This is a genomic window from Rhodococcus sp. NPDC056516, from assembly GCF_042794655.1.
Lineage (GTDB): Bacteria > Actinomycetota > Actinomycetes > Mycobacteriales > Mycobacteriaceae > Rhodococcus_F.
This window is the reverse complement of the sequence record NZ_JBHTTG010000002.1, coordinates 346,028-458,435: the sequence shown is the minus strand read 5'-3', so window position 1 is coordinate 458,435 and position 112,408 is coordinate 346,028. Positions and strand designations below refer to the sequence as shown.

Sequence of the window (112,408 nt, the reverse complement as noted above, 5' to 3'; positions counted from 1 at the left end):
TCGCGCCGGCATTGATCATGGGGTTTCGCGGACGTTCGGTGAGCGGGTCGAGGCTGATTTCGTTGAACGGCTCGCCGGACGGTTCCACATCGATTTTCGCGGCAACCGCCTCACTTCCCCGATCGGCGAGAGCCAACGCATAGGTGAAGGGTTTCGAGATCGACTGAATGGTGAACGGGACTCGTGAGTCACCGATCTCGTATACGTAACCGTCGACTGTCGCGATGCAGATCCCGAACGAATCGGGAGCGACCGCCGCGAGTTCGGGGATGTAGTCGGCCAACTCGCCGCCGTCGAGTGATCGGACTTCGTCGAATACGCGCGCTATCAGGTCGTCGACCACAGTTCCCATACGTCGACCTTAAGCTGACACGGCGGTCGTTTTGTGGAACGAGAGTCGCCGAGTCGATTGGGGCCGATCCCATTTGTCTGTGATTGCGATCACGAGCGATCCGCGGGATTTCGCTGTTACTCGAAGTCACACCGGAATCGGGCCGAGTCCGCGTGTCGGTTCGCCGGAACGCTCCGTAGACTGGCAGCACTGTCGCGAAGACAGCCGCGGCGCGCACCGGTGCAGCTGTGAAGCACGGAGGGAGCGATCTCGTTGGGTGTTCTTGCCCGCATTCAGGGTCCTGACGATCTACGTCAGTTGAGCCACGCCGAGATGACGGAGTTGGCCGACGAGATTCGTGAGTTCCTCGTGCTGAAGGTCGCTGCGTCTGGTGGTCACCTCGGGCCCAACTTGGGCGTCGTGGAGTTGACCCTCGCACTGCACCGAATTTTCGACTCGCCGCAGGACGCGATCATCTTCGACACGGGCCATCAGGCCTATGTACACAAGATCCTCACCGGTCGTCAGGATCAGTTCGACACTCTGCGTAAGCAGGGCGGACTGTCCGGGTATCCGTGCCGCGCCGAGAGCGAACACGACTGGGTCGAGTCCTCTCATGCTTCCGCCGCGTTGTCCTACGCCGACGGCCTCGCGAAGGCCTTCGCGCTGACGGGTCAGAATCGCCACGTTGTTGCCGTTGTCGGCGACGGCGCCCTGACCGGCGGAATGTGTTGGGAAGCGCTCAACAACATCGCAGCCGGCAAAGATCGTTCGGTGGTGATCGTGGTCAACGACAACGGTCGCTCGTACGCACCGACCATCGGCGGCCTTGCCGATCATCTCTCGGCGCTGCGCACCGCACCGAGTTACGAGCGCGCCCTCGACAGCGGCCGACGCATGGTCAAGAGACTGCCCTGGGTCGGGCGCACTGCTTACTCCGTCCTGCATGGGATGAAGGCCGGTCTCAAGGACGCGGTCAGTCCTCAGGTGATGTTCACCGATCTCGGTATCAAGTACCTCGGACCGGTCGACGGTCACGACGAAGCTGCCATGGAATCGGCGTTGCGCCGGGCGAAGGCCTATGGCGGACCAGTCATCGTTCACGCCGTCACCCGCAAGGGCAACGGTTACGCACACGCGGAAAACGACGTGGCCGATCAGATGCATGCCACCGGCGTCATCGATCCCGTCACCGGTCGCGGCACCAAGTCGTCAGCGCCGGACTGGACGTCGGTCTTCTCGGCCGCACTGATCGAGCAGGCTTCGCGTCGTGAGGACATCGTCGCCATCACCGCGGCCATGGCCGGCCCTACCGGGCTCGCGGCATTCGGTGAGAAGTTCCCCGACCGCATGTTCGACGTCGGTATCGCCGAGCAGCACGCGATGACCTCGGCCGCCGGCCTTGCATTGGGCGGACTGCACCCCGTGGTCGCTATCTACTCGACCTTCCTCAATCGAGCGTTCGACCAGTTGTTGATGGACGTCGCACTGCTCAAGCAACCGGTGACAATCGTGCTCGACCGCGCCGGCGTCACCGGAGTGGACGGCGCCAGCCACAACGGCGTCTGGGATCTTTCGCTGCTCGGAATCATCCCCGGGATTCGTGTCGCGGCACCGCGTGACGCCGACACACTGCGTGAAGAACTGGACGAGGCACTCCTCGTCGACGACGGACCAACTGTCGTACGCTTCCCGAAGGGCGCTGTACCGGAAGCTATTCCGGCGGTGAAGCGACTCGACGGAATGGTCGACGTTCTCAAGGTCAGCGAGGGCGAGCGCGGCGACGTGCTGCTCGTCGCGGTGGGTCCGTTTGCCTCCTTGGCGCTCGAGATCGCCGATCGACTCGACAAGCAGGGCATCTCGGTTGCCGTCGTTGATCCGCGTTGGGTTCTGCCGGTAGCGGATTCGCTGGTGAAGATGGCGGACAAGTACGCGCTCGTTGTCACCATCGAGGACGGCGGCCTACACGGCGGTATCGGTTCGACGGTCTCCGCTGCGATGCGCGCCGCCGGAGTTCACACCTCGTGCCGCGACATGGGCGTTCCCCAGCAGTTCCTCGATCACGCCAGTCGCGAGGCCATCCACAAGGAGCTTGGCCTGACGGCTCAGGACCTCTCCCGCAAGATCACCGGCTGGGTGGCAGGAATGGGTAGCGTCGGAGTCCACGTCCAGGAGGGCGCGTCTTCGGCCTCGGCTCAGGGTGAAGTCGCACAAGGCTGACAGGTCGTCTACCGACAAATGTCGAAAAGCGGTGGCCCTCGGATCAATCCGAGGGCCACCGCTTTTCGGTGTGAAGGTGTGAAACCGGGAGAGCGCTATTGCACGGATTCGAGTGTGCTGCCTCGCGTTTCCTTCACGAACCTCAGGACGACGAACAGCGACAGTAGTGCCATGACTGCGTATCCGGCGTAGGTGTACGACAGATTCCAATCGGCGAGTGCCGGGAACGTCCAGGACACCAGGAAGTTCGCGACCCAGTTGGTGGCGGTGGCGATTCCGACTGCAGCGGCGCGTACCCGGTTGGGGAACATTTCGGAGATCAGTACCCACACCACGGGACCCCAGGACAAAGCGAAGAAGAAGACGAACGCGTTGGCTCCGATGAGTGCGATCGTGGCGTTGGCGCCGGAAAGCGTCGCCACGGATTCACCGATCTCGTTCTTCGTCACTGTTGCCGAATGGAAACAGAACGCTGCGGTGCCCAACGAGATGGCCATACCGACAGAGCCGACCAGGAGCAGTGGCTTCCGCCCGACGCGATCGATGACGGCGATGGCGACAAACGTACCGACGATGTTCACCAAGGCGCTCACGACGCTGATGAGCAGCGAGCGATCGGCTCCGAAACCAACTGCCTGCCACAGGGTGCTCGAGTAGTAGAAGATCACGTTGATGCCGACCAACTGCTGCAGTGCGGCGAGTGCGATGCCGACCCAGACCAGATGGGATACGCCGAGCCGCTTTGAGAAGAGCTGACGCACCGTGGTTTTGGCTTGTTTCTCCGTCAGTGATTCGCGGATCTCGTTCATGCGCACGGTGACGGCGTCGTGATCTCCACCTTCGAGATCGGAGATGATCTTGCGCGCACGATCGTCCTTGCCCTGCGCCACCAGGAATCGTGGAGACTCCGGAATCGTGGTTGTCATGATCAAGTACAGGACTGCGGGAACGGCCTCGAGCATCAGCATCCACTGCCAGGCTTCGAGACCCGCGATCTGATTGCGATCGCCACCGGCCGCGGCTTGAAGTGCGTAGTTGACCAACTGCGATACAGCGATTCCGAGAACGATCGCCAACTGGTACATCGAACCGAGGCGACCGCGTATCGCAGCGGGGGAGATCTCCGCGATGTACGCCGGGGCGATGACGGACGCGAAGCCCACTGCCAGGCCGCCGACCACGCGCCAGAAGGTGAGGTCGTAGACGCTGAACGGAATTGCGGAACCGACGGCGCCGATGATGAACAGCACCGCGGCTATCTGCATGACGCGGATGCGGCCGAGGCGATCGGCGAGTGTGCCTGCGATCCAGGCGCCGAGTGCTGCGCCGAGCAGGGTCAGTGAGACCGTGAGCCCGGTGCCCGAGGCGCCGATGTCGTACTTGTCTCGGATCGCGCCGACGGCCCCGTTGATGACGGCGGTGTCGTATCCGAACAGAAAACCACCGAGCGCGGCGGCGCCGGCGAAGAGCACTGCATGTCCGACGTCGGCGCGAGTAGCGCCGGATCCACCGCCGGCGGCGGTTCCGCTGAATGCCATTCCTGCCCCCTCAAAAGGCCCTACGGTCGACACCCCGATGCGTCGATCCATCCGCGAGCACTCTGCACGCTACGCCCACCGGGGCAGATTTGGCGGGGACTCACGCGCCGTTATCCAGCTGAGTCCATTCCGTGGTCGGATCAACCGGTCGCAGAGATGAAGTATTGATTACAGTGTTCATGCAGACAATAAGATCGATGCAGGTGAGGGCGGTTTACTTGCCCGCGAGACGCTCGGCTTTTGTCGCGATGTCCTCGAGATCCTTGGCCATGAATTTCCGGGTCACCCGCGCGCCCAACCGACCGAATGCCGCTGTGAAGATCTTCGAGATGCGTGAGCGGGATTCGGATTCACCGGCGAAAAACATCTCGAGGATCGTGCCTGTGGCGTCAGGCTTCAGGGTGAACCCACTCGTGTAGTTCATGCCGTGGGAGTTGGCTTTGACGACCGTGCGGGTGGGAGCCTCGACCTCGGTGACCCACATGTCCTCGGTTGCTTCTTTGCCCATCATCTTCCGAGTTTCACGCCACTTGGTGCCGACGGCGTATCCCTCTCCGGCGAGACGTTCGATCCGGATCACGCCGGAGAGGGTGTCGGCAGCATTGTCGAGGTCCGTGAGGACCTGCCACACGGTGTCGACCGATGCTTTGACGTGTCTGGTCACGGAGATCGAAAGTTCAGCCATGCGGGTGAGCATAAAGACCGTGACCGACACTGCATCTTATCTAGGCTGTCGCGCGCTTTGCGGCTTCGCTCAACGTGGGTGTGATCTGGCCGAGGACCCACGGCGTGCTGAGGACGTTGACGTTGCTCAGTCCGCCGATGACGCGGGTGTCGCTGAGGAAGGCGGTAGATCCGCGCTTGACAGCGTCGAGTCCGCCGATTGCAGGGACGCCGGAAGGATCGCCGGAGCCGTCGGTGAAGCCGACGATCACATCGGCGTCGATGTCGGCGATGTTCTCGTAGGAGATCGTCTTGAAGAAGGTTCCGCCTGCGTTGTCCGCCGCGAGCTTTTCGACGCCGGGCGCATTGACGAATCCGAGTTCCGTCAGCACCTGGACACGCGGATCGGTGGGCAGGTAGACGTTGATGTTGCTCGAATCGGTGTCGAAGTTGACCACTGCCAGTGTCTTTCCGGCGAACTCCGGGTGGGCTGCGGCGGTATCGGCGAGAGTTGCATCGAGGCCGTCGACGAGCTTGTCGGCCTCTTCGCTCTTACCGACGGCCTTGCCGACGATTCGGGTCTGGTCCTGCCAGGTCGTCTGCCACGCTGCGCCGGGGTAGGCAGCCGTCGGTGCGATCTTGCTCAGCTGGTTGTAGACGGACTCCTCGAAGCCCTCGTACGGCGCCAGGATCGCGTCCGGTGTCAATGACGCAATGGTCTCGACCGGCGGTTCGCCGCTCGCCGGCATGTCGAAGAGTGTGGTCTTGTCCGCGTCGAAGTAGTCCTGCGCCCACGGCATGACTCCGTTGTCGTCCGCGCCGTAGGTGTACTTGGGCTGGCCGACCGGAGTGAGATCGAGTGCGTACAGGATGTCTTGTGCGTTCCAGCCGAGGGTGACGAGCCGTTCGGGCTTGGATTCGATCGTCGTCGTGCCGAAGGTGTTCTCGATACTGACGGGGAATCCGTCCGTACCTTGTGATGCTGTCGAGGTGTCCGAATCAGAGGAGCACGAGACGAGGGTGGTGACTGCAATCGCAGCCGCACCGAGGGCGGCGAGGCCCCGAACAGAAGTTTTCATGAAGGGCAGCCTAACCTACTACTATTTGGCGGCCAAACGAAACCATTCGTGCCGTTTATGCAGGTAGGACTCGGATGTGCACTGCGTTTCGTTGCCCGGCATTTCGGTGCGCGATACTTTCCTCGTGCGATCACAGCAGAAGATTCTCGGCGCCGCCCTCGGTCTGATCGAAGGTGGCGGATTCGAGGCTGTGAACATTGCCGCAGTTGCCACCGCGGCCGGTGTCTCGCGCCAGACGGTGTACTCGATTTTCGGCACACGTGAAGAGGTCGTCTCCCAGGCGATGGGCGGTCTCGCTGTCGAGGTTCTCGGGGAGATCACGGCACAGGTGGAGTCGGTCGACACGGCGTGCGACTACGTCGTCGAATTCATCGTTGCCGCGCGCACAGCGGTTCGCGCGCACCCGGTTCTGGCGACGCTGCTGCTTGCCGAGCGGGGAAACCCCGTCTTCGACCTCGAAATGATGAGTCGAGCAGTACCTTTCGCTCGCCAGATGCTCGCTCCCATGGTCGAACGTGGTCTCGCCACAGAGGCGGAGTTGGACGAGACGGTGGAAATCGCCGTGCGCCTGGGGCTTTCGGTTGTTGCTTTCGACAGTGACCTCGTCCATTCCGACGACTCCCTGCGGGCCTTTCTCGGGCGATGGCTTGGACCCGCGATGCGGTCGACCTCGTAGATCGTCGTTGCCGTCAATACCTTGACACTTCCTTGCGTGAGTGTCTAGTTTTGGCGTGCCCGGAATTCTCTGGCGACATTCTTCGAGGGAGCACCAGTCATGTCCGGAGTCAAACGTAGATCGTTCTTGGCCGGTACGGCCGCCGTGGGAGTTGCGATGATGGCGCCACGCACTGCCAAGGCCGCAACCGGGATTCCGCTGACACGTGAAGAGCACCGCGTCGTGGTAATCGGCTCAGGTTTCGGGGGCGGGGTGACGGCTCTTCGCTTGGCCGAGGCCGGAGTTCCGGTCACCCTGCTGGAGAGAGGGATTCGGTGGCAGACGGGGCCGAATGCCGAAACTTTTCCGCATCCCGCACGTCCGGACAAGCGCATCCTCTGGCATCAGTCCAACCCGACTCTGTTCGGTAGGCCGGCGATCTTCGAGCCCTACGCAGGTTTGCTGGAGACAGTGACCGGTGAGAACATGACAGCGATCTGCGCTGCCGGCGTGGGCGGCGGATCGCTTGTGTACCAAGGGATGACGCTGCAGCCGGAAGCAGCGGTATTCAACGCGCATTTCCCGGAAGAACTCGACTATGCACGAATGGACCGCGTCCACTACCCGCGGGTGGCACGGATGCTACAACTGGAAACTGCACCCGAAGAACTGATCTCCAGTCCGAACTACGAGGCGGCACGCGTCTTCGCGCGCAACGCAACGCGTTCCGGTCTTCCGGTGTCGAAAATTCCGATGCCGATCGACTGGAACTTCGCGTTGGCCGAACTTCGGGGTGAGATGAAGCCGTCGTACACCAACGGTGACGGCGCACTCGGGGTCAACAACGGTGGCAAGCATTCGGTGGACGTCACCTACATTGCCGCTGCCGAAGCGACCGGATTGGTGAACGTGGAGACCTTGCACCAGGTCACCGACGTCGAACGGGCAGCTGACGGGCGGTGGCGCGTGTACGTGAACCGGACCGATATTGCCGGCACGGTTCTCGAGAACAAGATCTTGACGACGGATGCGCTCGTGATGGCTGCCGGCAGCATGAACACCACCAAACTCCTGGTCCGCGCCGCGGCAACGGGGCGAATCACGGATCTGCCGGACGAACTCGGCGCGGGGTGGGGGACCAATGCCGACCGGATCTACATCTGGTCGGATCTCGCCGAGAACTTCGGTGCCACCCAGGGCGGGCCTGTTGTCTACGGCAGCCGAAACTGGGAAGACCCGCACAACGCGTTCACCGTCATACAGGCGTCGTTCCCGCCCGTGGCGTTCGACGCTCACAGCACGGTGATGGTCGGATTCGGTGTGAGCCGCGACCGAGGTCGGTTCGTGTACGACTCAGCGCGGGGTGAGGCGGTGCTCCATTGGCCGAAGGACGGGGATTCGGCGATCCAGCAAGGCCACATCGGGCCGGCGGCCCACCGGATCGCGGCAGGCGGTCTACTCACCGACACGAACGCGATACTGCCGTCCACGTGGCATCCCCTCGGCGGTGCCTGCATGAACTCGGTGTGCGACCTCGACGGGCGGGTTCTCGGCCAGCGGGGGTTGTACGTGCTCGACGGTGCTCTGCTGCCGGGCAACTCCGCCGCGTGCAATCCATCGATGACCATCGCCGCAGTGGCGGAGCGCGCGCTCGAGAACATCGTGAAAGACGATGTGGGAACACTCTTCTGAGCCGCCGCAAACGTCACGGACGGCGTACCCGAGGGCACGCCGTCCGTGACGGGTCTATCGACTTTCTCAGACGCTGGCAACACCGGGCGCGAGGAAGCGCTTGCCGTTGACGGCCTCGGAGGTACCGGTGCGGTCCAGGTACGGCGTGATGCCGCCGTTCCAGAATCCGAATCCGCCGCCGAGCAGCAGGCAGAGGTCGATGTCCTCGGCTGCCGCTACGACGCCCTCGTCGAGCATGATCTGAATTTCCTCGGCGAACGCGCGACGTGTGCGCTCGAGGACCTCTTCCGAAGTGGACGCCTTGTCACCCTGCGGCCACAGTGCGGCGACCTCGGGGTCGACGGCCTGACCGTTCTCGCCCCAGGTCCACACGCCGGGCTTGCGGGCCTCGACGAGTGCTTCGAGTCCGGGTGAGCTCTTGAACCGGTCCGGGTAGGACTCCTGCAGGGTCTCGCCGGTGTGCAGTGCCACGGCGGGTCCGACGAGGGCCAGCAGCGTGAACGGCGACATGGGCATACCGAGTTCGGCGATCGCATTGTCTGCGACGTCGAAGGGGGTGCCTTCGTCGACAGCGGACATGACCTCACCCAAGGTGCGGGTGACGAGGCGGTTGAAGACGAATCCGGCCTTGTCGCCGCACAGGACGGCGGACTTCTTCAGCGACTTCGCGGTGGCGAAAGCCGTTGCGAGAGTTGCGTCGTCGGTCTTTTCGCCCTTGATGATCTCGAGGAGGGGAAGCACGGCCACCGGGTTGAAGAAGTGGAAGCCCACCACACGCTCGGGATGCTCGAGCCCGGACGCCATCTCCGTGATGGAGAGCGAGGAGGTGTTGGTCGCGAGGATGGTTTCGGGAGCGATGAACTGCTCGAGTTCCGCAAAGACCTTCTTCTTGACGTCCATGTTCTCGAAGACGGCTTCGATGACGAAGTCGGTCTTGGCGAACGCGGCCTTGTCGAGGGAGCCGGAAACGAGTGCCTTGAGGCGGTTCGCGGCGTCGGGGGACAGGCGTCCCTTGCCCTGGAGCTTCTCGATCTCGGTGTGGACGTAGCCGACACCCTTGTCGATGCGCTCCTGGTCGATGTCGGTCAGGATGACCGGCACCTTGAGCTGGCGGACGAAGAGCAGCGCGAGCTGGCTGGCCATGAGGCCGGCACCGACGATGCCGACGCCGCTGACCTTACGAGCGAGTGAGCGATCGGGTGCTCCGGCGGGACGCTTGGCGCGCTTGTTCACCAGATCGAAGGCGTACAGACCAGCACGGAGCTCGTCCGTCAGCAGGAGATCGGCAAGAGCCTCGTCCTCGGCCGCGAAGCCCTTGTCGAGCGAAGCGGCATCGGTGATGTCGGTGCTGCGAGCCAGTTCGAGTAGCTCGACGGCCTTGACGGCGCCGGGTGCATTGCCCTTGGTCTTGCCGTCGACGATCGCCTTCGCGCGGGCGATCGCGTCGTCCCAGCCCTGGCCACGATCGATCTCGGGGCGAGCGGGGGTGACGGTGCCGGCGAGGACCTGCGATGCCCAGGCGAGGGACTGCTCGATGAAGTCGGCGGAGTCGAGAACGACGTCGACGACGCCGAGTTCGAGTGCCTTCTTGGGGGAGAGCACCTTGTTCTGGTTCAGCGAGTTCTCGATCACCACGGTGACGGCGTTGGACGGGCCGACCAGGTTGGGGAGCAGCTGCGTTCCGCCCCAACCGGGGACAAGACCGAGGAATGCTTCCGGAAGGCCCAGCGCGCCCGCGTTGGCGGCAACCGTGCGGTAGTGGCTGTGCAGGCCTACTTCGAGGCCGCCGCCCAGGGCGACGCCGTTGATGAAGGCGAACGTGGGAACGGAGGACTCACGGAGGCGTCGGAACACCTTGTGGCCCAAGCGGCCCAGCTCGAGTCCCTGCTCACGCGAGGTGATCGCGGGAACACCCTTGAGGTCCGCGCCGGCGGCGAAGATGAAGGGCTTGCCGGTGACCGCGACGGCTACCGGGTTGGCGGCAAAGGCTTCGTCGAGGGCAGCGTCGAATGCTGCGAGTCCGCCGGGACCGAAGGACGACGGCTTGGTGTGGTCGAAGCCGTTGTCGAGGGTGATCAGTGCAAACGGGCCCTCGATACCGGGAACCGAGATGATCTTGGTGTAGGCGTTCGTGACGACCTCGTCGGCGAATGCTGTTGCAATATCAGACATTTAGTTGACTCCTGCCTGGTAGTCAGCGTGGTTCGGGTTCTCCCAGATGACGGTGCCGCCCATGCCGAGGCCGATGCACATGGTGGTCAAGCCGTAGCGCACGTCGGGGCGTGTCGCGAACTGGCGGGAGAGCTGCGTCATCAGGCGAACGCCCGAGGAAGCGAGGGGGTGGCCACACGCGATGGCGCCGCCCCACTGGTTGACGCGCGGGTCGTCGTCGGCGATTCCGTAGTGCTCGAGGAACGCGAGAACCTGAACGGCGAAGGCTTCGTTGATCTCGAAGAGTCCGATGTCCTCGATCTTCAGGCCGGTACGGGCCAGGAGCTTCTCCGTGGCGGGAACCGGGCCGATGCCCATGACGGCGGGGTCGACGCCCTGGTAAGCAAAGCCGACCATGCGCATGCCGACGGGCAGGCCGAGTTCGGCTGCGGTGTCCTCGCCGGCGAGGAGTGCGGCGGTGGCGCCGTCGTTGAGTCCGGCGGCGTTACCGGCGGTGATGCGTCCGGCCGGGCGGAACGGCGTCTTGAGCTTCGCGAGGTCTTCGACGGTGGTTCCGGGACGCGGCGGCTCGTCCTCGGTGGCGAGGCCCCAACCGGCTGAGCTGCGGGTCGCGACGGGAACCAGGGTATCGGCGATGAAGCCGGCCTTCTTGGCGGCGTCGTACTTGTTCTGGCTGTTCACGGCGTATGCGTCCGTGCGGTCCTTCGTGATGGTCGGGAACCGGTCGTGCAGGTTCTCGGCGGTGTTACCCATCACGAGTGCGCTCGGGTCGACCAGGCGGTCGGCGAGGAAGCGCGGGTTGGGGTCTGCGCCCTCACCCATCGGGTGGTGGCCCATGTGCTCGACGCCACCGGCGATCACGACGTCGTACTGGCCGAAGCCGATGCCCGACGCCGTGGTGGTGACGGCGGTCATCGCGCCGGCACACATGCGGTCGATGGCGAATCCGGGAACGGTTTCGGGGAGACCGGCGAGGATCGCAGCGGTGCGGCCGATGGTCAGGCCCTGGTCACCGGTCTGCGTCGTGGCTGCGACGGCCACTTCGTCGATCCGCGCGGGATCGAGCTGCGGGTTACGACGAAGCAGCTCACGAATCGCCTTGACGACGAGATCGTCTGCGCGCGTGTCGGCGTACATGCCTTTCGGGCCGGCCTTGCCGAACGGGGTGCGAATGCCGTCGACGAAGACGACGTTGCGTTGGTTGTTTGTGGATGGAGCCACGCGAATTCCTCCTGATGGAGCTGCCCACCGCACCGAAGGGCGGTGAGACGTTGGTTCGGCGATCACGGCCAGGCGTCCGGCCTCGTATCGAGCGTACTACTGCCCATTACTGACCGGTAACTTAACGTGCTGAATTGCTCCAACTTCACACCGGGGTCAGGTCAGGATTTCGGCTCTTCCACTTCGGGCTCGGCCGGGACCACGGAGTTCAGTGCCTCGGCGAGGACGGGAACCGTCAAAGTGCGTTGCCAGCCACGTGCGCCACCGGAAGTGAGCTTGGTCTCGATTGCACTCTCGACTTCGGCGATGTCCGAGTCGGGTTCCAATTTCCAGTCCCAGCACAGGCGCCTGACCAGATCGGGTTGGAGCAGGTTTTCCACCGGTACCGAAACCTCTTTGCTCAGGTCCGACAGTGCTGCGCGCGCCGCCGTCAACCGGTCGGCAGCGGCTGGATCTTGTCGAGCCCAGCGACCGGCGGCGGGGGGCCCGACGATCGGCGGAGTCTTCGGCGGAAGCTCACTGTCGGGGAGCCTGCGCGCGGCTTCGAGTGCATCCATCCAAATACGCGAATAACGGCGTTGACGTGGTCCGCCGAAGACGGGAAGGGAGCGGAGCGCGTCCAACGACTGAGGATCTTTGAGAGCGGCATCGATGATCGCGGAGTCGGGAAGTACCCGGCTCGGAGACACGTCGCGTTTGCGTGCGAGATCCTCACGGGCCTGCCACAGCGCCCGCACTGCCGCCAACTGACGGGTGGTCTTGAGTGAGGTGATGTGCGACGTACGACGCCAACGGTCAGGCTTGGGTTTGGGCGGGCCGGCCAGCCGGATGTACTCGAACTCTTCCTTCGCCCACTCGAGCTTTCCCTGCGATTCGAGTTCGGCTTCCATCGCGTCGCGCAGCTCGAGAAGCACTTCGACGTCGAGGGCGGCGTAGTTCAACCACGCGTCCGGCAGTGGACGCGTGGACCAGTCGGCAGCGCCGTGACCCTTGCGAAGTTCCACCCGCAGGGTTCGTTCGACTATTGCGGCCAGTCCGACTCGTTCGAAGCCCGCCAGTCGTCCCGCCAATTCGGTGTCGAAGAGTTCCGCCGGTATCAGGCCCAATTCTGCGAGGCCGGGGAGATCTTGATCCGCAGAGTGAAGCACCCATTGCAACGGGTTGATCGCCTCGGCCAACGGCTGTAGATCCTGCGCCGTCGGAATCGGATCGAGCAGGAACGATCCCGCGCCTTCGCGTCGGAGCTGGATCAGGTACGCCCGTGCCGAATAGCGGAATCCAGATGCCCGCTCGGCGTCCACCGCGAGCGGGCCGTGGCCGGAGGCCAACGCGGCCGCGGCGGCTGCGACGCCGGCGGCAGTGGTGATGACTTCCGGAACTCCGTCACGAGGTACGAGCAGCGGAACTACGTCGGAGGTGGGCTCGGTCGCATCATCGGTGACTTCGGACATGGTCACTGACTCTACGTCGCAGTGGGGACAGTGGTTGTCACCTCAGCCTCGAACAGTTCGTCGAGAGCTGCCCCGAAACCTTGCGCGAGCTCATTCAATTCGGGTGCCAGATCAGAGCAACTGACGATGCCGACGTCGAGTTTTCCGTCGAGCGACATCACCGTCACGTTGAGGCCCGCCCCGTGAAAGATCGGACCGAGGGGGAACATTCCTTTGATTTGCGCGCCCAAAAAGTAGAGCGGGACCGGCGGCCCTGGCACGTTGGAGACCACCAGGTTGGACACGACGGGGTGACGTTCGGCGAGCTTGAGTGACGAGTACACGCGCATAGCGGCGCCGAACACCGCCGGCGATGCGAACTGCGACCAGTCTTGAAGCATGTTCGCCCCGAGTGCTTCGTTGTGGTTCTTCGAGGTGGCGTTGTAATCGCTGATCGCGTGCAGACGTTCGACCGGATCGGCGATCTGGGTGCCGAGTTGCGTGAACATGCCCGAGATCTGGTTCGTGCCCGGACGATCGGATTTGCCGTGGACCGACACCGGCACCATGGCGACGAGGGAATCCTCCGGCAGTTCGTCCCGTTCTTCCAGGTACTTACGCAATGCTCCGGCGCAGAGCGCGAGAACCACGTCGTTGACCTTCACGCCGTGACGGTCTTTGACGGCTTTGACCTTCGCGAGATCGAGTTGGCTGAACGCGACGTTGCGGTGACCGGTGATGGCGCCGTTGAACGAGGTCCGCGGCGCGGTGAACGGCGCAGGCATGGCTTCACCCTTCCGTGCGCGCGTCACCCACTTGGGGAGCATGGCGATTCCGCCGGGAACAAGTCGGGCAATTCGTGCGGGCCGTGCGATCACGGCCATGAGCCCGCCGAGTGCGATGTCAAGCGTTCCCGCGTCGCCTGCACCCTGAGCGTCGGGGTCCACCAGGGCCGGTGAATCCGGTTCGAGGCTGCACAACTGAGCCAGGATGTTTGCGCCGGTTATGCCGTCGGCGGCGCTGTGATGGATCTTCGACATGACCGCGATCTGTCCGTCGGCGAGTCCCTCGATGACCCACATCTCCCACAGTGGACGCGACCGATCCAATGGCTGGCTGGCGATGTGCCCGGCAAGTTCCGCCAGTTCCGCGTGGGTGCCCGGCGCGGGTACCGCGGTCCGATGGCAATGCCGCTCGATGTCGAAATCGTGATCGTCGACCCACACCGGGTAGTCGAGATTGAGGCGCGAATCCTTGAGTTTGCGCCGGAAGGTCGGCATGGTGGCCATCCGCGAGTCCAACTCGCGAAGCAGCTTCCGGTAGTCGTAACCGCCCGGGATGGTCGTGGGGTCGAGCAGGACAAGTCCACAAACGTGCAATAGCTGGGTCGGTGTTTCCAAGTAGAGGAAGGTCGCGTCGAGTCCGCTGAGACGTTGCATGACTCATTTTAGAACAGGTTCTAGTATTTTTCCGGGGGAATGCTCAAACGAGTAGCAGAGTCAGTCGTTCTGCCGCGACAGCGTGGTTATCCCGGCGGGAGGAAGTCCCGCCGCATAGGCGAGAACTTCACAGAAAGCCTCGACGTGGTGGGCCAGTTCGGACGAAGTTGCAGTCCAGGACGCTCGGAGTTCGAGCTGATGGGCTCGGGGCGGCCCAGCAATGTCGCCGTAGCGCACCGAAGTTGTGGCCGTGACCGTACCGCCCAGGGCGACAAAAGGTTCCGGCCCCGCCTCCAACGCGTCGACCAGCCAACTCCAGGCTACTTCGGGAAGCAGTGGATCCGCGGCGACGGCTTCGTCGAGATCGGCCTGGATATAGGCGACCAACCGCATGGTGCCGTTCCACGCCTCGTCGCCGTCCGGATCGAACAGCAGGATGAGGCGGCCGAAAGCGTCACCTTCGGATTGCTCTGCCACGACGTCGGAGTCCGGATGCAGTACCTCCGCCCCCACGGCGTGGCTGTACGGAGCGAGACGCTGCGGCGGACGGATGGGACCGACCTCTATCTCGGGCCGAACCCGCGCAGCGGTCATCGCCTCCACGGCGGCACGGAACTCGGCCGGGTCGGCTGTCGATCCGGATGTCGTCACAGGTCAGGACGTTAGTCGGGGATGCGGGCGGGTAGGTGGAGGCGCGCCGACCGAGTGTGGCTCGGGTGTGGGGGCGCTCACGAACCGCTCGGGTGTCCGATCCGGAGTGTGGGACATGGCAGCATTGAGTCGATCGAAGACACACGTTGGCGGAGAGCGCGAGGACTGATGAGCGGGTTGGACAACATGAATTCAGGCACCACCGGGTCGGCGGAATACAGCGCTCGGCGAGTTTTGCCCGACGCACCGTTGCTTGCCGCGGCGACCGGACGCACCCCGAGTCGACGGCCGGTGTGGTTCATGCGCCAGGCCGGGCGTTCGCTGCCGGAGTACCGCGAGATCCGCGCGGGGATCGGCATGTTGGAATCATGTTTCGATCCGGCGCTGGTCTGTGAGATCACGATGCAGCCGGTGCGCCGTCACGACGTGGACGCGGCAATCCTGTTCTCGGACATCGTTGTTCCGCTCAAAGCCGCCGGAATCGATCTCGACATCGTTGCCGGTGTCGGACCAGTGGTTGCCAATCCGGTTCGCTCCGTCGCCGACGTCGCAGCACTCCCGCGATTGGTCCCCGAAGAGGTAGGAGCAATCGCGCAGGCCGTTCGGCTTCTCACCGCCGAGTTGGGCTCGACGCCGCTGATCGGTTTTGCCGGAGCGCCGTTCACGTTGGCGTCGTATCTGGTCGAGGGCGGTCCGAGCCGTAACCACGAGAAGACCAAAGCGCTCATGCACTCCGACCCGAAGACTTGGCACGCGTTGCTCGGAAGCTTGGCCGACACCACGATCTGCTTCCTGCAAGCGCAGCTCAAGGCAGGTGTCGACGCAGTCCAGTTGTTCGACTCGTGGGCCGGCGCACTCTCGCTGGCCGACTACCGGGAATTTGTTCTCCCGCATTCCGAGCGCGTATTCGCCGAGGTTGCCGCTGCCGGCGTTCCGCGCATCCACTTCGGAGTCGGAACCGGTGAACTCCTCGGCGCGATGGGGGAGGCCGGCGCCGACGTCGTGGGTGTCGACTGGCGGATCCCGCTCGACGTCGCGGCAGGTCGTGTCGGTCCGGGCAAGGCACTGCAGGGCAATCTCGATCCCGCGGTCCTGTTCGCGGGCCCCGAGGTGATCGATCGCGAAGTACGACGGATCGCCGCCGAAGGGGATCGCGCGATTGAAGCCGGTGCCATCGGCCACATCTTCAACCTCGGCCACGGAGTTCTTCCCGACACCGATCCCACGGCGATCACCGCGGCGGTGGAGCTGGTGCACTCGCTGTGACGACCACTGGGCCGTCGGTCGCGGTGATCGGAGGCGGAATCTCCGGTCTGGTTGCCGCGTACCGGCTTCGGCGCAGTCTGGGTTCCGATGCCGACATCACGGTCGTCGACGACTCACCGCGACTGGGCGGGAAGCTGCGAACAGTTGATCTGGGCGGCGGACCGATCGACATCGGTGCCGAGGCGTTCATCGCCCGTCGGCCCGAGGTTCCCGCGCTTCTCGCCGAGCTGGGATTGACCGATCAGATCGTCTATCCCGCGGGGTTGAGCCCGTTGATCTGGTCTCAGGGATCACTGAATCGGTTGCCCACCGGAACCCTGATGGGAATTCCGGCGTCGGCGGAGTCGGTGCGAGATATTGTCGACGAGCAGACCCTGGCGCGCATAGCGGCCGAGCCGGCCATCCCGTTCGAGTGGACTCGCGGTTCCGATTGCAGTGTTGCCGAACTGGTTTCGCAGCGATTCGGTGATCAGGTGGTCAGTCGATCGGTGGATCCGCTTCTGGGCGGGGTGTACTCGGGGCTGGCGGAGACCATCGGCGTCCGCGCAGCATTGCCGACGCTCGCTGCGGCGCTCGATGCCGGGGCTCAAAGCCTCACGGATGCAGTCGCGGCTGCGTTGCCGACCCCTGCACCCGGACCGGTGTTCGGAGCGCTCAGGGACGGTTACGGCGTCCTGCTCGATGCGCTACGGGAGGCCGCCGACGCGACTTTCGTCCGCGGCGAGGCCTCGGGGTTACGCCGGGACGGGACGGGTTGGCACGTCAATCCGCTCGGCAGCGTCGACGCGGTGATTCTGGCGGTCCCGGCGCCGCGTGCAGCGACGCTGTTGGCCGGAGTTGATCCGAAGATCGCGAGGATCACTGCGCGGATCGAACTGGCGTCGTCCGCGGTGGTGGCGCTCCGGCTGTCCGGGCAGGTCGATCTTCCGCAGAATTCGGGGATTCTTGTTGCCACCGACGCCGACCTGACCGCCAAGGCGTTCACGTTGTCGAGTCGGAAATGGACGCACCTCGCTGATCGCGGCGAGCATCTCGTTCGGGTGTCGTTCGGCCGATTCGGTGCATCGGAGATCGTCAACCGGCCGGATGGGGAACTGATCGAACTCGCGCGGGCCGATCTCGAGGTCGTGACCGCAATCACCGAGGAGCCGAGAGCAAGCTTCGTCCAGCGGTGGCACGGAGGCCTTCCGCAGTACGCCCCAGGTCACACGGAAATCGTGGCTGAAATCGAGTCCGAGATGACGCAGTTCGACGGTCTCGAAGTGGCTGGGTCGTGGCTGCACGGTGTCGGGGTTCCGGCGTGTGTCGCAGTCGGCACGACGGCGGCTACACGGATTTTCGAGCGAGTGGCACGATAGACCCATGGCACGCCTTGATTTCGACAAACTGAACTCTGAAATCCGTTACCTCATGTTCTCCGTGTTCCAGGTGGAACCCGGTGTGCTGGGCGATGATCGGGAAGCTGCGGTCAAGGACGCCCGGTTGTTCTTCGAGGGTCTCGAAGACAAGGGCGTCGTGGTTCGCGGCATCTACGACGTCGCCGGCTTGCGCGCCGACGCGGACTTCATGATCTGGACCCACGCGGCCAGCATCGAGGAGCTGCAGGCCGCGTACGCGGATTTCCGTCGCACCACGGTCCTCGGACAGGCGAGTGCTCCGATCTGGAGCAACTCGGCGGTGCACCGCCCCGCGGAGTTCAACAAGAGCCACGTGCCCTCCTTCATCGCGGGTGAGGATCCGGGCGACTACATATGCGTCTACCCGTTCGTCCGCTCGTACGAGTGGTACCTGCTCCCCGACGAGGAGCGTCGCAAGATGCTCGCCGATCACGGTATGGCTGCTCGTTCGTACAAGGACGTTCGCGCCAACACGGTCCCGGCCTTCGCGCTGGGGGACTACGAGTGGATTCTTGCGTTCGAAGCGCCGGAGCTCATCCGTATCGTCGATCTGATGCGCGATCTGCGTGCCACCGAAGCTCGCTTGCACGTTCGCGAAGAGGTGCCGTTCTTCACGGGGCCGCGCGTGGACATCGAGAAGCTGGTCCTTTCCCTTCCCTGACCTACTTCGAAGGTAGTTTCTGTGACAACTGCACCGAACCGGCGTCGTCAACACATGTCCCATTGGGGAATGTTCACCGCCGAGTCGGTCGCCGGCGAGGTGACCGCAGTGCATCCGTACGAAGGTGATTCGAACCCTTCGCCGATGCTCGGTAACCTCGCCGGTTCGGTGCGCAGTCGAGCTCGCGTTGCCGGCCCGGCGGTGCGCCGAGGTTGGCTCGAGAACGGACCGGGTCCCAGCGACCAACGTGGAGCGGACGAATTCGTCTCGGTCTCCTGGGACGAGCTGACAGGACTGCTCTCGCGTGAACTGCGCCGCGTGGTCGACACACATGGAAACAACGCGATCTTCGGTGGCTCATACGGTTGGGCCAGCGCTGGTCGATTCCATCACGCGCAGAGCCAAGTTCACCGATTTCTGAATCAGCTGGGTGGATACACCAAGTCGGTCCACAGCTACTCGCTCGGTGCCACCGGCGTCATCATGCCGCGTGTGGTCGGAACGCACTGGAAGTTGTTCGCGCGCTCCACGTCGTGGGACGTCATCGCGGAGCATTCCGATCTCCTCGTCTCGTTCGGGGGAGTGCCGATCAAGAACACCGGAGTCAATGCCGGTGGTACGAGCGATCATCCGACGCTCGGGGCGCTCAACGCGTTTCGGGCCCGCGGCGGAAAGATCGTCTCGTTCAGTCCGCTGCGTGACGACGTCGATGGCGACTGCGAGTGGATCGCACCCGTTCCGGGCACCGACGTGGCAATCATGCTTGCCCTGGCGTTTGTCCTGGCGTCGGAGAACCTGCACGATCGCGAATTCCTGGGCCGCTTCTGTGTCGGCTACGAACGCTTCGAGGACTACCTGCTCGGACGGACGGACGGAGTCCCGAAGGATCCCCGCTGGGCGCAGGAGATCTCCGGAGTTTCTGCCGAGTTCATCACCGACCTGGCTCGGAGAATGGCGTCCGGCCGGACGCTGGTGACCGTCACGTGGTCGTTGCAACGCATCAAACACGGTGAGCAGGCGCCGTGGATGGGCGTGACACTCGCAGCGATGCTCGGCCAGTTCGGTCTTCCGGGTGGCGGTTTCGGGCACGGCTACGGTTCGATGAACGAACCCGGTCTAGCCCCGGTCCCGTACCCGTTGCCGACATTTTCCCAAGGTCTGAATCCGGTGTCGGATTTCATACCGGTAGCCGCGATTTCCGATCTGCTGCTCTCGCCCGGGGAGGAGTTCGACTACGACGGCCGACGCCTGACCTATCCCGACATCCGGTTGGTCTACTGGGCCGGTGGCAATCCCTTCCATCACCATCAAGATCTCCCGCGGCTGCGACGCGCGTTTGCACGGCCGGACACGATCGTCGTTCACGATCCGTACTGGACGCCGATGGCTCGCAGCGCCGACATCGTTGTCCCGTCGACCACCTCGCTCGAACGAAATGACCTGAGCTGCACTCGGAACGACCCGCTTCTGGTTGCGATGCAGCAGGTCGTTCCACCTTTCGAGAACTCGCGTGACGACTACGACACGTTTGCCGATCTGGCTTCTGCGCTCGGATTCGGGGAACAGTTCACCGAGGGGCGATCCTCACAGGAGTGGATCGAGCACCTCTACGATCAATGGCGGCCGTTCGTCGATGCAGACGGCGGCAACACACCGGCGTTCGAGGATTTCTGGGCAGACGGGCACTACCGGATGCGAACCGAAGACAACCTCGTGCTCTTCGGCGACTTCCGCGAGGATCCCGAGAAGTATCCGCTCTCGACTCCCAGTGGGAAGATCGAGATCTTCTCCGAGACCATCGAGTCCTTCGGCTACGACGACTGCTCCGGGCATCCGCGCTGGTACGAGCCCGACGAATGGTTGGGTGGCCCGCGTGCCTCGCAGTTTCCGCTTCACCTGATCGCCAACCAGCCCAAGTCGCGGCTGCACAGCCAACTCGATCACGGCGCTGCGAGCCAGGCGTCGAAGATTCAGGGACGCGAGCCAATTCGTATGCACCCCGATGCAGCGGCCGCGCGCGGCGTGTCGGCCGGAGACGTGGTGCGCGTGTTCAACGACCGTGGGGCGTGCCTTGCTGGTGTGATCGTCGATTCGGATTTGCGGAGCGATGTCGTCCAGCTGTCCACCGGTGCGTGGTACGACCCGCTCGATCCTGCCGATCCCGACGCCATGTGTGTGCACGGAAATCCCAACGTTCTGACGCCGGACATCGGTACGTCGTCACTCTCGCACGGCTGCACCGGCCAGCACGTTCTGGTACAGATCGAGAAATTCGACGGGGACCTGCCGCCGGTCAAGGCATTCGATCCGCCGGTGCTTCGTTCGCGCTGACGGAACCGATCGGCCACCTCTCGCGTCGAACCTCGTGAGCGCCTGAATCAGGTGTCACGATCTATCGAAGGTGGGGGCCATCGTGAGTGCAGCGGATGTTGGTTCGATGCGAGGGCAAGTCGAAGTTCTTCGGGCCCAGATCGATTCGATGCAGGACGTTCTGTTGGAGCGAACGCGATCGCTGGCGGACTTGCAGGAGAGGATCGCTCGATCCGCGGCGAGCGCGCGTTCGAGTGACGGCTGCGTGGAAATCGTCGTGGACGCTTCGGGGGCAATTGTGGGAGTTACCCTCGCGGGGAGTTCTTACGGCAAGCATTCGCCGGCAGCACTGGGGAATCTGATCCTGGCTACGGCCACCTCTGCGGCAGAAGACATGCGCCGACAGGTTGCCGAGATGACGAAGCCGTTCACGGAGGCGGCCGGAATCGACTTGCCGGACCTGGTCCCGGGTGTGCTCGGATTGCGCGAGATTTTCGAGCCTCGTCCGAGCTCCACACCGGTCACCGGCGACGAACACTGGGACCGCACCGTTCTGAGGAGCTCCGGCAATGTCTGAACTGGGTGTGGACGTGGCCGCGATGAAGAGTGCTGCACCAGCCTTCGCGGTGGTCGCTGCCGATCTCGACGAGGCTCGGAGCGCTCTCGACGCAGTGGTCGCCGCCGAAGAGGGTTGCTGGGGAGGCGACGAGTTCGGAACCACTTTCTCGGGCGCATATCTTCCCGGTTCGGCGTCAGCGGTTGGTGGGATGTCGCTGGTCGCGGGCGCGATGCGCGAATTGACCGCCACGCTGATCGAGATTGCCGATCGTTTCGAATCGATCGACTCCTCGCTCGCCGACGACATGGCGGGTGGGCTCTGATGGGACTCGAGATTCCGGGCTGGTTACAGGCGGTTGCGTCGGTCGCGGTAGGCAGCGACTGGCCGCAAGGAGACGAAACGGCACTGTGGCGATTGGGTGATGCCTGGTCAGGTGCGGCCGATCAAATCGAGGCTTCGGCCGCTGCCGGTGGTTACGGATTGCAGGCCGTACTGGCATCGATCGACGGTCAAGCCGGCGACTCGTTGTCTCGGTATTGGTCGGAGGCCGGCGGAGTTGCGGAGGTCTTCGAGCGGTTGTCCTCTGCTGCAGCCGAACTGGGTCAATCGTGCACCGATACAGGCACGGACATCGAGTACACCAAACTGTCGATCCTCGCGGCGCTGAGCGCACTGGCGCTCGAAATTGCCGCCATGGTGGCGGCCGCTGTCCCGACGTTGGGTGTCAGTACCGCCGGGGTCGTGGCGGCTGAGATGGCAACAACCCTCGCTGTCCGAATGTTGTTGCAGCAATTATTGATACGAGTGATCGAGGCTGCGGCAGTGGAAGCTGCGGCAGCCGTCTTCTCCGGTCTCGCCATTCAACTGGGCCAGATGTCGATGGATCACCGCCAGTCGATCGACGGTGGCAAGGTCGTGACCGAAGGGCGCGACGGTTTCATCAAGGGGCTCGCGAACGCAGGATTGAAGACGGCGCCGGATCGTGTCGGGCCGGACCCGAACTCGCTTCCGACTGGTTCGAGGTTGCAGGAGATCGCGCGAGGCGCCTTCGACGACGCGGTCTCGGGAGCGTCCGCTGCGATCGTGACGAAGGAGGTCACGGGCGGCGACGCCTCACTGACGGACATCACTTCCGGCGCGATCGGTGGCGGGATCGGTTCCGTCAAAGACGGTCTTGTCGCTCGCAACGAGGACCTGAATGCGACCGGTCTGAGCCCGACTGCGCTGAACTGGGACTTCTGAGTCGAAGTCTCGAACCGTGGGCTACTCCCGTACCACGGGGGTAGCCCACGGACTGCTTACTCAGCAGGCTTGAGAACCAGCGAGATCGAGTTGATGCAGTACCGCTGATCGGTCGGCGTCGGGTATCCCTCACCCTCGAAGACGTGGCCCAGGTGGCTGTGGCACTTCTTGCAGATCACCTCGACGCGTCGCATCCCGAGGCTCACGTCTTCCTTCAGGATGACGGCGTCGGAGTTTGCGGGATCGAAGAACGACGGCCACCCGCAATGTGATTCGAACTTCTCCGTGCTGCGGAAAAGTTCGGCGCCGCACGCGCGGCAGGAGTACACACCTTCGGTGGTGGTGTCGGTGTATTCGCCCACGCCGGGCCGTTCGGTGCCGGCTTGCCGCAGAACCGCGAACTCCTCCGGCGTCAATTTTTCGCGCCACTCGCTCTCGGTGTACGTGACCTCAGGTGTGCTGTCGATGCCATCGTGTGAAGAACTCATGCCTCCACGCTAATGCTTTGTCGCCGTTTCGGCTTCGCCGGCAGGTGAGACGGCTGCGAGCGGGGGATCGAGGAGGTAGGCGGGATCGATTCCGCGATCCAAGCGACCTTCGCGACGCGCGACCAGATACCGGTATCCGAGGACACAGAAGATCACGATCAGCAGGAGGCTCCAGCCGAGGGTGCTCTTGGTGTATTCGGCGGCCCGACCGAACGTCGGCCAGCGGTTCGACCACCAACTGTCGAAAGTCATGAAGCCGTAGACGGCGAGCCAGGCCGGCCAGTTCCGCATGACCGAGTTCTTGAGCACCACGGACATCAGGAGCGGGAGCAGCATCATCGAGTAGTACATCTGGCCGAGCGAGGGCAGCAGGAACGATGCGGTCATGATCACACCGGTTGCGGTGGTGAGGAAGAAGAGTTCGTCGTTGCGGTAGTAGCGGTACAGAAGCCACAGAGAGACGGCGACCATGGCGGCCAACACGACGCGCAGCAGCAGGATCAACCATTCGGGCAGACCGAAGTAGGCGCCGTTTCCGACAATCGAACTGTTGAAGTAGTCACGCGATTCGAGAAGGTACGGCACGGTGCGGCGGACGAAGTCCATCGGATCCGACGCCAGTGGCCACGCCACGACGGTGAGAATGAACGGGATGCCCAGGGCGGTGACGAACACCTTCCACTGGCCGCGAACGAGTGGCAGCAGGAGCAGCGGCGCGAGAGTGGGTTTCACTGCGATGGTGAGCCCGATCGCGGCGCCGGCCCACAGATCCTTCTTGCGCATCAGCAGCAGGAGGAAGGCAATTTCGCCGAGCAGTACGAGCCCGTTGATGTTGGTGAACACCAATGTGTTGGTGACCGTCTCCGACATGAAAGCGCCGAGCACGAGAATCGGCGCGGCAATGGAACTGATCGTCAGGTCGAACAGGCGCAACAGCAGGTAGAGGGCCACGAGGATGGCGACGGCATTGACACCGATGAACAGCCACCGCGAACGCTCGGGATCGAGGATGGCCAGGGGCGCCATCAACAACGAACCCGACGGTGGGTACAGGTAATGGGGGTCTACCGAGTTGAAATCTGCGGTGTAGACGTCACGCCCGTTCCAGAACGCCAGCGCGGCGTTGTAGACCGGTCGGAAGTCATCGGTGATGGCGCCGTTGACTGCTGTGACGATGACACGATTGAGCACGGTCATCACGGCGATCGGCCACAAAACGAAGTTGACGACTTGTTGGGTTGTCCGCCCGGTACGCGGCTCGAGCTGTCGAAGGAACACTTCGGCACGGTACACCGGAGCAGGGTGTGATCGGGGGATGCACCCCTTTTCGGTCGTGGTGGACAAGCGCCCGAGTCAGGCCGGGCACACGCTTCCGTTGCTGGGCAGGGAGGCGTCGCTGAGGTAGAGGCGCATCGCCTGTTGAGCGCACGTCGACTGCGCCGCGGGATGACCCGCACCCTGCCAGTCCAGGGTTGCGAAGCGCGACCCTGCGTTAGTCACGACGCCGGTGACGGTCGAGAGTCCGGAGTTCCCGACGGCCGGGTCACCCTGACCGCTCAGCACGAGGACTGGGGGCTTCAACTGATTTGGCAGGGGAGAGTTGGCGGTCGACGGCCAGCTGGCGCATGCGAGCAATCCGAGCGCGGCTTCTCGACCGAATACCGGATAGTTGGTGCCCCACGTGTCCGCCAGTTCGCGGACACGCCCGATCCCCGGCCACTGCATACCGTCGGTGCACCGTCCGATGAACTGGCCGTCGCCGTCCACCTCGTTCTCCGCCCGGGCGGCGCGCTCCCGAATCGGTGAAGCGTTTCCGGTACCGAGCGCGGTCAGAGCATCGGCGAGTGAGCGGGTTTCTTGCTCACGATTGGTTCCGGCTGTCCACAGGCTTGCCGAAATCGCGTTAGACACTGCTGCGGCGGACAGTGGTTGGAATTCATCGGCCCGAGCGCGTTCCATCAAGTCGGTGACCGCTTTTTTCGGATCTGGTCCGAGCGAGCACCCCAGCGCGACACATCGCTGGGCGAATGCCGCCAATGCCGCTTCCTCGCCCTGCACGCGGCTTTCGGCCTCGGTCGCAGCGTCAGTGGCCGCAGGAGCGGGAGAATCGAGGATCAATCTCGCGAGGTTGTTCGGGTGGGCTGCCGCATAGCTCAGCGCTATGTCCGAGCCGGACCCTGCTGACCACAGAGCGATGGTCTCGACGCCCCACCGTGTGCGCAAGGCGTCGATGTCCTCGGCTGCGGAGTCGGCGCCGAACTTCAGTTCTTGGGGGTCGAGGTAGTCCGTGCAGGCAATGGTGGCGTCGTGACCGAGGGCCGCGACCGCATCGGCGGCGTCACCGGTGGTGTCCGAGTCGAATTGGCCCAGATCGTGGAGTCCGCGCCGAATTTCCGGCGTCATGCAGTCGATTGCGGTGGACCTGTCGATTCCGCGGCGATCGAGGGCAACCACGGGATGTTCGGCGAGAACCGTGTTCAAGCCGGATGCGGCGAGCATGGCGAGCGAGTTTCCCGACGAACGATCGGTGCCGGATGTGAACACGATCGGGTATGCGTCGGCAGGCGTCGACGACGTACGAGCGCGGGTCAACCCGGCCGTGAAGTTGCCGTCGATGGCGCCGGTCACGTCGATGGGGGCACTGAATTCTGCGCATTCGAGGATGACTCCGGCGCTCGACGCTGCGAGAGCCTGGTCGGCGAGTGACGTGCCGGTGCAGTCTCGCCACGGTAGGTCGTCGGTCGGGACGCCAGGGACAGCCGGCGGCGCATCGGGCGACGGGCCGTCGCTCTGGGCAGGGCTGCCGTCGGTGCGGCCTTCGACCGCGACGGCGGGCCGAAGCGACGGTCCGGCGCCGCACGCACAACACGTCGCGAGGACGACGGCCATCAAAGCAACTCTGCGCATGCCGACCAGAGTGCCAGGTTCACCGACGTGGCTGCTGACGAACCCATCGAGTGAGGATCGTGCCGTCCGAATCGCCGAGGATGTGCGCGGGACGCATGGCTGTGGGCATTGCGTTGGGGGAGAGTGAGATTCGGCCGACTTTGCTCCCCACCAGTTGAGGTGACGTGGTGATGCAGAGCTCGTCGACGGCATTGTCCTCGATCAACTGCCCGAAAAGTGACGGTCCGCCCTCGCACAGCACACGACGGAGCTTGCGAACCGACAAAGCCCTGTCGATGTCGCCGCTGGTGACGTTCGGCGAGTCCGTCACCTCCACCTGCGCTCCGGCAGATCTCAGCGCCGAAATTGACGCGGAGTCCGCGTCGCGACCGACGACAAGCATCGGTGGAACTTCGGTATCGCGAAGGAGTCGGCTTCCGGGGTCGATCGACGCGTGCGCCGAGACGACCAGGATCGGTGGCACCGGAGCAAGGCCGCCGGCCGTGCGTCGGGCCCGGGCTGCGTCCGAGATCTGCACACCCCCGTAGTTCTCGGCTCGCGCTGTGCCTGCGCCGACCACGACGACGTCACAGAGTTCGCGCAAGATCCCGAAAACCGACTTGTCTGCAGGTGTGCCAAGTCCACCGCTCACCCCGTCGACGGAGACGCACCCGTCGATGCTGGAAACGAAGTTCACGCGCATCCAGGGTTGCGAGAGATTCTCCGGATAGGCATACAGGCTGCGGAGCTCGTCTTCGTGGCCTGGTGTGAAGTAGGTCGCAATATCCATACGGTGCACATGAGAGATCACATCACGTAGATACCCTTGACGGATGCATGAACGTCTTGTCGATCGCAGCCCGGTGGTACCCGCCGATCAACTGGTAGCTCAAATGGTGCCTCCCGCAATGTTCGACGAGGTGAGTTTTGCGTCCTACATTCCTGATCCGAAGGAACCGAGCCAGGCAGCTGCTGTCGCCAAGGCCGAGGAATTCTCCAAGCGCGTCACCAAGATCCGTAGTGGTGGACGCCGTGGACTGTTCGGCAAGAAGACCCAGGCGACCGGCGCCGGCCTGTACCTCGACGGTGGATTCGGTGTCGGTAAGACGCACTTGCTGGCATCGATCTTCCACAGCGTTCCGTCGCCGAAGGCGTTCGGAACCTTCGTCGAGCTGACACACGTCGTCGGCGCTCTCGGCTTCAACAAGGCTGTCGAAGCGCTCGCCGACCACAGCGTTCTCTGCATCGACGAATTCGAGCTCGACGATCCGGGCGACACCATGCTCGTCTCCCGCCTCCTCTCGGAGCTTTCCGCGCGCGGCGTGTCCATCGTCGCGACGTCGAACACGCTTCCCGGCCAGCTCGGTGAGGGTCGCTTCGCCGCTCAGGACTTCCTGCGCGAGATCAAGAAGCTCGGCTCGATCTTCGAGACGATTCGCGTCGACGGCCCCGACTACCGTCACCGTGACCTCCCGCCCGCGCCGGAGCCCATCTCGTCGGAGGAATTGGTTTCTCGGGCCGACGCCATCGACGGCGCCACGCTCGACAACTTCGACGAGCTGTGCAAGCACCTCAGCACCCTGCATCCGTCGCGGTACAACAAGCTGGTCGAGGGTGTGAAGGCCGTCTTCATAGACGGCGTCCACCCCGCAACAGATCAGTCGGTTGCACTGCGCATCGTGGTTCTCGCCGACCGCCTGTACGACGCGAGTATCCCGGTCACCGTCTCCGGCGCACGCCTCGACGAGATCTTCACTCCCGAGATGCTCGCCGGCGGGTACAAGAAGAAGTACCTGCGCGCGACCTCGCGTCTGCTCGCACTTTCTCGTTTCGAGGTCGCGGCCGGCTGATCGGCACGCCCGTCAGCTGACGGGGCGCTCCATCACGAAATCGTGGTGCAGTTGTGCGCCCACGAGGAATGTCTTCGTGCCGACCTGGGTGAAACCGTGCTTGGTGTAGAACTTCTGGGCACGCAGATTTTCCTGATTGACACCCAGCCAGATCCCGGCACTTCCGCTGCGTCGTGCATGGTCGACAACCGCGTCCATCAAGGATGCTGCCGCGCCGGTTCCGTGGTTTCCCGGAAGCACGTACAACTTGCTCAGTTCCGTCGTCGGGCGAAGTGTCACAGCAGCTTTGACGTCCGGATCGGCGGGCTCGTCGTCGACGAGCATCGCGTAGCCGACGATCGAGCCGTCGCGAATGACCTTGAGAACGGTTCGTGTCGGGTCCGTCAGATACTCGGAGAACTTGTCGACCGAGAGAACGTTGTCGATGAAGGCACTGATGTCGTCGTCGGATGCGTCCGGCGGACAAGCCAGCGGAAACGTCACCGCTGCCACGTCGGCGATTGCTTCGGAATCCCAGATTCCGGCCCGGTCAACGGTGATCGTCACTTCAGTTTCTACCTCTCGCGCACATGATTCGGTTGATCAAGTACACCACCTTCGTCGAGCGTGATGCTCAAGCGGCGTTCTCGGCGACCGGCGTCGTGGCTCGTTTCGGTGCGAACGCGGGAGCAAGGACTATCAAGATCGCGCAGAACGCCAGCGGAATCAGGAACCCGATTCGAAGGTCACTGAACGCAGCGACTGCGCCGACGATGCCACCACCGACCACGGTGCCGACGTAGTTGAAGAGGTTGATGCGTGCGATCACCGCGTCGACCTGATCCGGGGGAGCCATCCGGCCGGCGGCGCTGAAGCAGATCGGAGCGATCACCGGTACCCCGAGTCCGACGATGAGGAAACCGGCGATGGCAACGGCGGGAGATTGCGCGAGCACAACGACTGTCATACCGACTACGCCGATCAGAGAGCCGATCCGCACGACGGTGGTCTCACCGAACTTCCCGACCCAGTAGTCGCCGGTCAGTCGTGCGATCAGTGCGGCGATTTGGTACGCCGCCACGGACAGGGCAGCGGTCCCGGCGTCGGCGAGCAGTTCGTCCTTGACGTAGAGAGTCGACCAGTTTCCGACGCTGAAGTCGACCGCGTAGAACAAAGCCATCGCGACGCCGAGGAGGACAAAGGCGCGGGTAGGGACGGTGAACTTCGCGGTGCTCGTGATGTTTGCATCGGCAACCGGAGACTCGGACCGATCCAGCAGTTGCGGGCCGAAGGCCAGAAGCATCAGTCCGACAACAACTCCCGCGATCACCTGCGTCACGCGGATCGAAATGTCGAGACTTGCGGTTGCCGAGATGAAGAGAGCGCCGACAATCGCTCCGACGCTCCAGGAAGCATGGAACGAGGAGAGGATGAACCGGCCCTTGGCGTGTTGGATCGAGACCGCCTGCATGTTGGCGGCCGCGTCGACCATGCCGAGTCCGATGCCGTAGATCGCCAGGAAGACGAAGAACATCGCCGCGTTGGGCGCAATACCCGTTGCCCCACCGAAGACTGCGATGACGGCGAGTCCGGTTCGCAGAGTCATCTTGCTCGACGTCCGTACCGCCAGCATCTCGGCGAGCACGCTGCCGAGGCCGGCGATGACGGACACAGTGACAACCGCAACCACCACCAGCGTCTCGCTCAGCTCGAACAAGTCCTTGTACTGCGGAAGCTGCGTCAGAATGGCGGCGAGCAGAAATCCTTGAAGTCCGAAGGCCACCGAAGTGGCGATCCGGGCCCTCGTCAGGGTGCGGGTGTTATCCGTCATCAAGCAGGGCCTTTGTCTCGTTCGTTCGGTTAGGCCGAACGGTACTGGATCTTGATACTGGTCGAGTGTCCAACAAAGCTGCGTGTTTTGCACGGTTCTTTGATTAACTGACCGACATGACTCGGCAGCCGACAACAGAATTTCCGTCTTCCTTCGTCTGGGGAACCGCTACTGCGGCCTATCAAATCGAAGGAGCTGTGGCCGAAGACGGTCGCGGACCGTCGATCTGGGACGAGTTCTGTGACCGTCCCGGTGTAGTCGTCGGGGGCGACACCGGGACGGTCGCTGCCGATCATTATCACCGCTGGGAATCGGACATCGAACTGATGACACAGCTCGGGCTCGACGCCTATCGGCTCTCGCTGTCCTGGTCGCGAATTCTCCCCACCGGCTCGGGGACCGTGAATGCGAAAGGGCTCGACTTCTACGACCGATTGATCGATCGACTGTGTTCGGTCGGAATTACCCCCGCTGTCACGCTCTTTCACTGGGATCTGCCCCTCGCCTTGCAGGAGCAGGGCGGTTGGATGAACCGCGACACCTCGTATCGACTGGGGGAGTACGCGCAGGTCGTCGGTGAGCGACTGTCGGATCGCGTCGGAATGTGGATGCCGCTCAACGAACCGGTAGTGCACACGCTCTACGGCCATGCCCTGGGAGTTCATGCCCCGGGATTGGCCTTGGGGTTCGAGGCATTCCAGGCCGCGCATCACCAGCTGCTCGGGCACGGCCTCGCTGTCGAAGCGCTTCGGTCAACCGGGTGCACGAACATCGGAATCGCCTCCAATCATGCTCCGGTGCGGGCAGCTTCGGATTCCCCGGAAGACGTGATGGCTGCCGACATCTACGACCACGTCGTCAATTGGATGTTCGCCGACCCGGTATTGGTCGGAAAGTACCCCGCAGACGAATTTGCGCAGCTGCTCAGGGGCCCTGTCGACGAGGACTTGAAAATCATCGGGGCGCCGCTCGACTGGTACGGGATCAATTACTACGAGCCGACGATGATTGCCGCCCCAGTGGAAGGCCAGGGGACCGAGGGCGTGCTCGAGGTCGACCTACCGCCAGGCCTGCCCTTTGCTCCTGTCGCGATAACTGGTTATCCCACAACCGATTTCGGGTGGCCGATCGTTCCGGAAGGACTGGGCGAGATCTTGCGGACGTTCCACGCGCGCTTCGGTGATGCACTGCCGCCGATCTACATCACGGAAAGCGGATGTTCTTTCCACGACTCGCCGGATGCCGCGGGGATCGTCGAGGACGAAGCACGAATCGATTATCACGACGTGCACCTTCGCGCCCTCCGGTCGGCCATCGACGACGGCGTGGACGTCCGCGGTTATTTTGTGTGGTCGCTTCTCGACAACTTCGAATGGGCCGCGGGATGCAAGGAGCGATTCGGTCTGGTGCACGTCGATTTCGACACTCAGAAGCGCACACCGAAGACCTCTTTCGAGTGGTACCGCGCGTTGATCGCCGACCACAAGGCGGCTCAGGTCTGACCTGTGCGTAAGCGGTCTGGGTTGCTGTGCGGAAGCGGTCTGGGTTGCTTTATGGGACCAGGCCGCCTAGCCTCTTCTCTCATGAAGCGAATTCTCGTAGTAAGCCGCCGTAGCGGGGTCTGAATCGGACCGACCCCTCGCTGCGGGTCGTCTTGCTACCAGTTGGTCCTCCACTTCATTCCAGGAAGACCACGATCATGACTTACAACTTCGCCTTCGCTTCTGATTCTTCTTCTACGGCTGCTGATCCTTTCGCGGCGCGCCACGGAAAATCTCTGCCTGCCGGCCTGCGAGCCGAATGCTCTGCGATGTCCTGGACCGAGTTCGAGTCCACGTACGCGGCAATGAGCGGCCCGATCCGTCTGGGCGCGTGGTCATCCGAAAAGATTGCACCGGGTCGGTGGACCTTCGAAGCGACGCTCGGTCTGGGGGAGCGCATCCAGAAAGCGTCCGCCACCTCGACCGGCGCGATCTCGGCTATGACCTCGATGCTGCACGACGCGGGAATCTCGCTCGAGATCCTGTCTTTCCACCAGCACCAGATCGGTCACCGCACCGCGACGTTCATCTTCACCGAGTGCGACGGACGTCGGAGCTGGGCGATGGGTATTGCGGAGTCGTCCACGGAGTCCTCGTTGCGCGCGATGACCTCGGCAGCGAACCGCTTCTCTCACTGATCAGCTCCATCACCTTGATCAGCTACATCAACCGCAGTACTGACGTGGATTCCCGAGGGGGCTTGCGTCAGTACTGCGGTTGATGTGTTCGGCGCTCAAACGCAAAAAGCCGGAACCCTGAGGTTCCGGCTTCTTGCATTCTCAAATGGTGCGCGATACTGGGATTGAACCAGTGACCTCTTCCGTGTCAGGGAAGCGCTCTCCCGCTGAGCTAATCGCGCGGGTTCTGGAGAAAAATGGAGCGGACGACGGGATTCGAACCCGCGACCCCAACCTTGGCAAGGTTGTGCGCTACCAGCTGCGCCACGTCCGCATGAGCAATGAACTCCGTTACCGGAACTCAGTACTTTTCTAACTTATCAGACCTGCAAGCAGGCCTTGACCATCAGGCCCGAAGGCCTGACGTGGTGCGCGATACTGGGATTGAACCAGTGACCTCTTCCGTGTCAGGGAAGCGCTCTCCCGCTGAGCTAATCGCGCGAGGTGGAGACGGGAATCGAACCCGTGTGCACGGCTTTGCAGGCCGTTGCCTCACCACTCGGCCACTCCACCGTAAAAGGTTGAGTCACACCTCTCGAGCGGACGACGGGATTCGAACCCGCGACCCCAACCTTGGCAAGGTTGTGCGCTACCAGCTGCGCCACGTCCGCATCGCACCGTGTTGCTTGGGGAGCTGCTCGCTCTCCTCGGTGCGTTGGAAACATTAGCCGACCGTGTCGGATACACACAAATCACCAGCTCAGTGGCGTGTTCGGAGTCGAATCGGCCCGTCGCGCGCGTTGCAACTGTCCGTCTCGGCGATGAATACGGTCTGGAATCAGCTCGAATTCGTAGATTTCGGGGTCGCCTGGAGCAAAACGAATGCCAACCTGGTGATTCGTATTCATCGCGCAGCCGTGTTAATGTTCCAACTCGTTCGAGCGCATGCGTTCGGATGACTTACGGTCCCGTGGCTCAGTGGGAGAGCGTCCGCTTCACACGCGGAAGGTCGCTGGTTCGATCCCAGCCGGGACCACAGAAAACATTGAAGGCGTTCCCGATCATCGGGGACGCCTTCAGGCGTTCGAGAGCACAGTCGTTCGAGAGCACAGTCGTTCGAGAGCACAGTTATTTCGACATGCAGACCGTCGTCGCAGGTCGCCGGTCGACGATTTCGGTAGCCTGGTCGAAGAGACATTTCGCGACGGAAAAGGTGACCGACTTGAGTACCGAAAAGGTCGATTCTCCCGTCGACGATTCAGACCTGTCCGTCTTCCAAGACGCAGAGTCCCGCTGGGAGCGGTGGCGCGCTGGAATCGCCGCGCGGCCCACCCTCAATCTTGCGTACCGCATCGGCGTCGGAGTCGTAGGCGTGATCGTGCTCGCCGCAGGTGTCATAGCTATTCCGTACCCCGGCCCCGGATGGCTCATCGTGTTCGCCGGCCTGGGGATCCTGGCGTCGGAGTTCGCCTGGGCTCATCGACTCCTTCATTTTGCGAAGGCTCGATACGACAGGTTCATGGAATGGTTCGGCAAGCAGTCGCTGTTCGTCAAAGGGTTGGGCGTTCTGTTCACCACAGTGTTCGTCCTGGCGACTTTGTGGGTGCTCGGCACCTTCGGCCTGATCGGGACATGGGTAGGGCTGGACTACTCGTGGCTCGAGTCGCCACTGTGAGCTGAACGAGGTCGGTTTCCTTCACTCGGTTGTCTCGACATGTCGGTAGGGCCGATAACATGATCGTGCGCGTGCTTGCAGTGGGTACGACGCCTGCCTTAACTTGTCGCAATACCTTAGGAGCACATCGCCGTGACCAGTCCCGCGCCAGAGCACTCAGCCGCCCCACTTCGGGTGCCCGCGGGGACGACCGCCGGGACTGCAGTGCGCGAAGCCGGATACCCCACGAAGGGGCCCGACGTGATCGTCGTCGTGCGGGACGGCGAGGGAACGCTCAAGGATCTGTCGTGGACTCCTGATGCCGATGTCGACGTCGAGCCGGTCGCGGCATCTACCGAAGACGGTCGCAGCGTCATCCGACACTCCGCGGCCCACGTCCTCGCTCAGGCGGTCCAGAAGGAATTCCCTGATGCGAAGCTGGGCATCGGGCCGCCGATCAAAGACGGCTTCTACTACGACTTCGCGGTGGATCGTCCGTTCACTCCGGAAGATCTGACCAAGCTCGAAAAGCGCATGAAGCAGATCATCAAGGGATCGCAGCGCTTCTCGCGTCGAGTCGTCGATTCGATCGAGGACGCCCGGGTCGAGTTGGCCGACGAGCCGTTCAAGCTCGAACTCATCGACGACAAGTCCGGAATCGACGATCCCGAGATCATGGAGGTGGGTGGCAACGAGCTGACCATCTACGACAATCTCGATCCTCGTACCGGCGACAAGATCTGGTCCGATCTGTGCCGCGGTCCGCATATTCCGACCACCAAGCACATCCCGGCGTTCAAGCTGACGCGTAGCTCCGCCGCGTACTGGCGCGGAAATCAGGACAACGCCGATCTTCAGCGTGTCTACGGCACCGCGTGGGAGTCCGCCGAGGCTCAGGACGAGTACCTCGAGTTGCTCGCCGAGGCCGAGCGTCGCGATCACCGCAAGCTCGGTACCGAACTGGACCTCTTCAGCTTCCCCGACGAACTCGGCTCCGGTCTGCCGGTCTTCCATCCCAAGGGCGGCATCATCCGCACCGAGATGGAGAATTACTCCCGCAGCCGCCACATCGAGGCCGGCTACGAGTTCGTCAATACCCCGCACATCACCAAGGGCCATCTGTACGAGGTCTCCGGTCACCTCGACTGGTACCGCGACGGCATGTTCCCGGCGATGCACGTCGACGAGGAACTCAACGAGGACGGCACCGTGCGTAAGCCGGGCCAGGACTACTACCTCAAACCGATGAACTGCCCGATGCACAACCTGATCTTCCGTGCTCGCGGACGTTCGTACCGTGAATTGCCCTTGCGGCTCTTCGAGTTCGGCTCGGTCTACCGCTACGAGAAGTCCGGCGTCATCCACGGTTTGACCCGTGTGCGCGGCATGACTCAGGACGACGCTCACATCTACTGCACCCGTGAGCAGATGCGCGACGAGCTGACCACCACGCTGCAGTTCGTGCTGAACCTGCTCAAAGATTACGGCCTCGACGACTTCTACCTCGAGCTGTCGACCAAGAACCCCGACAAGTTCGTCGGTAGCGACGACGTCTGGGAAGAGGCGACCGCAACGCTCGCCGAGGTCGGCGAAGCTTCCGGCCTGACTCTGGTGCCGGACCCGGGCGGAGCCGCGTTCTACGGTCCCAAGATCTCCGTTCAGGTCAAGGACGCACTCGGCCGTACCTGGCAGATGTCGACCATTCAGCTCGACTTCAACCTGCCCGAGCGGTTCGAGCTCGAGTACACCGGCAACGACGGCGTCAAGACTCGTCCGGTCATGATCCACCGCGCTCTGTTCGGCTCGATCGAACGGTTCTTCGGCGTTCTGACCGAGCACTACGCCGGCGCTTTCCCGGCGTGGCTGGCGCCGGTGCAGGTCGTCGGAATCCCGGTGGCGGAGGCATTCGCCGATCACCTGTTCGACGTCACGAAGAAGCTCAAGGCTGCCGGTGTGCGCGCCGAGGTCGACTTCAGTGACGACCGCATGCAGAAGAAGATCCGCAACCACACCACGCAGAAGGTCCCGTTCATGCTCCTGGCGGGCGAGCGTGACGTGGAAGCCGGCGCAGTCAGTTTCCGCTTCCGCGACGGAACCCAGATCAACGGAATTCCCGTCGACGACGCCGTCCGGATCATCACCGAGTGGATCAGCCGTCGCGAGAATGCCTCGCCGACAGCCGAACTGGTGCAGCCAAGCGTGGCGCAGTGAGCGCCCCCGGTGACGAGGGACCAGGTTCGCTGATCGACCACGGCGTCGGCGACCCTGACCATTTGCAGCGCATTTGGTCGCCGCATCGGATGTCGTACATCACCGAGGCGCCCAACACCCCGGGTACGACGGGTGAGCCGTTTATCGACATCCCGAAGATGTCGGACGAAGAAGGGCTCATCGTTGCCCGCGGTGAGCATGTCTACGCGGTTCTGAACCTGTACCCGTACAACCCCGGGCATCTCATGGTGGTTCCGTATCGCAAGGTCGCGGCTCTCGAAGATCTGACGCCGGAGGAGAGCGCCGAGCTGATGGCGTTCACCCAGCGTGCGCTGCGGGTGATCAAGAGTGTGTCGAATCCTCACGGATTCAATGTCGGCCTGAATCTCGGTGCCGCTGCGGGCGGTTCGTTGTCCGAGCACCTTCACCAACACGTAGTGCCTCGCTGGGGTGGCGACGCCAACTTCATCACCGTGCTCGGTGGGGTGAAGGTGATGCCGCAACTGCTGCGGGAGACCAGGGGACTACTCGCCGGTGCCTGGCAACAATAGATCGATGCGTCCGGCTTCATGGCAGGATGCTGTGCTGCGACGAGTTCCAATCCGGAACTCACGACGGGGAGGTTTCCTGCGGTGTTGAGCTTCTTCGGACGCGAATCGGTGTCCAAGGTGACGGCACCTATGGGGAAGGCGCTGGTCAAGACCGGCCTGACGCCAGACGCGGTGACGGTGATCGGCACGGTGGCGAGTGTCGCCGGGGCGGTGACGCTGTTTCCGTCCGGACACCTGTTCTGGGGAACCATGTTCATTTGGTTCTTCGTCATGTTCGACATGCTCGACGGCGCCATGGCCCGCGCCCGCGGTGGTGGAACGCGTTACGGGGCCGTCCTGGACGCCACCTGTGATCGCGTGGCCGACGGTGCGATTTTTGCCGGCCTTGCGTGGTGGGCGGTCTACCACGAGAACAGCAAGTGGCTTCTCGTGGCGACGCTCATCTGCCTCGTCACCTCGCAGGTCATCTCGTACGCGAAGGCACGCGCCGAGGCGAGCGGGCTGACTGCCGACGGTGGTTGGATCGAGCGTCCGGACCGGCTGATCATCGTGTTGGTCGGATCGGGCCTTACAGGCATGGGTCTACCGTGGGCAATCCACATCGCGATGTGGGTACTTGCCGCCGGAAGTATCGTCACTGTCTTCCAGCGAGTGCTCGCGGTCCGCAATTCACCTGGCGCTCGGGAACTTCTGCCGATCGCCCCGGCCGCATCAACGGTCGAAGGTGAGTCGAACACCGACGGCGAGGCAGAGCAATGAGTTTTGCCGAGCGTGCAACCGATCTGGGATACGCCGCGGGTTGGCGTCTGGTCCGAAGCCTGCCGGAATCGGTGGCGGTCAAGCTGTTCGACGCCGGAGCGGATTTCGCGGTCCGCAAAGGCGGACCCGAACAACTCAGGAAGAACCTCGCGAGAGTTCTGGCGACGACACCGGAGGAAGTCCCGGATCAGCTGATCAAGGATTCGATGCGCTCGTATGCCCGGTACTGGCGTGAGGCGTTCCGTCTACCGTCGATGGACCTGGTCGCCACCGGTAAAGCATTGCATGCGCTGGTCGAGGGCCAGGAACATCTGGAAAAAGCGATGGCGGCAGGTCATGGCGCAGTGCTGGCGCTGCCCCACAGTGGCAACTGGGACATGGCCGGCGTGTGGTGCGTTCAGCAGTGGGGTGGATTGACCTCGGTGGCCGAGCGGCTCAAACCCGAATCCCTGTACGAACGGTTCGTCGAATATCGCGAGAGTCTCGGCTTCGAGATCTTCCCGCTCAGCGGCGGAGAGCATCCTCCGTTCGTCGAACTCTCCAAGCATCTGCGTGAGAACAAGATCGTGTGCCTGTTGGGGGAGCGCGATCTGGCGAAGAAGGGTGTGCCCGTCACGTTCTTCGGAGAACCCACTCGCATGCCCGCAGGCCCGGCGAAGCTCGCGATCGACACCGGAGCGCCGCTTCTACCGGTCCACTGCTGGTTCACTCCCGACGGGTGGGGTTTCAAGATCGACCCGCCGATCGACGTTTCCGGCGGCGTCGGCCGCGCCACGCAGGCACTGGCCGACCGATTCGCGGTCAACATCGCAGCGCACCCCGCTGACTGGCACATGCTTCAGCCGCTGTGGCGCTCGGATCTCTCCGAATCGCGGCTCGCCCGCATGGAGGGTGAATGAAAATCGGCATGATCTGCCCGTACTCCTTCGACGTCCCCGGCGGGGTGCAGGCGCACGTGGTGGATCTGGCCGAGGTGCTGATCGAACGCGGCCACAAGGTGAGCGTGCTTGCGCCGTCGTCCGACGACGACGAGTTACCGAATTTTGTGGTCTCCGCTGGTAAAGCCGTCGCGATTCCATACAACGGTTCTGTTGCACGGTTGTCCTTCGGCCCGACGGCGAATGCCCGCCTCCGCAAGTTCATCGCGGAAGGCGACTTCGACGTTCTGCACATCCACGAACCCAATGCGCCGAGTCTGTCCATGCTCGCGTTGCGTATCGCGGAGGGCCCGATCGTCGCCACCTTCCACACGTCGACCACGAAGTCGTTGGTGCTGAGCACATTTCAGGGTGTCCTGGCCCCGTATCTCGAGAAGATCAGTGGGCGGATCGCAGTCTCGGAGTTGGCGCGTCGTTGGCAGGTCGAGTCCCTCGGATCCGACGCGGTCGAAATACCCAACGGCGTCGACGTCGCAGCGTTTGCCGAGGCCGACATGTTGCCCGGCTATCCGCGCGAGGGTGGAACCATTCTGTTCCTCGGGCGCTACGACGAACCGCGTAAGGGGATGGCCGTCCTCCTCGGTGCACTACCGGAGTTGGTCGAGCGTCATCCTGATCTCGAAGTGATCGTGGTCGGGCGCGGCGACGAGGAAAAACTCCGCAAAGAAGCGGGCAAGTACTTCAAGCATCTCCGACTGCTCGGGCAGGTCAGCGACGAGGAGAAAGCGTCGGCGCTTCGTAGTGCGGACGTCTACTGCGCGCCCAACCTCGGCGGCGAGAGCTTCGGGATCGTGCTTGTCGAGGCCATGGCGGCCGGTACCGCCGTCGTCGCGAGTGAGTTGGACGCCTTCCGCCGTGTTCTTCGCGACGGCCAGGCCGGCTTGCTGGTCCCCATCGGGAACTCCGATGCCCTGGCCGAGGCAATCGATTCCGTTCTCGGCGATCCGGACCGACGCCGTGCTCTGGTCAACACCGCTACAAGTGTTGTCGCCGAATACGACTGGCCGGTCGTTGCCGAGCAGATCCTGCGTGTTTACGAGACCGTCACGGTCGGCGGCACCGGCGTTCGTGTGGTGGGATCATGACCTTTTCCGCTCTGACGATCTTCATTCTCGGACTTGTCGCCGCCGTCGTCTTGGTCGTCGGGCTGTGGGCCTATGGGACGGCGAATCGACTCGATCGGCTGCATGTGCGTTCGGATCAGTCCTGGTTGGCGCTCGATGCAGCACTGTCCCGCCGTGCAGCGGTGGTCCGCGCGGCGGCCGTGGACATGAGCGCCGACGACGCTCGCAGATTCGTCACCTTGGCGGACGCCGCTGAACGGGCAGACCGGCAAGACCGGGAACTCGCGGAGAACCGGTTGTCCAACGCTCTAGCCGCCTACGGCACGACGTCGCTGCGACCTCAACTGGTAGCCGAGCTGGCCGACGCCGAAGCGAGGGTGCTGATCGCCAGGCGGTTCCACAACGACGCTGTGCGAGACACCCTTGCACTCCGTACGCGTCGTCTTGTTCGCTGGCTTCACCTCGGTGGAACTGCGCCGCTGCCTCAGTATTTCGAGATCTCCGAGCGCACCACCGCGGCCGCGGTGCCCGAGGGCATCACCGTCGATACGTCGCGGACCTCCGCCCGTGTGGTGATGCTGGACGAGGACGATCGGGTGCTGCTGCTGCGCGGGCACGATCCTCAGATCCCGAACACGTACTTCTGGTTCACCGTCGGCGGCGGGCTCGAACGCGGTGAACATCTGCGGGCCGCTGCCGTTCGTGAGATCGAGGAGGAGACCGGATTCGTCGTGGCTCCGGAGAATCTGCGAGGTCCGCTCTGGCGTCGTGTGGCGATTTTCCCGTTCGACGGTGAGCTGATCCGTTCGGAAGAGCTGTTCTTCGCGACGCGGACTCACGGCTTCGAGCCGGTCTTCCAAGGCCATACGGAATTGGAGCAGCGCGCGATTACGGGCCATCGCTGGTGCAGTGCCGACGAGATCCGCCGACTGGCCAAGTCCGGTGAGCCCGTCTACCCGTTGGATCTGGCAAACCTCCTGGTGGAAGCGGCGACGATTGCGGACGGTACCGAGGATCCGGAAGTGCGCTCTATCCGCTGATCCATTCGGCAGATCAGGTGCCGCGGCCATTTAAGGCCAGCAATGGCAAATTGGATACGGAATCGAAGGCCGGTTCGTCCTAGAGTTCTGGCCAGAGGCCTCCGTGCGAATGAACTCGTGTGTTCGCCGTGCCTCGTTTCTTTTGTCACGCCACTACTGCAGGAGTTTGCTGTGAGCACCCCCGACTCTGCCCCCACCACCGCCATCGGCACCGCACGCGTCAAGCGCGGCATGGCTGAAATGCTCAAGGGCGGTGTGATCATGGACGTTGTCACCGCTGAGCAGGCCAAGATCGCCGAAGACGCAGGCGCCGTCGCCGTCATGGCACTCGAGCGGGTCCCCGCGGACATTCGCGCACAGGGCGGCGTCTCGCGCATGAGCGACCCTGACATGATCGACAGCATCATCTCCACCGTCAGCATCCCCGTCATGGCAAAGGCACGCATCGGTCACTTCGTCGAAGCGCAGATCCTGCAGAGCCTCGGCGTCGACTACATCGACGAGTCCGAGGTCCTGACCCCGGCCGACTACGCCAACCACATCGACAAGTGGAAGTTCACCGCTCCCTTCGTCTGTGGCGCCACCAACCTCGGCGAAGCGCTGCGTCGCATCAACGAAGGTGCCGCCATGATCCGCTCGAAGGGTGAAGCCGGCACCGGGGACGTCTCCAACGCCACCACCCACATGCGCACCATCCGTGGCGAGATCCGCCGGTTGACCTCGCTGAGCGAAGACGAACTGTACGTCGCTGCCAAGGAACTGCAAGCCCCGTACGAGCTGGTCGTCGAGGTCGCCAAGGCCGGCAAGCTGCCGGTCACCATGTTCACCGCTGGCGGCATCGCCACCCCGGCAGACGCTGCGATGATGATGCAGCTCGGCGCCGAGGGCGTGTTCGTCGGATCGGGTATCTTCAAGTCCGGCAACCCGAAGCAGCGCGCCGAGGCCATCGTCAAGGCCACCACGTTCTACGACGACCCGGACGTGCTCGCCAAGGTCTCGCGCGGACTCGGCGAGGCAATGGTCGGCATCAACGTCGACGACCTGCCGGTTGGGCACCGCCTCGCAGAGCGTGGCTGGTGACACCAGGTTCGACGGGCTCGGGATAGTTGTGTGAGACGGCGGTGGTTGCAGATGCAGCTACCGCCGTTTTCTTTCCTCGGTTCCCGTTGCGATCTAGTCACGTAACGGGAAGGCGATCTGCAAGCGGGTTGCTATTGTTTCCTGATGACTAGCATTCGACAGGCATGGTGGTGGCTGCTTCCGCAGTCCGTCTAATCATGTTCACGGGCTGTACGTAGCCCGTGAATGCCTTGCTCGGCATATGGATTCGTGCAGCCCCCAAAACAGGAGCTGTATCGTCGATTCTTTCGAGAGCACTCTTCGACGAAGCGCAGAACTCAATGTCGATATCGCTTCCAACCCGGAGCGATACCGCCTCATTTCGGGTGAACGACCAACCGGATCGTTGCATCTCGGACACTACTTCGGCACGATCATCGAGCGTGTCCGTCTGCAAGCACTGGGGATCGAAACATTTGTCATTCTTGCCGACTATCAAGTGATCGCGGATCGCGACGCGATTAGGCGAGTGCGCGAGAATGTCTATAGCGCAGTAATCGATTATCTCGCCGCTGGCCTCGACCCCCATTGCTCGACGATATTCACGCACTCCGCAGTTCCAGAGTTGAATCAATTGATGCTGCCGTTCCTGAGCCTGATCACCGAGGCAGAACTGCATCGAAATCCCACTGTGAAAGCCGAACACGACGCTTCGGGAAGAGCGCTCAGTGGTTTGCTTCTGACGTATCCGGTACATCAAGCCGCGGACGTGTTGTTCTGCAAGGGCAACTTGGTGCCTGTGGGCAAGGACAACCTCCCGCATGTGGAGTTGACGAGAGTTATTGCGCGCCGTTTCAACGATCGTTATGGTCGCGTATTCCCGGAGCCACAAGCCTTGCTGACTTCTGCTCCGGAAGTACCAGGTATCGATGGAAGGAAAATGTCGAAGAGTTACGGCAACGCGATCTCACTGTCGATGACGGCCGACCAGACAGTGAAGATGATCCGGAAGGCGCCGACCGACTCTGAACGGACGATCACTTTCGACCGCGCCAACCGTCCGGGGATATCTGCACTACTGACCACAGCGGCGCTGTGCCTGGGCAGGGACGAAGAGTCCCTTGCAGCTGAAGTTGGGAATGGTGGTGCTCGAGCGCTCAAGGAGCTCACCGCTACCGCGGTCAACGAATATTTCGCCGGCCACCGAATCCGTCGAAACGAGATCGCGGCCGATCCTGGGTTTGTTCACGGTGTCGTGAGAGCTGGTAATACCCGTGCCAGCGAGTTCGCGCGCCGAACCCTCGACGAGGTCCGGCGCGCGATGGGAACTACGTACTGATTGTTGGTCTTCAGACTTCGGAGACCTCGAACACGAATTCCACCTCGACGGCACTGTTCCGGGGGAGTTCTGCGACGCCGATCGCGGAGCGAGCGTGTTGTCCTGCGGTACCGAAGATCTCGGCCAGCAGGTCGGACGCACCGTTGATCACCTGGGGTTGCTGGGAGAATCCGGATCCGGAAGCAACAAATCCAACGACCTTGACGACGCGAACGATGCGGTCGAGCCCGACCAAGGCGTCGACGGCCGCGAGTCCGTTGAGAGTGCACAGCCGCGCCGCCTGAGCGGCGTCTTCGACGGAGACACCTTCACCCAACTTGCCGATGCACGTCGTGGTGCCGTCGACGAGCGGCAATTGCCCCGATGTGTAGACGTATGCCCCCGTGTGAACGGCGGGGAGGTAGGAGCCTGCCGGGGTAGCGACCGGCGGGAGCGTCAGGTCGAGTGCGGCAAGTCGTGCGGTCCAGGTACTGGCGTCGTTCATCGAGTTCCTCAATGGATTCTTTTGTCTGGGAATGATGTTCGAGTCTGTCATCGGGAGTCTCGGCAAGTCCAAGTCGTATTTGCGCCCACCTCATCACTTTTGGTGATATTCGCCGTCGTCGGAATCTAAATGGTGTTCGAATTGGCCACCTAAACTGTGTCGTATGTCGTCAATTCGTAACATCTCACTGGGGATACCGCTCCGTTCCGGTCACGTACTGGTGCTCGACGGCACGGACTCTGTCACGGGTGAGAACTTCCATCGATTGATCGGTGGCGGTATCGAGTTCGGTGAGACGGCCGAGGCAGCGCTGCGACGCGAGTTCGCGGAGGAACTCGGCGTCAGGTTGGGAAGTGTCGAGTTGCTCGAGGTCGTCGACAACATCTTCGAGTTCGAGGGGCTACTTGGGCATGAGATTGTTCACGTCTTTGCAGTCGACTCAGCTGACATCGATGCGTTTTCGCTCGACGTGCACCTCCGTGTCCTGGACGAAGGTAGTCCAGTCCACTGGGTGTTGGCAGGTGGGTCCGACCGCCCTATCTATCCGGCCGAAGTCGCCCGCATTATCAACGCTCTGGTTCAGTAGTGGAATCCGTTGCCGGAACAAGAGTGGCCGCAAAGGCCGCTCCGCAACAATTTTCGGTCAATCGGGATTCTTCGGACTGATTTCTGGAAACTGTAGATGTTCGAACATAGTTTCGAATATTGTGGAGCAATGTTCGATGACGGAGTAGGAAGTTCGAGTGCCGCAGCGCAGCTGTTCGGTGCTGAATCCGACTGCGCCCTCATCGATCTCATCGCCGAACTGCATGCGCGTGAGTCGATGCTCGTGGAACGGAAACTCGCTGCCGTTGCCGAGTTTTTCGAGCGTCGCAGCGCTGAACACTCCGATGCCGGCGCGTGGTCGTCCACCGCGCACGAACTAGCTGAGGCCGAGCTCGGCGCCGCGTTGACCATGGGCCGTGCCGCGGCGGGAAAGTTGATCGGCCTCGGCTTTTCTCTGAAGACTCGACTCCATCGCACGCGTGCCGCTATGGCACGCGGAGAACTGGATTTGTATCGAGTCGGATTGATCGACTCCGCTACAGCCAATGTCGATGACGATTTGATAGACGAGGTGGAACGCCAACTCCTCGAGAAGATTTCAGCACCACCGATACATGGCGGTACCGGGTTGACCGGCCGCCGATTGACGGCGGCCATCGACCGAATCGTCGCCGTGGTGGATCCGGAGGGGATGCGGGAGCGTCGACGCCGCGCCCTGGCTGACCGATTCGTAGGCGTGAGCGCCGCAGAAGACGGAATGGCGCGGATCTTGGGGAGTATTCCGGCGGAGGACGCACGGGCTTTCGACGGTCGGTTGCGGGAGTTGGCGATGTCGGTGTGCCGACACGATTCCCGTAAATACGAGCAGCGACGAGCCGACGCCTTGGGAGCGTTGGTAGCTGGGTCGACAATTCTGCCGTGCGACTGTGGCCGGGCCGACTGCCCACAAGTCCGCAGCGGGATTGTTGTGGTGCGTCGGCCGTTAGTGCACGTGGTCATGGTGGAATCCGCGCTCCAGGGCGGTGACTCGCCAGGTACAGACGAACCCGCTCACCTCGACGGATACGGAGTGATCAGTGCAGAGCATGCGCGTGACATCGCCGCGGGTGCGTTGATTCGGAAGGTGAAGGTACCAGCCGATGCGGCGCTCGAGTCTGCCGATGAGGGCGAGCCAGTACCTTCGCCTGTAGTTCCGTCGCCTGTAGTTCCTTCGGCGATGGTGTACCGCCCGGGCGCTGTCCTAGACACGTGGGTGAGGGTGATATCGGGTAGCTGTCAGTGGTTGCACTGCGATGTCGCGGCATGGAATTCCGATCTCGATCACACCGAACCTTTCGATCATCGCGATCCAGCACGCGGTGGAAAGACCGTGGCCTCGAACTTGAGTGCCTATTGTCGAAATCATCACCGCCTCAAGCATTCCGGTCAGTGGGTGCACAGCTCGAATCCGGACCGGAGCGTCACCCTGACGTCGATTACCGGACATTGTTACCGAACTCGGCCGTCAGGTCTGCTGGCAGGAATGCTCGAGCCCGTACTGCCCGAGGGTGGTCGGCGTCGACGTACACGTTTGGAGAACAAGGCGGCCCGCGTGCGGGGTGAACGCCGGCGCCAGCGGATACGGATGCACCTGCGGGTGAAGAAGAAGGTCCAGAGGAGGACCGTCGATCGAGGAGACGATCCATCGCCGTTCTGAATAGATGCGCCCCGTCGCTCAGTGTTTTCGGGTGCCCAGTTTTCGGATGCCCACTTTGGTGGCCGGGGCTGCATCAGGCATTGTGTGAAGGTCGGTAGACGTCGGTACACGGGAAGATGTGGGGCATCGATGGCGAGGATCGAAGAAATTCTGGAGTTGGAACGCCTCGAGCGTGACATCTTCCGAGGAATCATCGCGGAAACCACCCTGACCCGTACTTTCGGCGGCCAGGTCGCCGGCCAGGCATTGGTGTCGGCAGTACGAACGGTCGATCCGGCCTATTCAGTTCATTCGTTGCACGGATACTTCCTGCGTCCGGGAAATCCGATGGAACCGACCGTCTTCCTGGTGGATCGTGTTCGCGACGGACGATCGTTCGCGACTCGCCTGGTCACCGGAATCCAAGACGGACAAGCCATTTTCACGATGTCTGCATCCTTCCACGTCCAGGACGAAGGCATCGAGCACCAGGACGAGATGCCGCCCGTCCCTGACCCTGAAACGCTGGCCATCGCCCAGGATTCGGAGGACCCCGAGACCGCATGGTTGGCTCGCGAGTGGTCCGACTGGGACCTGCGAATGGTGCCGAAGGCAGACATCAACAAACGTCCGGGCGCTGCCGCACAGCAGCAAGTGTGGTTCCGTTCCCGCGAGGCGCTCCCGGACGACCCGGTATTTCACGTCTGCACGCTCGCATACATGAGCGACATGACGTTGCTCGGCTCTTCTCGCGGCCCCCACATGGATGTCGCCATGCAAAGCGCGTCGCTCGATCACGCGATGTGGTTCCTGCGGCCGTTCCGGGCCGACGAGTGGCTGTTGTACGACCAGACGTCGCCTTCGGCGGGCTTCGGCCGGGCACTGACGCAGGGGCGCATCTTCGACAGCCGAGGAAACATGGTTGCCGCGGTCGTCCAGGAAGGCCTGACCAGGCTCTATCGCCCGAAGTGAGATCAACCGCAGTGAAGTCAACCGCCGTGAAATCAAACGCGGCGAGACCGCACCGCAGGCCGGGGCGGATGGTCGTATCTGACCTCGAAATCGACCTCCTCGGACACTTCTGATCGGTGTTCGAGGAGTGCCTCGACGGTCCACCGATCCGCCTCCGGTGTGTGCCTCCGCATGGCCGCTTCGCTCATGTCCAGGCGGACGGTGATGTCGAACTCCAGTCCGCGCCCAAGCAACATCGGGCCGGCGATCACGATGACCGCGCGCTCGTGGACAGGGATACGGGTCGAGCGAGCCGAGCGATCAGTGGTTTCGTCCCAGAGTTTCGGCAACAGCGTTCGTTTGGCGCGGGCCGCGGTGATCACTTCACGATCGAGTGCCGGGTAGTCGAACCAGATGGTGCGGTAACTCAGCGCATCCTCGTGACCGAACTCGTATCGCAGCGACGCCGGCCGCACGTAGTCGTGCAGTGACACAACGGCACTCGGCCTGCTGTGCGACTCGGTTGCAACCCCGACCAGTTCCGCGAGCCGCGACGGTTGCGCACAATCAGGTCCGTCGATCGCTACTACCGCCACCGATGGAAACGATCCACTCAGCGTTGCGATCTGCTCGGCCAGATCGAGGGGAGTGGACGGGATGAATGTACTCACGCCCACCATGGTGCCGTGCCCGCTCGCCAAGGCGATATTGTGAACCGTCATCGCGCCTAGTGCGGCGGTCTGTGTAGGCGGTCAATGTTTCCGGAGGACTCATGGTTGGTATCGAGGAGATCCTCGCGCTCGAACACCTGGAGAAGGACATCTTCCGCGGTGCGGTCCATCCCACTGCACTTCAACGGACGTTCGGCGGGCAGGTTGCCGGGCAGTCGTTGGTTTCTGCCGTGAGCACCGTCGACGAGAGCTACCACGTGCATTCGTTGCACGGATACTTCCTGCGCCCGGGAAACCCGAAGATTCCGACGGTCTACCTGGTGGATCGCATTCGCGACGGTCGTTCGTTCTGCACGCGTCGGGTCAATGCGGTCCAGGACGGTAAGACGATCTTCACGATGTCGGCCTCGTTCCACGTCGACGACGAAGGCATCGAGCACCAGGATCGGATGCCCTCGGTTCCGGCTCCGGAGGACTTGCCGGACGCGCAGACCGTTCCCAAGTTGGCGGAATCGCAGTTTTACCAGGAATGGAAAAACTGGGACATCCGAATTGTGCCGGCCGAGCAGAGTGTGTCAGCGCCGGATCTCGCCGCGCAACAACGCGTGTGGATGCGCTACCGCGAGGCTCTGCCGGATCGTCCGCTGCTGCACATCTGCACGCTTGCGTACCTCAGTGACATGACCCTGCTCGGAACTTCGAAAGTCCCGCACCGCGGCGTGAAGACGCAGACTGCTTCGCTCGATCACGCGATGTGGTTCCTGCGTCCGTTCCGGGCCGACGAGTGGTTGCTCTACGACCAGACGTCGCCGTCGGCAGGTTTTGGTCGCGCGCTCACTCAGGGGCGTATCTACGATCGCGATGGCAACATGGTGGCAGCGGTGGTTCAGGAGGGTTTGACGCGTCTCGAACGCGAACCCGACAGCAGTGCGAACGAGAACAGCCGTGAGAACGAGAACAGCCGTGAGAACAAGACAGGAACTGTGTGATGACGCGTCCGTTGATCGGTGTACTCGCCCTGCAAGGTGATGTTCGCGAACACCTTGCCGCACTCGATGATTCGGGAGCGGACGCAGTCGGTATCCGGCGACCCGAGGAACTCGACAAGGTCGACGGAATCGTGATCCCGGGTGGCGAATCCACCACCATGAGCCGGCTTCTGCAGGTTTTCGAGCTGCTGGAACCGCTTCGTGATCGACTCCGCGGCGGGCTGCCGGCTTACGGATCGTGTGCCGGCATGATTCTGCTCGCCAGCGAGGTACTCGACACCCGGCCGGACGCCGAACATCTCGGCGCCATCGACATGACGGTGCGCCGCAACGCTTTCGGTCGTCAGGTCGATTCCTTCGAGTCCGACCTGGAGTTCGAGGGAATCGTCGGTGATCCCATCCGCGCAGTCTTCATCCGCGCACCGTGGGTCGAGCGGGTCGGTCCGGGTGTTGAGGTGCTCGCGCAGGTTCCCGCCGCGGCGGGGGAGGCCGCGGGCCGGATCGTCGCGGTTCGGCAGGGCTCGGTGATCGCCACTTCGTTCCATCCCGAGGTCACCGGGGACCGTCGAGTCCACGAGATGTTCGTCGATCTGGTGCGCGGCTAGGGCGCTAGTTCACTTCGGCTGAACTACAGCTCCAGTTCGCGGGCAAGGATCGCCGCCTGGACGCGTGAGGTGAGGTGCAGCTTCGACAGAACTCGCGACACATGCGACTTCACCGTCGGAGCACCGACACCGAGTTCACGCGACAGTTCGGCGTTGGACAGACCCATACCCAGTAGAACGAGCACTTCGCGTTCGCGATCGGTGAGCTCGCTCAGTCCGAGCGGCTCGGCAGGCTTGGGAGTGCGCTGAACGAACTCGCCGATCAGTGCGCGTGCGGCTCGGGGAGCGAGCACCGCATCGCCGCCCGCGACATTGCGGATGGCGCTGGTCAGCTCGTCCGCTGTCGCGGTCTTGAGCAGGAAGCCCGATGCACCAGCGCGCAGAGCTGCGAAGACGTATTCGTCGAGGTCGAAGGTGGTCAACACGAGAACTCGGCTGCGGGTCGTACCGATGATCTGACGGGTCGCTTCGATGCCGTCGGTGCCCGGCATCCGGATGTCCATCAGTACGACGTCGGGTTGATGCGTGCGAGTGACGGTGATCGCCGACGCGCCGTCTCCCGCTTCTGCAACGACATCGATGTCGTCATGCTGCCGCAGGATCATCGACAGGCCGGAGCGGATCGCGGCGTGGTCGTCGACCAGGGCGACGGTGATCACCGATCCGTGCCGTTCGGTGTGTGGACCGGTAGCTGCGCACATACCGTCCATTCTCCGTCGACCGGAAGTGCGTCGAGTGAACCGCCCAACAGCTCGGCACGATGACGCATGTTTGCAAGCCCGCGCGTTCGTGCCCGCGGACTGGATATGTCGGGACCGATGGGGTTTCGGATCTCGATCTGTAATGCATTGTGCTGGAGGGAGATCGACATCGAGATCGGCGCGCCCGGCGCATGCTTGAGTGCGTTGGTCAACGCTTCCTGGGTGATTCGATACGCCGTGTGATCGACCACGCTCGGCAGCTCGGCGGCGTCGACGTCGATCGCTACATCCACTGCGCTGCCGGTGGCACGGGCCGCGTTCAGTAGAACGGGCAACTCGGTAAGCCGCGGGGGAGAGGAACGCGGGTCAGGCGTCTCGCCGTCCCCGGCGTGAAGCAGTTCGATCATCGACCGCATCTCGGAAAGCCCCGCGAGGCTGCTCGATCTGATCGCCCCTACCATTTCCCGCAAGCCATCGTCTGGTTCACCCCGTTCAGTGGAGAGAGTAGCGGTGGAGAGTGCAGCTTCGGAGTGGATGGCGATGGCAGAGAGGTGGCTTGCGATCACGTCGTGCAGATCCCGCGCCATGGTTGCGCGTTCGTGAGCGACCGCGGCTTCGCGGTCCAGAGCGGCGAGTGCTTCGTGGACTCTGGAACGCTCGCGTTCTGCCTCGGTCAGTTCGACTTGTCGACGGATGACCAGTGCCCACCACACCGGCATACCGAAGAACAGAGCGGTCACGACGCCCGCCCCAGCCGCAGCGCGGACGTCCCTGGTGGACAGGTAAACGAGTGCGGTGAGCGCGGCAACCGTCACCGCGGTCAGAGAACACACCACTCGGCCCAGCCGCGCCGTCCCGTACAGAACTGCGGCGTAGGTGAGATCCGAGAGGACCAACCACATCGGCAGAGTGGGGCCAAGGGCGGCATCGACCGCGACGATGACGGCCCCCGCCGCCAAGGCCGTTGCCGGGCGCATCCGCCGAAACGAGTCGATCGCACACAGCATGGCCAGCATCCCGATCCGAACCCCGACGGGAACGTCGGCGACACCTCCGACATCGGTCCACATTTTGTACAGGCCGACGAGGTAGAGAACTACCCCGATCGCGAACAGGCCGATGGCGATGAGCGGATCGTTCCACTTGCCGACGCTCCGACTTCTGGTCACCACAGACTTATCAGAGCACATCGAAGCCTCTGACTTGTCATACCAAATGATGAGGTCGGCGTTGTTCCGACGGCTGATGCGCGGATCCGAGCGAGACGACACGCTCGAGGTATGAAAATTCGTTTCGAGATGATGATCGGCATTCTCCTCGTCGTCGGGGGCGGTTGTCTCTGGCTGTTCGCGCGTGACGCCGAGTTCTTCTGGTTTCGCGGCGGGCCACTCGGGGTGATTTTGGCGATCATCGGTGCTTTCGACATCGTGAACGCAGTCCGGACGAGGGGCACGGTGACACCCGAGCGTCGACACGACTGACGTGGAACTAGTCCTTCTGACGACCCTGGGCGGCCTCGCCCTGTTGGACAGTACAAGCATCGGAACGTTGGTCGTCCCCGTGTGGATGTTGTTGAAACCGGGACGGCCGCAGGTTCGCAGTCTGCTGACCTACCTAGTAGTGATCACGACGTTCTATTTTGTTGTCGGGGTAACCGTCTGGACGACGGCCCGCGTGGGCATGCCGGTTGTCGCCCCGCTTCTCGACACTCCGGTAGCTCGCGGGGCGCAGCTGATTCTCGGTATCGCGTTGTTCGCGTCGAGTTTTCGATTCGACTCCGAAAAGCGGCGCACATCCGGTCAGGCCGATCGAACGCACGCCTGGCGGGAGCGGGTACTCGATTCGAGTCGTTCGGCGAGAAGCGTCGTACTTCTGGCCATTGCAGCCGGAACCGCCGAATTGGTGACGATGCTGCCCTATTTGGCGGCGATCGCGATGATCACAGCGGCTGGGCTGTCCTCAGTCATGTCGGCGTCGATACTTGCCGGTTACTGCCTGATCATGGCGGCACCGGCAGTCATTCTTCTGTGCGGTCGGCTCGTGGCCGGGAACCGCCTGGACAAGCCGCTGCGCCAGGTGGACTCGTTGATGTCTCGCTACGGCGACAGTGCGATCGGATGGGTGTTCGGCATTGCCGGCTTCTACCTCGCCGGCAATGCCGCTGCTGTGTTGTTCGTGAATCAACCAGCCTGAACCAGCGAATTGATCAGCTTCACACCGTCTTCGGGGTGATCGACGGTCACGGCGAACAGTCGTCCGTTCTCGAGAGTGACCACTATCGCCTCACCCGAGCGGAGAGTGACGGCCGTTCCGCGCGGTGTGATCCGGTAACCCCATCCACCCCATTCGGCCGGACGTATCGAATCGACCGATGCGGACTTCACCTTCGAGATGGGGATTTTCTTCCATCGAACGCCCCAGGAACTGATGCCGAGACCGTGGCGGTCCACGCGCACGGTGACCGAAGCGAAAGCCGTGATCGCGAGGGTCGACACACCCAGAACCACGGCAACCCACCAATCCGAATACGCGGCAGTGGCGATCACGAGCACTACGAGGCCGGCGGTGAGGATCCACGGCCAGATGCTGCGGACCTGCCCGACCCACACTGCACGTTCGGAGGCCGCGAGCGGCGTGTCCAGCGTCGGGGTCGGAAGTGGTGTCTCAGGGTCGCGTTGCTGCTCAGGCAGTGCATACGCCAGAACTCCGACGAGCACGGCCGCGATCGGCGCAAGAATCCACCAACCGATACGTGCGTCTTCCGGTGCTCCGGCGTCGATCGTGAGGGCGACGCTCAGAATCCAGATCGTTGCCAACGTCGCACTCGAGATCGAGGTGACGGCCAGAAACAGGGGCGCGTTGGTGCTCGAACGGGCCGCGACAACACACGCGAAAACGACTGCCACCAGTGAAAGCGCCAGCGCGATGGTGAAGAACGTCGTTGTGGTGCTGAACCCGTCCGGGTTCGATCCGGACCAATGGCTCGCGACGGTCTCGGGTAGGCGGTCGCCCCACGCGAAGCGCGCGAGAACCAGGATCAGGGTCGGGATCAGAGTCAGTGAGGCTGCTGTCCAGAGTCGGATCTTGCTGGTCGTCATTGTGTGCTGGTCTCCTTGATGAGGTCGAGCATGTGCGCGGTGTCGAGTCCCAGATTTCGGGCCTGCCGAACGAACTCGCGTGCAGATTCGTTGAGAGCCGTTCTTCCCGAGTCGAATTCGGCGCGAATGACGGCGCCACGTCCGCGTCGGAGGTCGATCAGGCCTTCGTCGCGGAGTGTTGCGTACGCACGAAGGACCGTATGGAGATTGACGTCGATCGACTCGGCGAGAGCGCGAGCGGACGGCAGTCGATCGCCCGGGCCGATTTCGCCGCGGATGACCGAGCCACGAACCCCGGCGGCAATCTGTTCCGCGAGTGGAGTTGTGGAGGCGTGATCTATTCGCACCAACATGTTTGCATTCTATGCAAACAATGCTGTGTTTGGTCAATTCGTGTCGGGGGATGCAGCGAGTTGTGACGTGGGACGGGTAACATCGGCAGAGCTGAAAGACGCGCATTCGGCGTGCGCAACGCAGCAGGAAAGGGGCTTGAATCGCATGAGCGGCCACTCAAAATGGGCCACCACCAAGCACAAGAAGGCTGTGATCGACGCACGTCGTGGCAAATCCTTCGCGAAGCTGATCAAGAACATCGAGGTGGCGGCACGAACCGGCGGTGGCGATCCCACGGGCAACCCCACCTTGTTCGACGCCATCCAGAAGGCGAAGAAGACGTCAGTTCCCAATGACAACATCGAGCGTGCGCGCAAGCGCGGCGCCGGTGAAGAAGCGGGCGGCGCAGACTGGCAGACCATCATGTACGAGGGCTACGGACCCAACGGCGTCGCCGTTCTGATCGAGTGCCTCACCGACAACCGCAACCGCGCAGCCGGTGAAGTTCGCACCGCGATGACCCGCAACGGTGGCAACCTCGCTGACCCGGGTTCGGTCTCCTACCTGTTCGCTCGCAAGGGCGTCGTCACGCTGGAGAAGAACGGCCAGTCGGAGGACGACGTCCTGATGGCTGTGCTCGACGCCGGCGCCGAAGAGGTCACCGATCTCGGTGAAACCTTCGAAATCGTCAGTGAGCCACAGGATCTGGTTGCCGTACGTTCGGCACTGCAGGAAGCCGGCATCGACTACGACTCCGCCGAAGCCGATTTCCGCGCTTCCGTCGAGGTTCCGCTGGATGTCGACGGCGCTCGCAAGATCTTCAAGCTCGTCGACGCACTCGAAGACTCGGACGACGTGCAGAACGTCTACACCAACATCGATCTGTCCGACGAGGTTCTCGCGGCCCTCGAAGACTGATTGCCTTTCAACTCAGCCCGGCCCTGACGTCCTCGTCACGGCCGGGTTGCGTGTTGATGCGGGGCAGTAGTCCCGCGCACCGCTAAGCTATCGAACAGCTGTTCGGTATGGAGAGGTGTGACAAAGTGCGCGTGCTCGGAGTGGACCCAGGCTTGACTCGCTGCGGGTTGGGTGTGGTCGACGGGAGCAACGGCAGGAAAGTGCGCCCCATTGCCGTCGACGTGGTGCGGACCCCGGCAGAGATGGATCTCGGATCTCGGCTCCTACGGATTTCCGATGCGGCTGAACTGTGGATCGAGCAGTACAAGCCGGAGGTTGTCGCGATCGAGCGTGTGTTCGCGCAGCACAACGTCAGTACCGCGATGGGGACGGCGCAAGCAGGTGGAGTTGTGGCGCTCGCTGCCGCCAGACGCGGAATCCCGGTGTGTTTCCACACGCCCAGCGAGGTGAAGGCCGCCGTCACCGGTAGCGGTAACGCAGACAAGGCGCAGGTCACCGCGATGGTGACTCGAATCCTGAATCTGAAGACGGCGCCGAAACCGGCCGACGCCGCCGACGCTCTGGCGCTGGCGATCTGTCACTGCTGGCGAGCGCCCATGATCGAGCGAATGGCCCGCGCCGAGGCGATGGCCGCCGAACAAATGCGTAAGTATCAGGCAAAATTGGCCGAGATGAAGAAGGCAGGTTCACGATGATCGCGTCGGTACGCGGCGAGGTACTCGATATTGCGCTCGACCATGCGGTCATCGAAGCGTCGGGTGTCGGCTATCGGGTCAACGCCACCCCTGTGACGCTCGGTGCGCTCCATCGCGGAAGCGAAGCGCGCCTGTTCACGACGATGATCGTTCGCGAAGACTCGATGACGCTCTACGGATTTTCCGACACCGAGTCGAAGGACCTGTTCAGCCTCTTGCAGACGGTCTCGGGAGTCGGGCCGCGCCTGGCGATGGCAACTCTCGCAGTTCTCGAACCCGACGCATTGCGGCGTGCACTGTCGGAAGGCAACCTGACGGCGTTGACGAGGGTCCCCGGCATCGGCAAACGTGGTGCCGAGCGCATGGTCGTCGAATTGCGCGACAAGGTCGACGCGGTTGCGACGACGGCCGGCGCGGCCTCCGGTGTCGTCGCCGGTAGTTCGATCCGCGATCAGATCGTCGAAGCTCTCGAAGGTTTGGGTTTCCCGATCAAGCAGGCCGAGCAGGCCACGGATTCGGTTCTGGCGGAATCGCCCGAGGCCACTACGTCGGTAGCACTGCGTTCGGCCCTGTCGCTGCTCGGTAAGACTCGATGAACTTCGATCCGATCGACGATTTCGACGACGAATCGCAGGTCTCTGCCGAATTGGTGGCGGGAGACGGCGACGTCGAAGCAAGTTTGCGCCCCAAGAGTCTCGACGACTTCATCGGGCAGCCCCGGGTCCGCGAGCAATTGCAGCTCGTGCTCACCGGAGCAAAACTTCGTGGCAGCACGCCTGACCACATCCTGATGTCCGGTCCGCCCGGACTCGGTAAGACGTCGATGGCGATGATCATCGCGGGGGAGTTGGGCTCCTCCCTGCGGCTGACGTCCGGGCCGGCGCTCGAACGCGCCGGTGACTTGGCGGCGATGCTGAGCAATCTCGTCGAGGGCGACGTGTTGTTCATCGACGAGATTCACCGAATCGCTCGTCCGGCCGAGGAGATGTTGTATCTGGCGATGGAGGACTTCCGCGTCGACGTCGTCGTCGGTAAGGGGCCCGGCGCCACGTCGATACCTCTGGAGGTCGCACCATTCACGTTGGTCGGTGCGACAACCCGATCCGGTGCGCTAACCGGCCCGTTGCGCGACCGCTTCGGATTCACCGCGCACATGGACTTCTACGAACCCGAAGAGCTGCAACAGATTCTGATGCGCTCGGCGGGAATTCTGGGAGTCAATCTCGAAGTTGACGCCGGCGCCGAAATCGCGAGACGCTCGCGGGGGACGCCGCGTATCGCGAACCGATTGCTGCGACGGGTTCGTGACTTCGCGGAGGTTCGCGCCGACGGAATCGTCACCATGGACGTCGCTCAGGCCGCCTTGGCTGTCTACGACGTGGACCAGTTGGGCTTGGACCGACTCGACCGATCCGTCCTGAGTGCGCTGGTGCGTTCATTCGGCGGCGGGCCCGTCGGTGTGTCGACGCTGGCCGTCGCTGTGGGCGAGGAACCGTCGACGGTGGAAGAAGTGTGCGAGCCCTTCCTGGTCCGTGCCGGGATGATCGCCCGGACGCCGCGAGGTCGTGTGGCCACCGCCGCTGCCTGGACTCAACTGGGAATGACGCCGCCGCCGGATGCCGCCGCGGGCGGGATCGAGGTTCGCGTCAACGAACCGCAGGCCACGTTGTTCGATCCGAACGGAGCGTGAATTTCGATAGGAAAGGCCTCATTGGTCGGCCGATCTGTCAGGAATCCTCAGCAACTAATGGCACACTGGTGTATTGCGTAGGTCCATCCGGGGCCATCGCGGTGTAAAACGTGCAACACAACCGAGGTTGATCAACACATGTCGAGTTTGCTTTTCCCCCTCTTGATCCTCGCACTGCTCGTGCCCATGTTCCTGGGCATGCGTAAGCAGAAGAAGGCCTTGGCCGCGACTTCCGAGATGCAGGACTCGCTGCAGGTCGGCGATCGGGTGCAGACCACAGCCGGGCTCTACGCCACGATCGCTTCTCTAGGCGACGACACCGTTGACCTCGAGATCGCCGACGGTGTCATCACCACCTGGTCGCGTCTGGTCATCCGTGAGCGCGTCGTCGAGACGACCGAGACCGACGAGTACGACGACGACTCGATTTCCGAGATCGAAGAGTCTGCTACCGACACCGAAATCCGGCTCACCAAGGAGTCCTGACTTCGTCGACCTGGCACGTGTTCTAGAGTTGTGAACTCGGACACACGTCCAGATCGGTTTGTCCGTTCTTTCACCAGCAGCTCAGTTCAACCCGTTGATCAATCGTTGCAGTTCGAACGCCGCAGCTCGGGTGGTCGTAGACCACCCGAGCCGTGCACTTACTGAAGCTCTGCACCTACTGAGGAGACTTAAAGATCGTGGCACCTTCCACCGGAACGGTGCATCCGGTCCGCTACCTGGCCCTATTCGGGGTCTTGGTGGTGGCACTGTATGCCCTGGTGTTCTTCACTGGAGACAAGTCGGCCACGCCGAAACTCGGCATCGATCTGCAGGGTGGAACGCGCGTCACGTTGACCGCTCGTACCCCGGACGGTAGCGCTCCGAGTCAGGACAGTCTCAAGCAGGCGCAGGAGATCATCGAGACCCGCGTCAACGGTCTCGGCGTTTCCGGCTCCGAGGTCGTCGTCGACGGTGACAACCTCGTCATCACCGTTCCCGGAGACGACAGCGCACAGGCTCGCTCGCTCGGTCAGACCGCCCGCCTCTACATCCGGCCGGTGACCGGTTCGATCGACGTCGCCACCCGTGACGCGAGTCGGACGGCAACACCGGAGACACCAGCGGCCGAAACACCGGCCACCGGTGCTCCGGCTCCCGAAGCACCCACTGACGGGACCCAGACTCCCCAGAACCGTCCGTTCCTGGCTCAGGACCCGACAACTCCGGAGGCAACCCCTGCGCCGGAGACGACGACTCCGGCCCCCACCGGGGACGCGCCGAGCGACGGCACCGACGAAGGCGACGCAGCAGCAGCGGAAATCGCCGCAGCGCGCGCCCTCCGACAGAGCAGCGATCCGACCGTCCAGCAGCAAGCAGTGGCAAACCTCGACTGCTCCGTCGCAGACCCACTTCGTGGAAACGACGACCCGACCCTGCCGTTGGTCGCGTGCTCGCAAGACGGACTGAACATCTATCTCCTCGGTCCCTCGATCATCGACGGCCAGGAAATCGCCGACGCGTCGTCGGTCTTCAACTCGCAGCAGTCGCGCCACGAGATCAGCCTCTCGTTCAAGACAAGCGGCAGCAACACCTGGGCCGAGTTCACCTCAGCCAACATCGGCAAGCAGGCAGCGTTCACGCTCGACTCGAAGGTCGTCAGCGCTCCCACGATTCAAGGCGCAACGCCCGCGGGCAGCGCCACCTCGATCACCGGCAGCTTCACCGCGGACAGCGCGAAGGAATTGGCCAACACGCTGAAGTACGGTTCGCTTCCGCTCTCGTTCGCGGCTTCGGAAGCCGAGACGGTCTCGGCCACGCTCGGCCTGGCCTCGCTTCAGGCGGCACTGATCGCCGGCGCGGTGGGTCTCGTGCTCGTTCTGCTCTACTGCCTCGTCTACTACCGCATGCTCGGCGTCCTGACGGCGTTGTCGCTGATTCTCTCGGGAGTCATGGTTTACGCAATCATGGTTCTGCTCGGTAGATACATCGGCTTCACACTCGACCTGGCCGGTATGGCTGGTCTGATCATCGGTATCGGTATGACCGCCGACTCGTTCGTCGTGTTCTTCGAACGCATCAAGGACGAAATGCGTGAGGGCCGTAGCTTCCGCTCGGCGGTGCCACGCGGTTGGGCGCGAGCGCGTCGGACCATTCTTTCCGGCAACGCGGTGAGCTTCATCGCCGCTGCAGTTCTGTACGTGTTGGCGGTCGGCCAGGTGCGAGGCTTCGCGTTCACCTTGGGCCTGACAACCATCCTCGACGTGATTGTCGTGTTCCTCGTGACGTGGCCGCTGGTCAGCATGGCGTCCCGTTCGGCGTTCTGGTCGAAGCCCAGCGTCAACGGGCTCGGCGCAGTGCAAGAGGTTGCCCGCGAACGTAAGGTTGCCGCCGCTGCGTCGGCTAAGGAGACACGAGCATGAGCGAGTCCAACAACTCCCCGGTGGGGTCCGACAACAGTTCCTCGGCCGAGTCCACAGACGCCGCCGCCCGATCGGAGATCACCGACTCCGGCGTCGATCAGGGCGCGATGCCCAAGCACAGCTGGCTCTCACGGTTGTACACCGGAACGGGTGCGTTCGAGGTCGTCGGCAAGCGTCGCTTCTACTACGGACTGACCGGCGCTCTGGTCGCCATTGCGCTGCTGAGCATCATCCTGCGCGGGTTCACCTTCGGTATCGACTTCGAAGGCGGATCACGCATTCAGTTCCCGGCCGAGGGCGGAGTCGAGACGTCGGCGGTGGAAACCGTCTACTCCGACACACTCGGGTTCGAACCGGTCAGCGTGCAGACAGTCGGCTCGGGTGCCAGCGCCACCGTGCAGATCCGGTCGGAGACCTTGAATGCGACGCAGATCAACGATCTTCAGTCGGCGCTCTTCGACGAGTTCCAGCCCAAGGACAAGAACGGGAACCCGTCGGCGCAAGCCATCAGTTTCGCGGACGTGAGTGAAACCTGGGGCGGCCAGATCACCAAGAAGGCGCTGATCGCGCTGATTGTGTTCCTGGTGATCGTGAGTATCTACATCGCCATTCGCTTCGAGCGAGACATGGCGGTAGCCGCGATCGTCGCGTTGTTCTTCGACATCATCGTCACCGCCGGCGTCTACTCGCTCGTCGGTTTCGAGGTGACGCCCGCGACGGTGATCGGTTTGCTCACCATTCTCGGCTTCTCGCTGTACGACACGGTGGTCGTGTTCGACAAGGTCGAAGAGAACACCCGCGGTGTTCTGCACCTGACGCGCCGGACGTACGGCGAGCAGGCCAACCTCGCGGTGAATCAGACCTTGATGCGTTCGATCAACACGACCGTCATCAGTGTGCTTCCCGTGATCGCACTGATGGTGGTCGCGGTCTGGATGCTCGGCGTCGGCACACTCAAGGACCTTGCACTCGTTCAGCTCGTCGGCATCATCGTGGGTGCGTACTCCTCGATCTTCTTCGCGACGCCGCTACTGGTGTCGATGAAGGAACGCTGGGGACCCGTCGCCGCGCACACTCGTAAGGTGCTCTCCCGCCGGGCTACGCTGGCCGAGAAGGGTACGCAGGCGGTTGCCGTCGGTGCACCAGTTGCACGTCGTGCGCCGGTTGCTCCGCAGCCGGGTGCGCGGCCGACCGGAAAGCGAAACAAGAAGGGGCACTGAACATGCTCCCAAGAACACGCACACTGGTTCGATCGATGACGTTCGTTGCAGCCACCGCGGTGGCTTCGGGTTCGTTGGCGGCCTGCTCGGAAAGCGCCGAGCAGGTTCCGTCCATCGGATACGCCATCGACAACTCCATCACCACGTACAACGCCAATACGACAGCTGGGTCGGTGTCCGGAGCGATGGCCGCGTTCGGACGGGTGCTTCCCGGTTTCACGTTCACCGGTCCGGCGGGGGCGCCCGTGTCGGACACCGACATCGGAACGGCGTCGGAGTTGCCCGGTGACGTGCTCACCGTCTCGTACAAGCTCAATCCGGCTTCCGTGTACTCCGACGGGATTCCGATGTCCTGTGACGATCTGGTCCTCACGTGGGCGGCGTCAAGTGGCAAGTTCACCGAAGACGCCGAAGGTTCCGTGAAGCCCATGTTCGACACGGCAAACAATCTCGGTTACGCGGACATCGACCGGATCGACTGCCAGAGCGGATCGAAGGACGCGACGGTGTTCTTCAAACCCGGGCGATCGTTCACCGATTGGCGGTCGTTGTTCGGTGCGACTGCGTTGATGCCTTCACACGTCGTGACGCAGCGCACGGGTGTGAGCGACGTGGTGAGCGCGGTGAATGCCGGTGACACCGAAGCATTGTCGAAGATCGCGGACTTCTGGAACATCGGGTGGAACCTGACTCCAGGTCAGGTGGACACCTCGGTACTGCCTTCCGCCGGACCGTATCGAATCGACTCGTACAGTGCCGACGACGGTCTGGTGCTGGTCGCGAACGAGCGGTGGTGGGGTAACCAGCCGGCGACCGATCGCATCGTCGTCTGGCCACGTGGTGTGAATCTGAACGAGGATCTCGACAAGAACTCGATCGAGGTCGTCGACGTCGCTTCAGGGTCGGCGGGCGAGCTCGGTACTCCGTCCGGTTTCGACGTCCAGCAGATTCCGTCGCGGTCGATCGAGCAGTTCGTTCTCGCGACGTCTGGTTCTCTGGGCGAGGAAGCCGCTCGTCGAGCGTTCGCGCATTGTGTTCCGCGGACAGCGTTGTTCGAGAAGTTCGGTCAGACGGAGAATGCGCCGCAGGCCGGTTTGGGCTCCGGCGTGGTCGATTCGCGACTGATGGCGCCGGATTCACTGGTCTACAGTGACGCCGCTGCGGTCGACGGTGATCGGTACGCCAATTCCGACGTCGAGGCTGCGAAGACCTCGTTGTCGGAAGCGGGCCTCGACCAGTTGACCGTCCGAGTCGGGTACCTGGCGCCGGACCCGGTGCGGGCGCAGATCGTCTCCGAAGTAAAAGCAGCGTGCGCTCCGGCGGGAATCACGATCGAGGACGCGAGTAGCGACAGCTTCGATCCTGCGAGTCTGCAGTCCGGGGGCGTCGACGCTGTGCTTTCCGGCATGGCCGGCAAAGTCGGGGCGGGCGGAACAGCGAGCATGATCGACGCGCGCGGAGCGTTGCGATCGGGCAACGGCGCAAACCTCGGTAATTACGGAAACGCCAGGATCGATCAGATCATCGATCAGCTGAACGTGGATGCGAGCACGAGTGCGCAATTGGGACTCTCGGTGGAGGCGGAGAACATCCTCTGGACTCAGGTGCCTACGATTCCACTGTTCAATCAACTACGAACTGTCGCTGTAGCTCCAGGCATGTCGGCAGTCTTGGTCAATCCGACTCGGGCCGCTACCGGCTGGAACATGGACAGATGGGTACTACGCAGATGACCGTCTCGAATGGCGTTGCCTTGCACACGCCAGAAGAATTGATCGCCATCCACCGGGCCGCCGGAGACGCCGTTGTTCGGCTGACCCGCTGGGCAGACAATTTCCCGGGCCCTGGAGTGCGGTTCGCCGATCTGACTCCGGTGTTCGCCGACGCCGAGGGGTTCGGCGCCGTGCTCGACGCCCTAGTAGCCTGTGCCCCGGACGCCGACACGATCGCAGCCGTGGATGCCCGCGGGTTCCTGCTCGGTGCCGGCGCAGCCGCGAAGATGGGTGCTGGGGTGGTGGCCGTGCGTAAGGTCGGCAAACTGCCGCCGCCGGTGCTCTCTCGCTCGTACAGCCTCGAGTACGGATCGTCGACTCTCGAGATCCCGGCGAACGGCTTCGATCTCACCGGGCGGAACGTTCTGGTGATCGACGACGTTCTGGCTACCGGAGGGACACTCGAGGCGGCTGTACAGTTGGTTGAGTTGGGTGGAGCGAACGTCGTCGGCGTCGCAGTGGTGCTCGAGATCGAGGAATTGCGCGGTCGAGATCGCTTCTTGAAGTACCCACTGACATCCCTGGTGAAGGTCTGAGTATTAAAGTTGTCTCCTGGGGGTCGAGTTAGACCTCCAGGGCAATTACCCGATGCAGGGCGGTTGCCTCATCGAACTCGGTGGTAGGAGGTGGCGACATGACGTCGAATCTTGATCGATCACAGAACTCGGGTGCAGTGTCGCAGGAGACGGATGCAGTTTCGTCTCCGGAGACGACACCATCGAAGTCCGCGGCGCCCGACGACTCGGGATCTGCGCAAACTACCGGCAATCGGGGTGGGCAGAACCTGGCCGTGCCCGCCTCCGCCTCCCGTAGGGTGCGTGCTCGGCTTGCTCGGCGCATCACCGGTCAGCGCAACGCCACCATCCGCCCAGTGCTCGAGCCGTTGGTCAGCCTCCACCGTGAGCTGTATCCGAAGGCCGACCTCGCGCTGCTCCAGCGTGCGTACGACGTCGCCGAGGACAGACATTCGAGTCAGCGGCGCAAGTCCGGCGATCCGTACATCACGCATCCGTTGGCCGTCGCAAGCATTCTGGCCGAGTTGGGAATGGACACCACCACCCTCGTCGCAGCACTTCTGCACGACACCGTCGAGGACACCGGTTACTCACTAGAGGAGTTGACCAAGGACTTCGGTGACGAGGTCGCTCACCTCGTCGACGGCGTCACCAAACTCGACAAGGTCGTTCTCGGCACGGCCGCCGAGGGCGAAACCATCCGCAAGATGATCATCGCGATGGCGCGGGACCCGCGCGTGCTCGTGATCAAGGTTGCGGATCGTCTGCACAACATGCGCACGATGCGATTCCTGCCGCCCGAAAAGCAGGCGCGCAAGGCGAGAGAGACTCTCGAAGTCATTGCGCCACTTGCACATCGACTCGGTATGGCTACCGTCAAGTGGGAACTCGAGGACCTCTCGTTCGCGATCCTTCACCCGAAGAAGTACGACGAGATCGTTCGACTGGTCGCAGATCGCGCGCCCTCTCGTGACACCTATCTGGCCAAGGTTCGCGCCGAGATCAACTCGACTCTGTCAGCCTCACGGATCAACGCCATCGTCGAGGGCCGGCCCAAGCATTACTGGTCGATCTATCAGAAGATGATCGTCAAGGGTCGCGACTTCGACGACATCCACGATCTGGTCGGCGTCCGCATTCTGTGCGAAGAAGTGCGTGACTGTTACGCCGCGGTCGGCGTTGTCCACTCGCTGTGGCAGCCGATGGCCGGTCGCTTCAAGGACTACATCGCACAGCCGCGCTACGGCGTCTACCAGTCGCTGCACACCACCGTCGTGGGACCGGAAGGCAAGCCACTGGAGGTCCAGATCCGGACCCAGGACATGCACCGGACCGCCGAGTTCGGTATCGCCGCGCACTGGCGGTACAAGGAGACCAAGGGCAAGCACGCGGGCGACATCGCCGAGGTCGACGACATGGCGTGGATGCGTCAGTTACTCGACTGGCAACGAGAAGCGGCCGATCCGGGGGAGTTCCTCGAATCGTTGCGTTACGACCTCGCGGTCAAGGAGATCTTCGTCTTCACGCCGAAGGGTGACGTCATCACGTTGCCTGCCGGATCGACTCCCGTCGATTTTGCATACGCCGTGCACACCGAGGTCGGGCACCGATGCATCGGTGCCAGGGTCAACGGCCGATTGGTCGCGCTGGAGCGAACTCTCGAAAACGGCGAAGTGGTGGAGGTCTTCACGTCGAAGGCCGCAACCGCCGGGCCGAGTCGCGATTGGCAGACGTTTGTCGTCTCCCCGCGCGCCAAGGCGAAGATCCGACAGTGGTTCGCGAAGGAACGGCGCGAGGAGGCGCTCGAGTCCGGTAAGGATCAGATCGCGAAGGAAGTCCGCCGCGTGGGACTTCCGTTGCAGCGGTTGATGAATGCCGAATCGATGAGCACGATCGCGCACGAGCTTCGTTATCCCGATGTCTCCGCGTTGTACACGGCCGTAGGCGAGAGTCAGGTGTCGGCGCACCACGTCGTGCAGCGCCTGGTTGCTCATCTGGGCGGCGTCGGCGCGGTCGAGGAGGAACTGGCCGAGCGTTCGACGCCGTCGACCATGCCGATGCGCACACGCAGCACGGGCGACTCCGGAATTCTGGTTCCGGGGGCTCCCGGCACGGTGGCAAAACTTGCGAAGTGTTGCACGCCGGTTCCAGGCGATTCGATTCTGGGCTTCGTCACACGCGGCGGAGCAGTCAGCGTGCACCGTACCGACTGCACCAACGCTAACTCGCTCCACGATCAGTCGGAGCGAATCATCGACGTCGAATGGGCACCGTCAGCGACCTCGGTATTCCTGGTCGCGATCCAGATCGAAGCGCTCGATCGTCATCGGTTGCTCTCCGACGTCACCAAGGCGTTGGCCGACGAGAAGGTGAACATCCTGTCTGCCTCGGTCACCACCTCCGGCGACCGGGTGGCGATCAGCAAGTTCACCTTCGAGATGGGCGACCCGAAGCACTTGGGTCATGTGCTCAACGTGGTTCGCAACGTGGAAGGCGTCTACGACGTCTACCGCGTGACTTCGGCCTCGTAAACTGCTGTGCGCCTTTATTAACCGCGGGCGGTTAACAAAGGCGCACAGGGGGTCAGGCGACTACTGCAGTCTCGATGGTGATCGGGGTGTTGGGTGCACCGCCGCCGGTTGCGCCCATGCCACCGTCGTCGCCGTCGGCCGCGATCTTTTCGATCGTCGCCAGGCCGGCGTCGTCGATCTTTCCGAAGACCGTGTAGTTGGGCGGCAAGACCGAATCCTCGTAGACGAGGAAGAACTGACTGCCGTTGCTACCCGGGGCACCCGAGTTGGCCATCGCCAGCGTGCCGCGGGGGTAGACGGCAGGCAAGGAGAGTGCCGGATCGTTGGCCGGGTAGGCAGTGGTCGGGTACTCGTTGTCGAAGCCGTAGCCGGGTCCGCCCGTGCCCTTGCCCGAGGGGTCGCCGCACTGAAGGATCTGTAGACCGGGTGTGGTGACGAGTCGATGGCACGGGGTGTCGTCGAAGTACTTCTGCTCGGCCAAGCTCACGATGCTGTTGACCGTGCAGGGGGCTTCCGCCCGGTTCAGTTCCATCCCGATTGGGCCGGCCGTAGTCGTGAGCGCGACGGTTACGGTTCCCTCGGTGGATACGCCCGTGGAGCTCGGCGGATTGACGGTTTTTGCTGCACCTGCTGCGCTCGGATACGAGCAGTCGACGGTCGCCGAGGAAGGAGTCGGGACAGGCGGGAGTGCGTCGAACTGTGACATGTCGAGTGGTGGCATAGCGGCCGTTGTCGTTTTCGCCTTGGAGGTGCTGGACGGCGAGTCCGAGCTACCGGAATCGCTGGAACAACCAGCCAGAAGCAGCGCCGCGGCGCTTGCAGCGGCAATAACTACAGGAAAGCGCATCACAAGATTACGTCGCATCAGTCGAGCCTTACTGTCTTGATGTCGGTGGTCAGATTCGGCTTGCCGTCACCCTCAGGCGTCGATCCGCCGGCCGCGACCTTGTCCAAAGTGGCGAGACCGGTCTCGTCGATCGTGCCGAAAACCGTGTACTGCGGCGGGAGTTGCGAGTCGCCGTAGACGAGGAAGAACTGGCTGCCGTTGCTACCGGGTGCCCCGGTGTTTGCCATCGCAACCGTGCCGCGCGCGTAGGTGACTGCTTGTTGCGCTGCCGGGTCGGTGGTGGCGTACGCCGTGGTGGGGAATTCGTTGTCGAATCCGTAGCCCGGGCCGCCGGAGCCGCTGCCGGAGGGATCACCGCACTGCAGAACCTGGAGCGAGGGGCTCGTCGTCATGCGGTGGCAGGTGGTGTCGTTGAAGTAGTCCTGCTGCGCAAGGCTCACGAAGCTGTTGACCGTGCACGGAGACTTCGTTCCGTCGAGCGTGAGCCCGATATTCCCCTGTGACGTCTCGACGCTGATGCTCGGTGTCGCGTCCGGGACGGTGGTGGGGATGCCGTCGGTACGAGGCGGGTTGTTGGCCTTGGACGCAGTAGCACCGTCCGCCGGGTACGAGCAGGAAACCGTGTCGGCAAGTGGCGTCGACAGACCGGCGGGCATCGCACCCGCAGTTTGCGGCGTGAGGCTCGAGTCGTCGGCTGCAGTGTTGGTGGTGTTCGCGTCGTCGTCGCTGCGGTTGCTGAACCAGATGAGGCCGCCGACGACACCGACTACGACAACCACGCCGAGTGCAGTTCCGGCTATCGTCATCTGCTTGCGCTTGCGGGCACGTTCTGCGCGACGTTCGAGCTGACGCTCGAGCTTGCGTTTCGCCGCCTCGCGGCGTTGCTCGTTACTCGGCACTGCTGTAGTCCTCCGTATCGCGGGTGGATCGTGGTCGGCCGGCCGAGCGACACCCTGGGGTCGGCTTCGGCAAGCGGCTCTACTCGTCGTCAGAGTCTCCCATTGCAACCTGAGAACTTACTGGCGGGGCAGCAGCTTAGGCTGTAACCGACACCGTGTTGTTCGTTTCCGCCCTTCGAAGAGGAGTTGCCCCCGTGCTCGTCACTGGTTTTCCGGCCGGGATGTTCCAAACCAACTGCTACATACTCGCCCAGGACGACGCGTGCGAATGCGTAGTCGTCGACCCGGGGCAGGATGCGGCCGAACCGCTCTTCGAATATCTCGACTCGAAGGACATGACGGTCAACGCGGTACTCCTGACACACGGTCATCTCGATCACGTGTGGTCGGCCCGCGAGGTCTGTGAGCGGTATTCCGTACCCGCGTACATCCATCCCGAGGATCGCTACATGCTCAGCGATCCGGCACGGGGGATCGGCCCGACGATGAAGGAATTCATTCAGGGCATGACGTTCGTGGAGCCGGACGAGGTGATCGAACTGGCCGACGGCGACAAGATCACCGAGGCCGGAATGACGTTCGTCGTCGACCACACACCCGGGCACACGCAGGGATCCGTGGTGTTCCGAACCCAGGCGAACACCGAGTCCGGACCCGTGGACTTGGCGTTCACCGGTGACACCCTGTTCCAGGGTTCCATCGGGCGCAGCGACCTGCCCGGCGGAAATCACGAGCAGTTGCTCGCCTCGATCGCCCGCAAGCTACTGGTACTCGGTGACGAGACAGTGGTCCTGCCCGGGCACGGCGGCAACAGTTCGATCGGCGCCGAGCGAAGCTCGAACCCGTTTCTCGTTGGACTCAGCGCACAAGAATAAGGAAAAGTACCTCTCGTGAGTAAAGCCAGCACCTTCTCTGCACCCAAGGGCATTCCGGACTACGTTCCGCCGCAGTCAGCCGAATTCGTCGCCGTTCGTGACGGTTTGACGCGCGCCGCCAGGTTGGCCGGGTACGGCCACATCGAATTGCCGATCTTCGAAGACACCGGCTTGTTCGCGCGCGGCGTCGGCGAGTCCACCGACGTCGTCAGCAAAGAGATGTACACGTTCGCCGACCGTGGCGATCGTTCGGTGACGTTGCGTCCCGAGGGAACCGCAGGCGTCATGCGTGCCGTCATCGAGCACAGCCTCGATCGTGGACAATTGCCGGTCAAGGTCAGCTACGCGGGCCCGTTCTTCCGCTACGAGCGCCCGCAGGCCGGTCGCTACCGTCAGTTGCAGCAGGTCGGCGTCGAGGCCATCGGGATCGACGACCCCGCACTCGACGCTGAGGTCATCGCGATCGCCGACGCCGGATTCCGGTCGTTGGGGCTCGACGGCTTCCGCCTCGAAATCACCTCTCTCGGCGACGACACCTGCCGACCGCAGTACCGCGAACTGCTGCAGGAGTTTCTCTTTGCACTTCCGCTCGACGAGGACACGCGTCGACGCGCGGAGATCAACCCGCTCCGGGTGCTCGACGACAAGCGCCCGGATGTACGTGAGATGACTGCGGGCGCACCGCTCATGCTCGATCACCTGTCGGAGAGCTGCAAGGCCCACTTCGACGAGGTGCTCGCGCACTTGGATGCCTTGGGCGTTCCCTATGTCGTCAACCCGCGCATGGTTCGCGGCCTCGATTACTACACCAAGACAACCTTCGAATTCGTGCACGACGGACTGGGCGCGCAGTCCGGAATCGGCGGCGGTGGTCGTTACGACGGTCTGATGGAACAACTGGGCGGACAGCCGCTCTCGGGGATCGGGTTCGGAATCGGCGTCGACCGCACGGTTCTCGCTCTCGAAGCCGAGGGAAAGTCGGTTGCACCACCGGCACGTGTCGATGTCTTCTGTGTGCCGATGGGCGCCGAGGCGAAGGCGGCACTGGTGAAGATCGCACATCAGTTGCGTGCCAACGGAATTCGTGTCGACCTGGCGTACGGAAATCGTGGCGTGAAGGGCTCGATGAAAGCAGCTGATCGTTCGGGTGCCGCAATCGCATTGGTTCTCGGCGAGCGTGAGCTCGAAGAGGGCGTTGTCGTTGTCAAACAGTTGGCAACAGGTGAGCAGGAGACGGTGGCGCTCGACCAGGTTGTCGACAAGCTCGGGGATCTCGTTGAGCACTGAGGCCGAACCGGTTTCACTCGATCTGGTTCCCGTGGCGTTGATCGCGCCGCGGCTGAAGAAGTTCGCCGTTGTTGTCGTGGTGTTCGGCGTGGTCGTCGGGTTGATCGTCGGTGTGTTCTCGACGGCGACCGTTGGAGTGATCGTCGGTGCCGTCATCGCGGTGCCGACGTCACTGGCGATCCTGATGACGCTGCGCCGACACATCACGTTGTACGGCAACAGGGTTCGTGCGCAAGCTGGTTTTCGAACCAACGACGTCGACGTGGCCGAGGTACTCACGGCGGCGTTGACGGTGCGATCCGGCCGGATCAGCGAGGTCAGCCTGACACTCGGCGACGGACGGTCCACCGTGCGGATACCGCTCGCGCTGTACACGGCAGGAGGCGGGCGCGAGTTGGAGATCCTTGCACTCCGCAAGCTCGCCGACGCCCTCGCTGCCAGCGAGTTGGTACCGGCTGCCGCGTTGTCCTCGGTGCTGATCGAACAGTTGCGTGCCGAAGCCCGCGGCGCCGGACTGGCCGAGCGTCCGCTGTATCGCGCCGTCGAACTCGTGACGGCGGAGGGACGAGTGCCGAGAACCACACTGACAGACCACGAAGTGGCCGGATTACTCGACTAGCGTGGAAACCGTTCTTACAGCGTTGTAGAACGGACAGTCGTGAAAACGGCAGGTGAGGAGTCGGCAATGAGTATTGCGCCCGTAACCGTCACGGTGACCGGAGCGTCGGGTCAGATCGCATACGGCATGCTTTTCCGCATAGCTGCGGGGGAGATGCTCGGCGCGGACGTCCCGATCAAACTTCGACTGCTCGAGATTCCCGCCGCTGTGTCCGCTGCCGAAGGCGTTGCGATGGAACTCGAGGACGGCGCATTTCCCTTGCTGAGCTCCATCGACATCACCGACGATCCCGACGTCGCCTTCTCCGGCGCGAACATCGGCATGCTGGTCGGTGCGCGTCCGCGGAGCAAGGGGATGGAGCGCGCCGACTTGCTGAGCGCGAACGGCGCGATTTTCACAGCGCACGGGAAGGCGATCAACAACAACGCAGCCTCGGACGTCAAGGTGCTGGTCGTGGGAAACCCGGCCAATACCAACGCACTTATCGCGATGAACAACGCACCGGATGTGCCGGACACTCGGTTCAGTGCACTGACGCGTCTCGACCACAACCGAGCGATCGCGCAGGTGGTGAAGAAGACCGGCGTTCGTGCGTCGTCGGTCCGCAAAGTATCCGTCTGGGGAAACCATTCGGCGACGCAGTACCCGGATCTGTCCCATGCGACCGTCGCGGGTAAGCCTGCGCTCGCGGTGATCGACGATCGCGACTGGGTGGAGAACGATTTCATCCCTACGGTTCAGGTGCGAGGCACAGCCATCATCGCTGCGCGTGGATCGTCCTCTGCGGCAAGCGCAGCCAGTGCGTCGATCGACCACGTCCGCGACTGGGTGATCGGTACTGCCGAGGATGACTGGGTATCGATGGCCGTGTGTTCGGACGGTTCCTACGGAGTGCCCGAAGGATTGATCTCGTCCTTCCCGGTGACCTGTGCCGGTGGTGAATTCGCCATAGTTCAGGACCTCTCGATCGACGACTTCTCACGCGAACGGATTGAGCTGTCCGTCAGCGAATTGGAGCAGGAGCGCGCGGCGGTGCGGGAGTTGGGCTTCGTCTGAGGTTTGTCTTGATCAGAGATCTCGGAACAGGTACTGATCGGGATCCTCGGCGCCGAGCACGGGCGGCGACACCATCGGTAAATCGTCGACCATCGAATTTTCGTCGCCGGCATTGACGAGATACCCCGGAGTGGTGCGTGACGACTCGTCGTCTCGCGATCCGCGAGGTCCGCCGCCCATCATTCCGCTGGGCGTCATATTTCCGCCTCCGACCGCCGAAGATATTGCACCCAGGCCGGGCGTTGCTACCGGAACCGGTTGAACTGCAGCAACTCCCGCTGCGCCTCTCATCGTTCCACCGCTCGCGCCGTTCCCGCCCACCCACGCTCCGCCGGAGCTCGCGGTCGCACCGGGTGACGGCGACCCACCGGCTGCGAGTGAAGCCGACGAATTGCCTGCGCCCCAGAGCTTCTCGACGCCGGCCGGAAGTCCGGCGCCTGCCTGCGCTGCCGAGGTCCGAGTTGCATCAGTGCCGGGGTGAGTGGAGTACCGTGCGTCGCCAGCGTTGATCGATGCCGGTGACTGTGACATGGATGCGGTCGATGCCGACAGAGGCTGGGTGATCCGGCGGGCGGCGTCGGCGAATGCCTCCGGAGCGGCAAGGTTGGCGAGCGCCTCACTGATCGGTGGAGTCGGAACCGGGATCGACCCGGCAAGGGCGTTCATGGCAGCGGTGTGCCCGAGCATTTCGCCGCGAGTCTGCGTCACCGCCGCGACCGCTGCCTGCATGTGTTCAGCCGCGGAGGCAATCAACATCGCCTGCCCGGGTGGTGTCCACGCGATCGGTGCAGCAGCCGCAACCGTGGCGGCGAAGGACTGGGCGATCGCCGCGAGATGTGCATTGCCTCGCTGCACCGATTCCGCGGCGGCAGCAGTGGTTTTCGATATCGCAGTTCCGCGTTCGCTCAATTCTGCGCCGCTGTTCTGTGCGGATCGCGACAGTTCGGTCGCGGCGTCACTGCCGGTGCTGTTCCATGTCTGCCCCACCTCGGCGACCGCGCTTTCGGACAGTCCCATGGCTTGGTCGATCAGCGTGGACGCCTGGTTGAAGATGCCGGCGGGATCGATGCCGGCAAAAGCGCCTGTGCCGAGACTCTTCCCGAGTTCGATCAGGGGCGCGAACAGATCTTCGATTCCGGGGAGCGCCGGAACCGGTATGCCGGCGAGCATCGAGTCGACCGCGTTGTTCGGCAGTGCCGGGGCCTGTGGACTGACGAGGAAGCTCGGCATCGACGGCAGGGTCGGAAGTGACGCGAGCAGGTCCGAGAGATCCCCGAGCGCAGACAAGGCCATTGCCGGGTCCGGCGCACCACCTTGAAGGAGGTCGAGGACCGTCGTCGAGTCGACTTCGGTATTGACGCGATCGGTATTGACGCGATCGGTGTTCACGCTGTCACACTCGTCGATCCAGCCGCGCCGGTCAGATCTGACGCGATTGCATGATCTGTCGTGTCGTAGGCCTGCGCGGCTGCACCGGCAGTTGCGGCATTACCGGCGTAGAACGTAGCGAGTGCTGCAACGTCTTTGGTGTGCGCGGCCTGAGCGCGCGCGAATGCTTCGAGAAATTCGATCCCGACGGGGCCAACGGCCGGTGCGACTGCCGCGATGTTGGCGCCAAGATCGACGACGGCGGCCTGCGCGATGTGTCCTGCAGCTTCGGCCGACGTCGAGCCGTACTTACGGATGTCGTCAGTGACGACAGTCAATTCGCTCATCATTACCCCCCAGTTGGTAAGCGTCGTGAGAACTGTATCGGACCACAGTCCGCCCTTGCAGGGAGAGAACGCGAGTTCGCCATCGCATCCAGACAACTTGGACGAAGTGGCGGAGATTACATTCGGATCCGGTGTTGGTATTGCGGGTGCGATCGATTTGGCACACTCGAACCATGCGAACCGCTGCGGACGTCATCCTCCGACTCACGTCCGATCCAGCTCGCTGTGGACTGGTGATGGATTTCGACGGTGTGCTTGCACCCATCGTCGATGATCCGTCGGCGAGTGCACTCCTGCCCGGCGCCGAGGACGTGCTCGCGACTCTGACGAAACACCTCGGTGTAGTCGGCCTGCTTTCGGGGCGGCCGGTGTCGTTTCTGCGAGAACGGCTGAGTCTGGATTCGGTTGTACTCATGGGTTCCTACGGTGTCGAGACCTGGACGGACAACGGAATCGAGGTGCTTCCGGCCGTCGCGGCGTTCAGTGATGCCGTCGCTGAAGCAGAAGCCGACCTGCGCCGCTTGTTCGATTCTCAGGCAGTTCCCGGCATCCATGTCGAGGGCAAAGGCCTTGCGGTGGCCGTGCATTGGCGTCGGGCTGCAGATCGAGCGGCCGCGCAGCGCCTGGTGGAAGCAGCGACAACTGAAATCGCGAGCCGGACCGGGTTGCATCGTGAGCCCGGCAAGCTGGTCGAAGAATTGCGCCCACCGGTCAAGGAGGACAAGGGGACAGGTCTTCTTCGTGCGATCGAGGCCGCGGGAGTCGACGTCGTTGCGTACGCAGGTGACGACCGCGGCGATCTACCAGCCTTTGCGGCGGCCATCGCATCCGGGGGAGAAGCGCTGGTGGTCAAGGGCGATGACATTGCACCAGAAGTTGCCGCCGTCGACGGCGTCCAGTTCGACGGCCCGCAGGCATTCCTAGGTTGGATGAAAGATCTTGCCGCGCAACTCGAACGCTGATGCGTGATGTCAGTCGGCCAGGAACTCGACCAGGTCTTCTTTCGAGGTGCCGCGTCCACGGGGCAGAGTGACGCGAACCCGCTCGTGCCCTGTTCCTTGGCGTGATCGACAAGCGCTGTGGGTTCTGTCAACGCGAAACTGGCCGCACCGGAAGGGCTCCGGTGCGGCCAGTTTCGGTCTTGGTCAGTTCGTGACTTGGTCAGTTCGTGACTTGGTCAGTTCGTGACTCGGTCAGGCGTCGCGCTTGTTGACAACGGCGATGCTGATTCCGAATATCACCAGCACAAATGCTGCGAAGTAGAACAGGCTTCCCCAAGGGCCCCAATGGAAATTGGTGCTCGAACCCGAAGAGAGGAAGTGGTCGGCATTGGCGAACGGGAGGAACGGTGTGACGTTTCTGCCGAAGGATCCGAACATGCCGAACAGGCTCTCGATGAGCAGCGGCCACAGCAGCAGTAGTGCAATGGCGCCGGCGGACTGACGAAGGAGTGCTCCGACGGCAATAGCAAGGGCGACGCAGAGGAACGCGAAGATCGGTACGCCGTAAACGGCGCGCCAGGCATCGGCGTTGTCGAGTGCCAGATTGGTGGAACCTTCAGATCCTGCAGCAGCTTTGGTGATGAATACCGCGCCGAGCATGAGAACGAAGGACAGTACCGCGCCGAAAGCCCCGATCAGGCCGGCTTTGGCGATCAGAACCGAAGCCCGACTCGGGATAGCCTGGAAGGTAGTACGGATGATGCCGAAGCGGTACTCGCTGGTGATCGCGAGCGCCGCCATGATCATCAGGACCATGACGCCGAATCCGGATACTCCTAGTCCCGCGTCGTTGAACGTGGGGAGGAATTTCTCGAAATCAGGAGTTCCTGATGCAGCTTCATCGTTGTACGCCTGAATGCTCGAACTCGACGAACGCCCGATCATCCAGGCGACGCCCAACCCTAGGATGATGATTGTGATCGTGCACCACAGCGGCGACTTGGTCGTGGTGATCTTGATACGTTCAGCACTGAGAACAGCCATTACAGTGCACCTCCCATAGCGTGCTGTGTGTTTGCGTGGTGTGCATTTGCTTGGTGTGCACCGGCGCCCGGATCGATACCGGATGCGTGGTACTGGACATCGTCTCCGGTCAACTTCATGAACGCATCCTCGAGCGACCCCTGCTGAGAAGCCAACTCGTACAACATGATTCCCTGCGAACCAGCCAGACCGCCGATCACATCGGTGGTCGAATCCACCACCACCAACACCGGTTCCGGGCCTGAATGGTCCTCGCGGACAGTCAGTCCCTGAGCAGTCAATGCGGCATGGAGAGCGTCCAATTGTGGGCTGCGCACGCGCACCGTCGACTCCGACGAACGATCCACGAACTCCGCGACCGTCGAATCCGAAATCAACCGACCCCGACCGATCACCACCAACTGCTCCGCCGTCAACGCCATCTCCGACAGAAGGTGACTCGACACCAGCACCGTGCGGCCCTCCGCCGCCAACCGCTGCATGAACTTACGAATCCAGACAATGCCCTCCGGATCGAGACCGTTGACCGGCTCGTCGAACAACAACACCTTCGGATCACCCAACAACGCACCCGCCAAACCCAGACGCTGCGACATACCGAGCGAGAACCCGCCGGCCTTCTTGCCCGCAACCTCGGACAACCCGACCAACCCGAGCACCTCGTCGACGCGGGACTTCGGGATCCCGTTCGAGGCAGCCATCCACTGCAGATGCGCCCGCGCACTGCGATTGGGGTGCACCCACTTCGCATCCAACAACGCGCCCACCGTCCGCAACGGAGTCTTGAGCTCGCGGTACGGCTTGCCCTCGATCAACGCCGCACCCGACGTCGGCTGATCCAAACCCAGGATCATCCGCATCGTCGTCGACTTACCCGCACCGTTCGGGCCCAGAAAGCCCGTCACGATGCCCGGCTTGACCGTGAACGACAAATCGTCCACCGCTTTCGTCGGTCCGTAAACCTTGGTCAATCCCCTCAGTTCAATCATGTGCAGAACTGTGCCCTACCGGCAATGACCAGCGCATCGGTCCGGAGGATGACATGAACCCTGAGATGTGGAGACGGCAGTTCAGGGAAAACCCTGTCCTCGACCGGATCTCGGAACTGCCGCTATATGAGGGTAGTGCGCGTCGAAGTCGCCGTCGAACAATTGCCAGTAGAAGTCGTTCATCTCCGCAGCGGCAGGTGCGTGCCGGGTCAAGATCGCGGCCACCTCCGGTGCCACATCACCGGGGATATGACCTGTGGCGCACCGGCGTACGTACTCGTTGCGGGCGACTGGTCCGCCGCTGGTCGGCCTCGGTACCCCGCAGACCGCGGTCACCAACCAGTTGACCAGAAGCATGGCGGCGTAGTCGGCGTCGTGAGTGGCATGACTCCGGGCGAAGTCGCGCTCGGCAGTCGACAGGTCGAAGTGTGGGGATGTGGCCAGTCCGAAGTCGCTGAGATAGATCCGCTCCATGTCGGTGCGCATATTGCCGAAATGTCCGTCCATGTGGAGCAACTGTCGATCGCGCAAGAACGCCACGATCTCCGAGAACTGTCGCTCGACTTCGGCAGCCTTGCCGGTCGGGTTGTCTTGCAGCCAATCCGATATCGGGTGTGCGATGTACTCGCAGAACAGAACGAGGCTGCATGGTGCAGCGGCGAGCGCCTCGAGGCGTGTTCGTACTGCCGGGCTGCCGCCCTGAGAGGCAAGCACCGCGTCGATGTCCGCGTGTTCGGATGCAACAGGTGAGCGGCCGGGCAGCACCCGCCAGTGGTAAAGCATCGGGAACGACTGTGTTTCGCCGGCCAGAACGACATCGGTGACGACGACGTTCGCGGCCAGCTCTCGCCAAGCGTTGAAGCTTGGGCCTCCAATGCCGTACTGGCAGAACATGGGTAGGTCGAAGAGGTTGGACGTGGAGCCCACGTCGGCGAGTTCGCGTTCGCTCAATGGAATTCGTTTGGTGAATACCGGAACGCCGTTGAGCCTGTTTTCGCCGACACTGACGAGTCCTGCGGAGCCGCCCACTCCGACACTCGTGACTCGAGCGGTGTCTACCAGTTGGGCCAGTTCGGCATCGTTCTGAGAAGCGAGGAATGCCGATAGTTTTCGATACCGGTCAGCCCTGACATCTGTCATTCCACGACTGTGCCACAGGTTCGTGCGGCTTCGATTTCGCGAAGCCGCTTGTCGAAGTCTCCGATTCTGGCGGTGTCCTCGTAATAGTCTTCCTGCTCGATGATCTTCCCCCACTTGGTTCGGACGAGAAGCACTGTCCGATTTTGGTAGATGACGGAGCCGTCGGGGCCGAGCGCTCGGTCATTGAAACGCGCGAGCAGCGTCATGCGCCAAAGTGAACCACCGAAATACGCTTCGGTGACTTCGCCTTGAAGCCCGGCGGCGACGAATTCCTGGAGAAATTTCTCAATTTGGTCCCTTCCGGCGTGCACGCCGGCCCACCGATGATCGCCGTCGGCGAATCTCAGTACTGCGTCACGGTGATATGAGCCCAGCAGCGGACGGTAGTTTCCGGAGTTGAGCGCCCGGACGTCGCGCCTGAACTTGAAAAGCAAAGCTTTGCGCAGTAGCGATCGCGAGACGATCGCCGTTCCGAGTCCGGCCGCGAACCATCGCTTCATCTTCGAAGCTTGTCGTGGACTCGAATGCCCTGTCAACGATGTGCCGGGGTCTGCTGGTATCTGACAGAGAATTGGATATTGACAGTGACTGTCACAATAGGTGAGACTCGCATTATCGAGAATGGCCGGATCTCGGCCGAGGCGGGAGGACGTTGCTGATGTCACTACGGGAGAGACAGCGGTTGCGGGTGCGAGCAGACATTCAACGTGCGGCATTCGAACTGTTCGCACGTGACGGTTTCGAAGACGTGACCACTGAGCAGATTGCGTCGGCGGCGGGGGTGTCGGCGAGCACGTACTTTCGGCACGTTCGTAACAAGGAGGATTTGCTGTTGGATCCGGTCAGGCAAGGCGGTGCCGGAATCGTGACGCTCCTCGAGGAGCGCCCGGCATCCGAGTCGGCTGATCTTGCGATTTCACGGGCAATCCTCGAGCGTTCCAATGCTTTCGAGTCCTCGGAGATCGATCAGTGGCGATCGGCGTTCCGTACCGCGCCGCACCTGATGGATCGAGTCGCGCTGATCGCGCCCGAACATCGTGATCGGCTGGTCGAGTTGGTGGCACAGCGAATGAAACTCGATCCGGAAATCGACAGCCGCCCAGGACTTCTCGTTCATCTGATGTTGGCTGCGGCGGAGTTCGGCTATCGGCAATGGATACGTCACCCCCACAAGCGCGGGGCATCGCTTCCCGTGTGCGTCGAGGGGGCGCTCGACGCCGTTCGGGGATCCCGGTGGCACACGCAGGACGAAGATGACACGAAAGGTCGTGATCAGTGATGGACGAGGACACTCAGGGCGCCGTGCCGCCCGTAGTAAATGTGCCCGAAGTGGATGTCGTTGTTGTCGGATCGGGGGCTGCCGGCATGTCCGCAGCCATCACCGCAGCCCGCAACGGACTCTCGACGATCCTCGTGGAGAAGTCCGAATACTGGGGCGGTTCGTCGTCCCGGTCCGGGGGCGGCGTGTGGATTCCGGGAAATTCGATACTTCGCCGCGAGGCGCCGGCAGACGATATCGACTCTGCGCGAACATATCTGAAGAGCATTGTCGGCGAGGACGCGGACACCGATCGCATTGATACCTATATCGATCGAGGCCCCGAAGCCCTCGATTTCCTGATCCGACATTCCGCTCTGGAGCTCGAATGGGTGAAGGGTTACTCCGACTACTTTCCCGAGGCGCCCGGCGGACTTGCAAGCGGGCGATCGTGCGAACCGCGCCCGTTCGACGCCCGAGCACTGGGCGACGATCTCGCGACACTTCATCCGCCGTACATGAAGGTGCCGCTCAACATGGTTGTCCAACAATCTGACTACCGGTGGCTGAGCACGGGGATTCGGCATTGGCGCGGGCCGGTGCGAATGCTTCGGGTGGGAATGCGATCCCTGGCCGCGAAGGCCAGGAAGAAGAAGCTGATCGGGCTCGGACCAGCACTCATGGCGGAACTGATGCTCGGAGTTCGGGAAGCCGGAGTGCCGGTGAAACTCGGAACGAAGCTTGTGGATTTGGTTACCGACAGCGGACGTGTGGTGGGCGTGCGACTCGAGTCCGGCGGAGTACAGACAATGCTGCGCGCCCGATGCGGCGTCATCCTCGCGTGCGGCGGTTTCGACAACAACGACGACATGCGCAGCGAGTATCAGCGTCGACCGAGTAGTGCACAGTGGACTCTCGGAGCGCCGACCAACACCGGGGACGGTATCCGAGCAGCTCTGGGCGTCGGCGCAGCAATTTCGTACATGGACGACGCGTGGTGGGCGCCGTCGATTCCACTGCCCAAGGGCCCGTGGTTCGCCTTGGCGGAGCGCTCGTTGCCGCGCAGTCTGATGGTCAACGCCGGCGGGAATCGGTTCATGAACGAGTCGCTTCCCTACGTCGAAGCGGCGCATGCAATGTTCGGCGGGAAACATGGCCGAGGTGAAGGGCCTGCCGAGAACATCCCGGCCTGGCTGATATTCGATCAGACTTACCGTGACCGTTACCTGTTCGCGGGAGTTCCGGCGCGTGGGTCGATACCTCGGTCGTGGATCGCATCGGGCGCGATTGTGCGAGCCGGATCGATTGCCGAACTTGCTGCCGAGATCGGAGTACCGAGCGATGCGTTGTCGGCGACGATCACGCGATTCAACAGTTATGCGCGCGACGGAGTCGATCGTGACTTCGGCCGGGGGACAAGCAAATACGACCACTATTACGGTGACCGCACCAACAAGCCCAATCCCAGCCTCGGAGAACTCACCAAGGGGCCGTTCTACGCCGCGAAGATGGTTCCCGGCGATCTGGGAACCAAGGGCGGTATCAACACGGACGCTCGCGCGCGGGCGCTGCGCGCGGACGGTTCGGTCATCGACGGGCTCTACGCCGCCGGAAACACCAGTTCGCCGGTGATGGGTCATACCTATGCGGGGCCAGGCGCAACTATCGGTCCCGCAATGGTTTTCGGCTATCTGGCGGCGCTCGACGCGGCCGCACGATCCCATGACGGTCGTGAGCTAGCGACCGAAGGCAGAAATAATGGTTTGGCAGATCGCCGTGGGTAGGGTTCTCTTGACAGCGTGACCCACCTCAACATCGCCGACGTCGACTACTTTCTCCCTGATGGTCGACAACTGCTCAGCGGCGTCAGCTTCCGGGTCGGCAACGGTGCCAAGACTGCACTGATCGGCCCGAATGGGACCGGCAAGACGACATTGCTTCGGATCATTGCCGGAGACGCAGTCGCTGACGAGGGCGCAGTCACCAGATCCGGAACACTGGGTGTGATGCGGCAATTCGTCGGTCAGGTTCGTGACGAGTCAACCGTGCGTGATCTCCTGTTGTCCGTCTCTCCGGTGCCGATCCGCGACGCGGCACTGGCGCTCGACACCGCGGAGAACGCGATGATCGAGCGAGACGAAGAGTCAACTCAGATGAAATACTCACACGCGCTGGCCGATTGGGCCGACGTCGGCGGGTACGAGACAGAAGACTTCTGGGACAAGGTCACTACCTCTGCTCTCGGCGTTCCCTATGACCGTGCGAAGTGGCGAGCGGCCAACTCGCTCAGTGGTGGCGAGCAGAAGCGATTGGTTCTCGAAGCGCTGTTTGCCGGGCCCGACGACGCACTTCTTCTGGATGAGCCGGACAACTACCTCGACGTTCCGGGGAAGAGGTGGCTGGAAAAAACGATCTCGGAATCGCCGAAAGTGGTCCTGTTCGTCAGCCACGATCGCGAACTGATCGCCAATGCGGCCACCCACATCGTGACTCTCGAACCCGGAATCAGCGGCGCGACATCGTGGACCCACGGCGCTGGGCTGGCCAGCTACCACCAGGCCCGCGAGGATCGCAACGCGCGCTTCGAAGAACTGCGCCGGCGCTGGGACGAAGAACACGCGAAACTGCGTGCCCTGGTACTGCGATTGCGTGAAAAGGCCAAGTTCAACGACGGCATCGCTGCTCGGTACCACGCTTCGCAAACCCGGTTGGCGAAATTCGAGGAGGCAGGACCGCCCGAGGCAATTCCCCTACAGCAGAAGGTGACAGTGCGACTGGCGGGTGGGCGAACTGCCAAGCGTGCCTTGGTCTGTCAGAGTCTCGAGCTGACGGGTCTGATGAAGCCCTTCGACACCGAGATCTGGTACGGAGACCGGGTTGCCGTGCTGGGCTCCAACGGGTCCGGGAAGTCGCATTTCCTCCGTCTCTTGGCGGGCGGTGGGACCGACCCCGCGACCGAGCATCTTCCCGTCGAGGCGCTCGACATCGCGCCGGTTGAGCATGGCGGAACCGCGACGCTGGGTGCCCGGGTACGTCCCGGATTGTTTGCACAGACACATTCCAGGCCCGATCTGACCGGAAACACGCTGCTCGAGATCCTGCACATGGGCGACGAACACCGCAACGGAATGGGGCGTGAAGCGGCGAGCCGGGCTCTAGATCGTTATGGATTGTCCCAAGCAGCGGAGCAGAAGTACGACGACCTGTCCGGTGGTCAGCAGGCACGACTGCAGATTCTGCTTCTCGAGCTCTCCGGCGCAACGATGCTGTTGCTCGATGAGCCGACCGACAACCTCGACCTTCATTCGGCGGATGCGCTCGAGCAGGGGATCGCCCAGTTTGCCGGAACCGTCATCTCGGTCACCCACGATCGTTGGTTCGCGCGCGGGTTCGACAGGTTCCTGGTCTTCGGATCGGATGGAAACGTGTACGAGAGTGAGTCGCCGGTCTGGGACGAGGCCAGGGTCGAACGAGCACGCTGACACAGTGAGCAGCCGCTCCCTACCTGGGGAGAGGCGGCAGCTCGTTGATCACCGCGCGAAGAAGGCTCAGATCGCTGCGGTGCGGTCGGGTCGGGGGACAGCGCGAAATATCGAGCAGCGCCGGGAAGTGCCACACAACGCGCCCTGGATCTACGCGTTCGACCGCCGAGTACCACTCGGTGAGCGGCTCGGCGAGCGCCGCGTGAAGCTCGAAATGCCGTCGTCGGCGGCTGGGGTCTCCTTCGCGCTGCAGTAGAAGCTGCCCCGGTGACGGTATCGAGATGACGGTCAGATCCACAAAACCGAGTTTCAGCTGCGCAAAAGCGCTTTCGACCGCCAGGAGTTCGTGCTCGAATCGCTCCCGAGGTGCCGCGCCCACCGCAGCGAGACACCAGCTGTAGTGCAGTTTCAGCGGGTCGCTGTCGCAGAGCGCGAGACCGGTTCTCGATTCGAGGTCTTCCGCTTGCGACCATCGCTTCGAATTGACCGTTGTCCAGTAACTTGCCTGAACGTCGAGATCCGTGCCGTTCGGCTCGAACCCCGTGGGCTGATACTCAGCGACGAATTCTTCCGCTGCGGATTCGCCACCGAGTTGGGTTCGGCACCAGGTGGTCTTGCCGGCGGCGCTGGGTCCTTCCACTGCGATGATCACCAGTTCATTCTCCATAATGATTGGGGCGGTTGGTTTTTCCCGTTGCCAGGACTCTCTTAACATTCCCAGGGGCATCGTTGGCGGTCCGACACGGCCTGTTTCGGTGCGGTGGGTCACAAAATCGCCGTGACGGTTGCCACATAACGGACGGATAACGATCGGTATGGTTGAAGCTCGAATCAATTAGTTGACCTGTGGTTATTGCGCGATTCTTCGCAGATTCTGGTACGGCAGTGCCGGAAAATTGTCCCGTGACCAATCCGTGACCATCGCCTACGGTCGTTGACAGCCCGAAACTACCGGGCAAACACCGACCCGCAACTGCGTGCTCCTGCCCCGCGGGTCCGGTACTCCCGAAACCTTCGCGGGGCAGGAGTGAGACAGGCGAGTCGATCGACGAGACGTGAAAGCGTCCGGGCCGATCTCGTCCGTGGTGGCGGAGAGGATTTACCCAATGACCAGCATTACCTTCAAGCGCGCCCTCGGCGCAGTTGCAACCGCAGGCGTAGTCGTCGCGATCCCGCTCGCCATGAGCACCGGCACCGCGTCGGCAGCCGGCCACGACTGGTCCGGAGTCGCCAACTGCGAGTCCTCCGGCAACTGGGCCGCCAACACCGGCAACGGCTTCTACGGCGGACTTCAGTTCACACAGAGCACCTGGAACGCATTCGGCGGATCCGGCAACGCTGCCAACGCCAGCCAGTCCGAGCAGATCCGTGTCGCCGAGAACGTTCTCGCAGGCCAGGGCGTCGGCGCATGGCCCGTCTGCGGTCAGTACCTGACCACCGGCACCACTGCGGGCAACTACGAGGCCGCAGCAGCTCCCATCACCGCTGAGGCTTCCGTCGAGTCGGCTCCGGCGGCAAGCACCGGAAGCGGCAACTACGTGGTCAAGGCAGGCGACACCCTGTCGAAGATCGCTGCTGCACACGGCATCTCGCTCGAGAACCTCGCCAGCCAGGTCCCGAACATCAACCTCATCTTCCCGGGACAGTCCCTCTCGGTCTAGTCTCGTGGCCGTTTAGGTCCTCATTGCGTCGAAATTGTCCGGAGCTGATTCAGCCCCGGACAATTTCGGCGTTTCTGCGTTCGAGATGAGTTCCGCCGCCGCCGTATGGAGAGGAGCAAGATCCTGGCGCCACCCCAGAATGTGCAATGCCGACCCGGCGATGACGGCGGCGTCGGGGATCGGCGTTCCTTCGAGCGCGTCGGCTCGCGCGCTGATCACGCTTTCGACCAGGCGAAACGGAAGCTCGGCCAGAGTCGATACCGGGTCGCCAATCGCGGCGAGCACTGCCTGGGCGAGTGTCCGGTATTGCTCGCGAAGCCGATCGCGATCGGCTCGGAAAGACATGAACCGGTCGCTTCTCAGTTCCGGCAAGAGGTAGAGGACGCCGAGGTTCCACCGTCCGGTGATCAGTTGCGCCGCGTCGATGTACGAAAGCGCGTACAGCTTCACCTCGGGTGAGGCGTCGAGCGGCCTGAGATTCTCTGCGAAGTCGAGCGCCGGAGTCACCGTGTCGGCGAGTAGCGCAACCAGGATGTCGTCTTTGGTGGCGAAATGGTTGTACAGAGACGCCTGACGCATCCCTACTGCTTCGGCGATGTGGCGCGTCGACGTCGCCGCGAAGCCTCGGGTGGTGAACAGTTCCGCGGCAGCATCCAAGATCTCCGCGCGGGCGGTCCCACCCGGGCGTCGGCGAGCGGTCAGGCGGGGTCGTCCGGGGCCGGCGTTGGTCACGCCTTCCATAGTGGCAGGCTGAGGCCTTACATGCGGGGTGGACGTCCCTGTGAGCATTTGGTCACGTGCTCGAAACGTACTCAACGAGCCTGTTACAGAATCGGGCGAATCGTATACGCGGGCGTCACCTGCGGCGAGTGGATTTCGCGAAAACTATCAATCGACAGTTATTCGCCTCTGAATCGCTTCGCCGAAGGAGTACGCCGTTGAGTGCAACCACCCCGGCTGCGCAGCCCACAACCGCATCCGCGCTCGCATCTTCACCCCACGACGACGGCGACCTCGCGGAGTTCGGCTACGAGCAGCAGCTGCATCGATCGCTGGGAAAGTTCGCGTCGTTTGCCGCGGGCTTCTCCTTCGTCTCCATTCTGACCACGATCTTCCAATTGTTCGGTCTCGGTTTCGGTTTCGCGGGACCGGCGTTCTTCTGGACCTGGCCGGTCGTCTTCATCGGACAGTTCATGGTCGCGCTCAACTTCGCGGAACTTGCTGCCAGGTATCCGATTTCGGGTGCCATCTACCAGTGGTCGCGGCGAATGGGTGGTGAGGTCGTCGGCTGGTTCGCCGGGTGGTTCATGATCCTCGCGCAGATCGTCACCGCATCGGCTGCCGCCATCGCCTTGCAAGTTGTGCTCCCCAATGTGTGGAGTGGGTTCCAGATCATCGGCGAGGACAGCGCGCTCATCTCCTCGAGCGGTGCCGCCAATGCGGTGCTACTCGGTTCGGTACTTCTGGTCCTCACCACCTTCATCAACTGCATCGGCGTCAACTGGATGTCGCGTATCAACAACATCGGTGTGACCTGCGAAATTGTCGGTGTCATCGCAGTGGTCGGGATGTTCTTCACCCACGCTCAGCGCGGACCGGACGTCGTCTTCGACACCGGCAGTGCCGGCGGTCAGCCCGGATACGCCTGGGCGTGGATCATGTCCGGACTGATGGCCGCTTACGTCATGGTCGGATTCGGTTCGGCAGGGGAATTGGCCGAGGAGACCCGCAATCCTCGACGCGTTGCACCCCGCACGATCCGTCTTGCACTCTCTGCGTCCGCACTCGGTGGCGGCTTGATGATCCTCGGCGCGTTGATGGCGGCGCCTTCGCTCACCGACGGTCGCCTGGCCACGGAAGGTTTGCCGTACGTACTGACGTCCATCCTGAGTTCGCCGTGGGGCACCGTTCTGCTGATCGACGTCTCGATCGCAGTGTTCGTATGCACCTTGGCAATTCAGACCGCTGCATCACGGCTCATGTTCTCCATGGCCCGCGACGGGCGTCTGCCGGCCTCGCCGATCCTGGCAAAGGTGAACCCCCGCACCGGAACACCTATCGCACCGTCCATCCTCATCGGCCTGATCTGTATTGCCGTTCTGGCCGTCAACGTGGGCAACTCGGCAATTTTCGCGACCCTGTCCAGCGTGTGCATCATCTTGATCTACTTGGCCTACCTCATGGTGACCGTGCCGCTGTTGGTTCAGCGGCTCAAGGGATGGCCGCGTACCGCTGTCGGCCCCAAGTTCGATGCCGAAGGTGAAAAGCTGTTCTCCCTCGGTATCTGGGGAGTGCCTGTCAATATCGCGGCGGTGGTGTACGGCGCACTGATGGTGATCAACCTGTCCTGGCCGAGGGCCGAGATCTTCAATCCCACCGGCGAATATCCCATCCTGCAGTGGGCTGCCCCCATCACGATTGCGCTGGTCGTCGGGCTTGGAGTCGCCTGCTTCCCGCGCGGCCGCGCCACGCCGAATCCCGTCACGATCGGAGCCTGACCATGACTACCCAGACCACCGCCGGAGCCCGCGAGCATGCCCGGTCCCAAGCCGGAACGATCACCGATTCCATGCCCGTCTTGCCGGCAACCCGCTGGCCGAACCCACCCGAGGACGTCGCCTCGGAGCGTCTGACCTGGGCTGAAACGGTACCGGGCGGGCGGTACACGACGAAGATTCTCGCCCGTGGAACGCGATTGCGACTTCGCGACGTCGTTGGCAGCGCCTGCGCCAATGTCTTGCTCTACCGCGCCGACGCTCCCTGGGAGCGACTCAACGTCGCCGATACCGTCAAGGTGCCGTGGCAGGCGTATCTCGGCGTCGGGCACCCATTGCTCTCCGATCAGGGGCGAGTACTCGCGACCGTCGTCGCAGATACCTCGGGTCACCACGACGCGTTCTGTGGAACGACATCGCGCGCCACCAACGAGGCGAAATACGGTCAGGGTTCGTTGCACAGTGCCTCACCCGCCGGACGCGAACTTTTCACCGTGGCCGCCGCGAAGAACGGACTCGGGCCGCAGGACATAGCGCCTCCGTTGTCGTTCTTCCACGGTGTGCGCGTCGAAGCCGACGGCGCTCTCACCAGCACCGGATCCGCCGGAGCAGGTGCAACGGTTGACCTTCTGATCCACCTGCCCGTCATCGTGATGATCGCCAACACCGCGCACCCACTCGACCCGGCGTCGGAGTTTCCCACCACGTCCCTCGAAGTGCTCGCGTGGAATGCGGCCGACGAACTCGACAGCCTTGTCGATCGCGGGCCGGAATATCAACGCGCAGTGCTCAATACCGAAGACGCTTGGACAGCTTCGAACCTGGAGGAGATCGCATGACCACCACCTTGGATGTCCCCGCCCTCGTTCCCGGAACGGTGATCCTCGACGAGATCGCTGACGCGTTCGGGCCGTGGTCAGCGCTCGTTCGTGCCGGTGACGTCCTGACCATCGTCGATCTGCACGGAAATCAAGCCGTCGACACACTCGTCTACGCCGGTGATGATCACAGCGTTCGGTATTCGGCAGCAGCGACTGTCGCCGCCCAGCGGAATCTGTTCCTGACCACAGGCTCCGTGCTCCGCAGTGACGACGGAACTCCGCTCATGACACTTGTTGCGGACGAAGTCGGAAACCACGACACGGTCGGCGGCGCGTGCTCTCAGGAATCGAACACGTTGCGATACGGCCACCACACCAAGCATCAGCACGCGTGCGTCGAGAACTTCCTCGTAGAGGGCGCCAAATGGGGGCTCGGTAAACGGGACCTGGTGTCCAACATCAACTTCTTCATGAACGTCCCGGTCGACCCCGACGGCACGCTCGGCATCGTCGACGGACTGTCGGCGCCGGGAAAGCGGCTCGCGTTGCGTGCCGAACGCGACGCGCTTGTCCTCGTGTCCAACTGTCCGCAGATCAACAACCCGTGCAACGGCTTCGATCCGACGGCCGTCCGCATGATCGTCACACGGCCGGGAGCAGACGAATGAACGCAAAGCTGACCATCGTGCGTCCCGGAATGTTGACGACGGTTCAGGACTATCCCGGACGGGTTGGATATTGGCAGATCGGAGTCCCTCCATCGGGCCCGATGGACGACCTGTCGTTTCGGTTGGGAAACACCGCACTCGGAAATCCTGAAGGCGCTCCGGGAATCGAATGCGCAATGGCCGGACCTGCGATGACCTTTGACGAAGACACCACGGTGTGCGTCACAGGAGCCCCGGTGTCGGTGACCGTCGACGGCATCGCACACGGTCAGTGGCGACCAGTTTTCGTTCCCGCTGGAGCGGTGCTCGACGTCGGAACGGTCAGCGGTCCGGGACTGCGCATCTACGTACTCGTACAGGGCGGCATCGAGACCGACGACTATCTCGGCAGCGCCTCGACCTTCACCCTGGGCAGGTTCGGTGGACACGAAGGCCGGACCCTGCGTGCAGGAGACGTTCTCAAACTCGGACAGGCGACCGGCGCAGCGGGAGCGGTTCCCGCCGAGCATGTTCCGGCGATACACACGTGCTGGGAACTCGCGGTGACCGAGGGCCCGCACGGGGCGCCGGAGTTCTTCACCCGCTCCGACATCGACACTCTGTACGCGACCGAGTACGAGGTCCACTTCAACTCCGACCGCACCGGAGTCCGGTTGGTCGGGCCGAAACCTGACTGGGCCCGAACCACCGGAGGCGAAGCGGGCCTTCACCCGTCGAACATTCACGACAACGCCTACTCGATCGGTGCACTCGACTTCACCGGCGACACGCCCATTCTCCTCGGGCCCGACGGACCGAGCCTCGGCGGCTTCGTCTGTCCGATCACGGTCGTTTCCGCCGATCGATGGAAGCTCGGACAGTTGGCTCCCGGCAACAAGATTCGCTTCGTACCGGTCCGTGCCGAACGGGCGGCCTCGCGCCGTGACCTGGGAGTATCGCGTCGAGCCTCCAGTTCGGTTGTGCATTCCACCGGCGGTGACGGCGACGACGGCGTCATCGCCCGCCGCGACGGCGACACCCCGGTGACGTATCGCCGCTCGGGTGACGACAACGTGTTGGTCGAATACGGCGACATGAATCTCGACCTGGCCCTGCGTGCGCGTGCACACGCGCTGCATCAGCGACTCGAACTCGAGAAACCGGCCGGACTACTCGATCTCACACCGGGAATCCGCAGTCTGCAGGTCCGCGTCGACCCGGATGTCCTACCCGTCCACACACTGATGGGAATGCTCGCCGAGGCAGAGGACACCTTGCCCGCAGCCAACGAACTCGTGGTGCCCAGTCGCACTGTGCGGATGCCACTTTCGTGGGACGACCCGGCAACGCGCGAAGCGATCCAGCGGTACATGCACGGCGTTCGCGCCGACGCGCCGTGGTGCCCGTGGAACATCGAGTTCATCCGCCGGATGAACGGTCTCGAATCCGTGAACGACGTGTTCGACACCGTCTTCGGCGCCGAGTACATGGTGCTCGGCCTCGGCGACGTCTACCTCGGAGCGCCGGTCGCGACACCGCTCGATCCGCGCCATCGCCTGGTCACGACCAAGTACAACCCTGCCCGCACCTGGACCCCGGAAAACGCTGTCGGGATCGGTGGGGCTTACCTCTGCATCTACGGCATGGAAGGCCCAGGTGGGTACCAGTTCGTCGGACGTACGACGCAGGTGTGGAATCACCGCCACCCTGCGAAGTCGGGTCCGTTCGAGGAGGGCACTCCCTGGCTACTGCGATTCTTCGACCGGATCTCCTGGTATCCCGTCGAGCCGGAAGAGTTGATGGATCTGCGTGCGGACACCGCCGCCGGCCGCGGCGGGGGAGTCGAGATCGAGGACGGAAGTTTCTCCCTGGCCGAGCATCAGGAGTTCCTCGCGTCGAACTCGCGCTCCATCGAGGAGTTCCGCGCGATGCAGTCCGTCGCGTTCGGGGCCGAGCGTCAGCGCTGGTCGGATGCGGGGGAGTTCTCGCTACCCGGTTGATGGCCGACTGATCACCGTTTTCTCCGAGTGAGCACCGCTTCCAGCGTGACGGAGGCGGTGCTCACTCAGTAGTAAAGGTGTTCAGTCCCCACGCGAACTAGCGGCAGGTGATCGCATCAGCGAGACAGCGCGCGATTGAACAGATCGATGAACGGGCGCGGCGACGGCGTTCCGGTGGGCCGGAAAGGTGCAGAATCCCTCGACGCCGATACCCATTCGGTTCTGCTCACCGGCGACAAGTCGAGCTGATACCGGGTGTCGGCGGCGAGTCGATGCAGGAAGAGGGTTCCGGTTCGGCCGTTTCCTTCCCGAAACGGGTGGGCATGATTGAGCGTCGAGTACACCGACGCGAGCGCGAACGACGTAGCGCCGCGATCGAGCGTGGCCCAGTCGACGGCGGCGATGATCTCTTCCACCTCGGACAGGTAGTTCCGGATCGCGGAAACCGGAGCGAAGGTGGCCGCGCCCTTCTTGATGTCGACGGTTCTGATGTGGCCGGCCCACTGGTACAGGTCTTGGAAAACATGCTGGTGAAGGAGGAGAAGTTCGACAGTGTCGCCTGTGTGCGGTACCAGTTCGTCTCCGAGATGTGCCTCGCCCAGACGCAGTGCGGTCGCCGCAAATTCCAGCGACTGCAGTGCCGCGGGATCTCGTACGTCGAAGTTGTTCTTGAGTACCGATGTACCGCGATAGACGTACGGCGCTGATCGTCGCCAGCGGATCCGTGGGGGAATCGTTGACGAGAGGCCGACGGCCCGCGCCAACTCCTGCTCGAAATACTCACGCCGAGAAAGCATCCCGATCAGGACGGCTTCGAGTTCCGCGATCTGCTCATCGTTCGGATCCCAGCCTTCGAGTCGCTCCGCGGCCAGAACCTGTTCGAGCGCACTGCGATTCACGGGTCGATGTCGGGTAGCGCCGACGCGGACGCGGCATACTCGAGGCGTCGCTGCACACCTGCGACCTCGCGCACCGCGTTGCTCAGCAAGCTGCGTGAGAGTGGTGTGAGTTCGGAAATCACGACCTCGTCGGTTGGCGGCCTACCCGCGGAGAACTGATCGGTCTGGTGGCGGACGCGAATCTGCTGCAAGACTTCGAAAGACTCGATCAGCACCTGGGCGTCGTCGTCGAGTAGAAAACCGCTCCCCGCTGCAGCCTTGAGTCGTTCGAGTGTCGAACTCGTGCGGGCGCCCACGGAAATCCCCGCCCATCGAGCGATGTTCACGATCGGTTGGACTGCGCTGGCTTTGAGGTCGACGGTTCCGGTCCGACGCGTCATCACGTCCTTGAATGAATGAAGTTTTGCCTTGTCGCCGACCGCTTCGCGAAGTAGTACACGCATCACGGCCGGATGCAGTCGCAGTTGATCCAACGCTGCGGGGCGAGGGTCCAGCGATGGGTCGCCCGCGACGACGCGGGCATCCGCCAGCATCGACAACATGACCAGCGCTTGGTCCTGGTACGGATTGGAGACCCATTTCCGCAGTGCAATGCGCCATTGTGGCAGTGTTCGCGCGAACCTGGCCTGGGTGGCGACGGCGTTCTTGGTGTCTCGCGGGAACCCGCAGAGATCGAGGATGTCGTGGATGCGCTTCGCGGCGTCGGCACCCTCGTGATGGGATTCGCCGCCCCACACCAGCGCGCTGTCGATATCCGAAGACGGGAGCGCTTCACGCCGCGCGACGCTGCCGAGCGAAAGCCACGCGAAATCCGGTCGTTCGTCGCCGCCGACAACCAACTCTATGGCTCGCCTGACTGTGACGTCGATCAGCACGGCGAGCGTGGCGCCGATGTCGAGCGGAGAGACCCGCGACGCCACCAACTCCGTCACCAGAACCGGTACGGCACGGGCCGTTTCGACGAGGTGCGCGTCGTCTTGCGCCGTGGCGAGTGCTGCTCGCAGTTCGAAACCTTGATTGGTGGCCGAAGTCAGGAGGTCACTGAGTTCGAGCACACCCATCAACGTGCCTGCCTCGGTCACGACCGGGAGGTGGCGCAATCCGTACTCGAGCATGTCGGTCACGGCGTCGGCGCCCAGTCGATCAGGGTCGACTGTCACCGCAGACGGCGTCATCACCGTCGAAACCGGCTGACTGCTGTCGACGCCACCGACTACCACGCGAGCTCGCAAGTCACCTTCGGTGAAGATTCCGAAACCGGTTGTAGCCGTAGGGATCACAACAGCACGGCGGCCCGCGTCGGTCATCAACTTCGCGGCCTCACGGATGGTGGCCTGTTCGCTGCAGACAATTGCGGGTCCGCGCAACAGGTCTCGTACCCGGCGCATGGCGGGACTCTGCATGCCTTGCCCCGCCGAGTGCCCCGTCATGGGGTCATTGTCTCAGGTGTGTCCGTTTCAGGTCGGCAGAGGGTGAGAAGTCACAGACCGCCGAGCCGTGCGAGTACGTCGAGAGCCGAATCCGTGGTGCGCCAGAGTGCGTCGATCTCCTGCTCGGCGCCAGGACGGGTCTGCGGATTCTGGAGGGCGAAACCGTTGGCAAGCGTGATGGTGTTGTATCCGCTGTCGGCTGCGCGGAGCAGCAGTTCCGAGGGCTGCGAGTTTCCGGCCAATCGGTCGAGTCCTTCGCCGACGAAGTAGAACCGCCAGAGCGGCCCGAGGTCTGCGTCGTACTCGGCCTTGGTGAGGGTCACGATCGAACCACCCTTGACGGCAATGGAATCGACGATCTTGTAGAAATCGGGAACATCCTCCGCAGTGGTTCCGGATGTAGCGACGGCATGAGCGAGGTCGACGGTGAGATGCGCGTTGTATCCGGCCATGGCGACCCGCGCGGGACTGGCGTCGCACTGACGCGTCAGTGTGAAATAGTTGCTCCACGCCGGATCGATGGGGGTACCCGTGAATTCCGCGTGGACGTTCACCAGGTACCTGCGTAGCAATTCATAGCTGACCGAATGGGCCCAGTCGTCATTGTCGAAAGCTGCGGGATCTCGCTGCAGGGGCATTACCGCCTCGTGCTCGACAGCGTCGAGGCCGATGGAGAACAGGCCTCGCCAATCGTGGTGTGAGACGAGGATCGACGTGATCTGCCGATGACGTTCGACAGCCGTCTCGAGGCGAGGTAGCCCGCTGCCGTTCAGCGTCGTGACGTCGCTGAGTTCGGCAATCCGATCCACCTCGGCATTGCTCAGCGGGCTGCCGCAGGCCGTCGAAAAACTCTCGCCCGGTTCTGCAAGCGCAGAGCCGGGCGAGAGGAAAGTGACGGTGATGCCGAGCGCGAGCGTCAACGGATACAGCCGCATCGGTTTCATCGGCTCAGACTAGGCGCCCACTGTCACAAACGTCCGGATTGACGATCAGCTGAGGACCGCGTCGGCCTCGATCTCGATGAGCAGAGCGGGGTCGATCAGCGAGCTGACCTCGAGGATGGTCGTGGCGGGACGAATCTCGCCGAACACTTCACCGTGGGCGAGAGCGGCCTGCTCCCACTGCGTCATGTCGCGAAGGTACATGCGAGTGCGGATGACGTCGTCGAGCGAGGCGCCGGCCTCGGCAAGTGCTGCCTTGATCGTTTCGAGCGCCGCGCGTGTCTGATCGGTGAGGGTCTCACCAGGAGCCGTGGTGCCGGAGACTGCGATCTGGTTGCCGATGCGCACGGCGCGGGAGTAACCGATCTTGGGTTCCCATTCGGAACCGGACGAAATTTTGATTCTGTTCGACATGCACCGAATTCTGCCAACAACTTCGCGGCCGTGGTGAGGCACGGTCGGGTATTTGCTCCGTCTTGACATACCTTAGAACAAGTGTTCGACTTGGGGCATGAGGTGGTCGGGTCAGGCATTGGATGCAGATGACGGAGCGCTACCCGGACTCGAACGGGCCGGGTTGGTTCGCTCCGTGCAGACTCCGGAGTTCGAGGGAATCACGTTTCACGAGGTGCTCTGCAAGAGCGCGCTCAACAAGATGCCCGAAGAGTCGACGTTGCCGTTCAGCTTCACCGTCAACGCTTTTCGTGGCTGCTCACACGCATGCCGATATTGTTTCGCGAGACCGAGCCACGAGTATCTCGACCTCGACGCCGGCGCGGATTTCGACTCCCAGGTGGTCGTGAAGACGAACATCGCCGCGGTGCTCCGCAAGGAGTTGGCGCGAAAGTCCTGGAAACGGGAGGCGGTGGCACTGGGCACCAACACCGATCCCTATCAGCGAGCCGAGGGGCGATACCGCTTGATGCCCGGCATCATTCGCGCGCTGACCGAATCGGGAACTCCCTTCTCGATCCTGACGAAGGGAACTCTGCTCCGGCGGGATCTGCCACTGTTGAAGATGGCGTCGGAGCAGGTCGACGTCGGAATCGGAGTGTCGTTGGCGATCAACGACGCCGTACTTCAGAAGCAGATCGAACCTGGCACACCGTCGCCGCGTGCGCGCCTCGAGATGATCCGCGCTGTCGCCGACGCTGGATTCGCGTGCAATGTGATGGTGGCGCCGGTCATTCCGTTCCTCACCGATTCCACCAGTCACCTCGACGGACTGTTCGAGGCACTGTCAGAGGCGGGTGCGACAAGTGTGACGGTCTTCCCGATGCACCTGCGCGGCAGTACTCGGGGCTGGTTCATGAACTGGCTTGCTCAGGAACACCCGGCACTCGTCCGCCGCTACCGCGAACTGTACGGGCGGGGCGCGTACGTCACTCCCGAATACAAGCGTTGGCTCGCAAGCCGCGTCGAGCCACTGGTCGAGCGTCATGGGTTGGGTGGTCGTTCGGAGCATCGAGACGTCGATGCATCTGGCAAGCAATCGCGCGAAGCGCCGCGTGAACTGGTAGGTGCGGGGGCAGCTCTTACCTTGTTCTGAGTGCTGCGCGGTTCTGACTGCTGCGCGGTTCTGACTGCTGCGGGCGCGTAAATCGGAGGCGCTCCGGACGTCTGCCGGGCTACATTCGCCTGGTGCTACTCACACTGACGACCACCCCGACCTCGCAGACTCCTGATGCGACTGCGTTGAGCTACCTGCTGCACAAACATCCCGACCGAGTGCAAGCTTTCGACTTGGCGATCGGCACCGCCACGGTTCTGTACCCGGAAGCCTCGGCCGAAAAGACAACTGTGGCAGTGATTGTGGACGTCGACCCCATCGAACTTGTACAGAGTAGGTATCGACGCGGCAAGAGTGGCGACAACTTTTCGCTGGGGGAGTACGTCAACGACCGACCGTACGCGGCGTCGTCGATCCTCTCGGTTGCTTTGTCGAAGCTGTTCCGTACCGCGTTGACAGGAACGTGCAAGTCGCATCCGGAACTCGTCGAGGCAGAACTCGCGTTGACGGTCTCGATTCCGGTGGTTCCGTGCGGCGGCGATGCCGACTTGCCGCGTCGTCTGTTCGGGCCGCTGGGGTGGGACGTGACAGCGACTCCGGTGCAACTTGATCCGCACCTGCCGAATTGGGGAGACTCCGACTTCGTGTCGCTGACACTGACCGGGGAACACACCGTGCAGAGCGCCCTTCGGCACCTCTATGTGCTGTTGCCGGTACTCGACGACGTGAAGCACTACTGGGTGGGATCGGACGAGGCGGACAAGTTGATCCGCGTCGCCGGGGAGTGGTTGGCTTCGCATCCGGATTCCGCGCTGATCATGTCCCGCTACCTGGCGCGTCGACGTGACCTGGTCGAATCGGTAGTCGACCGATTGATTCCCGAACAAGCGGAGGTGCAGATCGAACTGCCGCGCCCGGATCCGCCGCTGGCACGGCTTCGTGTCGAAGCAGTTCTGGCGACGCTACAGCGACTGCATGCTCGAACAATCGTCGACATCGGTTGTGGCGAAGGGAAACTGATCGAGGCGCTGATGCCCCACGCACAATTCGACAAACTTGTCGGCGTCGATGTGAGCGCGCGTGAACTGACGCGTGCGCAGCGGAGATTGAAGTTCACCGAAATGTCCGACGTCCAACGTGAACGTGTGTCTTTGATGCAGTCGTCCGCGACTTACCGCGACGGACGGTTGAAAGGCTTTGACGCAGCCGTGCTGATGGAGGTGGTCGAGCACGTCGACGCGGCGCGCCTGCCGGCTTTGGTCAGATCGGTCTTCGTGGACGCAGCGCCGCAATATGTGCTGCTGACTACCCCGAATGCCGACTACAACGTGCTGTATCCGGCGTTGGCAGAGGGAGAGTTCAGGCACCCGGATCACAGGTTCGAGTTCTCCCGAACCCAATTCGACGACTGGGCAACCGAAACAGCCCGAGCCCATGGCTATTCCGTGGAGTTCGAATTTGTCGGAACAATCGATCCGGCCCACGGCGGGCCGACGCAATTGGCGATCTTTACGAAGGAGGCACGAACGTCATGACGGTGTACGAAATTCCAGACCTCGCTCTTGTTGTACTCATCGGCGTCAGTGGCTCGGGGAAGTCGACCTTTGCCGCGCGTCACTTCGGTGAGTACGAAACTCTTTCGAGTGACACCTTCAGAGGATGGGTCAGTGACGATCCGAATTCGCAGGAATCGACGTCCGACGCTTTCGACGTGCTGGAGTTCGTCGCAGCCAAGCGTCTGCGACGCGGACGTCTGACGGTGATCGACGCGACCAATGTCCAGCCCGCCGCGCGCAAGCGGCTCGTTTCGTTGGCTCGCGATCACGACGTACTACCGGTTGCAGTTGTGCTCGACGTCCCGGAATCGGTCTGTGCTGCACGCAACGACGCTCGCGCCGATCGGACGTTCGGGCGCGATGTCGTTCGCCGCCAGCACCAGCAGTTGACTCGTTCGCTTCGCGGGTTGGGCAAGGAAGGTTTCCGTTCGGTTCACATCCTCAGAGGTGAGGACGCGGTTTCCGAAGCCGAGTTCTCGCGTCACCCGCTCCGCAGCGATCTGCGTGTCGAGCGTGGCCCGTTCGATGTCATCGGCGACATCCACGGATGTCGCAGTGAACTCGAGACGCTGCTCGCGAAACTCGGCTACACCGTCGACTACGGGTCCGATGGCGGCGCTGTCGATGCCGTGCCGCCGGAAGGGCGCACTGCCGTCTTCCTCGGAGACTACGTCGATCGGGGACCGGATTCGGTCGGTGTGCTGCGTCTGGTCATGGGAATGGTCGCGGCGGGACATGCGATAGCGGTTCCGGGTAACCACGAGAACAAACTCGTCAAAGCGCTGCGGGGCAAGAAGGTCACGGCGAGTCACGGACTGGCCGAGACGCTCGAGCAGCTCGCCACCGAGACGGCGGAGTTCCGCGACAGCGTCGTCGACTTCTGTGACGGGCTGGTGGCGCACCTCGTCCTGGACGACGGCAAACTCGTCGTCGCGCACGCCGGTCTCAAGGAGGACTACCACAACAGGGCATCCGGCCGAGTGCGCAGCTTTGCGCTCTACGGTGAAACAACCGGTGAGACGGACGAATTCGGCTTGCCGGTTCGATACCCGTGGGCGCAGGACTACCGAGGATCTGCGATGGTCCTCTACGGCCACACTCCGGTCCACGCGGTGGAATGGATCAACAACACAGCATGCCTCGACACCGGCTGTGTGTTCGGTGGATCTCTGACCGCACTTCGATACCCGGAGCGCGAGATCGTGTCGGTTCCGGCCGAGCAGGTTTGGTACGAACCGATCGTGCCGCTGGCTCCGCCGACTCGCGATCCAACCGTGCTCGATCTTGCCGACGTCCTCGAGACGACCGGCGTCGACACTGAACTCCGCGGTCGGGTGTCCGTTCGCACCGACAACGCCGCCGGCGCCTTGGAAGTCATGAGCCGCTTCGCGGTCGCGCCGCAATGGCTGCGGTACCTACCGCCGACCATGGCGCCGTGCGCGAGCGCCCAGTCAGACGACTATCTGGAACACCCGTCGACCGCGTTCGACGCATACCGGGCTGCCGGAATCGGAACAGTCATCTGCGAAGAGAAGCACATGGGTTCGCGGGCAGTGGCGCTCGTGTGCCGTGATCGATCGGTTGCTCAGTCCCGATTCGACGCACCGGATGCGCTCACCGGCATGGTGCACACCCGCACCGGCCGCCAGTTCTTCGACGACGAGCTGACTCAGAAGTTGGTCGACGACATCGCCGCCGCAGTCACATCCGCTGGGTTGTGGGAAGAGTTGGGCACCGACTGGCTGCTCCTCGACTGCGAACTGTTGCCATGGAACGTCAAAGCAGAAGGTCTGCTGCGCTCGCAGTACGCGTCGGTCGCGGCGGCGGGGCGAACTGATCTCGCCGCCCGCGAGGCAGTGTTGGCGCAGGCCGGTTCGCGGGGTCTGGACGTGGCGGAAATGTTCGAGCAGACATCGGTCCGAGCCGGGAGTATCGAGCGCTTCGGTGAGGCGTACCGGCGGTACGTGTGGCCGACGAACGGGCTGGACGGAGTCACCATCGCTCCGTTTCAGGTGTTGGCGACCGAGGGCCGGTCGTACGGGGAACGGGATCACGAATGGCACCTCGCAATTGCGGACCGCCTGGCCGACGCAGAGCCGAATCGATTTACCACCACACGTCGACTGGTGGTCGATCTCGGTTCCGAAGACTCGGTGTCCGAAGCGAAAAAGTGGTGGGAGTCGCTCACCGGCGAGGGCGGTGAGGGGATGGTCGTCAAACCGCTGGCGAATCAGATTCACGGACCTCGCGGGTACAACGCGAAGGTTCAGCCGGGGATCAAGGTTCGCGGTCGTGAGTACCTGCGTTTGATCTACGGCGCCGACTACCTCGAACCGTCGACGCTTGCTCGGCTCCGCAATCGCAACCTCGGGCACAAGCAGTCGATGGCGCTACGCGAGTACGCGCTCGGCATGGAGGCGGTGACTCGGCTGGTCGACCGCGAACCGTTGTGGCGCGCACACCAGGCGGTGTTCGCGGTGTTGGCTCTCGAATCGGAGCCGGTCGACCCGCGATTGTGACGGCGGGTTTGAAAGGTGCGGATTGATACCGTCGGGTATGGGTGTGATTGCTCGCTTGGACGGTTTCAACCGGCGCCATCCGTGGAGTCACAACGATCACTACGGACGGTGGGTTCTGCGCAATCTGGGCGGAACCAGGTCCGGTCGCGCCCTGGACGTGGGGTGCGGGACGGGCAATCTGATCGACCTCCTGCGTACGCGGTTCGACGTGGTGGTCGGCGTCGAACCCGACCCCACGGCCTCGGCTGCCGTGCTCGCCAGGTTTGTGGACGACGAGAACGTGATCATCGAAGCGCTGCGGTTCGACGACTTCGCGTCCGAGGTGAAGTACGACGCGATCACCGTCGTCGCGGCGCTGCACCATCTTCCGCTCGAAGAATCGATGAAACGCCTGAGCGGCCTGCTCGAACCAGGCGGTCGGCTCGTCGTAGTCGGGTGTTATCGATCGACGACAGTGACCGACGGACTCCTGTCGGTGTTGGCGGCCGTCTGCAATCCCGTCGTCGGCGTGCTCGAGCATCGACAGGTTGCGGTGGAGCCGCTGAAGTCGATGACCGCTCCTACTGCGGAAGCTGGTGAGTCGATGGCTGACGTCCGGCGCGCCGCCGCCCTGCATCTGCCAGGTAGCCGGATCAAGCGGCGACTGTTCTGGCGCTACACCCTGATCTACGACGCGAGGCTGGCTGCCGCGTCGGTGGGGGAGTGAGTGGACCGCTGCGGTTCGCGGGGAAATGCGCGTCGGCCGAACCCGACTATCACCAACGAACCGATCATCAAAGCGACCCCGATTCCCGCCAGATGCGAGATCCCACCACCGTCGACGACAGCGGCGCCGAGCAACGCGCCGGTCGCAATCGCGATCTGGAACACGACCACGTAAACGGCGGAGGCACGGTCGGTCCCGATCGGGACGGCGCGCAGAACCGAGGACTGTAGGCAGATCGGAACGGTGGTGAACGCCGCGCCCCACAAGATCGTGGCGATAACTGCGAACGCTCCCATCGACGGCGCCAAGAGCCAGAAGATGGCCAGCGCGCCTGCCACCGTCGCGATCGAGATGAGCGTGAAGAGGCGCGGTCGCCGGTCGTAGTACTTGCCGGCGACCCACACCCCGACTGCGCCGGCGGCGCCGTACACCAGAAGCATCGCGGTACGGATCCCACCGGACGAGCCAAGGCTCTGCTCCACCAGAAGTGTGAAGAACGTGTACGACGCGAACTGCCCCAGCGCAGCAAACAGCGTCGCCGCACAAATGACGGCGAGTGCCCGTCTCATCTCAGGTGTCGGCTTCGGCTTGTCTCGCTTGCTCCGATGGAGTTGATCGACCGGCATTTCGGGCAACGCACGATGCAGTGAGAAAGCGATGATCACTGCCACCACACCGATTGCCGCCGACGCGGTCCGCCAACCCCAGGACTGGCCGATCGCCGAAGACAGGGGACCTCCGAGAACAAAAGCGAGAGACGTGCCGGCGTACACCATCGCGATGGCCTTGCCCTGCTGTCCGCGCGGAACCAGAGTCGCTGCGACCGGCGCAACCACTGCCCAGAACACGCCGTGCGTCGCAGCGCAGAGCAACCGCCCGATCACCAGCATCGGATAGTTGACGGCCAACGCAGCGACCAGTTGCGACACCGCGAGGGTGGCCACGGTCAAAACGACAACGCGTCGGCGCGGCCAGGATTTGACCGCAGAGATCAACGGAAGCGTCAAGGCCGCGACACCGTATGCATAGAAGGTCAGCAGAAGGCCGACACGCCCTTCGGTGACGTCGAGATCTGACGATATTTCGCTGAGGAGTCCGATGGGGAGCATTTCAGCCGTCACGTAGGCGAAGGCTGCCCCGGCCAGTGTCATCAGCCGTAGCGTGGTTGCCTTCGGCAGTCGAGCGGTCATGGTGTGTAACGATACATGTATCGATACACACCTGCGTAATGGATATTCCGTACTCGCTATGCTGATGCGCATGGCCACACGTGCACAGCGTTCGAGTCGACCGACGATGGCCGACGTCGCCAAGGCCGCAGGCGTGTCGGTGATGTCGGTGTCGTACTCCTTCGCGCAACCCGAGCGCGTGTCGGAATCAACGCGGGCCAAGGTGTTCGCGGCGGCGGAAGAGCTCGAGTACTCGGGCCCCAACCGAGCGGCGCAGTCGTTGCGGAGTGGCAAGTTCAACAACATCGCGGTCGTCTTCAGCGAGAAGCTGACGTACGCCTTCGAAGACGCAGTAGCCCGGCGATTCCTGTCGGGCGTCGCCGACGCCTGCCTGGACGCGAATGCCGGATTGATGATGCTGCCGAACTCGGGGAAACCCGGAGACGTCGACAGAGTTCGCGACGCAGCGGTAGACGGTTTTGTCGTCTGGACGACAGTATTCGACGACCCGATCCTCGACGCGATTGTCGGCACCGGAAAACCTGCGTGCATTCAAGGGGGGCCGGCGCACGAGGGTTTGGATCTCGTCGGGATGGACGATGTTGCCGGCGCGACCGCTATTGCGGCGATCGGGTTGTCGGGGGCGCAGCGGCCCGCGGTGATCAGCCTTCCGTGGGATCGTGAGCGTCGCTCCGAGATCCGGATGGATGTGGATCCGGGTGAGGCGTTCTTCCCGGTTTCCCGCCATCGGCTGCAGGGCTATGAACGCGCAGTTCGAGACGCCGGGCTCGACTGGTCGTCGGTACGAGTTGGGGTTGTCACCGTCAACGAGCGGAGCGAGGGAGCGCGAATGGCTCGCTTGCTGCTCGATGTTCCGGCGAGCCGTAGGCCCGATGTAGTGCTGGCGATGAGTGACGAACTGGCTCTGGGGGTGCTGGACGCGATCCGTGAACTCGGCTTAGCGTTGCCTGACGACGCCGCGGTCGTCGGGTGGGACGACACCGCAGCCGCGTCGGACGCAGGGCTGACTACGGTTCGCCAGTCATTGTTCGATCAAGGACGTAACGCAGCTCGCGTGGTTCTCGGGCTCGACGATGCGGTGGAGCCGGTCGAGTGGTCGGTGCGTCGGAGAACCTCGACGCGATGATTACCCCGGTCATCGTCGACGGTCTGCGTTTTCGGTGGTTTGTCCCTCCAGAATTGGGGGAAACCGTCCGTTGGGGGCTCTCGTGGAATGCCGACAACCCGCGCCGGTGGGCGGTCGCCGAAGTCGCGGGTGCAATGCACCTACTTGCCGGAACTCCTCGTGACGACCCAAACGCGCGTCAGGCCTGGATAGATTTCGGCGCAGATGCCGCCACGACCGGAGTAGTTCGGCGCCTACGGCTCATGTCGATCGAGTCCGACATGCTTCCCGACCCGAAGATTCCGCACGGCGCAGATTGGGGTTGGGCCACGACGCAGTTCGTGCCGGGCTCCGAGCGCTTCTACGAGTTGGCCCGTGCACCTGGTGCGTTGCGCTCGTATCAGCTGACCGATCGTGACTGGGGGCCGCGGCGCGAGGAGTTCTTGCTGGTCGACCTCGAGACGGCTGCTTGATCGCTGGACCTGACACCGTTTTCATTCAGTGCACACAGGCTCCAGCTGACTGGAAACAGTGTCTGCTCGATGAAACCGGTGCCAAGTGCTGCGGCTAGCGCTCTCTGTCGGCCACGTTCAGTGCGTATCTGCCGGGTGGCGCCCCGACGTGCTTGACGAAGTGTCGCGACAAGTGGGCTTGATCGTGGAATCCGACGTCGACGGCCACATCCGCTAATTCGCGCCCCGCCAGGATTGCGCGTCGTGCCAGATCGATCCGGCGTCCCGTGACGTACTTGTGAGGCGGAAGGCCATAGTGCGTCGCGAAGTTCTTGATCAGATAGGTGGGGTTCCGCTGCAGAATGCACGACGCTTCTCGCATGGTGATTCCCGTTGTGAGTCGCGCATCGAGTAGCTCCCGAAGTTGATCGGCAACGCGTTCGTCGACGGTGGGAGTGTGACGGACTCGACCTGTGTGTGGTGTGAGGATTTGGTTCAATTTTTCACCGAGGAACCCCAGGCGACTTTCGGCCTCGAGTGAGTCGCCGTGCGGGCCGAGTGCAGAGTGCAGCTGATCGATACGGTGGCGCAGCAGCGGGTCGCGAATCTCGGGACAGTCGACTGCTCGACCTACCAGATCCTCGCCGAGAACTGACGTTTCGAGATAGAGGATTCGTTGCCGAAATCCGGCCTCGGTGACCGGGACTCCGTCGCGCGCGATGCCTGGCGGCAACAGTGTCACGATCTCCGGGGCCGCTCCGTGTGCTCGGTGGTCTAGGTCGTATGCAATCGTTCCGCGGTCGACGAGCATCAGCGACCACTGATCGTGCGTGTGCTTCGGATAGGCGTGGCCGACAAAATCGGCATGAAAGACCTCGGTGATTCCCTCGAGGCCCGGTGCCCACGCGGTGATCTGTGCGCCGTGTGGATCCATGTCAGAAACGTACAAGACGCATCGGCCTCGGGTGACGAAGAGTGGTGCGGGTTCGTCGTCGCAACGATGGCGAGCCAGAGGGAGGAACACCATGGACAGTTCGGCAACAGCGATATCGCTCCGCGAGAAGTTCGGTCAGTTCACCGAGCACTGGTCACCCAAGAAGATTGCTTCACTCAATGACTACGAGATCAAGATCGTCAAGATAAAAGGAGAATTCGTCTGGCACACCCACACCGACACCGACGAAATGTTCCTGGTGACAAAGGGGCAGATCCGAATCCAACTGCGCGACGGAGATGTTTCGCTGGGGCCCGGTGAATTGTTCGTTGTACCTCGCGGAGTCGAACATTGTCCCATCGCCGAAGAGGAAGCGGAGGTGATGTTGATCGAACCCGTGGGCGTGGTGAATACCGGGAACGTCGGAGGATCACGAACCGCGGTGCTCGAGGACTGGACGTAGCTAGCGGCTCTTCCAATCCAGGGGATTGGTTCGGAGCGGGAGTGCCATGCCCGATCTCCAGAGCGTCGCCGCGCGAGAGAGCGGGCGGAGCTTGACCTCGCGCCGCATCGACTGTGCGAACTCGTCGGTGAACCCGGTTCGCGGGTATTCCGCGATTGCTGCATCAACAGCTGCTTTCGGTACTTCTGGTGCACGTCGACCGGCAACGTCGAAATGTGCTGCGGCGTGCAGCAGATAGGCGTCGGCGCCCGCATCGCGATCGACAGTCAGATCCATGTGCAGACGGATCGCTTCACCGATTCGCTGTGTCGACCTCTCCGAAGCGCCCACTCGGGTCGCGAGTTCTTCCGCGTCTGCGGCGCTGATGTAGGTGAAACACCCGTGCTCGGTCGATCCCTCCGCGCCCAAGCCGACATCGTGAAGCGCACACGCGGTGAAGAGATCTTCTGGGTCGTACTCGATCGCATCGATCTGCGCGAAGACGTCCGCCCAGATCCAGCATTGCAAACTGTGGTTCAGGACCGCGGGGGAGAGTGCGCCTTTGGCGTGATCGAGCGCTTCGCTGCACAGCTTGGCGTCGGGGAGTGCGCGTTTGCGCAGCTCGAGTGTCCGAGTGGGGTAGCGGCCGAGCCGGAGTCGGAGCATCGACGGAGTACTCATGGCCTACGCAGCAGCCGCGCGGGCCATGAGTTGCAACTGCTCGAGGGTGGTCAGCTCACCGGGGCGCATCGAATTCCTGTCTGAGGTAGGGGACAGCTGGATACGAATCTAGTTGCCAGATCCGGTCCTTCGCGTAGGTCCAATATCTGTCGCCGACGGAAACGGAGGATTACCCGAATATTGTGCATCCGTTTGCTCCATCCAACGGTCAAACCAATTCGGAAATCTCGCCGCCCACATCGATAAAGTTTCATCACGCAAAGACGGCAGGGGGTTGGCTCAGAGGACGCCGAACCCGACGATTCCCGGAACTTCCGAGGGCACTATGCGATGAAGCATGACTTTGTTGTTCTCGTTTCCGCCGACGGTGGTCAGTGTGCCGGCGTCGTTGATCAGAACGACGTTGACGTGTTGCCCGAAGGGGCTCGAGTCGCCGTACAGGATCGTGTCGCCGACCTTCGGTTGGTAGCCCTGTCCGTGGGGGACAAACGCGTCGACCGACTCGTAGTACTCCTGCAGCGTGTACACCCCGGGGATGCGCCACGAGCCGGAGTTGGGGTTCGAAAAGGGCGTCCCGATCTGGTTCATCGACCAGCTCACGAAATCGGCACACCACGATTCTTCGACACCCTCGGCGTATTTGGTGCCAGGACTGCCCGATGCCCATTCCTGTTCGAGGACGCTCAGCAGCGCACTCTGCTGAGCGGTCAGCGTGCTGTGGTCCACCGTGGGGAACGAGCCGAGGTTCTCGCCGGCGAGGGCGTCGTCGCCGCGGGCGAACCACCAAAGCACGCCGGCAACAACGACAACCACTGCAACGCCGAATACGCCCAGAACAGCGAGAGTGCGTCTGGGCGTATTCGGTGCGTGCGACATCACGCCACGATAGTCAATTACTCGAGCGGGGGTGCCGATCGATCGATCGTCGTCGCGAGCGGCTTCTCCTTGACGAAGAGCAACAAGACGACCGCTGCGATGACCAAGGGGACGAGGTACAGGAAGATCGGCGCAAGCGCATCGTTGTATGCGCCGACGATGATCTCGCGAACCTGGCTCGGCAACTTCCAGAGAATTCCCGGTGTCAACGAGTTTTCGTCACCGCCGACTGCGCCTCCGTTTGCCGGCAGTCGCTCGGACAGCAGATTGGTCAGGCGCGAGGCGAACAGGCTGCCCACGATCGCGCTGCCCAACGAAGCACCGATCTGACGGAAGAAGTTGTTCGACGCAGTGGCAGTTCCCACTTCAGCGGCGGGAAAGGTGTTCTGCACTATCAGGATCAGGATCTGCATGACCAGTCCGAGCCCGATGCCCATGAGTGCGATGTAGCAACCGAAGACCAGCAGCGAAGTCGAGGGCGTCAGACGTGACAGCAGGACCAGCGCAACTGCGACGATCGACGTTCCGACGATGGGGAAGATCTTGTAGCGGCCGGTCTTGCTGACCAGCTGGCCGGAACCGATGGAGGCGACGAGCAGGCCCGCCATCATGGGAATCATCATCAATCCTGCTTCGGTGGCGTTCTTGCCGGTCACCATCTGGATGTAGGTCGGCAGATAGGCGAGCGCACCGAACATGGCGATTCCGATGATCAGGCCGGCGACTGTGGTCAACACGAAGTTGCGCTGAGCGAACAGATGCATCGGAATTACCGGTTCGTCGGCACGCTTCTCGACGAAGACAAAGGCCACTGCCGTCACGACGCAGCCGATGATCAACCCGATGATGACGGCCGATCCCCAGGCGTATGTGTTTCCGCCCCAAGTCGTGAACAGGATCAGACACGTCGCTGACGTCGCGACGAGAACCATGCCCAGATAATCGATGCGAGGCTTGCCGAGGTTCGGCTTCCGCAGGTGCAGAAATGCCATCGCGCTCGCGATGGCGAGTAGGCCTAGGGGGATGTTGATCCAGAAGGCCCAACGCCAACCGATGCCTTCGGTGAACCAGCCGCCGAGTAGGGGACCGGCAACCGAAGCCAGCGCGAACACACCGCCCATCGCGCCCATGTATCGGCCGCGTTGCCGGGCCGGAACGACGTCGGCGATGATTGCCTGGGACAGCAGGATCAAACCGCCGCCGCCGAGGCCTTGTACTGCGCGGCCAGCGATAAGTGTGGTCATGTCGTGGGACAGACCGCCGATCACCGAACCGACGATGAAGATACTGATGGCGCCGATGAAGAGGCCCTTGCGGCCGATCAGGTCACCGAGTTTTCCGTACACCGGCATCATGACGGTCGAGGCGAGGATGTACGCCGTCGTCACCCAAACCATGTGGTTGACGCCGTTCAATTCGCCGACGATTGTGGGCAACGCAGTGCTGAAGATCATCTGATCGAGCGATGCCAGCAGCATGGTGATCATCAACCCGACAAAAACGAGGATGATCGACCGTTTGTCTGGCGCGGCCTCGGTGTCGGTGTGCGCGCCGTCGGGGTCGACGGTCGCAGCTTCTCGAGTGGACATGAAGTTCCTTAGTTGAGTGACGGCTGGCGAATTCAGTTCGCGGATCGGAGAATTCGAGCCATCAGGAGTAGTGCAGGATCCAGCAGTTCGGTTCTGGGGCCGGCCCGTTCGCTGCCCTGCCATTTTCGGAAGACGTAGCGCATCGCTGCACCCGCTGTGATGACCGTTGCGGTGGCTTCGTCTGCGGCGGCGGTGTCTGCCGGAAGTTGCCGATACTCGGGGCGCCCGCGCAGCTCGCGCGTCAAGAGTCTGGTGAGTGTGTCTTCCAGGTCGTGGAACGTGGCCAGGTGCTGTTGCAAGAGTGTGGGATGCCGTTCGAACAATTCGCGTCGGTGCGCGAGCAGATCGGGCCGTTCGTCGACGATCTGCATCGCCGCTTCGAATACCGCGAGCGCGCCTCGGAGTGGATCATCGGGGTGCTCGTTGATCAGGGTGATCATGGTCGTCTCGCTCGGCACGACGAGCATGAGCCCACCGATCGCGGCGTCCTTGGTCGGAAAATAATTGAAGAACGTGCGCGTCGACAGGTTGCAGGCTTCGCAGATCTTCTCGACGGTCACTTCGTCGTAGCCCAGCTCGAGGACGAGTTCGACCGCCGTGTGCTCGATCAACTGCCTCGTGGCAATTCGCTTTCGTTCACGCAATCCGAGTGTTTCGGTTCCCATTTCATCCATAATTGCACAGAGTGCAAAGTTTCATCGAGTGCAATATTTGTCTCAAGAACGGTTCATGAAGTGCAAAAATGGGAATCGCGCGCCGGCTGGATAGGATGACCCGCGTGGAAGACACCCTGCCCCCATGCCCCGAATGCGCCGGCGAATACACCTACGAAATGGGTGCGCTGATGGTGTGCCCGTCCTGCGCACACGAGTGGGCACCGGCCGATGGTGCAGGTGAGGCTCCGGGAGTGGTGAAGGACTCTGTAGGAAACGTCCTTGCGGACGGCGACACCGTGACGGTCGTCAAGACACTCAAGGTGAAGGGTAGCCCCACCGGTATCAAGTCGGGCACCAAAGTGCGCAACATCCGCCTCGTTCAGGGCGTCGGCGACCACGACATCGATTGCAAAGTCGACGGCATCGGACCGATGCAATTGAAGTCGAGCGTCGTCAAGAAGGTATGACCGGATAGCAATAGATGTCGGCTCGAAATCCTGTTCAATTTCGACGATTCGATCGCCACAATCGAGGAGATTCTCGACTGCCGAACGAATGGACCGAACTGTGTCGAACTCGATTTGCCTGCACCCCGCACTCGAAGACCCCGTACTGGATGCTGACGAGCAGTGGAACCGCATCGTCGATGCGATGACGCGCCGGGGTTTCCTCGGCGCCGGGCTCGGCGCGGCGGCCGCGACGCTCCTGGGAGCGTGCAGCAGTGACGAAAACGGCTCGGAGTCTTCAGGTCTCGTCACCGTGCAGGACGAGACGGGCAGCGTCGAGATTCCGTCGGATCCTCAGCGGATGGTCATCGCCCACGTCAGCGCCATGGCGACGGTGCTCGACCTCGGAGTGCCGCCGGAGAAGATCGTCGGCGGCTTCTTCGGCCTCGAAGGTGTGGGCAGCGACGCGGTGTTGCGCATGATGCCGGAGGCCGCGAACATCCCGAACCTCGGCACGGCCGGAACCTGGAACAAGGAAGCAATCATCGGCGCGTCGCCCGATCTGATCGTCATGCTCCTGACCGCCGGAAATGCTTATGCAGCAAAGTCCTACGACGAACTCTCGGCCACCGGTGTTCCGGTGTTCGCCGGCTTCAACGGGTTCCTCACGTGGGACGAGATGAAGAAGTTGGTCACCTCGATGGGCGTCGCGGTCCGACGCGAAGACGCTGCCGCGGAATTGAACGCGCGAACGGAAGACCGACTCCTGGCAATCAAGGATCGACTCTCGGCACTCGGCTCGCTGCCGTCGGTGACCCTCCTCCGCACCGGCGAGAACGGTGTTGTCTACAACCAGGTCGACGCTCTTCTCGACGCCCTCGGATTCCCCGGTGATCGAGCCACGTCGGAGGAGTTCACGCGCACACTTTCCGCGGAGCAACTCGATCAGGTCACCAGCGACGTGATCATCGTCGGTGCTTTCCAGGACCAGCGGGACGTCCGCGCCCAGTTGGCGATGAACCCGCTGTGGGAGCGGCTTCCCGCTGTCCGCTCCGGGAACGTCCACTACGTCGACGACAGCCTGTGGGGCTCGGGCTATTCTCCTCGCGCGACACAGCTGCGGCTCGACGACATCGAGCGGATCTTCAGCTGACACCGTCGTGTCCTCTCGACTTATCGGTGAGTTACCTCGAGAATCATGACCATGTACAAAATCAGGTTCTTCGAGCTTGTCACCGAATGGTTCGAAGTACTTGGTGTCGTCGCCATGGTTCTCGGGTTCGTCTTCGCATTTGTGATCGCGGGACGCGCGTGGTCTCGAACGCGCGACGGTAGTTCAGCGTTTCGGACTCTGCGCGAATCCATGGGCGCGGTCATCCTTCTCGGGCTCGAGATCCTTGTTGCAGCCGATCTGGTCAAGACTGTGACGTCTTCGCCGTCGCTGACCGATGCCGCAGTTCTGGGCATGATCGTGCTGATTCGAACGGTGCTCAGCCTGTCGATTCAGATCGAGATCGACGGGGTACTTCCGTGGCGCAAGGCGTTGGTGTCCAGTCCGGAACTCCTGGTACGCGCGGCGCGCGGATCAGGAGGCCGAGCGATGCCCGACGCGTCGAGTTCGTAGCGATAGCCGTTGCGAGTGAAAGGTCGGGCAGATGACAGCAGTGCGCACCGAACATCTCTCTGTAGACGAGCGGCGGGCCCGCGGCCGCCAGGCGCGTAGAGACACCCCGCTGGCGGCGCTCGCGGATCTTGCGGACAGCGACCGCGACCCGATTTCGCTACTGGAAGTGCAGGCGAAATCCCGGGTCCAGGACCTGGTACCCATTCGTTACGGGCGGATGTCGGCGTCGCGATTCTCGTTCTTTCGGGGTGCTGCGCTGGTGACGGCCGACGATTTGTCACGCAGCCCGGATTCGGGCCTTGCCAGCCAACTCTGCGGTGACGCACATCTGAGCAATTTCGGGATCTACGCAACGCCGGAGCGGAAGTTGGCGTTCGACATCAACGATTTCGACGAAACCTACCCGGGTCCGTTCGAATGGGACGTCAAGCGACTGGCCGCAAGCTTGGCGATCGCCGCGAAGGACATCGGATTTTCGGGCAAGGAGCGAAAGAAGATCGTTCGCGGATGCGCGGCCGAGTATCGGGAAACCATGATCACCCAGGCCGGATTGGGAAATCTTGCAGTCTGGTACTCGCACATCGCACCCGAGGACGGGCTCGAGGCCCTCCAGATCGACCTGAAGAAGCGCATGCTCGCTCGTACACAAGCGACGCTGGACAAGGCTCGCCGCCGCGACAGTGTGCAGGCGGCAGGCAAGTTCACCGAAATCGTCGACGGCCGGCGGCAATTCATCAGTGATCCGCCCTTGATCGTGCCCGCAAACGAGTTGTTCGTCGGGACCGATCTCACGCAGATCGAGGACCTGTTGCGCCAACGCGTCCGGTCGTATCGCGACACACTGCAGTGGGATCGACGCGTTCTCCTCGACGCCTTCGAGATGACGCACATCGCCAGGAAAGTCGTGGGCGTGGGAAGCGTCGGAACACGCGCGTGGATGATCCTCATGAAAGGCGTCGACGACGACGATCCGTTGATTTTGCAGGTCAAAGAGGCGCAGCCTTCGGTGCTGTCCGGCTACGTCGACGGCCCGACCTTCAAGAACGAAGGGGAACGCGTCGTCAACGGGCAACGATTGATGCAAGCGACGAGCGACATTTTTCTCGGCTGGGAACGAGGGCCGGGGCTCGACGAGGGCGAGCACGATTTCTACATTCGCCAACTGCGTGACGGTAAAGGGTCGGCAGTCATCGAGGAGATGGTGCCGGAGGGTTTGGAACTCTACGGGCGCCTGTGCGCCAGGGTCCTCGCCTACGCGCATGCTCGCTCGTCCGACCGGATAGCGATCGCCGAATATCTCGGTGACGGAACCGAATTCGATTTCGCGATCGGGGAGTTCGCGGCTGCCTACGCCAAACGCAACGCTCGAGATCACGCCGCTCTGCTGACCGCGATCGACAACGGTCGTGTGTCAGCAGAGCGGGGAGTGTGACGACTCAGGCGAACACGCCGGTGAGCCAGGCCTGCCACGCTGCCGTCGCTGCGTCACCATCCGCATCCGCGGCGAAGAGGTGATGGGCCGCGTCGACGTTGCCGCCGAAAGCGTTTCGGCCGTAGAACCGAAGCAAGGCGTTCTCGGTGCGCAAGCCGATGAACCAGTCGTTGACGTAATCGACGACTGCTTCGATGGTCCCGATTCCGGGCACATTCACCGTCACCGTGTCGCCGACGGCGGTGTCTCGGGTGATTCCAAGTGCGCCGCGAAGTGTATTCATGGCCTCCGGCGCGCTGGAGGCCTCCGGACCCTCGGCCGAGACGTACGTGGTGGAACTACCGGCAAAGTACTGCACGTACTGGCCGAGACTGTGAAGGTAGAAGTCGGTGTGCTTGCTCGCTCCGTCGTACTGGTTGTCCCAGTCCTCGGCAAACACTCCAGCGTGGACGTAGCGGACAACGGCGGTGCTCTCGTCGCGTGCTTCGACAACGTATTCGAGGTTGTTGAACCAGCCGTCGGGGCCTTGCATGTGGATGGCAAGTTCGCTGGGCGGCTCCCAGGCCGCGATGATCGGGCTGTCCGGGCGGCTGCCGTCGGCGGGGATCTCGAGAGGGGAGGGGAACATCCAGCCGGCCGTTTCGGCCGAGATGGCGGCCCAGATCTGCTCGGGAGTTCCGGGTACGACCACCTCGCGGCGGATTTCGAATTTCTCGGACATTGTTACTTCTCCGTTTCGGGCGCGTCGATTGCCTGGGGTGTGTTGACAGGGGGTGTGGTGAGGCTGGGATGCAGGGCGACAACGAGGCGGTGTTTGCGTCCCCCCTCGGAATTGCCGCCGTGATACTTGGCGACGAGTGAGTTGATCGATTCGCCGAGTTCACCGGCGAATGCAGCGCGGTCGGATGCAGTCGCAAAGGTGATGTCGCTGTCGATGGCAAAGGACGCCAACGGTTTTTCGGCCGCAGTCGCCCCTGCGATCAGCTCGCCGACTTCTCGGACGATCCGTGCCGCAAGAGTGACGAGCCAGCGCGCCGAGAGCTGATCCGGGAACCGGCTCGGGTCCGGGGCGAGCGCAGACATGGCGGCGGGGGAGATGACGTACGACGCGGCGCTGGCCTGCATGATGCGCTCGGTCATGTTGCCCCGCTTGCGTTCCTCGACGAGTTCGACAAGTCCGTGCTCTTCGAGAGTGCGTAAGTGGTAGTTCACCTTCTGGCGTGTCAGTCCCACCCGAGGCGCCAGCGAGGATGCCGATCCCGGCACCGCCAATTCGGCCAGAATCCGTTGCCGTATCGGGTCGAGCGATGCCTCCGCGGCAGCGGGGCGATCGATGACTGCTACTTCCAACATGAGAAAACCATCCCACCGACAATAAATTCTGTCAAGACAGAAAAAATTGTCAGCGGGATGGTTCGGGGTTCTCTACCGCTTCAGGTCGGGTGGATTGTTCAGATCCCTCGCCGAGTAGGTGTCACACGAGGAGACCTGGCCTGTTTGATATCCAGTTGCGAACCACGCCTGACGTTGCGCGGACGAGCCGTGTGTCCAGCCTTCGGGGTTGACCCGATCGGTCGTGGACTTCTGGATACGGTCGTCACCCACCGACGAAGCCGCCGACAGTGCGTCGCGAATGTCGTTCTTCGACAGGGGCTTCAGGAAAGGTTGGCCGGTTGCCTCGTCGGGAATCGTGTCCGCGAAATGCGCCCAGACGCCGGCGTAGCAATCTGCCTGGAGTTCCGTGCGGACCGCGCCGGACTCCTCACCCTGCGGGTCGGCTTGCGCACGGCCGATGTCGCCGAGCTGATTCTGGATGTGATGACCGAACTCGTGCGCGACCACGTACTCCTGTGCGAGCGGCCCTGCGCTGGAACCGAAACGGTCGACGAGCAGTTGGAAGAAACTCGTGTCGAAGTACGCCGTCTGGTCGGCCGGGCAGTAGAACGGACCGACATCACTCGACGCCTGTCCGCACCCGGTGTTGACCGAACCGCTGAACAAGATGACCTCGGGTCGGACGTATGCGGTTCCGGTCTGCTTGACCAATTGCTGTTCCCAGACATCGTCGAGGCTTCCGACGGTCAGAGTTACTCGGCAGTTCACGTCTGCGTTTGCCTGAGCGCCGGTGCACTCGTCTACCGAGGACAGTCCTGTCGACGAATTCGAAGTCTCCGTCGACGTACCCAGAAGTGAGCCGGGATCGCCACCGAACAGCAGCGCCAGGATCAGGACGATGATGCCGCCCGCGCCACCGCCGATCGCGATTTTGCCGCCCCGGCCACCCCCGCCCCCGCCGCCTTGAACCTGAACGCGTCCCGCTTCACCGCGAGCCCCCTCGTTGAAGGTCATCTATGTCCGCTTTCTGCTGTCGGGAACCAGTGCTTGCCGTCACTTCTGGAGATAGCTTCGCATGCGATGCGGGTCCGCGTTTCCGCTCTGCGCAGTTCGCTCCGTAGGATCGCAGGCAAAGTAGTCGGTCGTCGGTTATTGGAAGTAGTTCGAAAGGAATCCCGTGCTGCGCACACATCTCGCCGGTTCATTGCGACCCGAGCAGGCAGAGCAGACCGTAACGCTCACCGGTTGGGTAGCCAGGCGTCGTGATCACGGCGGAGTGATCTTCATCGATCTCCGTGACGCATCCGGAGTTGCGCAGGTAGTTTTCCGGGCAGGTGACGTGGCCGAGCAGGCGCACCGTCTGCGCGCGGAATACTGCGTCCGCGTGACCGGAACGGTCGAGGTTCGCCCCGACGGCAACCAGAACTTCGAGATCCCCACGGGAGCAATCGAGGTCAACGCCACAGAACTCGAGGTTCTCAACGAAAGCGCACCGCTGCCGTTCCAGCTCGACGATCAGGTCGGCGAAGAAGCACGCCTGAAGTATCGTTACCTCGATTTGCGTCGTGAGGGCCCCGGCTCCGCAATTCGCTTGCGCTCCAAGGTAAGTGCTGCAGCGCGCGGCGTTCTCTCGCACCACGAGTTCGTCGAGGTCGAAACGCCGACGCTCACGCGTTCGACGCCAGAGGGCGCCCGTGACTTCCTCGTTCCGTCACGCCTTCAGCCCGGTAGCTTCTACGCACTGCCGCAGAGCCCGCAGCTGTTCAAGCAGCTCCTCATGGTCGGCGGCATCGAGCGCTATTACCAGATCGCGCGTTGCTACCGCGACGAGGATTTCCGCGCCGATCGTCAGCCGGAGTTCACCCAGCTCGACATCGAGATGGCATTCGTCAACCAGGACGACATCATCCTGCTCGCCGAGGAAATCCTCACGGCGCTGTGGAAGCTGGTCGGCCACGAGATCAAGACGCCGATCGACCGCATGACCTACAACGAGGCAATGCGTCGTTACGGCAGCGACAAGCCCGACCTCCGTTTCGGTATCGAACTGGTCGAGTGCGCCGAGTTCTTCAAGGACACGACGTTCCGCGTGTTCCAGGCCGAGTACGTCGGCGCCGTCGTGATGCCCGGTGGTGCAAGCCAGCCGCGCAAGCAGCTCGATGCTTGGCAGGAATGGG

The 112,408-nt window shown here is 62.8% G+C and carries 108 protein-coding genes and 6 tRNA genes (2 of these 114 cut by a window edge); 65 read left to right on the top strand and 49 right to left on the bottom strand.

The annotated features are described in order from the left end of the window. Positions 1–352: the 5' end (the start) of a glutaminase A gene (glsA, locus tag ACFQ6Y_RS07150; protein WP_378630570.1), read on the bottom strand. It extends 1,475 nt beyond the left edge of the window; only the first 352 of its 1,827 coding nucleotides appear in the window; the start codon lies at positions 350–352; the stop codon falls past the left edge of the window. A 252-nt stretch (positions 353–604) separates the two neighbouring features. On the opposite strand from glsA, the gene dxs reads away from it, so the two are divergent. Beyond that, positions 605–2,551 (top strand): 1-deoxy-D-xylulose-5-phosphate synthase, encoded by a 1,947-nt coding sequence (gene dxs, locus ACFQ6Y_RS07145; protein ID WP_378630567.1) that lies wholly within the window; start codon positions 605–607, stop codon positions 2,549–2,551. 95 nt (positions 2,552–2,646) lie between these two features. Here the strand turns inward: dxs and ACFQ6Y_RS07140 are convergent, their stop codons facing one another. From ACFQ6Y_RS07140 to ACFQ6Y_RS07130, 3 genes are all read right to left on the bottom strand, one after another. Beyond that, positions 2,647–4,089, bottom strand: coding sequence for a sugar porter family MFS transporter (locus tag ACFQ6Y_RS07140; RefSeq protein WP_378445834.1), 1,443 nt, complete (start codon positions 4,087–4,089; stop codon positions 2,647–2,649). A gap of 214 nt (positions 4,090–4,303) precedes the next feature. Next, entirely contained in the window at positions 4,304–4,774 is a 471-nt protein-coding gene (locus tag ACFQ6Y_RS07135) for an SRPBCC family protein (RefSeq protein ID WP_378630565.1), read from the bottom strand. 40 nt (positions 4,775–4,814) lie between these two features. Continuing rightward, positions 4,815–5,831, bottom strand: a complete 1,017-nt coding sequence (locus ACFQ6Y_RS07130) for an iron-siderophore ABC transporter substrate-binding protein (protein WP_378630562.1) — start codon at positions 5,829–5,831, stop codon at positions 4,815–4,817. A 124-nt stretch (positions 5,832–5,955) separates the two neighbouring features. On the opposite strand from ACFQ6Y_RS07130, the gene ACFQ6Y_RS07125 reads away from it, so the two are divergent. Then, positions 5,956–6,507: a TetR/AcrR family transcriptional regulator gene (locus tag ACFQ6Y_RS07125; protein ID WP_378544576.1), complete on the top strand. Its 552-nt coding sequence runs from the start codon at positions 5,956–5,958 to the stop codon at positions 6,505–6,507. Between the two features lie 99 nt (positions 6,508–6,606). Then, positions 6,607–8,178: a GMC oxidoreductase gene (locus ACFQ6Y_RS07120; RefSeq protein ID WP_378630560.1), complete on the top strand. Its 1,572-nt coding sequence runs from the start codon at positions 6,607–6,609 to the stop codon at positions 8,176–8,178. 66 nt (positions 8,179–8,244) lie between these two features. On the opposite strand, the gene ACFQ6Y_RS07115 is transcribed toward ACFQ6Y_RS07120, so the two are convergent. The 5 genes from ACFQ6Y_RS07115 to ACFQ6Y_RS07095 all read right to left on the bottom strand — a co-directional run bounded on the left by ACFQ6Y_RS07115 (position 8,245) and on the right by ACFQ6Y_RS07095 (position 15,091). Further along, the gene (locus ACFQ6Y_RS07115; RefSeq protein WP_283304526.1) at positions 8,245–10,350 is read right to left on the bottom strand and encodes a 3-hydroxyacyl-CoA dehydrogenase NAD-binding domain-containing protein; all 2,106 of its coding nucleotides are present in this window, start codon (positions 10,348–10,350) and stop codon (positions 8,245–8,247) included. Beyond that, a complete protein-coding gene (locus ACFQ6Y_RS07110; RefSeq protein ID WP_003942598.1) occupies positions 10,351–11,571 on the bottom strand; it encodes a thiolase family protein in 1,221 nt (406 codons plus the stop codon). A 161-nt stretch (positions 11,572–11,732) separates the two neighbouring features. Further along, positions 11,733–13,022, bottom strand: coding sequence for an HRDC domain-containing protein (locus ACFQ6Y_RS07105; RefSeq protein ID WP_378630557.1), 1,290 nt, complete (start codon positions 13,020–13,022; stop codon positions 11,733–11,735). Between the two features lie 11 nt (positions 13,023–13,033). Beyond that, the gene (locus tag ACFQ6Y_RS07100) at positions 13,034–14,440 is read right to left on the bottom strand and encodes a wax ester/triacylglycerol synthase family O-acyltransferase (RefSeq protein ID WP_378630554.1); all 1,407 of its coding nucleotides are present in this window, start codon (positions 14,438–14,440) and stop codon (positions 13,034–13,036) included. A 60-nt stretch (positions 14,441–14,500) separates the two neighbouring features. Continuing rightward, on the bottom strand, positions 14,501–15,091 hold the full coding sequence (locus tag ACFQ6Y_RS07095) for a DUF3000 domain-containing protein (protein ID WP_003942604.1): 591 nt from the start codon (positions 15,089–15,091) through the stop codon (positions 14,501–14,503). A 168-nt stretch (positions 15,092–15,259) separates the two neighbouring features. Here ACFQ6Y_RS07095 and hemE point away from each other — a divergent pair, with 168 nt between their 5' ends. From hemE to ACFQ6Y_RS07060, 7 genes are all read left to right on the top strand, one after another. Continuing rightward, positions 15,260–16,357, top strand: a complete 1,098-nt coding sequence (hemE, locus tag ACFQ6Y_RS07090) for a uroporphyrinogen decarboxylase (protein WP_378533326.1) — start codon at positions 15,260–15,262, stop codon at positions 16,355–16,357. Continuing rightward, positions 16,354–17,715, top strand: a complete 1,362-nt coding sequence (locus tag ACFQ6Y_RS07085; protein WP_378630552.1) for a protoporphyrinogen oxidase — start codon at positions 16,354–16,356, stop codon at positions 17,713–17,715. The genes hemE and ACFQ6Y_RS07085 overlap by 4 nt, the downstream gene beginning before the upstream one ends. A 4-nt stretch (positions 17,716–17,719) precedes the next feature. Next, complete coding sequence (gene hemQ, locus ACFQ6Y_RS07080; RefSeq protein ID WP_019748269.1) at positions 17,720–18,415, top strand: hydrogen peroxide-dependent heme synthase; 696 nt, start codon at positions 17,720–17,722, stop codon at positions 18,413–18,415. A 54-nt stretch (positions 18,416–18,469) separates the two neighbouring features. Further along, entirely contained in the window at positions 18,470–20,746 is a 2,277-nt protein-coding gene (locus ACFQ6Y_RS07075) for a molybdopterin guanine dinucleotide-containing S/N-oxide reductase (protein ID WP_378631342.1), read from the top strand. An 82-nt stretch (positions 20,747–20,828) separates the two neighbouring features. After that, positions 20,829–21,302 carry a YbaB/EbfC family nucleoid-associated protein gene (locus tag ACFQ6Y_RS07070; protein WP_378630549.1) on the top strand — a complete coding sequence of 158 codons (474 nt, stop codon included), beginning with the start codon at positions 20,829–20,831 and terminating at the stop codon, positions 21,300–21,302. Beyond that, complete coding sequence (locus ACFQ6Y_RS07065; RefSeq protein WP_378533320.1) at positions 21,295–21,606, top strand: hypothetical protein; 312 nt, start codon at positions 21,295–21,297, stop codon at positions 21,604–21,606. The genes ACFQ6Y_RS07070 and ACFQ6Y_RS07065 overlap by 8 nt, the downstream gene beginning before the upstream one ends. Next, complete coding sequence (locus tag ACFQ6Y_RS07060) at positions 21,606–22,526, top strand: hypothetical protein (RefSeq protein ID WP_378630547.1); 921 nt, start codon at positions 21,606–21,608, stop codon at positions 22,524–22,526. Before ACFQ6Y_RS07065 ends, ACFQ6Y_RS07060 begins: the two co-directional genes overlap by 1 nt. A gap of 56 nt (positions 22,527–22,582) precedes the next feature. Here the strand turns inward: ACFQ6Y_RS07060 and msrB are convergent, their stop codons facing one another. From msrB to ACFQ6Y_RS07040, 4 genes are read right to left on the bottom strand one after another with little or no spacing between them, the layout of a single operon-like run. Then, positions 22,583–23,014 carry a peptide-methionine (R)-S-oxide reductase MsrB gene (msrB, locus tag ACFQ6Y_RS07055; RefSeq protein WP_378533315.1) on the bottom strand — a complete coding sequence of 144 codons (432 nt, stop codon included), beginning with the start codon at positions 23,012–23,014 and terminating at the stop codon, positions 22,583–22,585. A gap of 9 nt (positions 23,015–23,023) precedes the next feature. Further along, a complete protein-coding gene (locus ACFQ6Y_RS07050; protein WP_378533313.1) occupies positions 23,024–24,307 on the bottom strand; it encodes a glycosyltransferase family 87 protein in 1,284 nt (427 codons plus the stop codon). Positions 24,308–24,367: 60 nt separating this feature from the next. After that, positions 24,368–25,921 carry an alpha/beta fold hydrolase gene (locus ACFQ6Y_RS07045; protein WP_378630544.1) on the bottom strand — a complete coding sequence of 518 codons (1,554 nt, stop codon included), beginning with the start codon at positions 25,919–25,921 and terminating at the stop codon, positions 24,368–24,370. Positions 25,922–25,940: 19 nt separating this feature from the next. Further along, positions 25,941–26,690, bottom strand: coding sequence for a pyrimidine reductase family protein (locus tag ACFQ6Y_RS07040; RefSeq protein ID WP_378630542.1), 750 nt, complete (start codon positions 26,688–26,690; stop codon positions 25,941–25,943). Positions 26,691–26,733: 43 nt separating this feature from the next. Between ACFQ6Y_RS07040 and zapE the strand changes: the two genes are divergently transcribed. Then, positions 26,734–27,750 (top strand): cell division protein ZapE, encoded by a 1,017-nt coding sequence (zapE, locus tag ACFQ6Y_RS07035; RefSeq protein WP_003942629.1) that lies wholly within the window; start codon positions 26,734–26,736, stop codon positions 27,748–27,750. Positions 27,751–27,762: 12 nt separating this feature from the next. On the opposite strand, the gene ACFQ6Y_RS07030 is transcribed toward zapE, so the two are convergent. Both ACFQ6Y_RS07030 and ACFQ6Y_RS07025 read right to left on the bottom strand, forming a co-directional pair. Further along, positions 27,763–28,296 carry a GNAT family N-acetyltransferase gene (locus tag ACFQ6Y_RS07030; RefSeq protein WP_378630539.1) on the bottom strand — a complete coding sequence of 178 codons (534 nt, stop codon included), beginning with the start codon at positions 28,294–28,296 and terminating at the stop codon, positions 27,763–27,765. A gap of 67 nt (positions 28,297–28,363) precedes the next feature. Then, positions 28,364–29,560: an MFS transporter gene (locus ACFQ6Y_RS07025; protein ID WP_378630535.1), complete on the bottom strand. Its 1,197-nt coding sequence runs from the start codon at positions 29,558–29,560 to the stop codon at positions 28,364–28,366. A 116-nt stretch (positions 29,561–29,676) separates the two neighbouring features. Between ACFQ6Y_RS07025 and ACFQ6Y_RS07020 the strand changes: the two genes are divergently transcribed. Both ACFQ6Y_RS07020 and ACFQ6Y_RS07015 read left to right on the top strand, forming a co-directional pair. Further along, positions 29,677–31,062 carry a GH1 family beta-glucosidase gene (locus tag ACFQ6Y_RS07020; RefSeq protein WP_378630531.1) on the top strand — a complete coding sequence of 462 codons (1,386 nt, stop codon included), beginning with the start codon at positions 29,677–29,679 and terminating at the stop codon, positions 31,060–31,062. A gap of 197 nt (positions 31,063–31,259) precedes the next feature. Beyond that, positions 31,260–31,739, top strand: coding sequence for an alpha-isopropylmalate synthase regulatory domain-containing protein (locus ACFQ6Y_RS07015; RefSeq protein ID WP_166809520.1), 480 nt, complete (start codon positions 31,260–31,262; stop codon positions 31,737–31,739). 146 nt (positions 31,740–31,885) lie between these two features. On the opposite strand, the gene ACFQ6Y_RS07010 is transcribed toward ACFQ6Y_RS07015, so the two are convergent. The 5 genes from ACFQ6Y_RS07010 to ACFQ6Y_RS06990 form a co-directional block, all read right to left on the bottom strand. Continuing rightward, positions 31,886–31,960: transfer RNA gene (locus tag ACFQ6Y_RS07010), tRNA-Val, on the bottom strand. 16 nt (positions 31,961–31,976) lie between these two features. Further along, positions 31,977–32,052: transfer RNA gene (locus ACFQ6Y_RS07005), tRNA-Gly, on the bottom strand. Between the two features lie 92 nt (positions 32,053–32,144). Beyond that, positions 32,145–32,219, bottom strand: a tRNA-Val gene (locus ACFQ6Y_RS07000). A 1-nt stretch (position 32,220) separates the two neighbouring features. Continuing rightward, positions 32,221–32,291: transfer RNA gene (locus ACFQ6Y_RS06995), tRNA-Cys, on the bottom strand. 25 nt (positions 32,292–32,316) lie between these two features. After that, positions 32,317–32,389: transfer RNA gene (locus ACFQ6Y_RS06990), tRNA-Gly, on the bottom strand. 293 nt (positions 32,390–32,682) lie between these two features. On the opposite strand from ACFQ6Y_RS06990, the gene ACFQ6Y_RS06985 reads away from it, so the two are divergent. The 10 genes from ACFQ6Y_RS06985 to trpS all read left to right on the top strand — a co-directional run bounded on the left by ACFQ6Y_RS06985 (position 32,683) and on the right by trpS (position 42,333). Further along, positions 32,683–32,754 (top strand) — tRNA-Val (locus ACFQ6Y_RS06985). Positions 32,755–32,940: 186 nt separating this feature from the next. Further along, positions 32,941–33,393 (top strand): TIGR02611 family protein, encoded by a 453-nt coding sequence (locus ACFQ6Y_RS06980; protein ID WP_230817236.1) that lies wholly within the window; start codon positions 32,941–32,943, stop codon positions 33,391–33,393. A gap of 132 nt (positions 33,394–33,525) precedes the next feature. Then, a complete protein-coding gene (thrS, locus tag ACFQ6Y_RS06975) occupies positions 33,526–35,583 on the top strand; it encodes a threonine--tRNA ligase (protein WP_378630525.1) in 2,058 nt (685 codons plus the stop codon). Continuing rightward, entirely contained in the window at positions 35,580–36,134 is a 555-nt protein-coding gene (locus ACFQ6Y_RS06970) for an HIT domain-containing protein (protein WP_264614478.1), read from the top strand. Before thrS ends, ACFQ6Y_RS06970 begins: the two co-directional genes overlap by 4 nt. Positions 36,135–36,215: 81 nt before the next feature. Beyond that, a complete protein-coding gene (gene pgsA / locus ACFQ6Y_RS06965; protein ID WP_378630520.1) occupies positions 36,216–36,893 on the top strand; it encodes a phosphatidylinositol phosphate synthase in 678 nt (225 codons plus the stop codon). Next, positions 36,890–37,792 carry a phosphatidylinositol mannoside acyltransferase gene (locus ACFQ6Y_RS06960; RefSeq protein WP_378630515.1) on the top strand — a complete coding sequence of 301 codons (903 nt, stop codon included), beginning with the start codon at positions 36,890–36,892 and terminating at the stop codon, positions 37,790–37,792. Before pgsA ends, ACFQ6Y_RS06960 begins: the two co-directional genes overlap by 4 nt. Further along, the gene (locus ACFQ6Y_RS06955) at positions 37,789–38,916 is read left to right on the top strand and encodes a glycosyltransferase family 4 protein (protein WP_378630510.1); all 1,128 of its coding nucleotides are present in this window, start codon (positions 37,789–37,791) and stop codon (positions 38,914–38,916) included. The genes ACFQ6Y_RS06960 and ACFQ6Y_RS06955 overlap by 4 nt, the downstream gene beginning before the upstream one ends. After that, positions 38,913–39,935, top strand: coding sequence for an NUDIX domain-containing protein (locus ACFQ6Y_RS06950; protein ID WP_378445867.1), 1,023 nt, complete (start codon positions 38,913–38,915; stop codon positions 39,933–39,935). The genes ACFQ6Y_RS06955 and ACFQ6Y_RS06950 overlap by 4 nt, the downstream gene beginning before the upstream one ends. A gap of 171 nt (positions 39,936–40,106) precedes the next feature. Then, a complete protein-coding gene (gene pdxS, locus ACFQ6Y_RS06945) occupies positions 40,107–41,015 on the top strand; it encodes a pyridoxal 5'-phosphate synthase lyase subunit PdxS (protein WP_003943338.1) in 909 nt (302 codons plus the stop codon). Between the two features lie 241 nt (positions 41,016–41,256). Beyond that, positions 41,257–42,333, top strand: a complete 1,077-nt coding sequence (gene trpS / locus ACFQ6Y_RS06940; protein ID WP_378630506.1) for a tryptophan--tRNA ligase — start codon at positions 41,257–41,259, stop codon at positions 42,331–42,333. Positions 42,334–42,343: 10 nt separating this feature from the next. Here trpS and ACFQ6Y_RS06935 read toward each other — a convergent pair whose 3' ends face one another. Further along, on the bottom strand, positions 42,344–42,817 hold the full coding sequence (locus ACFQ6Y_RS06935) for a RidA family protein (protein ID WP_378630501.1): 474 nt from the start codon (positions 42,815–42,817) through the stop codon (positions 42,344–42,346). Between the two features lie 163 nt (positions 42,818–42,980). On the opposite strand from ACFQ6Y_RS06935, the gene ACFQ6Y_RS06930 reads away from it, so the two are divergent. From ACFQ6Y_RS06930 to ACFQ6Y_RS06920, 3 genes are all read left to right on the top strand, one after another. After that, entirely contained in the window at positions 42,981–43,403 is a 423-nt protein-coding gene (locus ACFQ6Y_RS06930; protein ID WP_378630497.1) for an NUDIX domain-containing protein, read from the top strand. Positions 43,404–43,532: 129 nt separating this feature from the next. Continuing rightward, complete coding sequence (locus ACFQ6Y_RS06925; RefSeq protein WP_378630492.1) at positions 43,533–45,059, top strand: DUF222 domain-containing protein; 1,527 nt, start codon at positions 43,533–43,535, stop codon at positions 45,057–45,059. Positions 45,060–45,188: 129 nt separating this feature from the next. Beyond that, complete coding sequence (locus ACFQ6Y_RS06920) at positions 45,189–46,010, top strand: acyl-CoA thioesterase II (protein WP_019748291.1); 822 nt, start codon at positions 45,189–45,191, stop codon at positions 46,008–46,010. Positions 46,011–46,042: 32 nt separating this feature from the next. On the opposite strand, the gene ACFQ6Y_RS06915 is transcribed toward ACFQ6Y_RS06920, so the two are convergent. Beyond that, positions 46,043–46,711, bottom strand: a complete 669-nt coding sequence (locus ACFQ6Y_RS06915; protein WP_378630487.1) for a hypothetical protein — start codon at positions 46,709–46,711, stop codon at positions 46,043–46,045. A 50-nt stretch (positions 46,712–46,761) separates the two neighbouring features. On the opposite strand from ACFQ6Y_RS06915, the gene tesB reads away from it, so the two are divergent. Both tesB and pdxT read left to right on the top strand, forming a co-directional pair. Then, entirely contained in the window at positions 46,762–47,649 is an 888-nt protein-coding gene (gene tesB / locus ACFQ6Y_RS06910; RefSeq protein ID WP_378630482.1) for an acyl-CoA thioesterase II, read from the top strand. Continuing rightward, on the top strand, positions 47,649–48,254 hold the full coding sequence (pdxT, locus tag ACFQ6Y_RS06905) for a pyridoxal 5'-phosphate synthase glutaminase subunit PdxT (protein ID WP_378630477.1): 606 nt from the start codon (positions 47,649–47,651) through the stop codon (positions 48,252–48,254). Before tesB ends, pdxT begins: the two co-directional genes overlap by 1 nt. Before the next feature lie 23 nt (positions 48,255–48,277). Here the strand turns inward: pdxT and ACFQ6Y_RS06900 are convergent, their stop codons facing one another. Continuing rightward, entirely contained in the window at positions 48,278–48,955 is a 678-nt protein-coding gene (locus ACFQ6Y_RS06900; RefSeq protein ID WP_378630472.1) for a response regulator, read from the bottom strand. Beyond that, entirely contained in the window at positions 48,910–50,124 is a 1,215-nt protein-coding gene (locus ACFQ6Y_RS06895) for a sensor histidine kinase (RefSeq protein WP_378630439.1), read from the bottom strand. Before ACFQ6Y_RS06895 ends, ACFQ6Y_RS06900 begins: the two co-directional genes overlap by 46 nt. 111 nt (positions 50,125–50,235) lie before the next feature. On the opposite strand from ACFQ6Y_RS06895, the gene ACFQ6Y_RS06890 reads away from it, so the two are divergent. Continuing rightward, a complete protein-coding gene (locus ACFQ6Y_RS06890; RefSeq protein WP_378630434.1) occupies positions 50,236–50,436 on the top strand; it encodes a hypothetical protein in 201 nt (66 codons plus the stop codon). A gap of 1 nt (position 50,437) precedes the next feature. After that, complete coding sequence (locus ACFQ6Y_RS06885; RefSeq protein WP_378630430.1) at positions 50,438–51,148, top strand: GAP family protein; 711 nt, start codon at positions 50,438–50,440, stop codon at positions 51,146–51,148. Here the strand turns inward: ACFQ6Y_RS06885 and ACFQ6Y_RS06880 are convergent. Both ACFQ6Y_RS06880 and ACFQ6Y_RS06875 read right to left on the bottom strand, forming a co-directional pair. Beyond that, on the bottom strand, positions 51,136–52,053 hold the full coding sequence (locus ACFQ6Y_RS06880) for a hypothetical protein (protein WP_378630427.1): 918 nt from the start codon (positions 52,051–52,053) through the stop codon (positions 51,136–51,138). The two genes, ACFQ6Y_RS06885 and ACFQ6Y_RS06880, sit on opposite strands and share 13 nt — an antisense overlap. Next, complete coding sequence (locus ACFQ6Y_RS06875) at positions 52,050–52,406, bottom strand: GntR family transcriptional regulator (protein ID WP_003943322.1); 357 nt, start codon at positions 52,404–52,406, stop codon at positions 52,050–52,052. The genes ACFQ6Y_RS06880 and ACFQ6Y_RS06875 overlap by 4 nt, the downstream gene beginning before the upstream one ends. Positions 52,407–52,551: 145 nt before the next feature. Between ACFQ6Y_RS06875 and ACFQ6Y_RS06870 the strand changes: the two genes are divergently transcribed. The 10 genes from ACFQ6Y_RS06870 to ACFQ6Y_RS06825 all read left to right on the top strand — a co-directional run bounded on the left by ACFQ6Y_RS06870 (position 52,552) and on the right by ACFQ6Y_RS06825 (position 64,132). After that, positions 52,552–53,304, top strand: a complete 753-nt coding sequence (locus tag ACFQ6Y_RS06870) for a YebC/PmpR family DNA-binding transcriptional regulator (RefSeq protein WP_230817251.1) — start codon at positions 52,552–52,554, stop codon at positions 53,302–53,304. Between the two features lie 125 nt (positions 53,305–53,429). Continuing rightward, positions 53,430–53,999 (top strand): crossover junction endodeoxyribonuclease RuvC, encoded by a 570-nt coding sequence (ruvC, locus tag ACFQ6Y_RS06865; RefSeq protein WP_243617247.1) that lies wholly within the window; start codon positions 53,430–53,432, stop codon positions 53,997–53,999. Then, positions 53,996–54,595 (top strand): Holliday junction branch migration protein RuvA, encoded by a 600-nt coding sequence (gene ruvA, locus ACFQ6Y_RS06860; protein ID WP_003943318.1) that lies wholly within the window; start codon positions 53,996–53,998, stop codon positions 54,593–54,595. Before ruvC ends, ruvA begins: the two co-directional genes overlap by 4 nt. Beyond that, positions 54,592–55,689: a Holliday junction branch migration DNA helicase RuvB gene (gene ruvB / locus ACFQ6Y_RS06855; RefSeq protein ID WP_378445879.1), complete on the top strand. Its 1,098-nt coding sequence runs from the start codon at positions 54,592–54,594 to the stop codon at positions 55,687–55,689. The genes ruvA and ruvB overlap by 4 nt, the downstream gene beginning before the upstream one ends. 138 nt (positions 55,690–55,827) lie before the next feature. Beyond that, the gene (gene yajC / locus ACFQ6Y_RS06850) at positions 55,828–56,175 is read left to right on the top strand and encodes a preprotein translocase subunit YajC (protein WP_230817254.1); all 348 of its coding nucleotides are present in this window, start codon (positions 55,828–55,830) and stop codon (positions 56,173–56,175) included. Between the two features lie 197 nt (positions 56,176–56,372). Next, positions 56,373–58,094 (top strand): protein translocase subunit SecD, encoded by a 1,722-nt coding sequence (gene secD, locus ACFQ6Y_RS06845; RefSeq protein ID WP_378630423.1) that lies wholly within the window; start codon positions 56,373–56,375, stop codon positions 58,092–58,094. Continuing rightward, positions 58,091–59,314: a protein translocase subunit SecF gene (gene secF, locus ACFQ6Y_RS06840; protein ID WP_378630420.1), complete on the top strand. Its 1,224-nt coding sequence runs from the start codon at positions 58,091–58,093 to the stop codon at positions 59,312–59,314. Before secD ends, secF begins: the two co-directional genes overlap by 4 nt. Before the next feature lie 2 nt (positions 59,315–59,316). Beyond that, positions 59,317–61,047, top strand: a complete 1,731-nt coding sequence (locus ACFQ6Y_RS06835; protein ID WP_378630416.1) for an ABC transporter substrate-binding protein — start codon at positions 59,317–59,319, stop codon at positions 61,045–61,047. Further along, complete coding sequence (locus ACFQ6Y_RS06830; RefSeq protein WP_251012150.1) at positions 61,044–61,622, top strand: adenine phosphoribosyltransferase; 579 nt, start codon at positions 61,044–61,046, stop codon at positions 61,620–61,622. The genes ACFQ6Y_RS06835 and ACFQ6Y_RS06830 overlap by 4 nt, the downstream gene beginning before the upstream one ends. Positions 61,623–61,720: 98 nt before the next feature. Beyond that, positions 61,721–64,132 carry a RelA/SpoT family protein gene (locus ACFQ6Y_RS06825; RefSeq protein WP_378630412.1) on the top strand — a complete coding sequence of 804 codons (2,412 nt, stop codon included), beginning with the start codon at positions 61,721–61,723 and terminating at the stop codon, positions 64,130–64,132. Positions 64,133–64,184: 52 nt separating this feature from the next. Here the strand turns inward: ACFQ6Y_RS06825 and ACFQ6Y_RS06820 are convergent, their stop codons facing one another. Together ACFQ6Y_RS06820 and ACFQ6Y_RS06815 are read right to left on the bottom strand one after the other, a co-directional pair. Then, positions 64,185–64,997: a peptidylprolyl isomerase gene (locus ACFQ6Y_RS06820; RefSeq protein WP_378544499.1), complete on the bottom strand. Its 813-nt coding sequence runs from the start codon at positions 64,995–64,997 to the stop codon at positions 64,185–64,187. After that, complete coding sequence (locus ACFQ6Y_RS06815; RefSeq protein ID WP_378630409.1) at positions 64,997–65,878, bottom strand: peptidylprolyl isomerase; 882 nt, start codon at positions 65,876–65,878, stop codon at positions 64,997–64,999. Before ACFQ6Y_RS06815 ends, ACFQ6Y_RS06820 begins: the two co-directional genes overlap by 1 nt. Positions 65,879–66,072: 194 nt before the next feature. Between ACFQ6Y_RS06815 and ACFQ6Y_RS06810 the strand changes: the two genes are divergently transcribed. From ACFQ6Y_RS06810 to ACFQ6Y_RS06795, 4 genes are all read left to right on the top strand, one after another. After that, positions 66,073–66,753 (top strand): MBL fold metallo-hydrolase, encoded by a 681-nt coding sequence (locus ACFQ6Y_RS06810; RefSeq protein ID WP_378544493.1) that lies wholly within the window; start codon positions 66,073–66,075, stop codon positions 66,751–66,753. 15 nt (positions 66,754–66,768) lie between these two features. After that, the gene (hisS, locus tag ACFQ6Y_RS06805; RefSeq protein WP_378533258.1) at positions 66,769–68,040 is read left to right on the top strand and encodes a histidine--tRNA ligase; all 1,272 of its coding nucleotides are present in this window, start codon (positions 66,769–66,771) and stop codon (positions 68,038–68,040) included. Further along, positions 68,030–68,659 (top strand): hypothetical protein, encoded by a 630-nt coding sequence (locus tag ACFQ6Y_RS06800; protein WP_378533256.1) that lies wholly within the window; start codon positions 68,030–68,032, stop codon positions 68,657–68,659. Before hisS ends, ACFQ6Y_RS06800 begins: the two co-directional genes overlap by 11 nt. Before the next feature lie 66 nt (positions 68,660–68,725). Further along, positions 68,726–69,715, top strand: coding sequence for a malate dehydrogenase (locus ACFQ6Y_RS06795; RefSeq protein ID WP_378630404.1), 990 nt, complete (start codon positions 68,726–68,728; stop codon positions 69,713–69,715). 12 nt (positions 69,716–69,727) lie between these two features. Here ACFQ6Y_RS06795 and ACFQ6Y_RS06790 read toward each other — a convergent pair whose 3' ends face one another. After that, the gene (locus ACFQ6Y_RS06790; protein ID WP_378630400.1) at positions 69,728–71,104 is read right to left on the bottom strand and encodes a hypothetical protein; all 1,377 of its coding nucleotides are present in this window, start codon (positions 71,102–71,104) and stop codon (positions 69,728–69,730) included. Beyond that, a complete protein-coding gene (locus ACFQ6Y_RS06785; RefSeq protein WP_378533250.1) occupies positions 71,101–71,430 on the bottom strand; it encodes a type VII secretion target in 330 nt (109 codons plus the stop codon). Before ACFQ6Y_RS06785 ends, ACFQ6Y_RS06790 begins: the two co-directional genes overlap by 4 nt. A gap of 173 nt (positions 71,431–71,603) precedes the next feature. Here ACFQ6Y_RS06785 and otsB point away from each other — a divergent pair, with 173 nt between their 5' ends. Beyond that, positions 71,604–72,392, top strand: coding sequence for a trehalose-phosphatase (otsB, locus tag ACFQ6Y_RS06780; RefSeq protein ID WP_378630396.1), 789 nt, complete (start codon positions 71,604–71,606; stop codon positions 72,390–72,392). Between the two features lie 231 nt (positions 72,393–72,623). Here otsB and ACFQ6Y_RS06775 read toward each other — a convergent pair whose 3' ends face one another. The 4 genes from ACFQ6Y_RS06775 to ACFQ6Y_RS06760 form a co-directional block, all read right to left on the bottom strand. Next, positions 72,624–73,415, bottom strand: coding sequence for an ABC transporter permease (locus ACFQ6Y_RS06775; RefSeq protein ID WP_378445893.1), 792 nt, complete (start codon positions 73,413–73,415; stop codon positions 72,624–72,626). Then, entirely contained in the window at positions 73,415–74,404 is a 990-nt protein-coding gene (locus ACFQ6Y_RS06770) for an ABC transporter ATP-binding protein (protein WP_378630392.1), read from the bottom strand. The genes ACFQ6Y_RS06775 and ACFQ6Y_RS06770 overlap by 1 nt, the downstream gene beginning before the upstream one ends. An 81-nt stretch (positions 74,405–74,485) precedes the next feature. After that, positions 74,486–75,544, bottom strand: coding sequence for a serine/threonine protein phosphatase (locus ACFQ6Y_RS06765; protein WP_378630388.1), 1,059 nt, complete (start codon positions 75,542–75,544; stop codon positions 74,486–74,488). Further along, complete coding sequence (locus ACFQ6Y_RS06760) at positions 75,541–76,044, bottom strand: nuclear transport factor 2 family protein (RefSeq protein ID WP_378630386.1); 504 nt, start codon at positions 76,042–76,044, stop codon at positions 75,541–75,543. The genes ACFQ6Y_RS06765 and ACFQ6Y_RS06760 overlap by 4 nt, the downstream gene beginning before the upstream one ends. A gap of 158 nt (positions 76,045–76,202) precedes the next feature. Here ACFQ6Y_RS06760 and ACFQ6Y_RS06755 point away from each other — a divergent pair, with 158 nt between their 5' ends. Genes ACFQ6Y_RS06755 through ACFQ6Y_RS06745 form a run of 3 tightly spaced genes read left to right on the top strand, consistent with a single transcriptional unit; the run spans position 76,203 to position 80,284 of the window. Further along, positions 76,203–76,823: a TetR/AcrR family transcriptional regulator gene (locus tag ACFQ6Y_RS06755; RefSeq protein WP_378630383.1), complete on the top strand. Its 621-nt coding sequence runs from the start codon at positions 76,203–76,205 to the stop codon at positions 76,821–76,823. Next, positions 76,823–78,586 (top strand): 3-oxosteroid 1-dehydrogenase, encoded by a 1,764-nt coding sequence (gene kstD / locus ACFQ6Y_RS06750; protein WP_378630379.1) that lies wholly within the window; start codon positions 76,823–76,825, stop codon positions 78,584–78,586. Before ACFQ6Y_RS06755 ends, kstD begins: the two co-directional genes overlap by 1 nt. 15 nt (positions 78,587–78,601) lie before the next feature. After that, positions 78,602–80,284 (top strand): ATP-binding cassette domain-containing protein, encoded by a 1,683-nt coding sequence (locus tag ACFQ6Y_RS06745; protein WP_378630376.1) that lies wholly within the window; start codon positions 78,602–78,604, stop codon positions 80,282–80,284. Positions 80,285–80,303: 19 nt separating this feature from the next. On the opposite strand, the gene ACFQ6Y_RS06740 is transcribed toward ACFQ6Y_RS06745, so the two are convergent. Further along, the gene (locus ACFQ6Y_RS06740; RefSeq protein WP_378630373.1) at positions 80,304–80,951 is read right to left on the bottom strand and encodes a hypothetical protein; all 648 of its coding nucleotides are present in this window, start codon (positions 80,949–80,951) and stop codon (positions 80,304–80,306) included. A gap of 439 nt (positions 80,952–81,390) precedes the next feature. Between ACFQ6Y_RS06740 and ACFQ6Y_RS06735 the strand changes: the two genes are divergently transcribed. Next, positions 81,391–81,945, top strand: coding sequence for a transglycosylase family protein (locus ACFQ6Y_RS06735; RefSeq protein WP_378630369.1), 555 nt, complete (start codon positions 81,391–81,393; stop codon positions 81,943–81,945). 12 nt (positions 81,946–81,957) lie between these two features. Here the strand turns inward: ACFQ6Y_RS06735 and ACFQ6Y_RS06730 are convergent, their stop codons facing one another. After that, the gene (locus ACFQ6Y_RS06730; RefSeq protein ID WP_378533230.1) at positions 81,958–82,686 is read right to left on the bottom strand and encodes a TetR/AcrR family transcriptional regulator; all 729 of its coding nucleotides are present in this window, start codon (positions 82,684–82,686) and stop codon (positions 81,958–81,960) included. A gap of 197 nt (positions 82,687–82,883) precedes the next feature. On the opposite strand from ACFQ6Y_RS06730, the gene ACFQ6Y_RS06725 reads away from it, so the two are divergent. From ACFQ6Y_RS06725 to ACFQ6Y_RS06710, 4 genes are read left to right on the top strand one after another with little or no spacing between them, the layout of a single operon-like run. Continuing rightward, on the top strand, positions 82,884–84,443 hold the full coding sequence (locus tag ACFQ6Y_RS06725; protein WP_378630366.1) for an amino acid permease: 1,560 nt from the start codon (positions 82,884–82,886) through the stop codon (positions 84,441–84,443). Positions 84,444–84,445: 2 nt separating this feature from the next. After that, on the top strand, positions 84,446–85,279 hold the full coding sequence (locus ACFQ6Y_RS06720) for an urea amidolyase associated protein UAAP1 (protein ID WP_378630364.1): 834 nt from the start codon (positions 84,446–84,448) through the stop codon (positions 85,277–85,279). Beyond that, positions 85,276–85,929, top strand: a complete 654-nt coding sequence (locus tag ACFQ6Y_RS06715; RefSeq protein ID WP_347872683.1) for an urea amidolyase associated protein UAAP2 — start codon at positions 85,276–85,278, stop codon at positions 85,927–85,929. The genes ACFQ6Y_RS06720 and ACFQ6Y_RS06715 overlap by 4 nt, the downstream gene beginning before the upstream one ends. Then, the gene (locus ACFQ6Y_RS06710; protein WP_378630361.1) at positions 85,926–87,908 is read left to right on the top strand and encodes a 5-oxoprolinase/urea amidolyase family protein; all 1,983 of its coding nucleotides are present in this window, start codon (positions 85,926–85,928) and stop codon (positions 87,906–87,908) included. The genes ACFQ6Y_RS06715 and ACFQ6Y_RS06710 overlap by 4 nt, the downstream gene beginning before the upstream one ends. 116 nt (positions 87,909–88,024) lie before the next feature. On the opposite strand, the gene ACFQ6Y_RS06705 is transcribed toward ACFQ6Y_RS06710, so the two are convergent. From ACFQ6Y_RS06705 to ACFQ6Y_RS06690, 4 genes are read right to left on the bottom strand one after another with little or no spacing between them, the layout of a single operon-like run. Beyond that, a complete protein-coding gene (locus ACFQ6Y_RS06705) occupies positions 88,025–88,807 on the bottom strand; it encodes a Fic/DOC family protein (protein WP_378630359.1) in 783 nt (260 codons plus the stop codon). Continuing rightward, positions 88,804–90,237 carry a putative nucleotidyltransferase substrate binding domain-containing protein gene (locus ACFQ6Y_RS06700; protein ID WP_378630356.1) on the bottom strand — a complete coding sequence of 478 codons (1,434 nt, stop codon included), beginning with the start codon at positions 90,235–90,237 and terminating at the stop codon, positions 88,804–88,806. Before ACFQ6Y_RS06700 ends, ACFQ6Y_RS06705 begins: the two co-directional genes overlap by 4 nt. A gap of 50 nt (positions 90,238–90,287) precedes the next feature. After that, positions 90,288–91,172: a DUF5995 family protein gene (locus ACFQ6Y_RS06695; RefSeq protein WP_378631340.1), complete on the bottom strand. Its 885-nt coding sequence runs from the start codon at positions 91,170–91,172 to the stop codon at positions 90,288–90,290. A gap of 54 nt (positions 91,173–91,226) precedes the next feature. Further along, a complete protein-coding gene (locus ACFQ6Y_RS06690; protein WP_378630354.1) occupies positions 91,227–91,592 on the bottom strand; it encodes a RidA family protein in 366 nt (121 codons plus the stop codon). A gap of 97 nt (positions 91,593–91,689) precedes the next feature. Between ACFQ6Y_RS06690 and ACFQ6Y_RS06685 the strand changes: the two genes are divergently transcribed. The 4 genes from ACFQ6Y_RS06685 (at position 91,690) to ACFQ6Y_RS06670 (ending at position 97,469) form a co-directional block, all read left to right on the top strand. Further along, positions 91,690–92,727, top strand: a complete 1,038-nt coding sequence (locus ACFQ6Y_RS06685; protein WP_378630350.1) for an Rv2578c family radical SAM protein — start codon at positions 91,690–91,692, stop codon at positions 92,725–92,727. A 71-nt stretch (positions 92,728–92,798) separates the two neighbouring features. Further along, the gene (locus ACFQ6Y_RS06680) at positions 92,799–94,223 is read left to right on the top strand and encodes a 3' terminal RNA ribose 2'-O-methyltransferase Hen1 (protein WP_378631337.1); all 1,425 of its coding nucleotides are present in this window, start codon (positions 92,799–92,801) and stop codon (positions 94,221–94,223) included. Beyond that, positions 94,220–96,763, top strand: a complete 2,544-nt coding sequence (locus ACFQ6Y_RS06675) for a polynucleotide kinase-phosphatase (RefSeq protein WP_378630346.1) — start codon at positions 94,220–94,222, stop codon at positions 96,761–96,763. Before ACFQ6Y_RS06680 ends, ACFQ6Y_RS06675 begins: the two co-directional genes overlap by 4 nt. A 37-nt stretch (positions 96,764–96,800) precedes the next feature. Further along, positions 96,801–97,469 (top strand): class I SAM-dependent methyltransferase, encoded by a 669-nt coding sequence (locus tag ACFQ6Y_RS06670; RefSeq protein ID WP_378630343.1) that lies wholly within the window; start codon positions 96,801–96,803, stop codon positions 97,467–97,469. Here the strand turns inward: ACFQ6Y_RS06670 and ACFQ6Y_RS06665 are convergent. Beyond that, positions 97,430–98,659, bottom strand: a complete 1,230-nt coding sequence (locus tag ACFQ6Y_RS06665) for an MFS transporter (protein ID WP_378630340.1) — start codon at positions 98,657–98,659, stop codon at positions 97,430–97,432. The genes ACFQ6Y_RS06670 and ACFQ6Y_RS06665 overlap by 40 nt on opposite strands. A 70-nt stretch (positions 98,660–98,729) precedes the next feature. Here ACFQ6Y_RS06665 and ACFQ6Y_RS06660 point away from each other — a divergent pair, with 70 nt between their 5' ends. Together ACFQ6Y_RS06660 and ACFQ6Y_RS06655 are read left to right on the top strand one after the other, a co-directional pair. Beyond that, positions 98,730–99,785, top strand: coding sequence for a LacI family DNA-binding transcriptional regulator (locus ACFQ6Y_RS06660; protein WP_378630336.1), 1,056 nt, complete (start codon positions 98,730–98,732; stop codon positions 99,783–99,785). Continuing rightward, complete coding sequence (locus tag ACFQ6Y_RS06655) at positions 99,752–100,237, top strand: hypothetical protein (RefSeq protein WP_378544417.1); 486 nt, start codon at positions 99,752–99,754, stop codon at positions 100,235–100,237. The genes ACFQ6Y_RS06660 and ACFQ6Y_RS06655 overlap by 34 nt, the downstream gene beginning before the upstream one ends. Before the next feature lie 94 nt (positions 100,238–100,331). On the opposite strand, the gene ACFQ6Y_RS06650 is transcribed toward ACFQ6Y_RS06655, so the two are convergent. Further along, positions 100,332–101,150: an AraC family transcriptional regulator gene (locus ACFQ6Y_RS06650; protein WP_378630333.1), complete on the bottom strand. Its 819-nt coding sequence runs from the start codon at positions 101,148–101,150 to the stop codon at positions 100,332–100,334. A 91-nt stretch (positions 101,151–101,241) separates the two neighbouring features. Here ACFQ6Y_RS06650 and ACFQ6Y_RS06645 point away from each other — a divergent pair, with 91 nt between their 5' ends. Continuing rightward, entirely contained in the window at positions 101,242–101,613 is a 372-nt protein-coding gene (locus ACFQ6Y_RS06645; protein ID WP_378445915.1) for a cupin domain-containing protein, read from the top strand. Here ACFQ6Y_RS06645 and ACFQ6Y_RS06640 read toward each other — a convergent pair whose 3' ends face one another. From ACFQ6Y_RS06640 to ACFQ6Y_RS06625, 4 genes are all read right to left on the bottom strand, one after another. Next, positions 101,614–102,273 carry an HD domain-containing protein gene (locus ACFQ6Y_RS06640; RefSeq protein WP_378630322.1) on the bottom strand — a complete coding sequence of 220 codons (660 nt, stop codon included), beginning with the start codon at positions 102,271–102,273 and terminating at the stop codon, positions 101,614–101,616. 279 nt (positions 102,274–102,552) lie between these two features. Beyond that, positions 102,553–103,149: a CHAP domain-containing protein gene (locus ACFQ6Y_RS06635; protein ID WP_378630319.1), complete on the bottom strand. Its 597-nt coding sequence runs from the start codon at positions 103,147–103,149 to the stop codon at positions 102,553–102,555. 17 nt (positions 103,150–103,166) lie between these two features. Next, positions 103,167–104,738: an MDR family MFS transporter gene (locus tag ACFQ6Y_RS06630; RefSeq protein ID WP_378630316.1), complete on the bottom strand. Its 1,572-nt coding sequence runs from the start codon at positions 104,736–104,738 to the stop codon at positions 103,167–103,169. A 32-nt stretch (positions 104,739–104,770) separates the two neighbouring features. After that, a complete protein-coding gene (locus ACFQ6Y_RS06625) occupies positions 104,771–105,403 on the bottom strand; it encodes a TetR/AcrR family transcriptional regulator (protein WP_378630313.1) in 633 nt (210 codons plus the stop codon). Positions 105,404–105,507: 104 nt separating this feature from the next. Here ACFQ6Y_RS06625 and ACFQ6Y_RS06620 point away from each other — a divergent pair, with 104 nt between their 5' ends. The 4 genes from ACFQ6Y_RS06620 (at position 105,508) to ACFQ6Y_RS06605 (ending at position 108,896) form a co-directional block, all read left to right on the top strand. Further along, positions 105,508–105,861, top strand: a complete 354-nt coding sequence (locus tag ACFQ6Y_RS06620; protein WP_378533193.1) for a zinc ribbon domain-containing protein YjdM — start codon at positions 105,508–105,510, stop codon at positions 105,859–105,861. Positions 105,862–105,961: 100 nt separating this feature from the next. After that, positions 105,962–106,993: an ABC transporter substrate-binding protein gene (locus tag ACFQ6Y_RS06615; RefSeq protein WP_378630310.1), complete on the top strand. Its 1,032-nt coding sequence runs from the start codon at positions 105,962–105,964 to the stop codon at positions 106,991–106,993. A 51-nt stretch (positions 106,994–107,044) separates the two neighbouring features. Beyond that, positions 107,045–107,464 (top strand): DUF1622 domain-containing protein, encoded by a 420-nt coding sequence (locus tag ACFQ6Y_RS06610; protein ID WP_378631335.1) that lies wholly within the window; start codon positions 107,045–107,047, stop codon positions 107,462–107,464. Between the two features lie 31 nt (positions 107,465–107,495). Further along, entirely contained in the window at positions 107,496–108,896 is a 1,401-nt protein-coding gene (locus ACFQ6Y_RS06605) for a DUF2252 domain-containing protein (protein ID WP_378630306.1), read from the top strand. 4 nt (positions 108,897–108,900) lie between these two features. On the opposite strand, the gene ACFQ6Y_RS06600 is transcribed toward ACFQ6Y_RS06605, so the two are convergent. The 3 genes from ACFQ6Y_RS06600 to ACFQ6Y_RS06590 all read right to left on the bottom strand — a co-directional run bounded on the left by ACFQ6Y_RS06600 (position 108,901) and on the right by ACFQ6Y_RS06590 (position 111,245). Further along, complete coding sequence (locus ACFQ6Y_RS06600; protein WP_378630303.1) at positions 108,901–109,617, bottom strand: SRPBCC domain-containing protein; 717 nt, start codon at positions 109,615–109,617, stop codon at positions 108,901–108,903. 2 nt (positions 109,618–109,619) lie between these two features. Then, positions 109,620–110,249, bottom strand: a complete 630-nt coding sequence (locus ACFQ6Y_RS06595; RefSeq protein WP_378630301.1) for an ArsR/SmtB family transcription factor — start codon at positions 110,247–110,249, stop codon at positions 109,620–109,622. Between the two features lie 72 nt (positions 110,250–110,321). Then, the gene (locus ACFQ6Y_RS06590; RefSeq protein WP_378630299.1) at positions 110,322–111,245 is read right to left on the bottom strand and encodes a neutral zinc metallopeptidase; all 924 of its coding nucleotides are present in this window, start codon (positions 111,243–111,245) and stop codon (positions 110,322–110,324) included. Positions 111,246–111,408: 163 nt separating this feature from the next. Here ACFQ6Y_RS06590 and aspS point away from each other — a divergent pair, with 163 nt between their 5' ends. Then, positions 111,409–112,408: the 5' portion of an aspartate--tRNA ligase gene (aspS, locus tag ACFQ6Y_RS06585; RefSeq protein WP_378630296.1), read on the top strand. The gene runs 809 nt beyond the window's last position; only the first 1,000 of its 1,809 coding nucleotides appear in the window; it begins with the start codon at positions 111,409–111,411; its stop codon lies off the right edge, out of view.

Bases quoted from the DNA above. Each gene is read 5' to 3' on its own strand.
- ACFQ6Y_RS06880 (WP_378630427.1), bottom strand. From the start codon at position 52,053: ATGACGACCAGCAAGATCCGACTCTGGACAGCAGCCTCACTGACTCTG.
- ACFQ6Y_RS06720 (WP_378630364.1), top strand. From the start codon at position 84,446: ATGACTACCCAGACCACCGCCGGAGCCCGCGAGCATGCCCGGTCCCAA.
- ACFQ6Y_RS06620 (WP_378533193.1), top strand. From the start codon at position 105,508: ATGACCCGCGTGGAAGACACCCTGCCCCCATGCCCCGAATGCGCCGGC.
- zapE (WP_003942629.1), top strand. From the start codon at position 26,734: ATGCATGAACGTCTTGTCGATCGCAGCCCGGTGGTACCCGCCGATCAA.
- hemE (WP_378533326.1), top strand. From the start codon at position 15,260: ATGAGCGGGTTGGACAACATGAATTCAGGCACCACCGGGTCGGCGGAA.
- ACFQ6Y_RS06825 (WP_378630412.1), top strand. From the start codon at position 61,721: ATGACGTCGAATCTTGATCGATCACAGAACTCGGGTGCAGTGTCGCAG.
- ACFQ6Y_RS06770 (WP_378630392.1), bottom strand. From the start codon at position 74,404: ATGATTGAACTGAGGGGATTGACCAAGGTTTACGGACCGACGAAAGCG.
- ACFQ6Y_RS06605 (WP_378630306.1), top strand. From the start codon at position 107,496: ATGACAGCAGTGCGCACCGAACATCTCTCTGTAGACGAGCGGCGGGCC.
- ACFQ6Y_RS06935 (WP_378630501.1), bottom strand. From the start codon at position 42,817: ATGAACGACGCCAGTACCTGGACCGCACGACTTGCCGCACTCGACCTG.
- ACFQ6Y_RS06875 (WP_003943322.1), bottom strand. From the start codon at position 52,406: ATGTTGGTGCGAATAGATCACGCCTCCACAACTCCACTCGCGGAACAG.
- ACFQ6Y_RS06775 (WP_378445893.1), bottom strand. From the start codon at position 73,415: ATGGCTGTTCTCAGTGCTGAACGTATCAAGATCACCACGACCAAGTCG.
- ACFQ6Y_RS06685 (WP_378630350.1), top strand. From the start codon at position 91,690: ATGAGGTGGTCGGGTCAGGCATTGGATGCAGATGACGGAGCGCTACCC.
- ACFQ6Y_RS06690 (WP_378630354.1), bottom strand. From the start codon at position 91,592: ATGTCGAACAGAATCAAAATTTCGTCCGGTTCCGAATGGGAACCCAAG.
- ACFQ6Y_RS06900 (WP_378630472.1), bottom strand. From the start codon at position 48,955: ATGTGCGCAGCTACCGGTCCACACACCGAACGGCACGGATCGGTGATC.
- ACFQ6Y_RS06600 (WP_378630303.1), bottom strand. From the start codon at position 109,617: ATGTCCGAGAAATTCGAAATCCGCCGCGAGGTGGTCGTACCCGGAACT.
- ACFQ6Y_RS06870 (WP_230817251.1), top strand. From the start codon at position 52,552: ATGAGCGGCCACTCAAAATGGGCCACCACCAAGCACAAGAAGGCTGTG.
- trpS (WP_378630506.1), top strand. From the start codon at position 41,257: ATGGATTCGTGCAGCCCCCAAAACAGGAGCTGTATCGTCGATTCTTTC.
- ACFQ6Y_RS07105 (WP_378630557.1), bottom strand. From the start codon at position 13,022: ATGTCCGAAGTCACCGATGATGCGACCGAGCCCACCTCCGACGTAGTT.
- ACFQ6Y_RS06890 (WP_378630434.1), top strand. From the start codon at position 50,236: ATGAAAATTCGTTTCGAGATGATGATCGGCATTCTCCTCGTCGTCGGG.
- ACFQ6Y_RS07015 (WP_166809520.1), top strand. From the start codon at position 31,260: ATGACTTACAACTTCGCCTTCGCTTCTGATTCTTCTTCTACGGCTGCT.
- ACFQ6Y_RS06950 (WP_378445867.1), top strand. From the start codon at position 38,913: ATGACCTTTTCCGCTCTGACGATCTTCATTCTCGGACTTGTCGCCGCC.
- ACFQ6Y_RS06695 (WP_378631340.1), bottom strand. From the start codon at position 91,172: ATGCGGCTGTATCCGTTGACGCTCGCGCTCGGCATCACCGTCACTTTC.
- ACFQ6Y_RS07130 (WP_378630562.1), bottom strand. From the start codon at position 5,831: ATGAAAACTTCTGTTCGGGGCCTCGCCGCCCTCGGTGCGGCTGCGATT.
- ACFQ6Y_RS06830 (WP_251012150.1), top strand. From the start codon at position 61,044: ATGACCGTCTCGAATGGCGTTGCCTTGCACACGCCAGAAGAATTGATC.
- ACFQ6Y_RS07060 (WP_378630547.1), top strand. From the start codon at position 21,606: ATGGGACTCGAGATTCCGGGCTGGTTACAGGCGGTTGCGTCGGTCGCG.
- ACFQ6Y_RS07140 (WP_378445834.1), bottom strand. From the start codon at position 4,089: ATGGCATTCAGCGGAACCGCCGCCGGCGGTGGATCCGGCGCTACTCGC.
- ACFQ6Y_RS06960 (WP_378630515.1), top strand. From the start codon at position 36,890: ATGAGTTTTGCCGAGCGTGCAACCGATCTGGGATACGCCGCGGGTTGG.
- ACFQ6Y_RS07135 (WP_378630565.1), bottom strand. From the start codon at position 4,774: ATGGCTGAACTTTCGATCTCCGTGACCAGACACGTCAAAGCATCGGTC.
- ACFQ6Y_RS06595 (WP_378630301.1), bottom strand. From the start codon at position 110,249: ATGTTGGAAGTAGCAGTCATCGATCGCCCCGCTGCCGCGGAGGCATCG.
- ACFQ6Y_RS06735 (WP_378630369.1), top strand. From the start codon at position 81,391: ATGACCAGCATTACCTTCAAGCGCGCCCTCGGCGCAGTTGCAACCGCA.
- kstD (WP_378630379.1), top strand. From the start codon at position 76,823: ATGGACGAGGACACTCAGGGCGCCGTGCCGCCCGTAGTAAATGTGCCC.
- ACFQ6Y_RS06730 (WP_378533230.1), bottom strand. From the start codon at position 82,686: ATGGAAGGCGTGACCAACGCCGGCCCCGGACGACCCCGCCTGACCGCT.
- ACFQ6Y_RS07075 (WP_378631342.1), top strand. From the start codon at position 18,470: ATGTCCCATTGGGGAATGTTCACCGCCGAGTCGGTCGCCGGCGAGGTG.
- tesB (WP_378630482.1), top strand. From the start codon at position 46,762: ATGGTTGGTATCGAGGAGATCCTCGCGCTCGAACACCTGGAGAAGGAC.
- ACFQ6Y_RS06590 (WP_378630299.1), bottom strand. From the start codon at position 111,245: ATGACCTTCAACGAGGGGGCTCGCGGTGAAGCGGGACGCGTTCAGGTT.
- ACFQ6Y_RS06660 (WP_378630336.1), top strand. From the start codon at position 98,730: ATGGCCACACGTGCACAGCGTTCGAGTCGACCGACGATGGCCGACGTC.
- ACFQ6Y_RS06915 (WP_378630487.1), bottom strand. From the start codon at position 46,711: ATGACGGTTCACAATATCGCCTTGGCGAGCGGGCACGGCACCATGGTG.
- pdxT (WP_378630477.1), top strand. From the start codon at position 47,649: ATGACGCGTCCGTTGATCGGTGTACTCGCCCTGCAAGGTGATGTTCGC.
- ruvA (WP_003943318.1), top strand. From the start codon at position 53,996: ATGATCGCGTCGGTACGCGGCGAGGTACTCGATATTGCGCTCGACCAT.
- ACFQ6Y_RS06670 (WP_378630343.1), top strand. From the start codon at position 96,801: ATGGGTGTGATTGCTCGCTTGGACGGTTTCAACCGGCGCCATCCGTGG.
- otsB (WP_378630396.1), top strand. From the start codon at position 71,604: ATGCGAACCGCTGCGGACGTCATCCTCCGACTCACGTCCGATCCAGCT.
- ACFQ6Y_RS06740 (WP_378630373.1), bottom strand. From the start codon at position 80,951: ATGGAGAATGAACTGGTGATCATCGCAGTGGAAGGACCCAGCGCCGCC.
- ACFQ6Y_RS06675 (WP_378630346.1), top strand. From the start codon at position 94,220: ATGACGGTGTACGAAATTCCAGACCTCGCTCTTGTTGTACTCATCGGC.
- secF (WP_378630420.1), top strand. From the start codon at position 58,091: ATGAGCGAGTCCAACAACTCCCCGGTGGGGTCCGACAACAGTTCCTCG.
- ACFQ6Y_RS06700 (WP_378630356.1), bottom strand. From the start codon at position 90,237: ATGACGGGGCACTCGGCGGGGCAAGGCATGCAGAGTCCCGCCATGCGC.
- ACFQ6Y_RS06835 (WP_378630416.1), top strand. From the start codon at position 59,317: ATGCTCCCAAGAACACGCACACTGGTTCGATCGATGACGTTCGTTGCA.
- ACFQ6Y_RS06920 (WP_019748291.1), top strand. From the start codon at position 45,189: ATGGCGAGGATCGAAGAAATTCTGGAGTTGGAACGCCTCGAGCGTGAC.
- ACFQ6Y_RS06625 (WP_378630313.1), bottom strand. From the start codon at position 105,403: ATGGGAACCGAAACACTCGGATTGCGTGAACGAAAGCGAATTGCCACG.
- ACFQ6Y_RS06650 (WP_378630333.1), bottom strand. From the start codon at position 101,150: ATGGATCCACACGGCGCACAGATCACCGCGTGGGCACCGGGCCTCGAG.
- ACFQ6Y_RS07100 (WP_378630554.1), bottom strand. From the start codon at position 14,440: ATGCAACGTCTCAGCGGACTCGACGCGACCTTCCTCTACTTGGAAACA.
- ACFQ6Y_RS07045 (WP_378630544.1), bottom strand. From the start codon at position 25,921: ATGCGCAGAGTTGCTTTGATGGCCGTCGTCCTCGCGACGTGTTGTGCG.
- ACFQ6Y_RS06665 (WP_378630340.1), bottom strand. From the start codon at position 98,659: ATGACCGCTCGACTGCCGAAGGCAACCACGCTACGGCTGATGACACTG.
- ACFQ6Y_RS06795 (WP_378630404.1), top strand. From the start codon at position 68,726: ATGAGTATTGCGCCCGTAACCGTCACGGTGACCGGAGCGTCGGGTCAG.
- ACFQ6Y_RS06785 (WP_378533250.1), bottom strand. From the start codon at position 71,430: ATGAGCGAATTGACTGTCGTCACTGACGACATCCGTAAGTACGGCTCG.
- ACFQ6Y_RS06820 (WP_378544499.1), bottom strand. From the start codon at position 64,997: ATGCGACGTAATCTTGTGATGCGCTTTCCTGTAGTTATTGCCGCTGCA.
- ACFQ6Y_RS06610 (WP_378631335.1), top strand. From the start codon at position 107,045: ATGTACAAAATCAGGTTCTTCGAGCTTGTCACCGAATGGTTCGAAGTA.
- ACFQ6Y_RS07120 (WP_378630560.1), top strand. From the start codon at position 6,607: ATGTCCGGAGTCAAACGTAGATCGTTCTTGGCCGGTACGGCCGCCGTG.
- ACFQ6Y_RS06760 (WP_378630386.1), bottom strand. From the start codon at position 76,044: ATGAAGCGATGGTTCGCGGCCGGACTCGGAACGGCGATCGTCTCGCGA.
- ACFQ6Y_RS07065 (WP_378533320.1), top strand. From the start codon at position 21,295: ATGTCTGAACTGGGTGTGGACGTGGCCGCGATGAAGAGTGCTGCACCA.
- ACFQ6Y_RS06930 (WP_378630497.1), top strand. From the start codon at position 42,981: ATGTCGTCAATTCGTAACATCTCACTGGGGATACCGCTCCGTTCCGGT.
- ACFQ6Y_RS06755 (WP_378630383.1), top strand. From the start codon at position 76,203: ATGTCACTACGGGAGAGACAGCGGTTGCGGGTGCGAGCAGACATTCAA.
- ACFQ6Y_RS06925 (WP_378630492.1), top strand. From the start codon at position 43,533: ATGTTCGATGACGGAGTAGGAAGTTCGAGTGCCGCAGCGCAGCTGTTC.
- ACFQ6Y_RS06955 (WP_378630510.1), top strand. From the start codon at position 37,789: ATGAAAATCGGCATGATCTGCCCGTACTCCTTCGACGTCCCCGGCGGG.
- ACFQ6Y_RS06640 (WP_378630322.1), bottom strand. From the start codon at position 102,273: ATGAGTACTCCGTCGATGCTCCGACTCCGGCTCGGCCGCTACCCCACT.
- yajC (WP_230817254.1), top strand. From the start codon at position 55,828: ATGTCGAGTTTGCTTTTCCCCCTCTTGATCCTCGCACTGCTCGTGCCC.
- ACFQ6Y_RS06710 (WP_378630361.1), top strand. From the start codon at position 85,926: ATGAACGCAAAGCTGACCATCGTGCGTCCCGGAATGTTGACGACGGTT.
- ACFQ6Y_RS06645 (WP_378445915.1), top strand. From the start codon at position 101,242: ATGGACAGTTCGGCAACAGCGATATCGCTCCGCGAGAAGTTCGGTCAG.
- ACFQ6Y_RS06765 (WP_378630388.1), bottom strand. From the start codon at position 75,544: ATGACAGATGTCAGGGCTGACCGGTATCGAAAACTATCGGCATTCCTC.
- ACFQ6Y_RS06715 (WP_347872683.1), top strand. From the start codon at position 85,276: ATGACCACCACCTTGGATGTCCCCGCCCTCGTTCCCGGAACGGTGATC.
- msrB (WP_378533315.1), bottom strand. From the start codon at position 23,014: ATGAGTTCTTCACACGATGGCATCGACAGCACACCTGAGGTCACGTAC.
- ACFQ6Y_RS06635 (WP_378630319.1), bottom strand. From the start codon at position 103,149: ATGTCGCACGCACCGAATACGCCCAGACGCACTCTCGCTGTTCTGGGC.
- ACFQ6Y_RS07025 (WP_378630535.1), bottom strand. From the start codon at position 29,560: ATGACGGATAACACCCGCACCCTGACGAGGGCCCGGATCGCCACTTCG.
- ACFQ6Y_RS06630 (WP_378630316.1), bottom strand. From the start codon at position 104,738: ATGTCCACTCGAGAAGCTGCGACCGTCGACCCCGACGGCGCGCACACC.
- ACFQ6Y_RS07040 (WP_378630542.1), bottom strand. From the start codon at position 26,690: ATGGATATTGCGACCTACTTCACACCAGGCCACGAAGACGAGCTCCGC.
- hemQ (WP_019748269.1), top strand. From the start codon at position 17,720: ATGGCACGCCTTGATTTCGACAAACTGAACTCTGAAATCCGTTACCTC.
- ACFQ6Y_RS07020 (WP_378630531.1), top strand. From the start codon at position 29,677: ATGACTCGGCAGCCGACAACAGAATTTCCGTCTTCCTTCGTCTGGGGA.
- ACFQ6Y_RS07115 (WP_283304526.1), bottom strand. From the start codon at position 10,350: ATGTCTGATATTGCAACAGCATTCGCCGACGAGGTCGTCACGAACGCC.
- ruvB (WP_378445879.1), top strand. From the start codon at position 54,592: ATGAACTTCGATCCGATCGACGATTTCGACGACGAATCGCAGGTCTCT.